Consider the following 115,343-nt stretch of genomic DNA (forward strand, 5'->3'; position numbering starts at 1 on the left):
TACCAGCGTCCTTGAGGGCGTCAACAACCGCATCAAGGTGATCAAGCGTATGGCCTATGGTTTTCGGGACTCGGAATACTTTTTCCTGAAAATCAAGGCTGCCTTCCCCGGGAAAGCGCGATGAACCTTTTTTATTGCCGCTGGACTCTCACCAGGGACCGAGTCCCAGGTTATTCGCGTCCTACTCGGTCAGCGGTTCGCCCAGCCGCTGACGCCACCAGCCCTGCGCCACAACCGAGCAGCCCCAGCCCAGCAGCACGCCCAACACATTGGCCAGCATGTCCCAGCGCGAGGCGGTCCGATAAGGCAGCATGCCCTGCCCGATCTCGATCGACAGCGCCGCAATAACTGTCAGACCCAGCCCCCACAGGAATGGCACCCGCGGGAACGCCAGACGAAGGGTGAACGCCAGCGCGGCGAAACCCAGCAGATGATGCAGCTTGTCTTGCTGATCGAACAGCTGCGGTACCGGTTCCGGCTTCAAGCCGTTGAACAGGACGACCGCCAGCACGATCAGAAAGGGCAGCATTCGCATATAGGGCATCAGGTGGCGTCTCTCACTTCAAGGGATCAAACAGAACAGAGGGAAACACCCTCACCGCGACCTCTGACCCGGGAAAGACCATAAAGATCAACGCGTCAGCCGAGCGGCGTTATTCAGCAGAGCGGCACAAAAAAAATGCCCGCATCCTTCGATGCGGGCATCAGCAAAGCCTACGCGGTCAGACCGGGCTTAAGCCTCGGTCTTGCCGACAGCGGACTTGATCAGGGTCTGCAGCTCGCCGTTCTCGAACATCTCGAGGATGATGTCGCTGCCACCGACTAGCTCACCATTCACCCACAGCTGCGGGAAGGTCGGCCAGTTGGCATAGGTCGGCAGGCTGGCACGAATTTCCGGGTTCTGCAGGATGTCGACATAAGCGAACTTCTCGCCACAGCCCATTACCGCCTGGGTCGCGCGAGCGGAAAAACCGCACTGCGGGGCGTTGGGCGAACCCTTCATGTAAAGCAGCACCGGGTTGTTGGCGATCTGTTCTTTGATGGTTTCGATGATATCCATGGAGTACCTCGGCTAGACACGGTTGCCGCGCATTGTAACGGAAAAAGCGTGGGAAAGCCGAGCGGAGGACTCGGCTTTGTTGCGGCGCAAAGGCCGTCAGCACGGCGATTCAGCCCACCGGAGGCCGTGGGCTGCGGATTTGCGCCTATGCTCGCTTTCTGGATAAGATCGCGCCTTTCCCGTTTCGTCGCTCCCCGTGCGACCCCCAGTCGTCGGTCCCCTTTTTCTGTCGAAAAGCACTGGATCGCGCTGCGGCAATAAAGGTAGTTGATATGAGCGCAAGGCATTTTCTCTCACTGATGGACTGCACGCCCCAGGAGCTGAACAGCCTGGTCCGCCGCGGCATCGAGCTGAAGGATCTGCGCGAGCGCGGCGTCCTGTTCGAACCCCTGAAGAATCGCGTGCTGGGCATGATCTTCGAGAAGGCCTCAACCCGCACCCGACTGTCGTTCGAAGCCGGCATGATCCAGCTCGGCGGCCAGGCGATCTTCCTGTCCCCGCGCGACACCCAGCTCGGGCGCGGCGAGCCGATCAGCGATTCGGCCATCGTCATGTCGCGCATGCTCGATGCGGTGATGATCCGCACGTTCGCCCACTCGACCCTCACCGACTTTGCCGCCAACTCGAGCGTGCCGGTCATCAACGGTCTTTCCGATGACCTGCACCCCTGCCAGCTGATGGCCGATATGCAGACCTTCCATGAGCACCGCGGCAGCATCGCCGGCAAGACGGTGGCCTGGATAGGCGACGGCAACAACATGTGCAATACCTATATAGAAGCGGCTATCCAGTTCGACTTCCAACTCAAGGTCGCCTGCCCCGAAGGCTACGAGCCCGACGCCGAGCTGATGGCGCGCGCCGGTGATCGCGTGCAGGTAATGCGTGATCCGCGCGAAGCGGCTGCAGGCGCACACCTGATCAGCACCGACGTCTGGGCCTCCATGGGCCAAGAAGACGAAGCCGCTGCACGCCTGGCCACGTTCCGCCCCTATCAGGTGGACCGCGCTCTGCTCGATTGCGCTGCCGAGGACGTGCTGTTCATGCATTGCCTGCCGGCCCACCGCGGCGAGGAGATCAGCCACGACCTGCTCGACGATCCGCGCTCCGTTGCCTGGGATCAGGCCGAGAACCGCCTGCATGTACAGAAGGCGCTGCTGGAGTTTCTCGTCGAGCCGGCCTACCACCACGCATGAAACACGAGCCGCCGCTGCTGCAACTGCGTGACCTGGCCTGCGGCTACGGCGAGCAGAGCATCGTCCAGCACCTCAACCTGCATCTGAACCGTGGCGACATCGGCTGCCTGCTCGGCCCGTCCGGTTGCGGCAAGACCACTACGCTGCGTGCCATCGCCGGCTTCGAGCCGGTGCACCAGGGCGAAATCCACCTGGCGGAGTCGGTCATTTCCCGCTCGGGCTTCACCCTGGCGCCGGAGAAGCGCCGCATCGGCATGGTCTTTCAGGACTACGCGCTGTTTCCCCATCTGACCGTGGCGGAGAACATCGCCTTCGGGATTCGCAAGCAGCCTGACTGCTCGCAAATCGTCTCCGAGATGCTCGAACTGGTGCACCTGGCCGCCCTTGGCAAACGCTATCCGCACGAGCTCTCCGGGGGACAGCAGCAGCGCGTCGCACTGGCCCGCGCCCTGGCGCCCGAGCCTGCACTTTTGCTGCTGGACGAGCCGTTCTCCAACCTCGACGTCGAACTGCGTCGGCGCCTCAGCCATGAGGTGCGCGAGATCCTCAAGACACGCAACACCAGCGCCATTCTGGTTACCCACGACCAGGAAGAAGCCTTCGCCGTCAGCGATCAGGTCGGCGTGTTCAAGGACGGTCGCCTGGAGCAGTGGGACACCCCGTTCAACCTTTACCACGAACCGCTGACGCCCTTCGTGGCCAGCTTTATCGGCCAGGGCTATTTCATCCGCGGGCAGCTGCTAGACCCGGAAACCGTGCAGACCGAACTCGGTGTGATTCGCGGCAACCGTGCCTACACCTGGCCGGCAGGCAGCTCGGTGGATGTGTTGCTGCGCCCGGATGACATCGTCTACAAGCCGGACAGCCCGCTGCGGGCGCTTATCGTCGGCAAGACCTTCCTCGGCGCGTCGACGCTGTACCGGCTCCAGCTGCCCACCGGCAATCAACTGGTGGCGATCTTCACCAGCCATGCGGACTACCCCACCGGGCAGGAAGTCGGCATCGCCATCGCCGCCGACCATCTGGTGGTCTTTCCGGCACAGGGCAGCGTCGCCGCCCATGAAACGCTGCAGCCGACAACAGCGGCGCGCTAACCCTTCTGCCGGCGCTGGCGGAAGAACTCGCTGAGCACCATCCCGCACTCCTCGGCCAGCACACCACCCTCGACCAGCACCCGGTGGTTGAGAAAGCCCTGATCGAAAAACTGGCCGCGACTGGCAACCACGCCGGCCTTCGGCTCGGTAGCGCCATAGACGACGCGCTGGATCCGCGAATGCACGATCAGACCGGCGCACATGCTGCACGGCTCCAGCGTGACGTAGAGCGTCACGCCGGGTAACCGATAGTTCTGCAGCACCTGCGCCGCATCCCGTACCGCGACCATTTCCGCATGCGCACTGGGGTCGTGTCGGGAGATCGGACAGTTGAAGCCGCGCCCAATGATCTGCCCGTCCTGCACCAGCACAGCGCCGACCGGCACCTCTCCCAACACAGCGCCCTGCGCCGCCAGCGCCAGGGCTTCGCGCATGAAGCGCTCGTCCTGGCTGCGGTCGATGATCTGCGGCTTCCTCACTGCCCTACTCCGCCCTGTCTCATACCACCTCGATCGCTGCCATCAACCCGGTTTCCATGTGGTCGATGACATGACAGTGAAACATCCAGACACCCGGATTATCGGCGACCAGCGCGATACGGGCCGTCTCGTTCTTGCCCAGCAGGTAGGTATCGGTGAACCACGGATCGATCTTGCGGCGATTGGACGAGATCACCTTGAAGGTCATACCGTGCAGATGAATCGGATGCTGGTACTGACTGAGGTTGCGCAGCTCGAAGATGTAATGACCATCCTTTTTCAGCGTCGCAATCGGGCGATCGGCACAGGTCTTGTCGTTGATGTCCCAGGCCTCGCCGTTGATCTGCCAGAAGGTATAGGCGCCGCCCTGCGCGGCGTCTGTCGACAAGGTACCGGCCCACTCGAAGTTGAAGCGCAGCGTTTCCGCGCGCTGCAGATCCGGCTCCGCCACGGGATTGGCCGGCAACGCCGGCGGCCAGTCGCCGGCGACTTCGTCATGCGCCACCGAGCGCAGCGTCGCCAGCCGTAGCGGACCATTGCGCAAGGAGAGCTCCGTGCCGGCCTCCGGCACCTTCAGCGCCAGGTCGATACGCATGCCCGGACCGAGCCAGTACTCCTTGCCCAGCGGCATCGGAGCGACCGGATGTCCATCGAGCGCATAGATGCGCGCCTCGCTATCTGGCAGGTTCAGCCGATAGGTCAGGGTGTTGTCGAGATTCAGCAGCCGCAGCCGCACGACCTGCCCGGCCGGCAGATCAAGCGTGGGCGCATGCGTGCCATTCACCGTCGACAGCACGCCCGGCGTACCGCCACGGGCTGCCTCGCGCGGCACGCTGAATTTGGTGAACGCCCCCTGCTTGTCGACATGCCAGCTTTTCAGGTTGAGCGTACGCTCGTGCCTGAAACCGCTTGGCTCGCGCTCCTCGACAATCAGCGGACCGACCAGCCCGCGGCCCAGCTGCGCGGCACTGCTGGTGTGCGGGTGAAACCAGAAGCTGCCGGCATCGTGCAGCTGGAAGCGATAGTCGAAGAACTCGCCGGGCAACACCGGCAACTGCGATACGTAGGGCACGCCATCCATTTCCAGCGGCAGACGAATGCCATGCCAATGGATGGTGGTGGGCTCGGGCAGATTGTTGATGAAGCGCACCCGCAGCCAGTCGCCCTGACGGCCACGCAGCTCCAGGCCAGGCGCTTGCCCGCCATAGGCCCAGGCAGGCGTGACGTGACCAGGCACCAGCTCCACGTCCAGCGGGGCGGCAATCAGTTCGTAGTCATGAGTGGTGATGTCGGCCGGGCGACCGAGCCAGTAGCGCGCGCCACTGCCGGCGAGGCCGACGACACCAAGACCGGCCAGGCCGGTGAGAATCTGTCTACGGGTAAAGGACATGCATGGGCTCCAGCCAGTCCGAATTGATGGGCCCATCAGGCTCGACGCGCCTCTCTGCGGAGGCTGCGCATAGCATGAGGGCAGCCTGGGCTGCCCTCATTGCTTCAGATCATTCCCACTCGATGGTGGCCGGCGGCTTGCTCGACACATCGTAGGTCACGCGGGAGATGCCTTCGATTTCGTTGATGATGCGGTTGGACACCTTTTCCAGCAACTCATAAGGCAGGTGCGCCCAACGTGCGGTCATGAAGTCGATGGTTTCCACCGCGCGTAGCGCGACGACCCAGGCGTAGCGGCGGCCGTCGCCGACCACACCGACCGATTTCACCGGCTGGAACACCACGAAGGCCTGGCTGGTCTTGTGGTACCAGTCGAAGTTGCGCAGCTCTTCGATGAAGATGTGATCCGCGCGACGCAGCAGGTCGGCATATTCCTTCTTCACTTCGCCGAGGATGCGCACACCCAGCCCCGGGCCCGGGAACGGGTGACGGTAGACCATGTCGTAGGGCAGGCCGAGTTCCAGGCCGATCTTGCGCACTTCGTCCTTGAACAGTTCACGCAGCGGCTCGACCAGCTTGAGGTTCATTTCCTCCGGCAGGCCGCCGACGTTGTGGTGCGACTTGATCACATGGGCCTTGCCGCTCTTGGCGCCGGCCGACTCGATCACGTCGGGGTAGATGGTGCCCTGGGCGAGGAACTGGATGTTGTCCAGCTTGCTGGCTTCTGCATCGAACACGTCGATAAAGGTACGACCGATGATCTTGCGCTTCTTCTCTGGATCGGCCTCGCCCTCGAGGTTGCCGAGGAACTGTGCCTCGGCGTCGGCGCGAATCACCTTGACGCCCATGTTCTCGGCGAACATGGCCATCACCTGGTCACCCTCGTGCAGGCGCAGCAGGCCGTTGTCGACGAACACGCAGGTCAGCTGATCGCCGATCGCCTTGTGCAGCAGCGCCGCGACCACCGACGAATCGACACCGCCGGAAAGGCCGAGCAGCACGTTGGCGTCACCGACCTGAGCGCGTACCTGGGCGATGGCGTCTTCGACGATGTTGGACGGCGTCCACAGCGCTTCGCAGCCACAGATGTCGAGAATGAAACGGGAAAGGATGCGGCCGCCCTGGCGGGTGTGAGTCACTTCCGGATGGAACTGCACGCCGTAGTAACGGCGGTCGTCGTCACCCATGGCTGCGATCGGGCAGCTCGGCGTGCTGGCGAGGATATGGAAACCTTCCGGCAGCGTGGTCACCTTGTCGCCGTGGCTCATCCACACGTCGAGGCCGAACACACCGTCGTCATCCATGTGGTCTTCGATGCCGTCGAACAACTTCGACTTGCCGACCAGATCGACGCGGGCATAACCGAACTCGCGAACGTCGGAGCCCTGCACCTTGCCACCCAGCTGCTCGGACATGGTCTGCATGCCGTAGCAGATGCCGAACAGCGGCACACCGAGATCGAACACGGCCTGCGGCGCGCGCGGGCTGCCCTCCTCGTGAACCGACTCCGGGCCGCCGGCGAGAATGATGCCGCGTGGCGCGAAGGCACGGATGTCGTCCTCGCTCATGTCCCACGGATGCAGCTCGCAATACACGCCGATCTCGCGCACGCGGCGGGCGATCAGCTGGGTGTACTGGGAACCGAAGTCGAGGATCAGGATGCGGTGGGCGTGAATGTCTTGGTGAGCCATGAGCTTTCCTTCGGAAAGAGCCTGAAGCTGAAAGCCGGAAGCTGGAAGCGGAAGCCAGGATTTCTCCCCGCTCCCGCTGCCAGCTTCCGGCGCCTGTCTAGCTGAGCGGATCAACCCACTCGGTAATTCGGGGCTTCCTTGGTGATCTGCACGTCATGCACGTGCGACTCGGCCATGCCGGCACCGGTGATGCGCACGAACTGCGGCTTGCTGCGCATCTCGTCGACGGTGGCGCTGCCGGTATAGCCCATGGAAGCACGCAGGCCGCCCATCAGCTGATGGATGATCGCCGCCAGCGAGCCCTTGTACGGTACGCGGCCTTCGATACCTTCCGGCACCAGCTTCTCGGCACCGGCAGCGGAATCCTGGAAGTAGCGATCCGAGGAGCCCTGCGCCTGGGACATGGCTCCCAGCGAACCCATGCCGCGGTAAGCCTTGTAGGAACGGCCCTGGAACAGCTCGATCTCGCCCGGCGCTTCTTCGGTACCGGCGAACATCGAACCCATCATCACGGCGTTGGCGCCGGCGACGATGGCCTTGGAAAGGTCACCGGAGAAGCGGATGCCACCGTCGGCGATCATCGGCACGCCGGTGCCTTCCAGCGCGGCGGAGACGTTGGCGATGGCAGAGATCTGCGGTACGCCGACGCCGGCAACGATACGGGTGGTGCAGATCGAGCCCGGGCCGATACCGACCTTGACCGCGTCGGCGCCGGCCTTGACCAGGTCCAGCGCGGCTTCGGCGGTGGCGATGTTGCCGCCGATCACCTGCACCTGCGGGAAATTCTCCTTCACCCAGCGCACGCGGTCGATCACGCCGCGGGAATGACCGTGAGCGGTGTCCACCACCACCACGTCGACACCGGCAGCGGCCAGCGCTTCGACGCGCTCACCGGTATCGGCGCCGGTACCGACCGCTGCGCCAACGCGCAGACGGCCCTGGCTGTCCTTGGAGGCAAGCGGGTAGGTCTTGGCTTTCTCAATGTCGCGGAAGGTGACCAGGCCGCGCAGGTGGAAGTTGCCGTCCACCACCAGCATCTTCTCGATGCGGTGCTTGTAGAGCTCAGTCTTGATTTCTTCCAGGGCGGTGCCTTCGAGCACGGTGACCAGCTTGTCCTTGGGCGTCATGATCGCTGCCACGGAATCGCCGGCGTTGGGCGTGAAGCGCAGGTCACGGCCGGTAACGATGCCGACCAGCTCCTTGCCGGACACTACCGGGAAGCCGGAGAAGCCCAGTTCATGCGCCTTGCGCAGCAGCTCGCTGATCTTGGTTTCCGGCGTGACGGTGACCGGATCGTGAACGATGGCGGTCTCGTGGCGCTTGACCTTGCGCACCTCGGCAGCCTGCTGCTCGATACTCATGTTCTTGTGGATGATGCCGATGCCGCCTTCCTGAGCCATGGCAATGGCCAGGCGCGCTTCGGTGACGGTGTCCATGGCCGCGGAAACCAGCGGAATGTTCAGCTCGATTTCGCGGGTCAGACGGGTCTTCAGGCTGACATCCTTCGGCAAAACCTCGGAATATCCCGGGATCAGGAGAACATCATCGAAAGTCAGGGCTTCTTGGCTGATACGCAGCATGGCGGGGGCTCCCAGGCGGGAAAAAGGAAGCGCGGCATTATACCCACGCACCCCTTCACGCTCAATGCGGATGTGAGGCGCGTCGCGCACGGCGAAATGCGCGGCATCGCCGAAATGACCGACCGGTCACGGCCGATCAATCACCAGCGCCACCTTGAAGCCCAGGCGTTCGGCGAATTCATCGAGAAACGACTGGCGAAGGCCGGCCTCGCCCCAGCCATTGAAGATAAAGCCGAGATTGGAAAAGCCGCACGCCGGAATGAACAGGAAGCCGTTGATGTCGTCTTCGAAGCCACATTCCGGACAGGTGAAATTGTCGGTCTGCTTAGGCATCCACTCGTCGAGGCTTTCAAACAACGCCTCGCCAATCTCGCGACGGCATTCGGGGCAGCCTGCCTCCTCGGCGAAATCCCGTGTTGGCGTGTAGATGCAGCGCTTGGTCACCACTTCAAGGCCGTTGATGGCTTCGCCAAAAGGCATGCGATCCGGATGCTGCACGACACTGCGCGCGCCGGAAGCGATAGCGTAGCCCATGCCGCCAACACCGCGACCACAAGTGGTCGGCAGCGCCTCGACGATGCGCCGCTCGGCCAGCCAGCGCAGAATCATCCGCGCCTTGGCTTCGTGCGCTGGGAATGTGGAAATGCGCGGCACGATGATCGCTTGACTGTGGCTCATGGCGGCTCGGAACGGGAGATGAAGAAAGGCCGCGCAGCTTAGCGCCACCCGTTGGCCGGTCAAGGCCCGCTGGACGGAGGCGAAGCAGTTTCGGTTTGCGCCTGGCCGCGCCCGGCTTATCATCGCCGCCATGCTCAAAGATCCCTTCCAGCGTCTCAATCTCGATCGCGAAGTGCTGACCGTCAGTCAGCTCAACGGTCGCGCCCGCCTGTTGCTCGAGGACGTGTTCGCCCAGGTCTGGGTCGAAGGCGAGATTTCAAACCTCGCCCGCCCGGCTTCCGGCCACATCTATTTCACCCTCAAGGACAAGAACGCCCAGGTGCGCTGTGCGCTGTTCCGGCAGAACGCGGCGCGGGTTCGCCAGGCCCTGCGCGACGGCCTGGCGGTGCGGGTACGCGGCAAGGTCTCGCTGTTCGAGGGACGCGGCGACTACCAGCTGATTCTCGATACGCTGGAGCCGGCCGGTGACGGCGCTTTGCGCCTGGCCTTCGAGGCACTCAAGGAAAAGCTCAGCGCCGAAGGTCTGTTCGCGGCCGAACGCAAGGCCGCCCTGCCCGCCCACCCGCGACGCATTGGCATCGTCAGCTCGCCGACCGGCGCGGTGATCCGCGACATCATCTCGGTGTTCAAACGCCGCGCGCCGCAAGTCGAGCTGACGCTGATCCCCACCGCCGTGCAAGGTCGCGAAGCCACCGCGCAGATTGTCCACGCACTGCAACTGGCCGATGCCCAGGGCTTCGATGCGCTGATTCTGGCTCGCGGCGGCGGCTCGCTGGAGGACCTCTGGTGCTTCAACGAAGAAGCGGTGGCGCGCGCGGTGGATGCCTGTGTCACGCCGATTGTCAGCGCCGTGGGCCACGAAACCGATGTCTCGATCGCCGACTTCGTCGCCGACGTCCGCGCGCCAACGCCATCCGCGGCTGCCGAGCTGCTGGCACCCAGCAGCGCCGACCTGCAACACCGGCTGAGCGGGCTGCAACAGCGTCTGGTGCTGCGCATGCATGATCGTCTGCACCGTGACGCCATGCGACTGGAAGGCCTGACCCGTCGCCTGCGCCACCCCGGCGAACGGCTGCAACAGCAGGCCCAGCGCATCGACGACCTCGAGCAGCGCCTGCTGCGCGCCGTCGACCGCCGCCTGTGCAGCGGCCGGGAGCGTCTGGCCCGCCTGGAAACACGCCTGGCCGCGCAACACCCGGGGCGTTCGCTGAATCTGTTGCGGCAGCGCCTCGAACACCTCTCCTCACGACTGCCGCGGGCGATGCAGGCCAACCTGAAAGGCCGCCGGCAACAGCTACAAAGCCTCGCCCAGACGCTCAATGTGGTCAGCCCTCTGGCCACGCTCAGTCGCGGCTACAGCATCCTGCTCGACGAGCGCGGCCAGGCGATCCGCAGAGCCAGCCAGACCCAGCCCGGGCAGCGGCTGAAGGCCAGGCTCGGTGAGGGCGAACTCGAGGTGCGCGTGGAAGACAATCATCTGGAGCCAGTAACGCTGCCGTTGCTGTAGACCCTGCGGCAGCCGCTTAGCCGGAAACGTTCTGACATCCCTGGGTCTTTCTCTATTCCAGCGTTTACGCGAGGATGGGCCGTTTCCTGCACCGGACCCACCCATGCCTCGTGTCTTCGCCCTGCTGTTCGCCCTCGCCATTGCCCTGCCGGCCCATGCCGAAGGCTTCATCACCCGCCTGCTGAACAAACCCGTACCCGGCGGCGTTGCCGTGATCGAGCTAGGTGACGGCGCTAGCGCACCGCAGGCTCGCTATCAGGGCAAGCCGACCCTGGTGGTGCGTGAGGATGGCAAACGCTGGATCGCCATCGTCGGCATCCCGCTGTCGGTGAAGCCGGGCGCGCAGCAGCTGGAGATCGATGGCCGTCCCCAAACCTTCCAGGTCGAGAGCCGCGACTATCGAGCGCAGCACATCACGCTGAAGAACCAGCGCCAGGTCAATCCGAATCCGGCAGACCTCAAGCGCATCGAGCGCGAATTGGACGAACAGACCCGCGCCTACCGGCAGTTCAGCGCCAACCAGCCAAGCAATCTGTTGTTCGATCGCCCGGTGGACGGCCCGCTGTCGTCGCCGTTCGGCCTGCGCCGCTTCTTCAACGGCGAGGAACGTAACCCGCACTCGGGCCTGGATTTCGCCGCCAAGAGCGGCACGCCGATCAAGGCACCGGCGGCCGGCAAGGTCATACTCACCGGTGACTACTTCTTCAACGGCAAGACAGTCTTCGTCGACCACGGCCAGGGGCTGATCAGCATGTTCTGCCATCTCTCCGAAATTGGCGCGAAGGTCGGCGACCAACTGGCGCGTGGCCAGGTGCTCGGCAAGGTCGGCGCGACCGGGCGTGCCACCGGCCCGCACCTGCACTGGAACGTGAGCCTGAACGATGCCCGTGTCGACCCGGCCATCTTCATCGGCGCGTACAAGCCTTGAACACATCAAGAGGAACGACAGCGATGCGCATCAAAGCGACGGACTCCACCCTGCTGATCATCGACATCCAGGAACGCCTGTTCCCGGTCATCCTCGACAATGAAACCATGGCCGAGCACACCGCCTGGCTGCAGCAGGTGGCCCAGCGAGTCGGTGTGCCGGTGCTGCTGACCGAGCAGTACAGCAAGGGCCTCGGCCACACGATTTCGGCTTTGCGTGACAACGTCGACGAGACCGCCATTGTCGAGAAGCTGCATTTTTCCGCGGCCGGCGACGGCGAACTATTCCAGCGCCCGGGTGGCGAACGCCGGCAGTTCGTCATCTGCGGCTGCGAGACTCACGTGTGCGTGCTGCAGACGGTGCTGGACCTGCGCGCCCGTGGCAACGAAGTCTTCGTCGTCGAAGAAGGCGTCAGCTCGCGGCGGGCCAGCGATAAGGCGCTGGCCCTGGAGCGCATGCGCCAGGCCGGCGCGGTGATCGTCTCGCGGGAGATGGTTGCCTTCGAATGGATGGAACGCGCCGGCACCGAACTGTTCAAGAGTATCAGCCGCGAATTTATCCGCTGACCCAGCCACACCGACAAGCCGCCGCGGCCAAGGCAATTTGCCAAGGCCGCGCCCTCACCTCTCAATGGAGATTCACATGTCTGACGATCTGGCCGGCTGGCTGGACTGGCTCAGAGCCCACCCCGAACTGCAGACGCTGCTTGCCAGTGCCACGCTGATCTTCGCCGCCTGGCTGTCCAATTGGATCGTCAAGCGCATCCTGGTGCGTGGCCTTTACCGTTTACTGCGCCACACCCGCGATGGCGAACTGCAGGATTTCGGCATCATCAAGCGGCTGTCGAACATCGTCCCGGCACTGGTGCTGTCGCTTGGCGTGACGACTGTACCGGGCCTGCCCGAAGCCGCGGTGACCGTGGTGCAGAACGTCTGCGGCGGCTTCATCGTGCTGACCATCGCGCTGGCGCTCGGCGCGGTGCTCGACATCATCAACGTGGTCTACCAACGCCGACCGGACGCCCGCCTGCACCCGATCAAGGGCTATCTGCAGGTGGTGAAGATCGTCATCTACGCGATCGCCACCATCCTCATCATCGCCACTCTGATCGACCGTTCGCCGCTGATCCTGCTCTCCGGCCTCGGTGCCATGGCGGCGGTGCTGATGCTGATTTTCCAGGACACCCTGCTTTCGCTGGTGGCCAGCGTACAGATCACCTCCAACGACCTGATCCGCGTCGGCGACTGGGTGGAGATGCCGCAGCTCAATGCCGACGGCGACGTGATCGATATCGCGCTGCATACCGTGAAGGTGCAGAACTGGGACAAGACCATCACCAGCATCCCGACCAAGCGCTTTATCTCGGATTCGTTCAAGAACTGGCGCGGCATGCAGGAAAGCGGCGGCCGGCGCATCAAGCGCAGCCTGTATCTGGATCAGCAGAGCGTGCATTTTCTCGATGCCGACGAGCGCAAGCGGCTGTATCGCTTTAGCCTGCTGGAGGATTACCTGGTCAACAAGCGCAAGGAGATCGACGAGTGGAACGCCAAGCTCGCCGAGCGTGGGCAGGACCCGGTCAACACCCGCAGGGTGACCAATCTCGGGACCTTCCGCGCCTATGTCGAGCGCTATCTGCGCGCCCACCCCGGCGTGCACCAGAACATGACGCTGATGGTGCGCCAGCTGAGCCCGACTGCGGACGGCCTGCCACTGGAAATCTACTGTTTCACCAATACGGTGGCGTGGACGCAGTACGAAGCCATCCAGTCGGACATCTTCGACCACCTGCTGGCGATCCTGCCGGAATTCGGTCTGCGGGTATTCCAGCACCCAAGCGGCGGCGATGTACGCGATTGGCGCGATTCACTGCGCCAGCCGGGCGCGCCAGCATTGCAGCAACCGGAAGGACATCCGGCCGAGGAAAGAAGTTAATCGTAGGTTGGCGCTGAGGCACGAAGCCGCTGAAACCGCCTTGAGCGCTGCCCATGCGTCATCCCTGATGCCAGCGCCGCGAGCCGCTCCAGCACGCCCCGCGCCTCAGCGCCAACCTACGTCCGGAGCGAGGCGAACCCTCGCTCCTTTACCGCCGTTGTCTTGTTAGAAGCTCATGTCGACCCGCGCCCAGTAGGTGCGGCCCGGTTCGTTGACTCGGCTGGTGGGCTCAAGGCCGTAATCGGCGAAGCCCGCACTGCCGGCTAGATTGAGATGCTCGCTGTAGGCCTTGTCCAGCAGGTTGTCGACGCCCGCACTGAGCTTGAAGTTCTTGTTCAGCCGGTAGGCGCCGTTGACTGCCAGCACGCCGAAGCCAGCGCTCTCGTCGAAGTCCTTGCCGACCACCGTGCCCTGGTTCTCTGCGACCCGCCCCTGCGAGGCGACCATGCGCCAGAGGCCACTGGTGCTCCAGTTGTCTCGCTCGTAGGTCAGGCCCAGACGTCCTTCCAGTGGCGGGATCTGCGGCATGGCACGATCGTCGCTGCGGTTCTTGCCCCAGGCATAGGCCAGGCTCGCATCACCCTTCCAGTTGCTGGTGAAACGGTAGCTGGCGCCCATCTCGGCTCCAGCGATGGTAGCGTCGATGTTGCTGACCTCGGCGCGGAGCATGCCGGGCATTACGCCGGGCACATAGCTGAACAGAATGTAATCCTCGACCAGGCCGGCATAGGCGGAAACCCAGGCCTCCAGCGGCCCCTTGGCGTATTGCAGGCCGACGTCCAGCTGCGTGGTCTTCTCCGGCCGCACCGAGTCGAAGGGTTGCAGCGTGCCCACCGGGCCGGGATTGGAAACGAATAGCTCCCAATAGTCGGGGAAGCGTTCGGCATGGCCGAGGCCGGCATACCAGGTCGCAGGCAGGCTGACGAGTTCCTCCTCATAGCGCAGGAAGCCGCTGTAGAGCGTGTCGCGACGCGTTTCACCGGCAGTAGGGTTGTCCCAGTTGCGGGAAACGATGGGCATGCTCGAAGCGTCATGGCTGCGGAAGAACTCGCGCTCGTCGGTCGCTTCGTGCATGTCCAGGCGCAGGCCGCTGATGAGCTTCTCGCGCTCGCTGAGCTGCCAGGTCAGCTCGCCGAAGACGCCGTAGCTGTGCAGCATCGCGTCCGGCACCCAGGGCAGTGCGTCGCTTCCCGCAGCGGTGACCATCTGGTTGGCGGCGCCGGCCGGGTTCATGACCTTGCGGTGCTCGCTACGCTGGGCATCGACCCCGGCCTTGAGCTCGACATCCGTCCATTGCCAGGTGCCGACCAGCCGGCCACCCAGCGTACGCCGGTCGACCCGCGACAGCGTCGGGTTGGGCATCATCATCGACGGCACGAAATCGCGCAGGCTGTAGTTGTCCATGATGTGGTCGGCGTAGTTGTAGTAGACCTGCGCCTCCAGCCCGTAGAAGGTCTCGCCGAGATTGGTCTTCTCGAAGCGCAGCCCCAGGCTCTCACGCTGGAACTGGCTGCCGTCCATGCCGCGCCCGGCATAGCGTGCGTAGCCATCGCCGCGACCGGCGGTCAGCTCGACCAAGGTGTCCGCATCCGGCGTCCAGCCCAGGGCGATGTCGGTGTTCCACTTGTCGTAACGCGATGGCACGGTATCGCCGTTGCCATCGGCGTAATCGTCAGCCTGGGAGCTGTTGGCCATCAGCCGGGCATAGCCCTGACTGTTGCCGGCGGCGGCGTCCAGGTTGCGGTCGAAGCGACCGTTGGAGGCGGTCAGCAAGCTGCCGTTGAGGCGGTAATCCGGCTCGCTGAACTGCTCCGGCTCGCGCTCGAAGAGCACGGTGGCGGCCGAGGCACCTGGCCCCCAGAGCACGCTCTGCGGCCCTTTGATGACCGTGAGCTTGTCGAAGGTGTCCGGGCTGATGTACGAGCTCGGCGAGTCCATGCGATTCGGGCAGGCGCCGAGCATCTCGCCGCCGTTGGAGAGCAGTTTCAGGCGCGAGCCGAACATGCCGCGGAACACCGGATCGCCGTTGACGCCGCCGTTGCGCACGGCGGAAAAGCCGGGAATGGTCTTCAGGTAGTCGGCACCGTCGCTGGCCGGCATCGGCTGACGGGGAATCTTGGGATCGGTCACCACGGTCAGCGGGGACTGCTGGCCGACGCCGGTAATGACCATCGGCGCCAGCTCGACGGCATCGGATTGCTCCGCATGAGCGGAGTGATCGACTTCGGCTGCCAGCGCGCTGCCGGCGAGCATTCCGAGCAGAGCCGCATGGGCGAACTGCCAGCGCAGGCGGGACGGTTGGATCGAAAAACGCTCAGACAGGCGCGCATGCGCCTTACAGCCATGAGTAATGCTGGACATAGGAACTTCCACTTCTGCATGTGATTTGGCCGCCACGAGGCGGCTGATGGCGATCAGCAGTGGAAATGCGGTGGAGCGCGGGGATGGCCGCTGCTGCGGCGCAGCGCTGGCGGCAGCGGTTGTTCGGGAAGTGACTGGATATAGCCCGGCTCGTGCCGCGGCAGAACCAGGTGAACGGACAAGCTGAGCGGCGGGTTAACGGTCAGCAGCTCGCAGTAGCCGCAGAGTTCGAGCGCGGTCAGCCAAGCGGGTTCGCCCGCGCGCGCCGGGCCATGATGACCGTGAGCGGAGGATTCATGCTCGGCGTGGTGGTGATGTTCGCTGACCTCGGCGGCCTGAGCGGCCTGGACTGCCGAATACAACGGGCCGACATGGATCATCAGCATGGCGAACAGGCCAAGCCAAATGCTCATTGTCGAATACCGTTTGCGTGTCACCTGCGTGGCCTTCGTGACATGACCCTATGGAATGGCTGGATGATCGCACAGCCTTTTCGCGCCGTCCGCTGCGACATGAGGCCGCAACAGAGTCGAGCAATCAATCTTCTCTTTTCACCTTCGGACCAGCACAAATCACCTACAAGGTCTGAATACAGCAATAAACAATCAATTTTCTATCAGGACTTGCAAGACCCAACCATGAAGCAATAGCTTTGCACCATAAACCACTGCCCGTACTGGGCAAACAAGTTGCTAGCTCGAGCTTTACCTGGGGAAACGCCATGACCATGCTCAAGAACCCATCGAAAAAATACCGCGCCTTTCCGGCCATCGATATTCCGGATCGCACCTGGCCGTCCAAGTCGATCACCCAGGCACCGATCTGGCTGAGCTCAGATCTGCGCGATGGCAACCAGTCGCTGATCGAGCCGATGGATGCCGCGAAGAAGATGCGTTTTTTCAAGACGCTTGTGCAGGTTGGCATCAAGGAAATAGAGGTCGGCTTCCCCTCTGCCTCACAGACCGACTTCGACTTCGTCCGCGAGCTGATCGAAGGTGGGCACATCCCCGACGACGTCACTATCCAGGTGCTGACCCAGGCCCGTGAAGATTTGATCACACGCACCTTCGAATCACTGAAGGGCGCCAAGCAGGCCATCGTCCACTACTACAACGCCACCGCGCCGAGCTTCCGCCGCATCGTCTTCAACCAGGACAAGGCCGGCGTGATAAACATCGCGGTCAACGCGGCGCAGATCATCAAGCGCCTGGCTGCGCAGAACCCGGAAACCGCGTGGCGCTTCGAGTACTCGCCGGAGATCTTCAGCTCCACCGAGCCGGAATTCGCGGTCGAGGTATGCAACGCCGTGATCGAGGTGTTCCAGCCGACTCCTGAGCAGAAGCTGATCCTCAACCTGCCGGCCACGGTGGAAGCCGCCACACCCAATATCTACGCCGACCAGATCGAGTGGTTCTGCCGCCACGTCGACCGTCGCGACAGCGTGCTGGTCAGCCTGCACACCCACAACGACCGCGGCACCGGCGTGGCCGCCACCGAGCTGGGCCTGATGGCCGGCGCTGATCGCGTCGAAGGCTGCCTGTTCGGCAATGGCGAGCGCACCGGCAACGTCGACCTGGTCACCGTGGCGCTGAACATGTACACCCAGGGCATCGACCCGCAACTGGACTTCTCCGACATCGACGCCGTGCGCAAGGTGGTGGAGGAATGCAACCAGTTGCCGGTACACCCGCGCCACCCCTATGTCGGTGATCTGGTGCATACCGCGTTCTCCGGCTCGCACCAGGATGCGATCCGCAAGGGCTTTTCCCTGCAGGACCCGGAAGGCGTCTGGGAGGTGCCGTATCTGCCGATCGACCCGGCCGACATCGGCCGCAGCTACGAGGCGGTGATTCGCGTCAACAGCCAGTCCGGCAAGGGCGGCATCACCTTCCTGCTCGAGCAGGAATACGGCATCAGCCTGCCGCGGCGCATGCAGATCGAGTTCAGCCAGGTGGTGCAGAAGGAAACCGACCGCCTGGGCCTAGAGATGAGTGCCAAACAGATCTACGCGCTGCTGGAAGCCGAGTACCTGCAGGCCACCGCGCCGTACACGCTCAAGGGCCATCGTCTGCAGGAAGAGAACGGCACCAGTGCGGTGGATGTGGAAGTCGCGACCGATGGCGAGATCGCTCACTGGCGCGGCATCGGCAAGGGGCCGCTGGAAGCGCTGGTCGCCGCGTTGCCAGTGAAGCTGGAGATCATGGACTACCACGAGCATTCCATCGGCGCCGGCAGCAACGCCAAGGCCGCTGCTTATATCGAGGTACGCCTGGACGGCGAGCGCCCGCTGCACGGTATCGGCATCGACGAAAACATCACTACCGCCAGCATCCGTGCGCTGTTCAGTGCCATGAACCGGGCCTTGCGAGAGACGCAGGAGCAGGCCGCGTGAGCCCCTGCGGCGAGCCCATCGGGCTCGCCATTCCTGAGCGCCACGCCGGCAAGCTCGTCCCGCCGGCGCCATCACCGATGGCGCCGGCACATTGTTGCGACGCCGCCACGCGTCGCCGGTCGCGCCCGACTGCGGTGAGCGACTGAACTGTTCGCCTCCCAATACCCTCCCAACTCAGTCAGCCAGGCCACGGCAATTCGGCAGAAACACGTCAGCCATCGGCAGGATTGTGCAAACGCTCCTGTTTCCGGTGCCATTAGGCTTGGCCTCTGCAAATCCCGAACGAACAAAGGAGCCGTCATGAGCAACAGCATCGGTTACGCCGCCCTCGACCCGAGCGCCCCGCTCGCCCCCTACTCGTTTTCGCGCCGCGAAGTTGGGCCTAACGATGTACGGATCGAGATTCTCTTCTGCGGCGTCTGCCATTCGGACCTGCATACCGCACGCAATGAGTGGAACAACACGCTGTATCCATCCGTGCCCGGCCACGAGATCGTCGGCCGCGTGAGCGCGGTCGGCGCGAACGTCAGCCAGTTCAAGGCGGGCGATATCGCCGGCGTCGGCTGCCTGGTCGACAGCTGCCGCAGCTGCTCCTCCTGTGGCGAGGGGCTGGAGCAGTATTGCGAGAACGGCTTCGTCGGCACCTACAACGGTCCAGCCTTCGGCGGTGGCGAGAACACCCTTGGCGGCTATTCCGACAACATCGTGGTGGACGAAAAGTACGTGCTACGCATCAACCACACCGACAACCTCGCCGCCGTCGCGCCGCTGCTTTGCGCGGGCATCACCACCTACTCGCCGCTGCGCCAGTGGAAGGTCGGCCCGGGGCAGAAGGTCGGTGTAGTTGGCCTCGGCGGGCTCGGCCATATGGCGGTGAAGATCGCCAACGCCATGGGTGCAAAGGTGGTGCTGTTCACCACCTCGCCGGACAAGCGGGAAGATGCGCTGCGCCTCGGCGCGTCGGAAGTGGTGGTGTCGAAGAACAAGGAGGAGATGGCTGCGCACGTCAACAGCTTCGACTTCATTCTCAACACCGTTGCCGCGCCACATAACCTCGATGCGTTCGTGAATCTGCTCAAGCGCGACGCCACGATGACGCTGGTCGGCGCACCGGCTTCGCCGCACCCCTCACCCAGCGTGTTCGGCCTGATCTTCAAGCGCCGCCGCATCGCCGGCTCGCTGATCGGCGGCATCGCCGAAACCCAGGAGATGCTCGACTTCTGCGCCGAGCACGGCATCGTCTCGGACATCGAGATGATCCGCATGCAGGACATCAACGAAGCCTACGAGCGCATGCTCAAGAGCGACGTGAAGTACCGCTTCGTCATCGACATGGCCACCCTGAAAGCGGCCTGACCGCTCGGCTGGCGAGCCTGCGGGCGCGCCAGCCCTTCCCTCTTTCATGCGCAGCCGCTAAGGTCGCCGGCCTTCGTCGTGGAGGCGGTATGCGCTATCTGATCTTCGTCACCCTGCTCTGGGCCTTTTCCTTCAACCTGATCGGCGTCTACCTGGCCGGCCAGGTGGACAGCTATTTCGCAGTGCTGACCCGAGTGATTCTCGCCGGCCTGGTGTTCCTGCCGCTGACCCGCTGGCGCGGTGTCGCCCCCGGCTTCATCGCCGGCGTGACCCTGGTCGGCGCGCTGCAGTTCGGCGTGACGTATCTCTGCCTGTACATGAGTTTCAACGTGCTGACGGTCGCCGAAGTGCTGCTGTTCACCGTGCTCACGCCGCTGCACGTGACGCTGATCGACGACGCGCTCAACCGTCGCTTCAACCCCTGGGCGCTGGTCGCGGCAGCCGTCGCGGTGTTCGGCGCCGGGCTCATCCGTTACGACGGGGTTTCCGGCGATTTTCTCGGCGGCTTCCTGCTCATGCAGCTGGCCAATTTCACCTTCGCCGCCGGCCAGGTGTTCTACAAGCATCTGGCGCAGCGGTACCCCTCCGACGTGCCGTTGCATCGCCGCTTCGGCTACTTCTTCCTCGGCGCACTGCTGATCGTGCTGCCGGCGTGGCTGCTGTTCGGTAACGTCGAGAAACTGCCGACTACCACGACTCAGTGGACCGTATTGGTCTGGATGGGCGTGCTGGCCACCGCGCTGGGCCAGTTCTACTGGAACAAGGGCGCGACGCTGGTGGATGCCGGCACCCTGGCGGTGATGAACAACATGGCGGTGCCGGTGGGTCTGCTGCTCAACCTGCTGTTCTGGGGCACCACGACCAACCTGATACTGCTCGCCGTCGGCGGCGCGATCATTCTCGCCTCTCTGCAGATCAACCGCCTGGGCCGCATGAAGGCCTGGTGACATCATGCAAGTTATTGTTTTTTATTACTTTTACTTAAACGAAAGGTAAGATGCCGGCCCGCGCATGGATGCGACACTCGTTCAGTTGTCGAGAATTCCATGCGCCGCCTCAGTCTCTTTCTGCTTGCTCTGTTCTGCTGCACCAACACTTACGCCGATGCGCCTCGCACCTTCCGCGAAGCGAAGAAGGTCGCCTGGACGCTTTATGCCGACCGACCGGTGGACTTCTACTGCGGCTGCAGCTTCAAGGGCAATCGCATCGACCTGCGCAGCTGCGGCTATGTCCCGCGCAAGCAGCCCAAGCGCGCTCAACGGGTGGAGTGGGAGCATATCGTCCCGGCCTGGGTCATCGGCCATCAGCGTCAGTGCTGGCAACAGGGCGGGCGCAAGCAGTGCACCGCCAAAGACCCCATCTTCAGCTTGGCCGAGGCCGACCTGCACAACCTGGTTCCGGTGGTCGGCGAGGTGAACGGCGACCGCAGCAACTTCGGCTTCGGCATGCTCAGCGAAAAGCCCACCCAGTACGGTGCCTGCCCCTTCGTGGTGAACTTCAAGCAGCGCACGGCCATGCCACCCGAGTACAGCCGCGGTGCCATCGCCCGCACCTATCTGTACATGAGCGAGCGCTACAAACTGCGCCTGTCGAAACAGGACCGGCGCCTGTACGACATCTGGAACCGCCAGCATCCGGTCAGCGAATGGGAGCGCACGCGCAACCAGCGCATCGCCTGCGTGCAGGGCAATGCCAATACCTATGTCGGTGCCGTCGACCTGCGGCACTGCAAACATTCGATCTCCCGCTCGGCAGTGGCGCCCGCCAGCCAGGGTTGAAGCACCCTGACTCTGCGTCCGGTTGCAGGCCGACTGGCTCCCCGGCATGCTGCCGGCTGGATCGATCACGACGGCTAACTCGATGCAGGACAGAACACTCTATTCAACGCTGGGGTTGGTAGTGCTGCTGGCGCTGGCCTGCTCCGCGATCGCTCCGTATGACCGTGCCACCTGGTTGCTGGAAGTCGCTCCGGTACTGATCGCTGCGCCCCTGCTGCTGTGGAGCCACCAGCGCCTGCCGCTGACGCGACTGCTCTATGTGGTGATCGCCGTTCATGCGCTGATCCTGATCCTCGGCGGCACCTACACCTACGCGCGGGTACCACCGGGATTCTGGGTGCAGGAATGGTTCGACCTCAGCCGCAATCCCTACGACAAGCTCGGCCATTTCATTCAGGGTGTGACGCCCGCGCTGCTGGCACGGGAGATCCTGCTCCGCCTGCGCTTTGTCGCGCCAGGGAAGATGCTCGGCTTTCTCGCACTTTGTGTCGCGTTGGCCTTCAGCGCCTTCTATGAGCTGATCGAGTGGTGGGTGGCGCTCATCGCCGGGCAGGGCGCGGAGGATTTTCTCGGCACCCAGGGCGATCCATGGGATACCCAATCGGACATGTTCATGGCACTGCTCGGCGCTCTACTGTCCGTCACCCTCATGGCGCGCCTGCAGGATCGTCAGATTCGCGGCATGAGTCGCGCAGACGCGACGGCGTAGCCCAATGCTCTATCGAGTTGGCGCGGACACCGTGTTGCTTCTGCACCTCGGGTTCATTCTCTTCGTGCTGTTTGGCGGCTTGCTGGCCGCATGGAAACGCGGCTTCGTGTTGCTGCACATTCCGGCGATCGTCTGGGGCGTTTTCGTCGAGCTGACCGGGAGGCCGTGCCCGCTGACGTACTGGGAGAATCTGCTGCGACGGCTGGCGGGTGACGCGGGGTATGAGGCGGGCTTTATCGAGCACTACCTGCTGCCATTGATCTACCCGGCCTGGCTGAGCATACCGGTGCAATATGTGCTGGCGGCAATAGTGCTGCTGGTCAATCTGCTGATCTATGGCTGGCTGTTGTGGCGTCGACGGCGCCACAGCACAACGCACTAACCAGCGGGTGCCCGGCCGCCAGGGTGGGAGCCTCCCCACAACAGCCGTTCACGCTCCCCGCCGTTAGCGCAGCACCTCGCGCTGCCTCGCCTTAGTGCAGCAGGCTATCGCCCGAGGTCCGGGCCTAGGGTTTGAGCTCGAACTGATCGCCATCGTGGTAGGCCGGGAAGCGCTCGCGGAACGCCGCCAGATCGCGTGAGCGCAGCGTGCAGCGCAACACGGCATCACGCTCTTCGCCGTTCAGCAGCGTATCACCCTTGAAGTCGAGCACCTGGCTGTCGCCACTATAGGGATAGCCCTTGCCGTCTTCGCCGACTCGGTTGACCGCCGCGACATAGCACAGATTCTCGATGGCCCGCGCCGGCAGCAGGCGATTCCAGGCATCGCGGCGCGCGGCTGGCCAGTTCGCCGTATAGAGCAGCAGGTCGGTGCCGTGTGGATCGCGGCTCCACACCGGGAAGCGCAGGTCGTAGCAGATCAGCGGGCGTACGCGCCAACCGTTCACCTCGAACAGCGCCTGCTGCTGCCCAGGGGTGTAGTGCTTGTGCTCACCCGCCATGCGGAACAGATGACGCTTGTCGTAGTGCAGCACCTCACCATCCGGGCGCGCCCAGAGCAGTCGGTTGCGGTGACTGCCGTCGGCCGCCTCGATGATCACGCTGCCGGTGATCACCGTATCCAGTCGCGCGGCCTGAGCGCGCAGCCAGGCGTAGGTCGGCCCCTCTTCCGGCTCGGCCAGCGCAGCCGAATCCATGGAAAAACCGGTGGTGAACATCTCCGGCAGGACGATCAGGTCCGCACCGCTGGCCTGATCCAGCAATGCGGCGAAGCGCTCGCGGTTGGCCGCAGCGTCCTGCCAGATCAGGCTGGTTTGCACCAGCGCCAGTTCGAGGTCGGGCAGATTGTTCAGATCGCGCATAGTCTTTCCGCCGCCTGACGCAGCGTCTCCTCTCGTTTGGCGAAGCAGAAGCGCACCAGCCTCAGATCGGCCGGGGGACTCTGATAGAAAACCGAAATCGGAATACTCGCAACGCCATGTTCACGGGTCAGCCATTCAGCCATGGCTACATCGTCGAGATCAGGCCGGATCGCCGAATAATCGGCCAGCTGGAAGTAGGTCCCGGCAGCCCGGGTGAAACGTAAACGCGAGCCTGCAAGCAGCTCGCAGAACAGATCGCGCTTGGCCTGGTAGAACGCCGGCAACTCACTGATGTGCTCGGGATGCTCGGCCATGAAATCGGCCAACGCCCACTGCAGCGGCGTGACACCGGTGAAACTGACGTACTGGTGCACCTTGCGCAGCTCGCTGCTGAGTGCAGGCGGCGCCACCACGTATCCAGTCTTCCAGCCGGTGACATGGTAGGTCTTGCCGAAAGAGCTGACGACGAATGCGCGCTGATAGAGCTCATCGTGGCGCAGCACGCTGGCATGCTCGCGGCCGTCGAACACAAGATGCTCGTAGACCTCGTCGCTGAGCAGATAGATGTCACGCTCGCGGATCAGCGCCGCCAGACGTTCGAGATCATCAGCATCGATCAATGCACCGCTGGGGTTGTGCGGCGTATTCAGCACGATCATCCGCGTGCGCGGGGTAATGGCATCGGCCAGGCGCTGCCAATCGATATGGAAATCCGGCAGGCTCAGTTGCTGGTGAATGCAGACGCCACCAGCCAGCTGCACCGATGGCTCGTAGCTGTCATAGCACGGATCGAAGACGATGACCTCGTCACCCGGCCGGATCACTGCCTGGATCGCACAGAAGATCGCCTGGGTAGCACCCGGGGTAATCGTGACCTCGGTGGCGGCATCCACTTTCCGTCCGTACAACCCGGCTACCTTCACCGCTACCTGCTCGCGCAGCGCCGGCAATCCGGTCATCGGTGCGTACTGGTTGTGTCCCGCCATGACGTGGCGGGCCAGTGCCTCGCGCAGCGCGTCGGGGCCATCGAAATCGGGAAAGCCCTGGGAGAGATTCAGCGCACCGGTGTCCGCGGCCAGCTGGGACATGGTGGTGAAGATGGTCGTGCCAACGTTGGGCAGTTTACTGATGAGCATGTCAGCCTTCCGACAAGCCTGCCGCACGGGGGTTCGGCAGGAAGGCAAACAGGATAGCCGAACAGCGATGCACGATACGAGGGCGCACGGCGCCTGCCATCGGGCTGCTACAGTGCAGCGAACGAGCACCCTCGCGTATCGACCATAAGGAACCTCGCATGCCCAGTCATTCAGTCAGCACGCTGTGGAACGAGCTACGCGCCCAGGCGCAACACGCGCTGGATACCGAACCGACGCTGGCCGCACTATTCCAACGGGCTATCCTCGAGCATCCCGATTTCGGCTGCGCGCTTGCCCAGCGCATTGGCCATGCGCTGGCGGAAAGCACCGAGCAGAGCCGTACGCTGACTGATCGTTTCGCTGGCATTCACCAACAGGCCGCAGCGCTCGCCGAGGTGGCGTGCGCTGACCTGCAGGCAATCGTCAGCCGCGACCCGGCGTTCGACACCGCGCTGGAAGTGTTCCTGTTCTCCAAGGGTTATCTGGCGTTACAGGCCTATCGTGTCGGGCACCACTTGCATGAACAGGGCGAACGCCTGCTGGCAATGTTCATCCAGGCACGCAGCAATGAACGCCTGGGCATCGACATCAACCCGGCCAGCCGCATCGGCAGCGGCATCATGCTCGATCACGGGACCGGCATTGTCATCGGCGAAACCGCTGTGGTGGGCGATGACGTGTCGATCCTGCAGGGCGTTACCCTGGGCGGTACGGGCAAGGAAGGCGGCGACCGCCATCCGAAGGTACGCAGCGGCGTGATGATCGGCGCTGGAGCGAAGATTCTCGGGAACATCGAGATTGGCGAAGGCGCCAAGGTTGGCGCCGGCAGCATCGTGCTGCATCCCGTTGCGCCGCATACCACGGTGGTTGGCAATCCGGCTCGTCAGGTCGGCACGCCGCGCCACGCACGACCGGCCCTGGATATGGACCAGTCGTTCGACGGAGATCGCTGAGCAGTCAGCGCTTGTCGCGGCGCTTCTTCTCGGCCTTCTTGTGGTGCGACATGAGACGGCGCTTCTTGTTGACCTGGCGGTCGGTAAGCGTGTTTTTCTTGCCCTCGTAAGGGTTTTCTCCGCCCTTGTACTCGATACGGATGGGCGTACCGACCAGCTTCAAGACGCGTCGGTAGGTGTTCTCCAGATAACGGGTGTAGGACTTTGGAATCGAGTCGACCTGGTTGCCATGGATCACGATCAGCGGCGGGTTGGCGCCGCCCAAGTGCGCGTAACGAAGCTTGATCCGGCGGCTGGCAACCATCGGCGGCGCATGCTCGCGAACCGCATCTTCAAGGATCTGCGTCAGACGGCTGGTGGGCCATCGCGTCACGGCTGAAGTGAACGAGGCCTGCACGGACTTGTACAGATTACCGACGCCGGTACCATGCTTGGCGGAGATGAAGTGGATGTCGGCGAACTCGACGAAGAACAACCGGCGCTCCAACTCGGTCTTCACATAGTCGCGCTCACTCGGCTCCATGCCGTCCCACTTGTTCAGTGCGATGACCAACGCCCGACCGCTTTCCAGCACGAAGCCGAGCAGGTTCAGATCGTGTTCGACCACTCCCTCGCGGGCATCCATGACGAAAATCACGACGTTGGAATCCTGGATCGCCTGCAGCGTCTTGACCACCGAGAACTTTTCTACGGCCTCGAAGATCTTGCCGCGACGGCGCACACCGGCCGTGTCGATCAGTGTGTACTTGGCGTCATCACGTTCGAAGGGAATGTAGATGCTGTCGCGGGTTGTACCGGCCTGGTCATAAACGATGACCCGTTCCTCGCCGAGCATGCGATTGACCAGCGTCGACTTGCCCACATTGGGTCGGCCGATGATTGCGATCTTGATGCCATCCTTTTCGCTCGGTCCAGGGATGCGCTTGAGCTCTTCTCCTTCGGCAACCGTCTCGCCCTCTTCACCCTCCGCTTCGGCAACTTCGGCGTTGTCCTTGGGGAACACGCCCAGCGCCTGCTCGAGCATATGGGTGATACCACGGCCATGGGCGGCGGCGATCGGCAGGGCGTCGCCCAGGCCCAACGGGCTGAATTCCGCTCGAGCGATATCCGGATCGATGCTGTCGACCTTGTTCGCCACCAGGAAGTGGCGCTTGTTCATCTTGCGCAAGTACTCGGCAATCATCTGATCGCCAGGCGTCATGCCGGCACGCGCGTCAACCATGAACATCACCGCATCGGCCTCTTGCATGGCTTGCAGGGACTGCTCGGCCATCTTGGCGTCGATGCCCTCCTCATCGCCGGTCAGACCACCAGTGTCGATGACGATGTAGGTGCGGCCCTGCCATTTGGCCTCGCCGTACTGGCGATCTCGGGTCAGACCGGCGTACTCGGCCACGATGGCGTCGCGGCTCTTGGTCAGACGATTGAACAGGGTGGACTTGCCGACGTTCGGGCGGCCCACCAGGGCGATTACGGGAACCATGCGGCTCTCCACTGCGATATTTCAGAAAACACGAAGGCCGCTGCATTGCAGCGGCCGAATATTCAGGGCTCCGCCAGGCGGCGGCCGTGGGCGCAACTTGCGGTCAGTCAGCCTGACGGATAGTCAACGCCACCAGCTTGCCGTCATTGCCGAAGGCATACAGCCAGTCGCCCTCGACTACCGGTCGGGCACGGACGCCGGAGCTGTCGATACGCTCGCGAGCGACGAAACGACCATCGACCTGGCTCAGCAGGTGCAGATAGCCCTCGATGTCACCCACCACAACATAGCTGGAAAATACTGCGGGAGCCGAAAGCTGGCGGCGCGCCATGGACTCATTGCGCCACAGAGCAGTCGTGGAGCGCTCGTCGATCCCCTCGACAGTGCCGTCGGCAAGGCTCAGGTAAACGCTACCGTAGCCGAGCGCAGCACCCGAATAGCTGGACGCATCGCGCTGCCAGAGGACACGACCACTTTCCAGTTCCAGTGCCGCGGCACGGCCCTGATAGCTGGTGACGTAGAGCGTGCCACCGGATAGCAGCAGACCACCGTCGATATCGACGACCCGCTCAAGCTCCGAACGTCCTTGCGGAATGGCAACGCGCTGCTCCCAGACCGGAAGCCCGCGACGGGTATCCAGTGCGACCACTTTGCCGCTGGACAGGCCGGCAACGGCCAGCTGATTGGTCAGCAGCGGTGCGCCGGTCCCGCGTAGCGTCAGCACCGCAGGAGAGCTCTCGTAGCTCCAGCGCTGCGCGCCGGTATCCATCTCCAGCGCGATCAGCCGATCATCCTGCGTCTGCACCAGAACGATGTCGCCATTGACGGCCGGGGCAGCCAGCACTTCACTGCTGACCTGACTGCGCCAGCGCTCCTCGCCCGTGCTGACGTCCAGCGCCAGCACTTCACCGCGCAGGGTGCCAACCAGCACCAGGCCGTACCCGGCGCCTACCCCGCCGGAAACCGGCGTATCAAGCTTCTTCTTCCAGTTGACCTTGCCGGTCAGGCGATCCATGGATACCACCAGCCCTTCGACATCGGCGGCGTAAATCTGGTCGCCATACACCACCGGCGTCAGCAGGTTGTAGGTCTTGCCCTGCCCTTCACCGATCGAACGACTCCACTCCTTCTTCAAGGAGATTTCCGCCTCGAACTTGGTCAGCTCCGCCGGTTCCGGCTCTTTAGTGTCCTTGCTGCTACAACCCGCGGCCAGTACGGCCAGGGTCAGCAATGCTGCAGTCTTCCAGCGCATCGTTTACGCCTCCCCTCGGGCCAGATCATCCAGCTTCATTTGCAGACCACCGATGGCCGCATCCTGGGACAGCGACTCTTTCGCCGCGGTGTAGGCCGCATGTGCCTCGTCGCGTCGGCCAAGCTGCACCAGCAGATCGCCGCGCAGTTCCTCGCGACTGGCAGCGAAGGCCTGATCAGCCTTGCCGTCCAGCAGCTTGAGCGCTTCTTCTGCCTTGTCCTGCGCAGCCAGAACGCGTGCCAGACGCTGACGAGCCAGCTCGTCCAGCGTCTTGTCGGCGGGCTTGTCGACCACGGCGCGAAGCTCGCTAGCCGCTTCGTCCAACCGCCCCGACTCGACCGCCACCTTCGCCACGAACAGGCTGCCGTACTGCGCATAATGCGTGCCGGCGAAATCTTTCTTCAGCAGATTGCCCAATCGCGCAACTTCCGCCGCATCAGCTTCACCTTCTTCCAGCGCTGCGCCGAGCAGCTGCTGATAGATCACCGAGGCACCCTGCGCCTGGTTGACCTGATGGTTCTGCCAGAATTGCCAGCCGAACACCAAGACCAGAGCGAGCACAGCCCCAAACAGAAGAGGCTTGCCGTTGCGCTGCCACCAGTCTTTGATCTGCGCCAGTGTTTCTTCTTCGGTACCCGAGGTCACGCTGTCACTCCTTTCATTCGCTTAGTCTCAGACCTGCTCGAGGCAGGCAGCCAGACGCTCGGGCAGAGCATCCCAGGCAATGCTTTGTTGCTCGCTGTCGTCGCGTAGCGGCTTGCAACCTACCACGCGCCCTGCCAGTTCGTCGTCACCCAGGATCAGCGCAAAGCGCGCGCCGCTCTTGTCCGCTTTCTTGAACTGACTCTTGAAACTGCCGCCACCGGCGTTCACCAGCAGGCGCAGCCCTGGCAGCATATCGCGCAGGCGCTCGGCCAGAGCCAGTGCTGCCAGCTCAGCAGGCTCACCGAACGCGCAGATATAGGCATGCGGCGCCGGGCTCAAGGCGTCCGGCACCAGACCAAGGGTTTCCAGCAGCAGCACCAGGCGCTCTACGCCCATGGCGAAGCCGACACCCGGGGTAGGCTTACCGCCAAACTGACTGATCAGGCCATCGTAACGGCCGCCAGCGCAGACGGTGCCCTGCGAGCCCAGTTTGTCGGTAACCCACTCGAACACGGTTCGACCGTAGTAATCCAGACCACGCACCAGCTTCGGGTTGATTTCGTAGGCGATGCCGACTGCATCGAGGCGCGCCTTCAGGCCGTCGAAATGCACGCGCGACTCATCGTCGAGGTAGTCATGCAGCGTCGGTGCATCGGCCAGCAGCGCCTGAGTCTGGGCATTCTTGCTGTCGAGAATACGCAGCGGATTGGTCGTCAGACGCCGCTGGCTGTCTTCGTCGAGCTGATCGAAACGCTGCTGCAGGTAGGCCACCAGCGCATCGCGGTAGCGCGCACGTGCTTCGCTGGAGCCCAGGCTGTTGAGCTGCAGCGTTACAGCGTCGGCCAGGCCGAGCTGCTTCCACAGGCGCGCCGTCATCACGATCAGCTCGGCGTCGACATCAGGCCCAGGCTGGTTGAAGACTTCCACGCCGATCTGATGGAACTGCCGATAGCGGCCCTTCTGCGGCTTCTCATAACGGAACATCGGCCCGGTGTACCAGAGCTTCTGCACCTGGCCGCCGCCGGTCATGCCATGCTCAAGCACCGCGCGCACACAGCCGGCAGTGCCTTCAGGACGCAGGGTCAGCGACTCTTCGTTGCGATCGAGGAAGGTGTACATCTCCTTGTCGACCACGTCGGTGCCTTCACCGATGCCGCGAGCGAAGAGGTCGGTGAACTCCAGGATAGGCAGGCGAATCTCGCTGTAGCCGTAGCTATCGAGCAGGTGCGCGAAGGTGCTTTCCAGATAACGCCAGGTCGGGGTCTGCGCAGGCAGGATGTCGTTCATGCCACGAATGGCTTGCAGGGACTTGCTCAATGGGATTCCTTAAAGATCAGCTGCGCGCGATGACCGCCGCGTCGGCCGCGAGCTTCTCGGCGGCCTTGCGTCGGATGAGCTGCTCCAGCTCATCGACGAGATTTTCGTTGTTCAGTTTTTGCGCCGGCTTGCCGTCGATGTAGACCAGATTGTTAGGGCTGCCACCGGTCAACCCGACATGAGCCTCCTTCGCCTCTCCCGGACCATTCACCACGCAACCGATCACGGCAACGTCCATCGGTACCAGCAGGTCTTCCACGCGGGTTTCCAGCTCGTTCATGGTCTTGACCACATCGAAGTTCTGCCGCGAACAGCTCGGGCAGGCGATGAAGTTGATTCCCCGTGAACGCAGACGCAGCGACTTGAGGATATCGAAGCCGACCTTGATTTCCTCGACAGGATCAGCCGCCAGCGACACACGAATGGTGTCACCGATGCCTTCAGCGAGCAGCATGCCCAGCCCGACCGCGGACTTCACGGTGCCGGAACGCAGTCCACCCGCCTCGGTAATGCCCAGGTGCAGCGGCTGTTCGATCTGCCCGGCCAGCAACCGATAGGCCTCGACCGCCATGAATACGTCGGAAGCCTTGACGCTGACCTTGAAGTCCTGGAAGTCCAGGCGATCGAGATGATCGACATGGCGCAGGGCGGACTCCACCAGCGCCTGCGGGGTCGGCTCGCCGTACTTTTTCTGCAGGTCCTTTTCCAGCGAACCGGCATTCACCCCGATGCGGATCGGGATGCCCTTGTCGCGCGCCGCATCGACCACCGCGCGCACGCGATCTTCGCGACCGATATTGCCCGGATTGATGCGCAGGCAATCAACGCCGAGCTCGGCCACGCGCAGAGCGATCTGATAATCGAAATGGATGTCGGCCACCAGCGGCAACTGCACCAGTTGCTTGATGCGCCCAAAGGCCTCGGCAGCCTCCATGGAAGGCACTGAAACCCTGACGATATCGGCGCCTGCATTGGCCAGGCGCTGGATCTGCGCAACCGTCGCCTCGACATCACAGGTCTCGGTATTGGTCATGCTCTGTACGGAAATCGGCGCATCACCACCGACCGGCACATTGCCCACCCAGATCTTGCGGGATTGGCGACGCTTGATAGGAGATTCGGAATGCATGGTCAGCTTACTGTCCGAGCTTGAGGCGCGCTGTCTCGCCGCGCATATGAGAGGCGAGGTTCACAGCTTCGCCGTTGTAACTGAGTTGGGCGCCGCGAGCGTAGCCCAGATGTACGTCCAATGGTGCCTTGCCGCTGACCGCCCTGCTGGTCCCGGCCTTGGCCAGCGCGCTGAACAGTACTCGTCCGTCGGCATCGCTGACTCGCGTCCAGCAATCGGCGGTGAAACTCAGCTCCAGCTGGGCCTCGCCGGCTACTGGCGGGGCGGTGTCATTCGAGGCACTCGTGGGAGCCGGGGAGGCCGTTGCGTCAGCGCTTTGCGTGGGGCTGTCAGGCAGCGTCAGCGGCAGAGACTGCGCGGCCTCGCCCGCCGGCTCGGTGATGGTGCCCTGCACATCAGTGGTAGCTGGAGGCTGTTGCTCAGGCTCGATCGCTTCACTCTCGTTCGAATCAGCTAGCGTTGCTGTTTGCTCGACTGGCTGTTCGCTCTGCTGCTCGGCACCCTCGTCAGCGCGATCAAGCAGATGGATCTCGGTGGTTCCATCCGCGCCTTCCACTTCGATTCGCTCCAGCGCCGAGACCGGTGGCGTCGTGGCCTCTCGAGCCATGCGTTCCTGCCACCAATACCAGGCGACTGCAGCCAGGAGCAGCAACAAGGCAAAGCCGAAGATACGCATGAAGCTTCGCGACAGACGGCCGGGCTCTTCGATGCGCCCCAGGCTGTTGACGTTGCTTCCAGAAGCGTTGGTACCGGTGTGCAGGTCGAACTCCTGAACCAGGCGATTCTGATCCAACCCCAGCAACTTGGCATAGGCACGAACGTAACCCCGGGCAAAGGTGTGCCCTGGCAACTGGCTGAAATCGCCGGCCTCGATGCGAGCCAGCGAGCGCTCGGTGAGATTCAGCTGCTGTGCAACTGCAGACAGCGGCCAGCCCTTGTCTTCGCGAGCTATACGCAGCGTCTCGCCGGGGTTGTTGCCCATCGGTGCGGCGGATTCTTGGTGCGGCGCGGTCATCGTTGCTCCGAAAGATATTGCTTGTATTCATCCGTACCGGGATACAGCCGCCTCAGCTGCAGCGCGAGGCTTGCAGCAGTGTCGCGGTCCTGATGGATGTTGGCCAGACGGATACCGAGCAGCAGACTCCGTGCGTTCTGCTCGGCCAGTTGGCTGAAGCTATCGTAGTAACGCTTGGCTGGAACGTATTGCTTGTCCTCGAAGGCCATGATTGCAAGCTCGAGCAACGCGCGGGGCTGGCGACTGTCGAGGCGCAGCGAGCGGGTGAAATGGAGCTCGGCCTCTTCACGCTGACCCAACTGCAGTGCAGTCATACCCAGATTCTGAAAGACCCGCGCCCGCTCGGAATACATGTTGTCTTCGGAAGCCTGACGGAAACGCTCCATGGCTTCGGGGTAGCGCTTCTGCTCGAACAGAAAGCTGCCGTAGTTGTTGAGTATGCGGGCGTCCTTGCGACTGGAGAGCGCTTCACGGTAGTGCTTGTCGGCCAGCTCGTTTTCCATTTCGGTCTGGAATACCAAAGCCAGGGCGGCGTGTGCATCGGCGCTGTTCGGATCAATTTCGAGGGCCTTGCGCAGTGGCGTCTTGGCGCGCGCGGCGGCGCCCTGCTGCAGGTAGCCGATCCCCAATTGAATATAGGCGTCGCGGGCCTGCTGGCGACCTTCGTCGGTTCTCAGCGGATCAGTGGATCCAGAAGACACACAACCGGCCAACAGGCCGGTCAGTAGAAGCAGCAGCGCAGCGCGCAAAATCATCAGCATCCCCCTCAGGATCGGTTCGAAGCAGTTTGCGCCGCACCTGGCTCGCTCTGTAGCTCACGCACAGCGATGTATCTCTCGCTTCGACGCGTCCGGTCCAGCACCTGGCCGACGAGCTGACCGCAAGCCGCGTCGATGTCTTCGCCGCGGGTGGTACGCACCGTTACATTGTGCCCACCTTTGTGCAGGATGTCCTGAAAACGGCGGATAGCATTGTTGCTCGGCCGCTCATATCCGGAGTGAGGGAACGGATTGAACGGGATCAGATTGATCTTGCACGGGATATCCGCCAGCAGCGTGATCATCTGCTCGGCATGTTCGGGCTGATCGTTGATGCCCTTGAGCAGGGTGTACTCGATGGTCAGCACGCGCTTCTCACCGAGCCTCGAGATATAGCCTTTGCATGCCGCCAGCAGCATGTCCAGCGGGTACTTCTTGTTGATCGGCACCAACTGATCACGCAACGCATCGTTGGGTGCGTGCAGCGACAATGCCAGAGAAACGTCGATGACCTTGGCCAGCTCGTCGATCATCGGCACGACGCCGGAGGTCGAGAGCGTCACCTTACGCTTGGAAATCCCGTAACCAAGGTCGTCCATCATGATGTGCATGGCAGCGACGACGTTGTCGAAATTCAGTAACGGCTCGCCCATCCCCATCATCACCACGTTGGTGATCGCGCGATCGATTTTCGCCGGGATGGAGCCGAATGATTTGTTAGCAATCCAGACCTGACCGATCACCTCGGCCGCTGTCAGGTTGCTGTTGAAGCCTTGCTTGCCGGTGGAACAGAAACTGCAATCCAGCGCACATCCGGCCTGCGAGGACACGCACAGCGTTCCACGTCCGCCCTGGGGGATGTACACAGTTTCCACACAGCTGCCCGAGGCGACACGCACGACCCATTTGCGGGTGCCGTCGCTGGAGATGTCTTCACTGACGACCTCCGGGCCGCGAATCTCGGCGCAGGCCTTGAGCTTTTCGCGCAAGGCCTTGCCGAGATTGCTCATGGCGTCGAAATCATCGACACCAAAATGGTGAATCCACTTCATCACCTGACCGGCGCGAAAACGCTTCTCCCCGATGGACTCGAAGAAGCTCTCCAGTTGCGACTGGGTAAGCCCGAGCAGATTCACTTTACCGGTCGTGGCAATCATTGAATTCACCTTCGCTCAATCAGCGAATGCGTGCGCACACTTCGGTGGCAGCAAAGAAGTAAGCGATTTCACGAGCAGCGGAGGCTTCCGAATCGGAACCGTGCACGGCGTTCTCGTCGATGGAAACGGCGAAATCGGCGCGGATGGTGCCGGCAGCAGCTTCTTTCGGGTTGGTGGCGCCCATCAGCTCACGGTTCTTGGCGATGGCGTCTTCGCCTTCCAGAACCTGAACGATGACTGGACCGGAAGTCATGAAAGCAACCAGATCCTTGAAGAAGCCACGCTCGCTGTGCTCGGCGTAGAAGCCAGCCGCTTCGCGCTCGGACAGCTGAACCATCTTGGAAGCGACGACGCGCAGGCCGGCCTTCTCGAAACGGGTAGTGATTTCGCCGATGACGTTCTTGGCGACAGCGTCGGGCTTGATGATGGAGAAGGTGCGTTGCAGGGCCATGTAGGACTCCAAAACTGATGGGTTAAAGCGAACGAGTAAACCCGCGGATTATACGCGGGTTCATGTCAAAAAACATAAGGGTAGAGGGTAGAAGCCCGGATGGCGCCAGGGACCGCCGAACGGTCCCGAGATACCCAACCGGAGGAAAACGAAAACTTCGAAACCGCTTTATTCGGCCTCTTCGATCCAGGCCGACTGGATGGCCTCGAGCACTTTCTCGCCGCCCCGACCGGGCTCATCGGCGAAGCCCGGAAGCTCCACCACCCAGCGATGCAGATCAAGGAAATTCACATAGCGCGGATCTACATCGGTCTTGCGCTCGGCCAGCTCGATGGCGATTTCCTGCACGTCACTCCATTTCAGCTGCATGACGCCCACCCTCAGTGCCCTTCGGAAACCTGATTGATTGTGTACTTCGGAATCTCCACGACGAGATCGGCATCAGCCACCACTGCCTGGCAGGACAGCCGGGAATTGGGCTCAAGCCCCCACGCCTTGTCGAGCATGTCGTCCTCCAGCTCATCGGAAGCTTCCAGTGACTGGAAGCCTTCGCGAACCACGACGTGGCAGGTGGTGCAGGCACAGGATTTTTCGCATGCATGCTCGATGTCGATGCCATTGCGCAGCGCGGCGTCCAGCACCGTCTCGCCGGTCTGCGCCTCGATAACGGCGCCTTCAGGGCAATGGTCGGCATTGGGCAGGAAAATGATCTGCGGCATCTGGGTCAATCCTCGATATCGTTTAGCCGCCGCCCGGCCAGCGCGGCCTTGACGGTCGAATCCAGCCGGCGCGCAGCAAAGGCGTCGGTGATCTGGCTCAGGCGTTTGGTCTGGCGCTCGATGGCCAGCACATCCTGGCTGTCCAGCAATCCGCGCAACTCGGCGACCTGGGAGTCGATCGCTACGCGCTCGTCAGCAGACAGCAAGCGCTCGCCATCGACGGCCAGCGCAGCCTCGACCGCCTCGAGCAGGCGCTGGGCATCAACCAGCTGCTCACGCAACGCCCGGGCGTCACGGTCCTCGTCCGCCTTGCGGAAAGAGTCCTCCAGCATCCTGGCGATTTCGCCATCGGTGAGGCCATAGGAAGGCTTGACCTGAATACTCGCCTCCACGCCGGATGCCAACTCACGCGCGGACACGCTGAGCAAGCCATCAGCATCGACCTGGAAGGTGACGCGAATCTTTGCCGCCCCGGCGACCATCGGCGGAATACCGCGCAGCTCGAATCGAGCCAGCGAACGGCAGTCGGAGATCAGCTCGCGCTCGCCCTGCAGCACATGAATCATCATGGCCGACTGGCCATCTTTGTAGGTGGTGAAGTCCTGCGCGCGCGCCACCGGAATCGTGGTGTTGCGCGGAATGATCTTCTCCATCAGCCCGCCCATGGTCTCCAGCCCGAGGGACAGCGGGATCACATCGAGCAGCAACAGCTCTTCCCCATCGCGATTATTGCCAGCCAAGGTCTCAGCCTGAATCGCCGCGCCAATGGCCACAACCTCATCAGGGTCTATGTCGGTCAGTGGCTCGCGACCGAACAGCTGCCCAACTGCCGAGCGCACTCTTGGCACTCGGGTCGAACCGCCGACCATGACCACTGCGGTAATCTCCTCAAGCTCCACACCCGAGTCCCGCACGGCACGCCGGCAGGACTTGAGACTGCGCGCAATCATCGGCTCGATCAGCGCATCGAAGGTCTCGCGTTGCAGCTCGCCTGACCAGCCGGCATACGCGACATCCACCGCATCCACATCACTCAGATGCTCCTTGGCATCGCAGGCAATCTTCAGCAATTCACGCTGCGCGCCCGGCTCGAGATCGTCGGACACACCGGCACGCTCGAGAATCCAGTCCGCTACGGCATGGTCGAAATCATCACCACCCAGAGCCGTGTCGCCACCAGTGGCCAACACCTCGAAAACGCCCTTGGTCAGGCGAAGAATCGAAATATCGAAGGTACCGCCTCCGAGATCGTAGATCGCGACGACGCCTTCGGCATGACGATCCAGACCATAGGCGACGGCGGCCGCGGTCGGTTCGTTGAGCAGGCGCAGCACGCTGAGCCCAGCGAGCCGCGCGGCGTCCTTGGTCGCCTGACGCTGGGCATCGTCGAAATAGGCCGGAACGGTAATCACCGCACCGACCAGTTCACCGCCCAGGGTCGCCTCGGCACGTTGACGGAGTTCGCGCAGGATCTCAGCCGAGACTTCCACAGGGCTCTTGGCGCCCTGAACGGTCTCGATGAACGGCATTTGCGACTCAGCCTGACGGAAGCGGTACGGCAGCTGTTCGCCCAACTGCTTCACATCGGCCAGCCCGCGACCCATCAGCCGTTTGACCGAACTGATGGTGTTGAACGGATCGGTGGCCGCGGCAAGTTTGGCTTGTGCGCCAACCTCAATGCGGTCAGCGTGATAGCGCACCACCGACGGCAGGATCACTTGCCCATCAGCATCGGCCAACGGCGCAGTGACACCACTGCGCAGGGCAGCTACGAGGGAGTTGGTGGTCCCCAAGTCTATTCCGACAGCCAGGCGCCGCTGATGGGGCTGGGGGGTTTGTCCGGGCTCGGCAATCTGAAGTAAGGCCATGTCTGTCTGATATCGGGCGCAACGCCGGGCGCTGCGCGGGGTTAATCGTCGAGGCGCTCTTCGAGTTGGCGCACTTCCTGGGTCAGCTTGTCGAGAAACTGCATGCGTCGAACCAGACGCTCAGCATCGGCACGCCGCTCAGAATCCTGCCAGATGCGGGCGAAATCATCGTTAAGCCCCTGCTGCGCCTGCTTCAGGCGCGACTTGAACGCCGCTACGCCATCCAGATCGGCCTGCTCATGGAGCTCTTCAAGCTCCTCGCGCAAATGCATCTGCCGCATGAGGAACGCGGGATCCTGAACAGTCGCTTCCAGTGGAACCTCATGCCCCTCGATGGCCAACAGATACCTTGCCCGGCGGCTCGGACTCTTGAGCGTCTGGTAGGCCTCATTGAGGTTGGCGGAGCGCTCAAGGGCCTGACGCTGCTCGCTTTCGCCAGCGTCGGCAAAGCGATCAGGGTGAACCTGGCGAGCAAGCTCTCGATAGCGATCGGCAAGAGACGCAAGATCCAGCTCGAACTCGGGCTTCAACTCGAACAATGCAAAATGACAGGGAGTACCCACGGCGTCCTCAGATATTGAAGCTCTCGCCGCAGCCACACTCGCCACGAACGTTCGGGTTATTGAACTTGAAGCCCTCGTTGAGCCCTTCGCGAACGAAGTCGAGTTCCGTGCCGTCGAGGTATACCAAGCTCTTGGGATCAATGATCACCTTGACCCCATGACTCTCGAACACCGAATCTTCGGCTGCCGTTTCGTCGACGAACTCAAGTACGTACGCCAAGCCCGAACAGCCGGTCGTACGCACCCCGAGTCGCACACCTACACCCTTGCCTCGCCCGTCCAGCGAACGGCGAACGTGCTGGGCTGCAGCGGGCGTCATGGTGATAGCCATCGCAACCTCCCTATTTAAAGCAGACCTTTCTTTTCGCGGTAGTCACGCACGGCTGCCTTGATCGCATCTTCGGCAAGCACGGAGCAGTGAATCTTCACCGGCGGCAGCGCCAGCTCTTCAGCCAGCTGCGTGTTCTTGATGGTTTCTGCTTCTTCCAGGGTCTTGCCCTTCATCCACTCGGTAGCAAGCGAACTGGAGGCGATGGCGGAGCCGCAACCATAGGTCTTGAACTTGGCATCTTCGATGACGCCCTGCTCGTTGACCTTGATCTGCAAACGCATCACGTCGCCACATGCCGGCGCACCTACCATGCCGGTACCGATGCTCGGGTCTTCAGCGTCGAACTTGCCGACGTTGCGCGGGTTTTCGTAGTGATCGATGACCTTATCGCTGTATGCCATGGTGCAATCCTCTTAGATCAGGCTGTGCGGCGCTTGACGCCGGTCAGTGGGCTTGCCACTCGACCTTGGAAATGTCGACGCCGTCTTTGAACATGTCCCACAGGGGCGAAAGCTCGCGCAGCTTGGTGACGGCCTCGCAAACCTTCTGAGCTGCGTAGTCGATTTCCTCTTCAGTAGTGAACCGGCCGAAGGTGAAACGGATGGAGCTATGCGCCAATTCGTCGTTACGACCCAGGGCACGCAGCACGTACGACGGCTCCAGCGAAGCGGACGTACAGGCGGAGCCAGACGATACCGCCAGATCCTTGAGCGCCATGATCAGCGACTCGCCCTCGACGTAGTTGAAGCTGAGGTTCAGATTGTGCGGTACACGGGCGGTCAGGCTACCGTTCACATAAAGCTCTTCGAGATGCTCGACCTGCTTGTAGAAGCGATCACGCATGGAGCGGACGCGCTCGTTCTCCTGGGCCATTTCGTCTTTCGCGATACGAAAGGCCTCGCCCATGCCGACCAGCTGGTGCGTGGCCAGCGTACCGGAACGCATGCCACGCTCATGGCCACCGCCATGCATCTGTGCCTCAAGGCGGACGCGGGGCTTACGGCGAACATACAGCGCACCCACACCCTTCGGCCCATAGGTCTTATGAGCGGAGAAGGACATCAGATCGACCTTCATCTTCTCCAGATCGATTTCGACCTTGCCGGTCGACTGCGCCGCATCGACATGGAAAAGAATGCCGCGAGAACGGGTCAGCTCGCCGATGGCGGTGATGTCGTTGATAGTGCCGATCTCGTTGTTCACGTGCATGACCGACACAAGAATAGTGTCGTCGCGCAGCGCAGCTTCGACCATCGCCGGCGTGACGATGCCATCCTCGCCCGGTTCGAGATACGTGACCTCGAAGCCTTCGCGCTCGAGCTGGCGAGTGGTATCCAGTACCGCCTTGTGCTCGATCTTGGTGGTGACGATGTGCTTGCCCTTGGACGCATAGAAATGCGCGACGCCCTTGATGGCCAGGTTGTCCGACTCGGTTGCACCGGATGTCCAGACGATTTCACGGGGATCGGCGTTGACCAGTTCAGCAACCTGACGGCGCGCATTCTCCACGGCTTCCTCGGCTTTCCAGCCAAAGGCATGAGAGCGCGACGCCGGATTGCCGAAGTTGCCTTCGTTGGTGAGGCACTCGATCATCTTGGCGGCAACACGCGGATCCACAGGTGTGGTCGCAGAGTAGTCCAGGTAAATCGGCAATTTCATTCAGATATCTCCTATCAGGCAGTCGCCCTGCTCAATCGATGGCGGACGTTTCTATCTTGTCCATATGCGGCGAAGTGCCGCCAGCCTTGCGCATGTCTTGGCGCAGGGCGACCTGCTGCACGTCCTGGCGCTTGACCAGGTCGGCCAGGCTGATGCCGCTGAGGAATTCATGAATCTGCTGGCTGAGGTCACACCACAGATGGTGAGTCAGGCAGGTATCGCCAGAGTGGCAGCCGCCCAGACCTTGGCAACGCGTGGCATCGACCGACTCGTTCACAGCGTCGATGACCTGGGCGACCTGAATGCCGGCCATGTCGCGAGAAAGCTGATAGCCGCCGCCGGGCCCTCGCACGCTCGTCACCAGGCTGCCGCGGCGCAGCTTCGCGAAGAGCTGCTCGAGATAGGAAAGGGAAATACCCTGCCGCTCGGAAATATCGGCCAGGGAGACCGGCCCATGCTGCGCATGCAGCGCCAGATCGAGCATGGCGGTCACGGCATAACGACCTTTGGTGGTTAATCGCATCGGTCTGCACCAAGCATTACGGTTTGGCGCAATTATGCAATTCCCGAGTAATTGAGTCAACTATAAGACCTATTAATTCAGTAGGTCTTTAGTCTGGAACCACGCCCGGCCGGAGGCAGCGGGCCGGCATGATACCAGCTGCTGCCAGCCCGCGCACTTCAGGTGCGGGCATCGCCAGCGTTGGACTTCACTTCAACGAAGTCTTCTTCTCGCAGCTCCGGAAGGTCCTTGGCGCAATAATCGCTGCCCAGCGCCTTGAGCGCACCACACATGCCCTCCAAGCGCTCCTCTACGGCCTGAACATGATCCAGCAACTGCCCAATGGCTCGCGCGACGGGATCAGGCATATCCTCGCTGACGCCATAGGCGTCGAATCCGATCTTCTCGGCAATGGCCTTGCGCTTGGCTTCCTGCTCATCGCTGGATTTGACGATCACCCGCCCCGGAATCCCAACCGCCGTCGCTCCCGGCGGCACTTCACGGGTAACCACCGCATTAGAGCCGATCTTCGCGCCCGCGCCGACGGTGAACGGCCCAAGGATCTTCGCGCCGGCTCCCACGATTACACCATCTTCAAGCGTCGGATGGCGCTTGCCCTTATTCCAGCTGGTGCCACCGAGTGTCACGCCGTGATAGAGCGTCACGTCATCGCCAATTTCCGCGGTCTCGCCAATGACGATGCCCATCCCGTGATCAATGAAGAATCGCCGGCCAATCCTGGCGCCCGGATGGATCTCGACCCCGGTCAGCCAGCGCCCCAGATTCGAGGACATCCGCGCAAGCCACTTGAATTCATGCCCCCACAGCCAATGGGACAGGCGATGAATCCAGATGGCGTGCAGCCCCGGATAACAGGTCAGAACTTCGAACGCATTGCGTGCCGCCGGATCGCGATGGAAAACGCTCTGAATGTCTTCGCGCATGCGTTCGAACATCAATCACTTCTCCGCTTGTGAGGCTCGCCGCGGGCAGCCTTTTGTGTCTCGGTGAGAATACCGCGCAGGATATTCATTTCCAGCTTGCTGACACCGCTGCGCCCGTAGAGCCGACGCAATCGGGGCATCAGATGCCTGGGCTTGGCCGGATCGAGAAAGCCGATATCCACCAGAGTCTGCTCAAGATGACCGAAGTAATTCTCCAGCTCGTCGACAGTCACGGGCTGGGCATCCAGCATCGCCGTGGTTTCCAGTTTTTCGACCTTGGTTGGCCGCCCCTCGGCAGCCAACCAGGCCATGCGCACCTCGTAGGTAAGCACCTGCACGGCCGCAGCGAGATTCAATGAACTGAACTGTGGATCAGACGGGATATGGACGTGGTACTGGCAGCGCTGCAACTCCTCATTGGTCAGCCCCGCGTACTCGCGACCGAATACCAATGCGACTTCGCCGCCCCCGGCAGACTGCTCCACGGAAACCGACGCGCACTCCCGAGGATCGAGCAACGGCCAGGGAATGCGCCGATCACGAGCACTGGTTCCGAGCACCAGACTGCAACCAGCCAGCGCCTCTTCCAGCGTTGCAACGACCCGTGCACTATCGAGAATGTCGGTTGCACCGGACGCCCTGGCCACAGCGTTGGGACTCGGGAAATCCTCGGGATCGACCAATACCAGGCGCGAAAGCCCCATGTTCTTCATGGCGCGAGCCGCACCACCGATGTTGCCGGCATGACTGGTATTGACCAGCACGACACGAATGTTCTGCAGCGACACAATAATTCTCTGCTTGAAAGCGAGCAGAAAGCTTACAGGAAGCGGCTCCCGATCCGCCATCTGCCGCCCCCTGCAACCACCACCGTGACGCTACATGCGCCGGCGCTTTCCTGATAGAATTTCGCGCTTTCTTTAACGACCAGGTAATTGATCCATGCAGCCCATGCTGAATATCGCGCTGCGCGCCGCCCGCAGCGCCGGCGAACTGATTGTGCGTTCCACCGATCGCCTGGATGCAATCTCGGTCAACGAGAAAGAAGCGAAGGATTACGTCACCGAAATCGACAAGGCCGCAGAGCAGAGCATCGTCAATGCGCTGCGCAAGGCCTACCCGAATCACGGCATCCTGGGCGAGGAAGGCGGACTGCTCGAAGGTAGCGGGGACGGCGCCGATTACCTGTGGATCATCGACCCGCTGGATGGAACCACCAATTTTGTCCGCGGCATTCCTCACTACGCCGTCAGCATCGCCTGCAAGTACCGCGGGCGCCTGGAACACGCGGTCGTGCTGGACCCGGTACGCCAGGAAGAATTCACCGCTAGCCGCGGCCGTGGCGCCGCCCTGAACGGCCGCCGCCTGCGCGTTAGCGCACGCAAGAGCCTGGACGGCGCACTGCTCGGCACCGGCTTTCCGTTCAAGGATGGCCAGATGGACAACCTGGACAGCTACTTGAAGATGTTCCGCAGCCTGGTCGGCCAGACCTCCGGCCTACGTCGTGCCGGCGCCGCAAGCCTCGACCTGGCTTATGTCGCTGCAGGCCGCTTTGATGCGTTCTGGGAGTTTGGCCTTTCCGAATGGGACATGGCTGCAGGCGCACTGCTGATCCAGGAAGCCGGCGGCTTGGTGAGCGATTTCAGCGGCGGCCATGACTTCCTTGAGAAGGGTCAGATCGTTGCCGGCAACACCAAATGCTTCAAGGCGGTACTGACCACCATCCAGCCGCACCTGACACCTTCTCTCAAGCGCTGAGAACGATGGCGGCATAAAAAACGCCCCAAACGGGGCGTTTTTTTGTTGCTGCACAATCGCTCAACTCACTGCTGCGATAGCGACAACTGTCCATCCTGCACCGGGATCTGGCTACCCGGATCACGATCCATGCGTACGCGACCCACCTTGCCGGCGAGGTCGTACTTCACGTCGTAGCCGACGATCTTGTCGTGCGAATCGGTTACCGTGCTGCAGCGTGTTTCGGTAGTGGTATAGGTGCTGCTGGCCTGCATGCGGCCCTGCACCTGATTGCCTGCATAACCGCCACCGACCGCACCGGCGACCGTCGCAATTTTCTTGCCGGTACCGCCACCAACCTGATTGCCGAGCAGGCCACCAACCACCGCACCCACTGCTGTACCTGCGATGCGATGCTGATCCTGCACTGGTTTCTGCCGAGTCACCGCGACATCCTTGCAAACCTCTCGCGGAGTCCGAATGGTTTCCTTGATCGGCTCCACCGCCAGCACATCGGCGAATTTCGGCCCGCGATCAACCAGACTATAAGTAGCGAAAGCGCCGCCAGCCGTGGCGACCACCACTCCGAGCGCCGTACCGACCAACATGGACTTGTTCACTGTGACTTCCTCTTCCTTCGGGCTGCGCCCGTTCCGCAGCCTTGGACTCCTTTAGGCTGCGGAAGTTCGAAGAAGATCAGGGGCGCTCGTCCGCTTCCTCTTCCACCACTGGTGGAATCAGGTCGTCACGGGTGAGCTTCAGCCAGACTAGCAGCATGCCAGCGACATAGATCGACGAGTACGTGCCTGCCCCAACGCCGATCAACAGCGCCAGCGAGAAGCCCCACAGATTCTCGCCACCAAAGACCATGAGCGCACCGACAGCCAGCAACGTGGATACCGAAGTTGCCATGGTGCGCAGCAAGGTTTGCGTCGTGGAGATATTGATGTTTTCAAGCAGCTCCGCCTTGCGCAGCATGCGGAAGTTCTCGCGGATCCGGTCAAAGATGACGATTGTGTCGTTCAGCGAATAGCCGATAACCGCCAGCACAGCGGCCAGCACGGTGAGATCGAACGATATCTGGAAAAAGGAGAACACCCCGAGAACGACGATCACATCGTGGAACAGCGACAGCACGGCACCGAGACCGAACTTCCACTGAAAGCGAAAGGCCACGTAGACCAGAATACCACCCAGCGCGAGCAGCATGCCCAAACCACCCTGATCGCGCAGCTCCTCGCCCACCGCAGGCCCGACGAACTCGACCCGCTTGACGCTTACCGAGTTGGCGCTGTCGGCTCCGCGCAAGGCATCGGCGATGCGCTCCCCGAGCTGCGGATCATCGCCCGGCATGCGCACCAGCACGTCAGTGGTCGCACCGAAGCTCTGCACTACAGCGTCGCCAAACCCGGACTGCTCAAGCTGCCCACGCACCTGCTGGAGCTCGACCGGGCGCTCGTAGCCGAGTTCGATCAGCGTGCCGCCAGTAAAGTCCAACCCGAAGTTGAGCCCCTTGACCATCAGGCTCGCCAGTGACGCAACGGTCAGCACCACGGTCAGGGCGAAGGCCACATGGCGGACACCCATGAAATTGATTACGCGTTTCATCGTGCTAGCCCCTTAAATCCACAGCTTCTTGAGATCGCGGCCACCGTAGATCAGGTTGACCATGGCGCGCGTCACGATGATTGCGGTAAACATCGACGTCAGGATGCCGATCGAAAGGGTGACCGCGAATCCCTTGATCGGGCCGGTCCCCATGGCGAACAGGATGCCGCCGACCAGCAGAGTGGTCAGGTTGCCGTCGACGATCGCCGAGAAGGCCCGATCGAAGCCTTCATGGATGGCGCGCTGGATCGACATGCCATTGGCGATCTCCTCGCGGATTCGCGAGAAGATCAGCACGTTGGCATCCACCGCCATACCCATGGTCAACACGATACCGGCAATACCCGGAAGGGTCAGCGTGGCATTGAGCATCGACATCAGGGCTGTCAGCACGACCATATTGAACAGCAGCGCAATGGTCGCCAACACACCGAAGAACTTGTAGATCAGCACCATGAAGATGGCGACGAAGAGGAAGCCCCACATGGCTGCCTGGACGCCCAGCTTGATGTTTTCAGCGCCCAGGCTCGGGCCGATGGTGCGCTCTTCTGCGAAGTACATCGGCGCCGCCAGACCACCGGCGCGCAGCAGCAACGCCAGCTCTGACGACTCGCCCTGGCCATCGAGGCCGGTGATGCGGAACTGGCTGCCGAGTGGCGACTGGATAGTTGCAAGGCTGATGATCGTCTTTTCTTCCTGGAAGGTCTCGACGCGCACTTCCTGCTCAACACCATCAACCGTCTGCCGCACATAGCGAGTCATCGGCCGCTGCTCAATGAAGATCACGGCCATGCTGCGCCCTACATTGTTGCGCGTGGCGCGATTCATCAGATCGCCGCCGTGGCCATCGAGCCGGATATTCACCTGCGGACGGCCATTCTCGTCGTAGCTGGCCTGGGCGTCGGTCACCTGATCACCTGTAATGATCAGTGTGCGTTCAAGCTGAACCGGCGGGCGGCCCTCTTCGCGGAACTCGAAGGTTTCGGTGGAAGCACGCGATGCATCTGAATCGGCAGCCAGGCGGAACTCAAGGTTCGCCGTCTTGCCGAGGATACGTTTGGCCTCGGCCGTATCCTGCACCCCCGGCAGCTCGACGACGATCCGATTGGCACCTTGACGCTGAACCAACGGCTCAGCCACGCCGAGTTCGTTGACGCGATTACGCACCGTGGTCAGGTTCTGCTTGATCGAGTACTCGCGAATTTCCGCCAGCTTGGCTTCAGTCAGCGTCAGACGCAGCACGTACTGGCCGTTGCGCTCTGCGGACGTCAGCTCGAAGTCGGTAAATTCCTTGCGGATGAGCGATTGGGCGGCATCCAAGGTAGCCTCATCGGCAAAGCCCAACTGCACCGAATCCTTCAGATTCGGCAGACTGCGGTATCGCACACGCTCCTTGCGCAGCAGACTCTTGACCTCACCCTCGGAGACGTTCAGGCGCGTTTCAATTGCCTTGTCCATGTCCACTTCCAGGAGGAAGTGCACACCACCGGAGAGATCCAGACCAAGCTTCATCGGGCTTGCGCCAAGATTGCGCAACCAGTCGGGAGTCGTAGGCGCCAGATTGAGCGCAACTACGTAGGCGTCGCCGAGCGCGCGGCGCACGATATCTTTTGCCGGCAACTGATCATCCTGACGCTCGAGACGCACAAGGCCACCTCGGCCCTGCTCGTCCAGGGACGCAGACTTGACCGCGATACCGCCATCCACGAGTGCTTTGCTGATGCGCTCGAGGTCTGCCTCGCCGATCTCCTGCGATGTGCTGGCACCGGTAACCTGAATCGCCGGGTCATCCGGATAGAGGTTGGGCGCAGAGTAAATAAAGGCGATCGCGAGCACTGCCAGAATCAGCAGGTATTTCCAGAGAGGGAATCTATTGAGCATGACGCAGCCCGTTTAATGAACGCGGGGCGCCTTGCGCGCCCCGTCGGTATTGAATGAAGTCAGCTCAGATAGCTTTCAGTGTGCCCTTGGGCAACGTTGCGGCGATCGCCACTTTCTGGAACTTCAGCTCAACGTTGTCGGACACCTCGATCACCACGAAGTCATCGGCGACCTTGGTGACCTTGCCAGCGATACCGCCGGAAGTGACCACTTCGTCGCCCTTCTGCAGGCCGGCGATCAGGTTCTTGTGTTCCTTGGCACGCTTAGACTGGGGACGCCAGATCATCAGGTAGAAGATGACCAGAAAACCGACCAGAAAAACCCACTCGAAACCAGTACCAGCAGGACCAGCAGCAGCCTCCTGGGCATAGGCGGCGGGAATCAGAAAGCTCATGTAGCACTCCTGTTGCAGAAAGGATTGTTTTGTTCTGGCACGTCACGCAAGCGGCGGCGTTGGCAGACCGCGCTTGGCATAAAAGGCGTCGACAAAGGCCGCCAATGTACCCTGTTGAATGGCGTCGCGTAAACCAGCCATAACCCGCTGGTAATGCCGCAGGTTATGGATGGTATTCAACATGCTACCCAGCATTTCACCGCATTTATCCAGATGATGCAGATAAGCGCGGGAGAAATGTTTGCAGGTGTAACAGTCACAGCTCGGATCCAGCGGAGAATCGTCGTGTTTGTGAACGGCGTTGCGGATCTTGATTACACCGCTATCAACGAAAAGATGCCCATTTCGCGCATTGCGCGTTGGCATCACGCAGTCGAACATATCGACGCCGCGCCGCACACCCTCGACCAGGTCCTCCGGCTTACCCACCCCCATCAGATAGCGTGGCTTATCCGCTGGCATCTGTGGCGGAAGGAAATCCAGCACACGGATCATCTCTTCCTTCGGCTCGCCAACCGAAAGGCCGCCAATCGCCAGGCCGTCAAATCCGATCACGCAAAGCCCCTCCAGCGAGCGCATGCGCAAAGATTCGTGCATACCGCCCTGAACAATGCCGAACAGCGCAGCCGGACTGTCGCCATGGGCGACCTTCGAGCGCTTGGCCCAGCGCAGCGACAGCTCCATCGAACGCCGCGCCACATCTTCGTCAGCGGGATAAGGCGTGCATTCATCGAAGATCATCACGATATCCGAGCCCAGGTCACGCTGGACCTGCATCGACTCCTCCGGCCCCATGAAGACTTTTGCGCCATCTACCGGAGAGGCGAAGTAGACGCCCTCCTCCTTGATCTTGCGCATCGCCCCCAGGCTGAACACCTGAAAGCCGCCCGAGTCGGTGAGGATAGGCCCCTGCCACTGCATGAAGTCGTGCAGGTCCCCATGGCGCTTGATCACTTCAGTGCCGGGCCGCAACCAGAGATGGAAGGTATTGCCCAGAATGATCTGCGCTCCGATCGCCTCGATGTCACGTGGCAGCATGCCTTTGACGGTACCGTAAGTGCCCACTGGCATGAATGCCGGCGTCTCGACGGTGCCGCGCGGAAAGGTCAGACGTCCGCGGCGCGCCTTGCCATCGGTGGCAAGCAGCTCGAAGGACATGTGGCAGGAGCGAGTCATTGGGTTTCCTCGGGGCCGCGCGGCGCGGGATTGCGGGTGATGAACATGGCATCGCCGTAACTGAAGAAGCGATAACGCTGAGCCACCGCTTCGGCGTAGGCCGCCATGGTCTCCGGATAACCGGCGAAGGCGGAAACCAGCATCAGCAGCGTGGATTCAGGCAGATGGAAATTGGTGACCAGTGCATCCACCACATGAAAGCTCTTGCCTGGGTAGATGAAGATATCGGTGTCGCCACTGAACGGCTTGAGTTCACCATCGCGCGCCGCCGTCTCCAGCGAACGAACGCTGGTAGTACCGACAGCGATCACGCGCCCACCACGGGAGCGACAGGCCGCCACCGCATCGACGACATCCTGGCCGACCTCCAGCCATTCGCGATGCATGTGATGCTCTTCGATACGCTCCACGCGCACCGGCTGAAAGGTGCCGGCGCCGACATGAAGGGTAACGTAGGCCGTTTCCACGCCAGACTCACGCAGCGTCTGCAGCAGCGCCTCATCGAAGTGCAGTCCTGCGGTCGGCGCAGCCACGGCACCGGCGCGCTGCGCGTAGACGGTCTGGTAACGCTCGCGGTCGGCGGCGTCGTCAGGCCTGTCTATATAAGGAGGCAATGGCATGTGCCCGATGCGCTCGAGCAACGGCAGAACATCCTCGTCGAACTCGAGTTCGAACAGCGCATCATGCCGGGCGATCATTTCCGCTTCGCCGCCGCCATCGAGCAGGATCTTCGATCCGACCTTGGGCGACTTGCTGGAACGGACATGCGCCAGAACGCTGCGATTGCCGACTACCCTTTCGACAAGGATTTCCAGCTTGCCGCCGGTAGCTTTCTGACCGAAAAGGCGCGCTGGGATCACCCGGGTATTGTTGAGCACCATCAGATCGCCAGGCCGCACATGGTCCAGCAGATCGGCGAAGTTGCGATGCGAGAGCTTTCCCGTTTCGCCTTCGAGCACCAGCAGACGACTGGCGCGCCGCTCCGCCAGGGGATGTCGTGCGATCAGGGCATCGGGCAGCTGGAAGAAAAAATCGGCGACTTGCATGGATCGGAGGTCGGGACGCGGAAAGGGCGCAAATCTTATCCGAAACACGTCGACCTGACCACGCCAAGCGATTGACCACCCCGTCGCGCATCCCTATACTGCGCGCCCACTGTGCCTCGATGGCGGAATCGGTAGACGCAGCGGATTCAAAATCCGCCGTTGGTAACAACGTGAGAGTTCGAGTCTCTCTCGAGGCACCATCAGTGAATCGCTACAACGCAGCCAAGCTGCATGCTTAGCGAAACGGGCAACCGGATCGCCTGCAAGTCTAACGCCGTAGCGAAGCTTCAAAGCGCACCAAGCCGCATGCAAGCATCCAGACAATCTGGATCGGCAGCACGGCAAGCAACGTCAGCTACATCGCTTTTCCTCAGACTGACACTCGATATCGATGCAGTCGACTCGTGGCATTGCCTCTCTCGCAACAGCGAATAAGGCGAGTCAAAGCCACGTCAAAAAGCGCCAAATAGCGCCGCCTGGACAGGCAAATTCTATGGCTCCGAGGGGTTGGCATTCCCTGGCGAGTTATCGTAGAGTGTGCCCACTGTGTTTGCATGGGTCGCTGTTGAATCGTGACCTGGTGCAGTAGATCTTCAGATCCGCTACTCCGCTCGACTCTCTTACTCCTTGCAACCAGTTCCAGCTTCCTGCTCTGCGGGGGCAATTCTACTTTTGAGTTTCAAGGATACAAAGACATGTCGAATCGTCAGAACGGTACCGTCAAGTGGTTTAACGACGAGAAAGGTTTTGGTTTCATCACTCCCGAGAGCGGTCCGGATCTGTTCGTGCACTTCCGCGCGATCGAAGGCAACGGCTTCAAGAGCCTGAAAGAAGGCCAGAAAGTCAGTTTCGTCGCAGTGCAAGGTCAAAAGGGCATGCAGGCAGACCAGGTTCAGATCCTGGGCTAAGCCTCTTCTCCGAAAAGCCCCTGATGGCAACATCAGGGGCTTTTTTATGCGCGCAATTCCGTAGAATGCGCCGCCCACCTCTTTGATCGAGACACCCAATGCGCAGACACCTGCTCAGCCCGCAGGGCCAGTTTCCCACCGCCGGCCTGGTACGCCGGCTTGCTGCAATGTTTTATGACAGCCTGCTGTGCATCGCCTTGATGATGGTAGTGACACTGCTCTATCAGCAAGTGCTGCTGCGCCTGCTCTACGGCAGTGAACAGCTGCAGCAGCTCGCGGATGCCGGCCGCCTGGACATCGACCCCCTGCTCTCGACTCTGCTGCTGTTCAGCCTGTTCGGCTTTTTCGCCAAGTTTTGGACCCACAGCGGCCAAACGCTGGGCATGCAGGTCTGGGGCATCCGGATCCAGAATGCAGACGGAACCGCCATCGATCTTTGGCAGGCGCTTCTGCGTTTTCTGATCGCACTGGTTTCGCTGCTGTGCCTGGGCATGGGTTATTGGTGGATGCTGCTCGACAAACAGAACCGCACTTGGCACGACATGTACTCGGAGAGCCAGGCCGTTCAGCTACCGAAGAACATTCACAAGAAGTGACTTTGCTCTGCGCACCGAGCCAACACTGACCCAAACCTTGTCGACAGCGCCTCCGGCGGTTCGCGCCGGAGGCACCCGTCATCCCGCCCGACGCAGCAACCAGGCACCGATGAGTGCACAGATGCCCGCTGGCAGCACCACCGCAAGCAACGGCGAGAAGCCGAACACCTGGCTAGCCGGCCCGAGCAAATCCTGAATAATGCGGAACACGAAGCCGACCACTACGCCGGTAAAGATGCGCTGACCAAGCGTGACCGAGCGCAGTGGCCCGAAGATGAACGAGATCGCCAGCAGCACCAGCGCAACGGTGACGGCCGGCTGCAGCACCTTGGTCCAGAACGCCAGCCAGTAACGACCGTTGTTCAGCCCCTGCTCACCCAGGTAGTGGATATAGCGCCACAAGCCGGTGATCGATAGCGCTTCCGGCTCCATCACCACCGTCCCGAGTAGCTGCGGCGTCAGCTGAACATCCCAGCGTTCCTGCGGCGTGCGCACCACCTCGGTGTGATCGCCGCGAAAATGGGTGGTCGAGATATTCTCGAGCAGCCAGTGATCAGCCTGATAGCTGGCGCGACGGGCAAAACTGGACGACAGCAAGCGGCGCTCGTCATCGAAGCGATAACGTGTCACCCCCACCAGCATGCCGCCGGGCTGCACGGCGTTGACGTGCACGAACTCGTTCTCCTGCCGGTGCCACAGGCCGCGTTTGCTGCTCTGCGCCTCGCCTGCGCCCTGCGCCAGGGAGCGCCGCGCCTGGGCGATGTCCTCGGTCGCTGGCGCAACGTACTCACCGATCAGAATGCCGGCAATGAGCAGCACCAGCATCGGCTTCATCACCGCCACCACGATGCGCCCCAGCGAGACACCAGCCGCGCGCATGATGGTCAGCTCGCTGCTGCTGGCAAGCGTGCCAAGGCCGATCAAACAACCGATCAGTGCCGCCATAGGCAGCATTTCATACAGACGCCGAGGCGACGTCAGCAGCACGTACTGCAGGGCATCGCCCAGCCCGTAGCTGCCTTCTACATCACTCAATTCATCGATGAACGCGAATAGCAGAGCCAGACCCACGATGATGCCGAGGACAGTCAGAATCGCGAGAAAGACATGGACTCCGATGTAGCGATCCAGCTTAACCACGAGCCACCTCCCGCTGCGCACTGCCCTTCTTCATCCGCAGCCTGATCGGCTCCCAGTACAGCATCAACAGGCCTATCGCCAGGAACAGCCCGTGCACCCACCAAAGGCCCAGCGCCATCGGGATTCGCCCCTTGTCCAGCGCACCGCGCACGGCGATCAGCAACGCGAGGTAGGTCATGTACAGAAGGATCGCCGGCAGCAGCTTGAGAAAACGCCCCTGCCGCGGATTCACCTTGGCCAGCGGCACCGCGAGCACGGTAACGACGAACACCAGCAACGGCAATGAGAAGCGCCACTGCAGCTCGGTGCGATGACGGATGTTGTCGCTGCCGAGCAGCTCCCGAGTCGGCAGCGCCTCACGTTCGCTCAGCTCCATGCTCACCTCCGGCTTGGGAAGCAGCACGCCATAGGTGTCGTACTGGATGGCGCGGTAACCGGCCTGCCCCGGGTTGCCGTCATAGCGATAGCCGTTTTCCAGAATCAGATAGCGACTGCCATCGGGCTGGACTTCCTGCCGTCCGCTCTCGGCAACCAGCACCGACAGCCCGCTTTCCTTTCCGGTCTGACGCGAAACATTGGTTTCGGAGATGAACACCCCGCCGAGCTCGCTGCGATCAGCCGACAGTTCGCGGGTGTAGGTTACCCGTGAACCGCCGCGCAACGTCTGGAAGCGCCCCGGCACCAGCGTGTCGAACTCGGTCAGGGAGTCCTGCTGATTGAGGATACGGTCCACCTCGGCGATGCCCTGCGGCGCCAACCCAAGGCTCAGCCATCCCACCACCACCGCCACCAGAGCGGCGGGAGCCAGGCTGTAGACCAGCAGCCGGCGCTGGCTCATGCCTGTGGCCGAAAGCACCGTCATTTCGCTTTCCAGATAGAGGCGCCCGTAAGCCAGCAGAATGCCGAGAAACAGTCCGAGCGGAAGGATGAGCTGCAGAAAGCCGGGCAGACGAAAGCCCATGATCAGCAACAGCACCCCTGGGTCGAGCAGTCCCTGCGCAGCCTGCGCCAGATACTTGATGAAACGGCCACTCATGATGATCACCAGCAGCACGGCACTGACCGCGCTCATGGTGACCAGCAGCTCTCGGGACAGGTAACGAAAGACGATCAAACCAGACACTCCAGGGTTGTCAGGCTCTGGCGGCAACGCTCAAACTAGCCGCCAGTTGCCGGCCCGCCGGAGCGGGCCGTTGGAAATTGGGTAATGACGCACCGAGCGGACGCGGACCGCCGCGCCGAAACAATCGCGGAAGCATCGACGATTGCAACGTTTCTAGCCTAGCGCAGTCGTTAGCAACGACCGAACAGGCGAACCACCGGAAAAATAAGCCCGGCATTATCCTGCAAACCCGACTCTTTGTCTTGGGGACACCACGTCATGGAATTTGTTGTCAAAAGCGCCAAAGCCTCCACCCAGAAGACCGCCACCCTGGTTCTGCCGCTCGGCGATGACTGCCTTCTCGGCAGCGTCGCGCAGAGCGTAGACAGCGCCAGCGGCGGCGCGCTAAGCACTGCGCTCAAGCGTGGCGACATCCAGGGCAAAGCGGGTCAGACCCTGCTGTTGCATGGGCTGCCCGGCCTCAAGGCTGAGCGCGTACTGCTGGTCGGGATCGGCAAGGTCGACGAACTGGACAACCGCCAGTGGCGCAAGATCGCCAATGCCGCACTTGCCGCAATCAAGGGTCTCGGCGGTGCCGATGCGGCCTTCGCCATGCAGGATGTTCAGATCAAAGGTCGCGACAATTACGGCCGCACTCGCCTGCTGGTGGAAATCCTTGCCGACGGCCAGTACGTGTTCGATCGCTTCAAGAGCAAGAAAGCCGACCCGCGCGCTCTGCAGAAGATCATCCTCCTGTGTGACAAGAGCGAGCAGCCCGACGTGGAACGCGCGACCCGCGAAGCCTCGGCGATCGCCAGTGGCATGGCCTTCACCCGCGACCTCGGCAACCTGCCACCGAACGTCTGCCACCCGACCTACATCGCCGAACAGGCAAAGCAGATGAGCAAGGCCTACAAGGGCCTGAAGGTCGACGTGCTCGACGAGAAGAAGCTGCGTGATCTCGGCGCCGGCGCCTTCCTCGCGGTTTCCCAGGGCAGCGACCAGCCCGGCTGCATCATCGTCATGCAGTACAACGGCGGCAAGAAGGGGGATCAGCCGTATGCCCTGGTGGGCAAAGGCATCACCTTCGATACCGGTGGCATCAGCCTCAAGCCGGGCCAGGGCATGGACGAGATGAAGTACGACATGGGCGGAGCCGCCAGCGTACTCGGCACACTCAAGGCCGTGCTGGAGCTGCAGCTGCCGATCAACCTTGTCTGCCTGCTGGCCTGTGCCGAGAACATGCCCAGCGGCGGCGCCACCCGTCCGGGCGACATCGTCACTACCATGAGCGGCCAGACCGTGGAAATCCTCAACACCGATGCCGAGGGCCGTTTGGTGCTGTGCGATGCGCTGACCTACGCCGAACGCTTCGAGCCGCGCGCGGTGATCGACGTGGCCACGCTGACCGGTGCCTGCATCGTCGCCCTGGGCAGCAACACTTCCGGTCTGCTGGGCAACAACGACGCCCTGGTGCAGCAACTGCTGCAGGCTGGCGAGAACGCTGCCGACCGCGCCTGGCAGCTGCCGTTGTTCGACGAATACCAGGAACAGCTGGACAGCCCATTCGCCGATATCGCCAACATCGGCGGCCCCAAGGCAGGCACCATCACGGCTGCCTGCTTCCTCTCGCGCTTCACCAAGAAGTTCGCCTGGGCGCACCTGGATATCGCCGGCACCGCCTGGACCAGCGGCGGCAAGGAAAAAGGAGCCACCGGCCGGCCCGTGCCGCTGTTGACCCAGTACCTGCTGGACCGGGTCAACTGAGATGCACCTGGCCGTCGCGCCTGATCCCTCGGGCCGGAGCCGCCTTGCGCTGCCCGGCCAGAGCGGAGCACGCCCATGACGCGGATCGAATTCTACGTCCTGCCCGACGCCAACCCGACCGGCCGCCTGCGGGCGGCCTGTCAGTTGGCGGCCAAGGGCTGGCAACACGGCATGCAGGTATTCATTCGCTGCGTCGATGAAACGCAGTCGAGCGAAGTCGACGAGCTACTCTGGGACTTTCGCGCCGAGCGCTTCATTCCCCACGAGCAGCACGTCGACGACCCGAAGGCCCCGGTAGTGATCGGTGTCGACCAGGCACCTCAATTCACGCAGGGCCTCTTGATCAACCTGGGATCAACGCTTTCTTCACACATCGACCAGTTCAGTCGCGTCATCGAGATCGTCAACCAGGAACCGCAACTGCTGACCGCCTGCCGGGAGAATTTCCGCCTGTATCGGCGCCAGGGCTATGATCCGAAACGGGTCGAGCTTTAAGACCAACCATTCGACAGCAAGGGAAAACCCCTGGCAGCCGCCGGGATGCTCAAGCCCCGGAAACTTCTGAGATGACACCGAAAGCCCCGAACAAACCCGCCGAACTGCTGAGCGATCTCGAGTCCATTCGCGCCCTGCTCGGTGACGATTTTCCAGACGAGGCTCCGGCCGGCGCAGCGCTGGACCCGGACAGCATTCCGCTGCTGTCCGATATCGTCGAGCCAGCGCCAGCCGTTCCGGCCGCGAGCGCCAGCGACGACGAGCCGCGGGAAACCAGCGTGCGCAGTGCGTTTCGCTCCCTGGCCGAACGGCACATCGACCACGAGCTGCGCACCGCGGCCAATCTGATCCTGCAGGAAGTGATCGACGACTTCGTGCCGCAGATCGAGGCGGAACTCAAGCGTCGCCTCGAGAGCCGAATCGAGCGCCTGGTACGCACGCCCCCGCCTCGCTCCTGAGTCATCCGCGACAATGCGCAGTTAATAAGCACGGCCGCGAAATCTCGCGGCCGTTTGCCTTTATACTTGCCCGTTTTTCCGACCAGCCGTTTTAAGGGTCCCGCCGCATGGACAAGACCTACCAGCCGCACGCCATCGAGACTTCCTGGTACCAGACCTGGGAATCGAACAACTATTTCGCCCCGCAAGGTTCCGGCGAGCCCTACACCATCATGATCCCGCCGCCGAACGTCACCGGCAGCCTGCACATGGGTCACGGCTTCAACAACGCCATCATGGATGCTTTGATCCGCTGGCGCCGCATGCAGGGTCGCAACACCCTGTGGCAGCCAGGTACAGACCATGCTGGTATCGCCACGCAGATGGTGGTCGAGCGCCAGCTCGGCGCGCAGGGCGTTTCGCGTCATGACCTGGGACGCGAGAAGTTTCTCGAGAAGGTCTGGCAGTGGAAGGAAGAATCCGGCGGCACCATCACCCGACAGATTCGTCGCCTGGGCTCCTCGGTGGACTGGTCGCGCGAGCGCTTCACCATGGACGACGGCCTCTCCGAGGCGGTCAAGGAAGCCTTCGTCCGCCTGCACGAGGACGGCCTGATCTATCGCGGCAAGCGCCTGGTCAACTGGGACACCAAGCTGCACACCGCGATCTCAGACCTCGAAGTCGAGAACCATGACGAGAAAGGTCATCTCTGGCACCTGCGTTATCCGCTGGCCGACGGCTGCAAGACTGCAGACGGCCTGGATTACCTGGTGGTCGCCACTACCCGTCCGGAAACCATGCTCGGTGACGCCGCCATCGCCGTGCACCCGGAGGACGAGCGCTACAAGAGCCTGATCGGCCGTCACGTCATGCTGCCGCTGGTCAACCGCCTGATCCCGATCGTCGCCGACGACTACGTCGACCTCGAGTTCGGTACCGGCTGCGTGAAGATCACCCCGGCGCATGACTTCAACGACTACGAGGTCGGCAAGCGTCATCACCTGCCGCTGATCAATATCTTCGACCGCAACGCCGCGGTGCTCGCCAAGGCCCAGGTGTTCAACATCGACGGGACGCCGAACGACAAGATCGATGCCAACCTGCCGGACGGCTACGCGCACATGGACCGCTTCGATGCGCGCAAGGCCATCGTCGCCGAGTTCGACGCCATGAGCCTGCTGGAAAAGATCGACGACCACGCGCTGAAAGTCCCCCGCGGTGATCGCTCCGGCACCATCATCGAGCCGTGGCTGACCGACCAGTGGTACGTTTCCACCAAACCGCTGGCCGAGAAGGCCATCGCCGCCGTCGAAAGCGGCGAGATCCAGTTCGTGCCCAAGCAGTACGAGAACATGTACTTCAGCTGGATGCGCGACATCCAGGACTGGTGCATCAGCCGTCAGCTCTGGTGGGGCCATCGCATTCCTGCGTGGTACGACGAAGCCGGCAACGTCTACGTTGGCCGCGATGAAGTGGAGGTACGCGGTAAGTACAACCTCTGCAACAACGTCGAACTGCGTCAGGACGAGGACGTGCTGGACACCTGGTTCAGCTCCGGCCTGTGGACCTTCTCCACACTCGGCTGGCCGCAGCAGACCGAGTTCCTGAAGACCTTCCACCCCACCGACGTGCTGGTCACAGGCTTCGACATCATCTTCTTCTGGGTCGCCCGGATGATCATGCTGTCCACTCACCTGACCGGGCAGATCCCGTTCAAGACCGTCTACGTGCACGGCCTGGTACGCGATGGTCAGGGGCAGAAGATGTCCAAGTCCAAGGGCAACGTGCTCGACCCGCTGGACATCGTCGATGGCATCACCCTCGATGAACTGCTGACCAAGCGCACCAGCGGCATGATGCAGCCCAAGCTGGCCGAGAAGATCGCCAAGCAGACCCGCGCCGAGTTCCCCGAAGGCATCGCCAGCTACGGCACCGACGCCCTGCGCTTCACCTTCTGTTCCCTCGCGTCGACGGGCCGCGATATCAAGTTCGACATGGGCCGTGTCGAGGGTTATCGCAACTTCTGCAACAAGATCTGGAACGCCGCCAACTTCGTCTTCGAAAACACCGAGGGCAAGGACACGGGGGCCAACGGCGAGCCCGTCGAGCTCTCGTCGGTGGATCGCTGGATCATCTCCGCGCTGCAGCGTACCGAGAGCGAAGTGAATCGACAGCTGGAGGCGTTCCGCTTCGACCTGGCCGCTCAGGCGCTGTACGAGTTCATCTGGGACGAGTACTGCGCCTGGTACCTGGAGCTGGTCAAGCCGCTGCTGTGGGACGAGACCGCAAGCGCCGAACGCCAGCGCGGCACCCGCCGCACCTTGGTGCGCGTGCTGGAGACCGCGCTGCGCCTGGCGCATCCGTTCATGCCGTTCATTACCGAGGAAATCTGGCAGCGCGTCGCGCCGCTCGCCGGCAAGTCCGGTCCGACGCTGATGCTGCAGCCGTGGCCGGAGTTCAACCCGGAGCGGATCGACGAAGCCGCCGAAGGCGATATCGAGTGGCTCAAGGCCTTCATGCTGGGCATCCGCCAGATCCGCGGCGAGATGAACATCTCCATGGCCAAGCGCATCGACGTGGTGCTGGGCAACGCCTCGGCTACCGATCAACGCCGCCTGACCGACAACGAGCCGCTGCTCAAGAAACTGGCCAAGCTGGAAAGCGTGCGCCTGCTCAACGACGGCGAAGAAGCACCGCTGTCGGCCATCGCGCTGGTGGGTGACATGCAGGTGCTTGTGCCGATGGCTGGCCTGATCGACAAGGATGCCGAACTGGCTCGCCTGGACAAGGAACTCGCCCGGCTGGACGGCGAGGTCAAGCGCGTCGGCGGAAAGCTGTCGAATGCCGGTTTCGTCGACAAGGCACCCGCCGAGGTGATCGACAAGGAACGCGCCAAACTGGCCGAGGCCGAACAGGCCAAAGCCAGGCTGCAGGAGCAGCGCGACCGCATCGCCACGCTCTGATCAGGACGCGGTAAACGCAAAAGGCCAGCCCGAAAGGTGCTGGCCTTTTTGCTTAAGGAGGTCATCTTGATTGATGACAAGTTATTACCGGCAACGCTGATACACTATGCCGCACATGAAACACCCCTTTACAAACTGGCAGGCCGTTAAAGCCAAGACGAACAGCTCGACGATGTGAAATGAGCCCCCTGCTGCGAAGCGCAATGCCCCACGTATTTCGCCGAACGCGCAACCGTCTCCCAGGGCAGTCCACCGCCCCGATTTGTTTCACCTCGCTAGCGAATCGTTCCCCTGCCAGCCGCTGAGGCTGCGTCGACACACCCGCATGCCCGGCAAGGTTCCTCAAGATGGAGTCCCTCCGATGTATGCACTCATGGCTGTCGTGTTCGTCATAGGCTATCTATGCATAGCCTTTGAACATCCCCTGAAGATCGACAAGGCCGCTGCCGCGATCCTGACCGCGGTTGTGACATGGACCATTCTGGTGCTGGGTGCCGACCAGATACTTCCGCTGCTGCAACCCGGCAGCCACAACCCCGGGGACTCCTCGGCGGTGGTGGTCGAATCGCTGCGTCATCACCTGGGTGAAGTCTCGGAGATTCTCTTCTTCCTGCTCGGCGCGATGACCATCGTCGAGCTGATCGACTCCCACGAAGGTTTCAAGGTAATCACCGACCGCATCCAGACCCGCAAGCGCGTGCACCTGCTGTGGATCATCGGCTTCCTCACCTTCTTCCTCTCTGCAGCACTGGACAACCTGACCACCACCATCGTCATGGTCTCGCTGCTGCGCAAGCTCATCCGCGGCCGTCCCGAGCGCTGGTTGTTCGTCGGCGTCGTGGTAATCGCCGCCAACGCCGGTGGTGCCTGGTCGCCGATCGGTGACGTGACCACCACCATGCTCTGGATCGGCAACCAGATCAGCGCTTCCGGCGTGATCACCGGCCTGTTCCTGCCAAGCCTGGTGTGCCTGCTGGTGCCGCTGATCATTCTCAGCTTCCGTCTGCGCGGCGAGGCACCACGCCCGCGTCCTCGTGCTCACCTGGCCGAGAAGCACCCGCCGACCACCACCGTATTCGAGCGCAACCTGGTACTCGGTCTTGGCCTCGCTGCCCTGCTCTTCGTCCCGGTGTTCAAGACCGTGACCCACCTGCCGCCTTACATGGGCATCCTCTTCGGCCTCGGCGTGCTCTGGGTGACCACCGAGTTCATCCACCGCAACAAGAATGCCGAAGACAAGCACCCGCTTTCGGTAGTCGGCGTGCTGCGCAAGGTGGACACCCCCAGCGTGCTGTTCTTCCTCGGCATTCTGCTGGCCGTATCCAGTCTCGCTACCGCGGGCCACCTGACCCAGGTCGCGACCGCGCTGCGCGAATCGCTCGGCCACATCTACCCGATCACCTACGCCATCGGCCTGCTTTCGGCCGTGGTCGACAACGTGCCGCTGGTGGCCGGTGCGATGAAGATGTACCCGCTGGTCAGCGAGAAGATGCTGGCTGCGACCGCGGCAGAGGAAATTAGCTGGATGTCCCAGTTCGTCGTCGATGGCAACTTCTGGGAGATGCTCGCCTTCTGCGCCGGTACCGGCGGCAGCACGCTGATCATCGGCTCGGCTGCGGGGGTCGCGGCGATGGGCATGGAGAAGATCAGCTTCACCTGGTACGTCAAGCGCGTCAGCTTGCTGGCCTTCCTCGGTTACACTGCGGGCGCAGCGACCTACATCGGCATGCTCGCCCTGCGCTAAACCGCAGCGAGCCTGGCCAGGTCGCTGCCCCCACAGACGACCTGGCCAGGGACCTTCCATGACCGTCAGCAAGACCAAAACCAGTTTCTATCGCCGACTCTACGTCGCCTGGCTGATCGACAGCGGCACCGCCTGCAGTGTCCCTGCACTGATGGCCGCGACCGGCATGCCACGGCGTACCGCCCAGGACACCCTTGCCGCGCTCGCGGAGCTGGACATCGACTGCAGCTTCGAGCAGGACGACGGTGAACGCCACAATGCCGGCCACTACGCCATCCTCGACTGGGGTGCCATCGACAAGGGCTGGATCGAGCGCAACCTGCCGCGTATCAAATCCATTCTCGAATATCCCTGATCGACCATGAGTGGCGACCTGCTGCTGGTTCTCGCCCTGCTCACCGGCTGCATCTGCCTGTTCGCGCTGAACAAGCCACGCATGGACGTGGTGGCGGTACTGGCCATGGTCGCGCTGCCGCTCACTGGTGTGCTCAGCGTGCAGGAGGCACTGGCCGGTTTCAGCGATCCTAGCGTGGTGTTGATCGCCACCCTGTTCGTCATCGGCGACGGCCTGGTGCGCACCGGCATCGCCTATCGCCTGGGCGACTGGCTGATGCGTACCGCCGGCAGCAGCGAGACCCGCTTGCTGATTCTGCTGATGCTGGCCGTCGCGGGGCTCGGCTCGGTGATGAGTTCGACCGGCGTGGTGGCGATCTTCATTCCCGTGGTGCTCGGCATCGCCAATCGCATGAAGGTCTCGCCACGGCGGCTGATGATGCCGCTGGCGTTCGCCGGCCTGATCAGCGGCATGCTGACGCTGGTGGCGACGCCGCCGAACCTGGTGATCAACAGCGAACTGCGCCGCGCCGGGCTCGACGGCTTCGCCTTCTTCGATTTCACCCCCATCGGCCTGGCGATTCTGTTGCTCGGCGTCGGCTACATGCTGCTGGCACGCCGCTGGCTGGGCAGCGACAAGCGCAGCGAAGCGACAGAACATCGCCATACGCTGGCGGATCTGGCGCGAGAGTATCGACTGGAAGAACGCGAGCGGCGACTGCGGGTGATGCCGGGATCGATTCTCGCCAACCAGGCGCTGGACGAGCTGAAGCTGCGAACCCAGTACGGCATCAACGTGATCGCCGTGGAACGCCATGACCGCTTTCGCAACCTTCTGCTGATCGCGACGGGCAATACCGAACTGTTCGTCGGCGATGTGCTGCTGGTCGATCTGGCCAGCCCGGCCATCGGCTTGCTCGGCGCCTATCAGGAGCTGGGCCTCGAACCCCTGCAACTCAGCACCTCCTACTATTCGGTGCACGGTCGCGAGCTGGGGCTGGCGGAAGTGGCGCTGCCACCGGAATCGCGCCTACCGGGCAAGACCATCCAGCAACTGGGTTTTCGCAGCCGGCACAAGCTCAACGTGGTCGGTCTGCGCCGCAATCGCCAAGCCCTGCAGGGGCTGCTGGTGGATGAAAAGCTCAAGCCAGCCGATACGCTGCTGGTGGCCGGCAGCTGGAAGCACATTCACCGTCTGCAGGGCATAAGCCGCGACTTCCTCGTGCTGAGCCTGCCGGCCGAGGTGGACGATGTGGCGCCCGCGGCCAACCAGGCACCGTTCGCGCTGCTCGGGCTGGCGGTGATGGTTACATTGATGGTCAGCGGCCTGGTGCCCAACGTGCTGGCGGCGCTGATTGGCTGCCTGGTCATGGGCCTGTTCCGCTGCATCGACATGGACAGCGCCTACAAGGCGATTCACTGGCAAAGCCTGGTGCTGATCGTCGGCATGCTGCCGTTCGCCCTGGCGTTGCAGAAGACCGGCGGCATCGCCCTGGCGACATCGGGGCTGGTCGGCCTGCTCGGCGACGCCGGACCGCATGCCCTGCTCGCCTGCCTGTTTTTGCTGACCGCAGTGATCGGGCTGTTCATCTCCAACACGGCGACGGCTGTGCTGATGGCACCCGTTGCGCTGTCCACCGCCGAGCAGCTGGGCGCCTCGCCCTATCCGTTCGCCATGATCGTCGCGCTGGCGGCCTCCGCCGCGTTCATGACGCCGATTTCCTCGCCGGTGAACACCCTGGTGCTCGGTCCCGGGCAATACCGCTTCGCCGACTTCGTCCGAGTTGGCGTGCCCTTTACCGCGCTGATCATGATCGTCTCGGTGCTGCTGGTGCCGCTGCTGTTTCCGCTATGAATGCCGGCTGCCTCGGGACACCCACCGACGGGTAGCCAGCGAAAAGTGGCATGGCGGCTGAAAGGGCCAGCCGTTAAGCTCCAGCTCTCATTCTAAAAAGAACAGACTCCATGCCTCAGCGTGTCGCCCTGTTTCCGGTCCTGCTGGCCGGTGCCGTTCTCTTGTTGGTCGTCCATGGCCTTGGCCGCTTCGTCTACACCCCGCTGCTGCCCTGGCTGGTGGAGGACGGTCTGTTGACCGTGCAGGAAGGCGCCAGCATCGCCAGCTGGAACTACCTGGGCTATCTGATCGGCGCCCTGCTCGCGGTGCGCTGGCATCGCGTCGCGCAGATCCGCCGTACGCTGCCCTGGGCACTAGCGCTACACGTCTTGAGCGCCCTGCTGCAGACCCAGGCGGAATCCGCTGACGCCCTCGCCGCATTGCGCCTGGCCAATGGCATCAGCAACGGTCTGGTATTCGTCCAGGCGCCCTCGCTGATCCTCGAATGGCTGGCGCGACAGCAGCGCGTTTCCTCCAGTGGCCTGGTCTATCTCGGTGTCTGCGTCGGGCTGATTCTCTCCAGTTTGCTGGTGAGCCTGAGCGACGGGTACCTGCTGGGAGCCGAGCGTTGGTGGCCAGCGGCGTTGCTTTCGATACCGCTGGCCTGGTGGGGCTGGCGGCAGCTGTCGCGGCTGGACATGCCTGACGAGGAAAAGGCCCATTCTGCGGAGGAGCCACCCAGCGGCAAACTGCTCGATCGCTCCAGCACACCGCTGTTTCTTTCCTATGCCGGCGCCGGCATGGGCTACATCCTGCCGATGACTTTCCTGCCGATGGTCGCGCGTCTGCAGGTGGAGCCCGGTGACTTCCTCATCGGTGGCAGCTGGCTGGTGGTGGCGCTGGCGACGCTGCCGGCGCCCTGGCTGTGGAATCGTCTCGGCGTGCGCATGGGTGACGACATCGCCTTGCGCCTGAGCTATCTCACTCAACTGCTCGGCGTACTGGCCGCGCTGCTGCTGCCCGGCGCGGTCGGCATCCTGCTCTGTGCGGTACTGGTCGGCGGCACCTTTCTCGGCACGGTGCTGCTGACCCAGCGTCTGGCGCGGACACTGCATCCACATCAAGGACCGCGGCTGTCGGCGGCGCTGATCGCACTCTACGGCCTGACCCAGCTCGCCGCACCCTGGCTGACCAGCATCTGGATGGGGATGGGCGGCAGCCTGCACAGTGCCTTCTGGCTCGGCGCGGGGGCGCTGCTCTGGGGGTTGTTCTGGATGCTGATGGTGCCGCGCCGCCGTTAGCAACGAGACCTATCCGCGGGCAGCGGTTGTGGGACAATGCGCGCCCCAGCCGCCAACCTCCCGCTGATCAGATGCCGCGCAGATCCCCGTCCTCGACTCCGCAGCCCGGCCGTGCCGAACCCGGCAAGGCCGTACTGCATCCACGCAACCGCCATACCGGCCGCTACGACTTCCCGGCGCTGATTGCTGGCTGCCCGGAGCTGGTCGAGTACGTAATCCTCAATCCCTACGGCAAGCAAAGCATCGACTTCGCCAACCCGGATGCGGTGCGGGTGTTCAATCGCGCGCTGCTCAGGCAGTTCTATGGAATCCAGCACTGGGACATTCCGCCAGGCTACCTGTGCCCGCCGGTGCCAGGGCGCGCCGATTATCTGCATGGACTGGCCGATCTGCTCGGGCAGAACGATGCCTGCGCCATTCCCCGCGGCACCGCCATTCACGCACTGGACATCGGCACCGGGGCCAACTGCATCTACCCGCTGATCGGCCATCGGGAGTACGGCTGGCACTTCACCGGCAGTGATATCGACACCACCGCTCTGGCCTCGGCACGCACCATCGTCTCGGCCAATGGCCTCGCCAAGGCCATCGAGCTGAGACAGCAGGCGGCGCCGAAGCACATCTTCAAGGGAGTGATGTTGCCGGAGGATCGCTTCGACCTGACGTTGTGCAATCCGCCCTTCCATGCGTCACAGGCCGAAGCCAGCAGTGGCAGCCAGCGCAAGTGGCGTAACCTCGGCAAGCTCGTCCCGAGCCGCAAACTACCCGCGCTCAATTTCGGCGGTCAGGCGGCGGAGCTCTGGTGCGAAGGTGGCGAAGCGGCCTTTGTCGCGCGCATGGCGGAGGAAAGCGTCGCGTTCGCCGGACAGGTCTACTGGTTCAGTACGCTGGTATCGAAGGGCGCCAACGTGGCGCCGCTGGAGGCGCGGCTGAAACGCCTCGGTGCCCGCCAGATGCACACGCTGGACATGGCTCAGGGGCAGAAGAAGAGCCGCTTCGTCGCCTGGACCTTCCTGAGTCAAACCGAGCAGGCGAGTTGGCGCGCCGAGCGCTGGGCGAAAGGGTGAAATTCAGGCAGGCGTCAATGGAAAGGTTTAGACCGCCACGTCCCAGAGCTGCTTGTTCTTCAGCGCCATGGTCTGGATATAGCGCGGTTCACCGTTGATCTCTTCCAGTTCGGTCATCCCGGCCAGCTCGCCTACCACGCGATAACGCTTGCCTACACGCTTGTCCTTCAACGGATAGAGCTTGGCGATTTGTTGGGCGAGTTCGGTAAGGGTGGACATTGCTTGTTGCTCCATTGACTGCGTGCCGCAGGTATTTACCAACTGTTGATGACGGTTATGCGACAGCCGAGCTTAGAACGGGGTTTCCAGGCTGCCACTCGATCGCAGGCGTACACACAAAAGCCGATAGGTTGCTGCTAAGAACCGGCGATTTGTTCTTAACTTCTTCTACGCCGCTTCGCTTTGGAGCGATGAATACCGAATTGATTCCGTCACGTTCGTCGCCGTTTTTCGAACTGGAAAGCAAGGCTATGGGATCACTATTGCGGGCATGGCAGCTTTGGCGCGACCGGATAAACCGGCCACGCGGAAAAGAAGGATTTACGAGATCGCAGGCCAGCTCAATCAGCAGGTGCCCAGCCCAATCTGCAGCAGCGCCAGGCCGCCACGCTGCCAGCCCCACCAGGCCAGCATCAGCAGACCCAGCACCAGGGCGACGCTCACACCCAGCCAGAGCGGCCGCATCAGTTGACCTGCGCCTCGCGCAGGCGCTCGACCGGCTGCTCACGAATCGGCCAGTTGAGTACCGCCGCCATCAGGCTCAGCGCGATCGCGATCTGCCAGACCAGGTCGTAACTGCCGGTGCGGTCGTACAGCCAGCCGCCCAGCCAGCCGCCAAAGAACGAGCCCAGCTGATGGAAAAGGAAGGCGATACCGCCGAGCATCGACAGGTTGCGCACGCCGAACATGGTCGCCACCGTACCGTTGGTGAGTGGCACCGTGGACAGCCACAGCAAGCCCATGGCGATGCCGAATGCGTACGCGCTCCAGACACTCAGCGGCGCCAGCAGGAAAACACTGATCACCACACCGCGAATCAGATACAACCCGGCCAGCAGCTTTGGCTTGGAGTAGCAGCTGCCCAGCCAGCCCGCAGTGTAGGTGCCGACGACGTTGAACAGCCCGACCAGTGCCAGCACCGTGGTACCGACCTGCGCCGGCAGATGCTTATCGACCAGATAGGCCGGCAGGTGCAGACCGATGAAGACCACCTGAAAGCCGCAGACGAAAAAGCCCAGCGCCAGCAGACGGAACCCGGAATGCCCGGCCGCTTCGCGCAGCGCCTCGCCCAGCGACTGCTGAGTTCCGGGTGCCGCCGGAGGCCGCGCGGGGCTGCGCATCATCCCCGCGAGCGGCACGATCAGCGCCACCAGCAAACCGAGCGCCATAAGCGCCGAGGACCACCCCAGCCACTCGATGAGCCCCAGGCTGCCGGGCAGCATGATGAACTGGCCGAAGGAGCCCGCAGCGCTGGCGATGCCCATCGCCATGCTGCGCTTCTCCGGCGGAACCGCCTGCCCGACTGCGCCGAGGATCACCGAGAACGAGGTGCCTGACAGCCCCAGTCCGATCAGCAGCCCGGCACTCAGCGTCAGGGTCGTCGGCGAATCGGACACCGCCATCAATGCCAGCCCAACGGCGTAGAGAATGCCGCCGATCAGCACCGCACGAGCCACGCCGAAGCGATCGGCCAGCGCGCCAGTCACCGGCTGCACCAGGCCCCAGATCAGGTTCTGTATCGCGATGGCGAAGGCGAACACCTCGCGACCCCAGCCGAACTCGGCACTCATGGGCGGCAGGAACAGACCGAAGCCGTGGCGCACACCCAGCGAAATCGCGAGGATCAGCGAGCCACCAGCGAGAATCCAGGCAGAGTTGCGCCATGCAGCGGTCATGGGGGTCATTCCTCGAAGAAAAGGCGACCAGTTTACTCAGTTAAGCCTTTCTTTCGTCACCCCATGTGTCCGATCGGGTGCCCTCCGCTCTCGCGGAACGCTAAAGCGCCAGCAACCCTACGGCCATCAACAACGGCGTCGCCACGCTGGCCGCAGCGTTCAGCCCCAATGCCGGCAGCAGGCGCTGCGCCTGCAGCGGTTCGCGACGCAGCAACCATGCCGCTCGCAGGGCCAACGGCAAGGTCAACAAGCCGAGTGCGCCACCGGCCAGACCTGGCTGCGCCAGCACAGCCAGGAGTACGCCGTAGGCCAGCAGCCACTGCGCAAACGCCACGCGCACGGCGTTGGTACAGCCGATATGCATAGGCAGGGTACGCCGGCCGACAGCGCGGTCGGCATCAATGTCCGGAAACTGGCCGAGCAAAAGCAGGTTGTTGCAGAGCAGCAGAGGGGGCAGGATCAACCACAGATCGCCGAGATCCGGCGCGCCGCCGAGAACGATGCGCGTACCCAGCACCATGAGCGCGAAGCCCAAACCCGGCGCGAACAGGCACAGCCAGGGGTGGCGGGTCAGCCAAGGCGTGTAAAGCAGCACCAGCAACAGTCCCGCCAGACCGATCGGCGCCAGACTGAGCAACAGCGGCGGCTGGCGCAGCAGGAACAACACGCCGATCAGCGCGCAGGTCAGCAGGCTGCCGAGACCGAGCAGCAATGTGCGACCCAGCAGATGCGGATGGGTCACCAAGGTACCGCTGCCACCGCTGAACGCCGTGGGGCGGGTCTGCAGGTCCAGTCCACTGCGGTAATCGCACCATTAGTTGAGCGCATTGACTGCCACATGGGCGGCCAGGGCGCCGAGCATCACCAGCAGTGCATCACTGTAGGACATCGCTTCCGCGCTCCCGCGCGCTGCCAAGGCCAGCCCGAGCGCCACGCAGCTCAGCGTCAGCAGCAGGAAACGACCGCGCGCCACACCCAGCCAGTCCAAGGTTCCGCTCATCTACGCCTCCCGCTATCGTCTGGTGTACAGCAGGCTAACCCCAACGCCGCGAGACGTCCTTGACACAGATCGACTCTGCCAGACCGCAGCTTCGGCTGCAGGCACGCACTACCCGCTCTCGGGTAAACTGCCCAACCTGTTGCATTCCAGCCGTGAGACCACCATGCCCATCCGCCACTGCATCGTCCATCTGATCGAGAAAAAGCCGGACGGCACCCCCGCCGTGCTCCACGCCCGTGACTCGGAGCTGGGCAACTCCCAGGCTATCGAGAACCTGCTGGCCGATCTCAACGAGAGCTACAACGCCAAGCAGGGCAAGGCCTGGGGCTTCTTTCACGAGGAGTCCGGCGCCTATCCGTTCAGCGGCTGGCTCGCGCAGTACATGGAAGGCAATCAGGACTTCACCGCATTCAGCCGCCAGGCAGTCGAGCATCTGCAGAAGCTGATGGAGGAATCCAACCTCTCCACCGGCGGCCACGTGCTGTTCGCCCACTACCAGCAGGGCATGACCGATTACCTGGCCATCGCGCTGCTGCACCACAGCAACGGCGTCACCGTTACCGATTCGCTGGACGTGACCGAAGCCCGGCACCTCGATCTCGGACAGCTGCACCTGGCGACGCGGATCAACATCTCCGAGTGGCAGAACAACAAGCAGTCCAAGCAGTACATCTCCTTCATCAAAGGCAAGAACGGCAAGAAGGTGTCCGAGTACTTCCGCGACTTCATCGGCTGCCAGGAGGGCGTCGACGGCCCGGGCGAGACGCGCACGCTGCTCAAGGCCTTCAGCGACTACGTCGAAAGCGAGGACCTGCCCGAGGAAAAAGCGCGGGAGAAGACCAGCGCCCTGGTCGGCTACGCCAGCAGCCAGGCGAAGATCGGCGAACCGATGTCGCTCGAGGAGCTGTCCGGGGTGATCGACGAGGAACGTCCGCGCGCCTTCTACGAGCACATCCGCAACAAGGATTACGGGCTGTCGCCGGAAATTCCCGCCGACAAACGCACGCTCAACCAGTTTCAGCGCTTCACCGGGCGCGCCGAAGGGCTGTCGATCAGCTTCGAGTCACATCTGCTGGGCTCGAAGGTCGAGTACGACGAGGCGCGCGACATGCTGATCATCCGCCAGCTGCCGACCCAACTGAAGGACCAGCTCAAGCGGCGCAAGGACTGACCGCGCCATGCGCCTGGCGGACGCCATTCTCGATGACTGCCTGTGCGACCCGGCGGCGCCGCTGGCGCGCGATCCGGCACGCTGCTACGGCCTGGACAAAGCACAGGCTCAAGCGCAGCTGGCAAGCCTGAAGGAATGGCTGCGGGTACAGCAGACCATGCTCTGGGCCAACCGCCGCGACGCCCTGCTGCTCGTGCTGCAGGGGCCGGACTGCTCCGGCAAGAACGGCGTGATCCGCCGCGTGCTGGGTGGCCTGGACCCGCTGGGGCTGTCGCCACACAGCTTCCAGGCGCCGAGCGAAGAAGAACGCCGCCACGACTTCCTCTGGCGCTACCGGGAGCGGCTGCCGGTGCCCGGCATGCTCGGCGTATTCAATCGCAGCTACTACGAAGCGCTGGTCAGCGATCTGCGCGACGGCCTGTGCTCGCCTGCCGACATCCCGCAGCGCCAGTCCGCAATCCTGGCTTTCGAGCGCGAGCTGCCGGCCGCCAGTATCCAGCCGCTCAAGTGTTACCTGCAGCTGTCTGCCGGCGAGCAGAAGCAGCGCTTGCATCGGCGCCTGGAGCAGCCGGAAAAGCGCTGGAAGCTGACCCTCGGCGATCTGCAGGACCACCGCAACTTCGCCCAGCAGCAGGCGCAATGGGCGGCCGTGCTGAGCAAAAGCCACAGCCGCGAAGCACCCTGGTACGTGATACCGGCCGACCACCGCTGGTTGCGCGACCTGCTCGTCGCCAGCCTGCTCGCCCGCGCGTTCGAGCGCCTGGCACTGGACTGGCCGGCGCGGCCGGCGCCATTCACCCATGCCGATCTGGACAGCACGCCATGAAGCGCTTCGCTCTGTTGCCGCTGCTGCTTCTGCCGCTGCTGGCGCAGGCGCAGCAAGGCGAAACAGCGCCGGAACTGTCGGTGGACGAGGTCCGCTTCACGGTCGCCAACTCCGAGTTCACCCTGATGCACGAGATGGGGCACCTGCTCATCAGCGAACTGCAGCTGCCGGTGCTTGGCCGTGAGGAAGACGCTGCCGACCAGCTGGGTTTCATGGGCCTGTTCCTGTTGCAGCAGGAACAACACCGCGACGACTTCTACGCCAAGCTGATGGACGTCGCCGATTACTGGCGTCTGGAATGGCAGCACGCGGAACGCGACGGCTCCCCGGTGCCGGTCTGGGACAGCCATGCGCTGGACGCCCAGCGCTTCTACAACATCGCCTGCCTGGCCTACGGCAGCGACCCGGATCGGCTCGACTGGGTGCTGGAAGTCAGCGGCTTGCCGGTGGAACGCGCGCTGTACTGTCCCGAGGAATACGAACAGGCGGCCCACGCAGTGCAGTGGTTTCGCGAGCACTTCGGCCGCAGCGACGAGCGACCGGCGCGGCACCGCATTCAGGTGATCTACGACACACCCCCCGGACATCTGCCGGGTGGTGCCGAACTGCTGGAAAAGATTCGCGCCAGCGGCGAGCTGGAAGCGGTCGCGGCGAAGGCCAGCGATGCATTCGAGCTGCCCCGCGACCTGACCCTGCGCATGTCCACCTGCGGCGCGCCGGACGCCTGGTTCAACCGCATCAGCGGTGAGCTCACGCTGTGCTACGAGCGCATCGCCTACTTCCGCACGCTGGCGCGCGAGCTGCCTACGCTGCGCGCCGGCGAATCACCGACGTCGCAGTGAGGCGCGTTCAGCGCGCCTCGATGCGATAGCCGATACGCGGGAAGTGCACGTGCACGACCCCGGTGCGGTCATCGCTGCGGCGCAGGATCAGCTCTTCGCTACCGGCGAAGACCAACTCACCCTCGACCGGATCGGCGCCGTAATCCACTGCGGCGATGGCCACATTCTGCCCTTCCTGAAAACCATTCGGCTCGCTGAATGCTTCGTCCGGCAGCGGCGCAGGCTCGGCCTCCAGCGCCATACGCAGTGCATCCTCAGCGGATAGCTCGCTGCTGGAGCCATGGCCCACGCCGAGTACCTTGCCAAGCCAGGCCGCCACCTCCGGGTAGCCATCCACCAGCGGCGCGGTGACCGGCGTTGCACGCAGGAACCACAGGCAATGCGCGACGGCGAAGTCGGCAATTGACGGCGCCGCACCAAACAGGAACTCGCCCTCCTCCCGCGCCAGCTGCTGCTGCAGGCGGGTCATGAAGGTTGGCCAATCACTCTTCGCCTGCTCCAGCGGAACACGACTGACCGAGCCGTTGGAGAACAGCTGCGCACGGTCCTTGCTGAATATTTGGACGAACTCCTTGGGCACCTGGGCAAAGCGGACGGCCATAGATTCGGGCTGGAACACAAGGCTCACGGCGTTCAGGAACAGCACCGAATCGGCCCACTGGGCAAGCGTCGCGGCGGTGAACTCCTGGCCTTCCGGGAACAGCGCCGGGGTGATCTTTTCGGCCTCGAGCCGACGCGCGATCAGGGCGGTGTCGCAATAGATGTCGGCGCCGACCTGCAGCACCGGCGTGCGTCGATAACCGCCAGTGAGCGCGGTCAGATCGGGCTTGGGCATGACCGGAGGGATCATCACCGAGCGCCAGGACAGCTGCTTGAACCCCAGCATCAGGCGCGCCTTTTCGGCAAAGGGCGAGGTGGGATAGTGGTGCAGGATCAGCTCGTGCATGACAGGCTCCGCCAGAGGTCTCGAGATGGGGCGTTGCCCCGTTGGAAGAGCATCAGCTTAGACGCTCCGCTGCACCGAGCCTACCGGCTGATTGGTGCGTCATTCACGCAACGGGGCTGGCCAGGCTCACCAGGCGTTCCTTGGCACGCTTGTCCAGTCGCTTGATGGCGATCTCGCGACGCAACGCATCGCCCTTGCTGGCGCAAGTCTCGACATAGACCAGCGCCTGCGCCGGGCTGGAGTGAAAGAAACGCGCGCCGCGCCCGCGCTGGTGCTCGGCGAAACGACGCTGCGCATCGTCGCTGATACCGCAATACAGCGCACCGTTGGCGGCGCGCACCAGATAGACGAACCAGGGCTTGGGCTGAACCTCGGTCATGTTTCGCAAAACTCTCGGAGTCGGTGGCGGCACGGGCCGGCATTATGCCGAACTTGCGCGCCACGGTCGTTTGGCAGCATTACCCTGCCGTAGGAAGGTGCTCGCTTAGCAGAGAGCCCGACCGCTGTCCAGATATGGTGGCGGTTCGCCTTTGCGTATACTGCGCCGATGTTTGCCCAAACCGTGTTCCGCAAGCGCTGCGCCATCTGGCTGTTGGCGACCGGACTCTTCCTGATGCTCAGTAGCTGCGCCGAGAAGCCCAGCGAGCTTGAGCGTATACAGGAGGAAGGCGTACTGCGCGTGATCACCCGCAACAGCCCTTCCACCTATTTCCAGGACCGCAACGGCGAAGCCGGCTTCGAGTACGAGCTGGCCAAGCGCTTCGCCAGCAATCTCGGCGTCGAGCTGCAGATCGAAACCGCCGACAACATCGAAGACATTTTCAACCGTCTCAACCGGCCCGGCGGCCCGGCGCTCGCCGCCGCCGGCCTGGTCGCCAGCGAAGGGCGGCAGGAACTGGCACGCTTCACCCGCTCTTATCTGGACGTCACCACCCAGGTCGTCTACCGCAGCGGCCAGCGCCGTCCGACCAGCCCCAAGGACCTGATCGGCAAGCGCATCCTCGTGCTCAAAGGCAGTAGCCAGGCTGAGAAGCTCGCCACGCTGCAGGCCGAATATCCCGACCTGCGCTACGAAGAATCCGACGCCGTGGAAGTGGTCGACCTGCTGCGCATGGTCGACGAGGGGCAGATCGACCTGACCCTGGTGGAATCCAACGAGATGTCCATGAACCAGGTGTACTTCACCAACATCCGCGCCGGCTTCGATGTCGGCGAGCAGAACAGCCTGGCCTGGGTCGTGGCCAAGGGCGAGGACGACAGCCTGCTCGAGGCCGCCAACTCCTTCCTCGAGCAGGCCCAGCAGAACGGCACGCTGCAGCGCCTGCGCGAACGCTACTACGGTCATGTGGACGTGCTCGGCTACGTCGGCGCCTACGCCTTCGCCAAGCATCTGCAGCAGCGTCTGCCGCGTTACGAGAAAGCCTTCCGCGAGACCGCCAGGAAACATGGCATCGATTGGCGCCTGCTGGCCGCGATCGGTTATCAGGAGTCCCACTGGCAGCCCGAGGCCACCTCCAAGACCGGCGTGCGCGGGCTGATGATGCTGACCTTGCGCACCGCCAACGCCATGGGTGTGACCAACCGCCTGGACCCAGTGCAGAGCATCCAGGGCGGCGGCAAATACCTGGTCAAGGTGCACGCCAGCCTGCCCGAAAGCGTGCAGGAACCCGATCGCACCTGGTTCGCCCTCGCTGCTTACAACGTCGGCGGAGGGCATCTCGAAGACGCCCGCAAACTCGCCGAAGCCGAGGGGCTGGACCCCAACAAGTGGCTGGACGTGAAGCAGATGCTGCCGCGCCTGGCGCAGAAGCAGTGGTACAGCAAGACCCGCTACGGCTATGCCCGCGGCGGCGAGCCGGTGCACTTCGTGGCCAACATCCGCCGCTACTACGACATCCTCACCTGGGTGACCCAGCCGCAGATGGAAGGCCAGCAGCTGACCAAGAGCGAGCTGCATATCCCCGGCGTGTACACGACCGACCTGATGGAAGAGCTGCCGCCGCTCTGACCTTTGCGCAAGCCTGACTCACGCCGGGCCAACGCCCATCCGACGCAACAGCGCCTTCTCGATCTCCAGAATCACTAGCACGGCCACGCCGGCCAGCACCACCAGCACACCGGTCGCCAGCGGCAACGCCTCGGACGCGAACAGCGACTGCATGAACGGCGCGTAGGTGAACATCAGCTGCAGGGCGAACACACCGAACACCGCCACCAGCACCCGCGGCGTACCCTTGACGCCCTGCACGGTGAAGGAAGGCGCCTTCAGATAACGCACGCTGAACAGATAGAACACCTCCATGCACACCAGCGTGTTGACTGCGACGGTGCGCGCCGCCTCGATCGTCGCGCCCTGCGTCAGCATCCACTGGTACATGCCGAAGATGCCGGCGAGAAACAGCGTCGAGACGAAGAAGATCCGCCAGATGACGAAACGCGACAGCATCGGCTCGTCCGGTCGCCGCGGTGGGCGCTGCATGACGTCTGCCTCGGTCGGCTCGAAGGCCAGCACCATGGCCAATGCCACCGAACTGACCATGTTGACCCACAACACCTGCACCGGCGTGATCGGCAGGGCGATGCCCAGCAGCACCGCCAGCAGCAGCGACAGCGACTCGCCGCCGTTGATCGGCAGCAGAAAAGTCACAGTCTTGCGCAGGTTGTCGTAGACCGTCCGCCCCTCTTCCACCGCGTGGGCAATGGACGCGAAGTTGTCGTCCGCCAGCACGATGGCGCCGGCCTGCTTGGCCGCCTCGGTGCCCTTCATGCCCATGGCCACGCCGACATCGGCCTGCTTCAGCGCTGGCGCATCGTTGACGCCATCGCCGGTCATGGCGACCACCTCGCCATTGGCCTGCAGCGCACGCACCAGGCGCAGCTTGTGTTCCGGGCTGGCGCGGGCGAACACCCGGGCCTCGGCGACGGCCTGGCGCATGGCCACTTCATCCATCAGCTCCAGCTCCGGCCCGGTGATCGCCTTGATGTCATCCCCCATGCCCAGCTGTCTGGCAATGGCACTGGCAGTGACGCCGTGGTCGCCGGTGATCATCACCACGCGAATGCCAGCTGCACGGCACTGCGCCACTGCACGGATCGCCTCGTCACGCGGCGGATCGATAATGCCGACCAGCCCGAGCAGGGTCAGCTCGCTGGCAACGTCGGCATGCTCGATCGCCTCCTTGCCAGCCGGCAGCCTGCGCCGCGCCAGCGCCAGCACGCGACGACCGGCCCGCGCCTGCGCCTCGACCTGTTCATGCCAGTGCGACTGATCCAGCAGCCGCTCCTGGCCGTCGGCCTCAAGCTGCCGCGCGCACATGGCCAGGACCCGTTCCGGCGCGCCCTTGACCAGCACTTCGCTGCCGCCTTCGCAGGCGTGCAGAGTCGCCATGAAGCGGTGTTCCGACTCGAAGGGAATCACGTCCAGCCGCGGGCGGTCGACGTGGAGGTTGGCCGGCGACAGTCCTGCCTTCATCGCCAGGGTCAGCAACGCGCCCTCAGTGGGGTCGCCGGCAAGGGTCCACAGTCCATCCTTCTCGTGCAGGCTGGCGTCGTTGCACAGCGCCGCGGCTTCGGCAAGCGCGCTGGCTGCCGGCGTGCGCGCTGCCAGCGCCGCCGGTTCGACTGCCACGCCCTCGAACAGCAACGCACCTTGCGGTGCATAGCCCGCGCCTTCGACCTCCAGTGCCTGCCCGGCGCAGATCACTTCCTGCACCGTCATCTCGTTGCGCGTCAGGGTGCCGGTCTTGTCCGAGCAGATCACCGTCACCGAGCCCAGCGTCTCCACTGCCGGCAGGCGCCGGATCACCGCATTGCGACTGGCCATACGCTGCACGCCGATGGCCAGGGTGATGGTCATGATCGCCGGCAGCCCCTCGGGGATCGCCGCGACCGAAAGCCCCACCGCCGCCATGAACATCTCGCCGGCGCCCATGCCGCGCACCAGCGTGCCGAACAGGAACAGCAGAGCGCCCGCGGCCAGGATCACGGCCGTCAGCGCCCGGCCGACATCGGACATCTTGCGCAGCAGCGGCGTGGTGCCCTGTTCGACGGATTCCAGCATTGTCCCGATACGCCCGATCTCGGTCGCCGCGCCCGTGGCGACCACCACCGCACGCGCCTGGCCCTGGGTCACCAGCGTGCCGGCATAGCCCATGCAAAGCCGATCACCGATGGAAGCATCGGCGGCCACGGCCTCGACCTGCTTGTCGACTGGCACCGATTCGCCGGTCAACGCCGCCTCGTCGATACGCAGGTTGCGCGCCTGCAGCAGCCGCACGTCTGCCGGCAGGCTGTCGCCGGAAGCCAGCAGTACCACATCCCCGGGCACCAGTTCGGCGGCATCGAGGTTCTGCTGGCGACCATCGCGCAACACCACCGCGTGCGGCGCCAGCAGATGCCGAATCGCCTGCAGCGCTTTTTCCGCCTTGCCCTCCTGAACGAAGCCGATCACCACGTTGACCACCACCACCGCCAGGATCACGAAGGTGTCGACCAGATGCCCCATCAGACCGGTTACCAGCGCCGCGGCGATCAGCACATAAAGCAGAAGATTGTTGAGATGACGCAGCAGGCGCTGCCAGACACTCGCCGGCTTGGCCTCATCGAGCCGATTGGGACCGTATTGCAGCAGGCGCTGTCGGGCCTGTTCGTGGCTGAGGCCGGCGCTCGAGGACTCCAGTTCGAGCAACGCCTCATCGCTCTGCCGAGCATGCCAGCGGTTCGACTGTGTTTGCGGGTCGGGCATTGGATCCCCCTGATCTTGATTCGATGATGCCGGAAACACCGGCAACGCTGGCCCATCAGAGCCGAAACAGCGCCCCTATGACCACCGCCGCGAAACCGCTTGCAACACTCGCACGACGACCAGATGTCGCACCCCAGCATTGCTGCACGCGCGCGTCGCAGCCGCGCTATTCTTGCCGGTCAGTCATGACCTACCGAGGACGCAGCATGCAAAAAACAGCACTCATCATCGGCGCTTCCCGCGGTCTGGGCCTCGGCCTGGCGAAACAGTTCTGTGCCGCGGGCTGGCAGGTGATCGCCACGGTGCGCAACCCGCAGCACGCCGAAGCCCTCAGCCAGATGCCGCAGGTGCGCGTCGAAACGCTGGATATGGACGATGCAGGCAGCGTAGACCAGCTGGCCGCCCGCCTGGGCGATACCAGACTCGATGTGCTATTCGTCAACGCCGGCGTCGCCGGCCCGCAGGGCAAACCGGCCACGCAAGCCACTCAAACGGAAGTCGGCCAGCTGTTCTTCACCAATGCCGTCGCACCGGTGCGCCTGGCCGAGCGGTTGCTGCCGCTGGTCGATCCTGCGCAGGGCGTGATCGTCTTTATGAGTTCCATCCTCGGCAGCGTCGAAACCGGTCCGGGCATGGGCATGGACCTGTACGGCGCGAGCAAGGCCGCGCTGAATCACATGACCCGTACCTTCGTCGCCGGACTGGGCGAGACCCGGCTGACCGTGTTGTCGATGCATCCCGGCTGGGTCAAGACCGACATGGGCGGCGACCAGGCGCCACTGGATGTCGAGACCAGCACGCGCGGTATGCTCGAGCAGGTTACCCAGGCCATTGGACAGGGTGGGCATCGGTACCTGGATTACCAGGGCAATCCGCTGCCCTGGTGATGACGGCCACAAGGGTTATCTCGGGAGTCGGATTGGCCGCTCCCGCTACCCAACCCTTGGCAGCCCTGTGACAAACCCACCCCAAACCCTTTATCTTCCTCCCCCGGCGAGGCATCCACCGCTCCGCCTCCTGGATCAGCAGACAGGGCATAACTGAGCTGGCTACTCTGAACTCAACCATTCAGGAGAAAGCCGGCCATGGCTGCTCATCGAATCTGGATCAAGAATCCCCTCGCCCTCTTCACTGCCAACGACCAGAAAGCCCCAGGCGGACTGGTGATCGAAGACGGTGTCATTACCGAACTGCTTGCCGCCGGCGCCACGCCCGCGCTGCCGGTGGATGAGACCTCCGACGCTCGTGAGCACGTGGTATTGCCGGGGCTGATCAACACCCACCACCACTTCTACCAGACCCTCACCCGCGCCTGGGGGCCGGTGGTCAACGAGCCGCTGTTCAACTGGCTGCTGACCCTCTACCCGGTCTGGGCGCGGCTCACGCCGCAGGCGCTGCAGCTGGCGAGCAAGGTGGCGCTGGCCGAGTTGCTGCTGTCCGGCTGCACCACGGCAGCGGATCACCACTACCTGTTTCCGGGCGGGCTCGAGGATGCCATCGACATTCAGGTCGAGGCCGTCCGCGAGCTGGGCATGCGCGCCATGCTCACCCGCGGTTCGATGAACCTGTCCAAGGAGAACGGCGGGCTGCCCTGCAAGAGCGTGGTGCAGGACGCCGAGACGATTCTTGCCGACAGCGAGCGGCTGATCGATAGCTACCACGAGCGCGGCGACGGCGCGCAGATCCAGATCGCCCTGGCGCCCTGCTCGCCCTTCTCGGTCACCACCGACATCATGCGTGCCTGCGCCGAGATGGCCGAAGCGCGCGACGTACGTCTGCATACCCATCTGGCCGAAACGCTCGACGAGCAGGAGTTCTGCGCGAAGCGCTTCGGCATGCGCACCGTGGATTACCTGCAGAGCGTCGGCTGGCTCGGCCCGCGGACCTGGCTGGCGCACGGCATTCACTTCAATCAGGTGGAGATCCACCGCCTGGGCGCGGCTGGGGTCGGCATCTGCCATTGCCCAAGCTCCAACATGCGCCTGGCCTCCGGTATCTGCCATACGCTGGAGCTTGAGGACAAGGGCGCCATCATCGGCCTGGGCGTCGACGGTTCGGCCTCGAACGATGTCTCCAACATGATGCTCGAGGCGCGCCAGGCGCTGTTCATCCAGCGCTTGCGCTACGGCGCCGAGAAGATCACGCCAGAGAAGGTCCTCGGTTGGGCCACCCGCGGCTCGGCGCGCCTGCTCGGGCGCGGTGACATCGGCGAACTGGCGGTTGGCAAGCAGGCCGACCTTGCCCTGTTCAAGCTCGACGAACTGCGCTTCTCCGGCAGCCACGATCCCGTCGCCGCGCTGCTGCTGTGCGCCGCCGACCGCGCCGACCGGGTGATGGTTGGCGGCAAGTGGCGTGTCATCGACGGCCAGGTCGAAGGCCTCGACGTACAGAGGCTGATCGCCGATCACCAGCAGGCGGCCCGGCAGCTGGTAAACGGCTAATCGGCAATGATCGAGGCTTGCACCAAAGCTGGGCGCCGTGGATTACTGGCGCACCAGCGCAAGCCCCGACCTGGCATCAGCGTCGAGTCGAAGCGCCCGCAATCCGGCACAACGAAGGTATCTGTCCAGTTGGTCAGCTTTTTGCTAACCAGCTATCAGCCAACACAGGCTCTGTAGCTAGACAAACAGGAGCGTCATCCGCCATGCAGAACAACACTCGGAAAACCCTGCTGCGCACACTCGCCGCAGCGATCGGCTTCAGCGCCGCACTGACGACCGCAGCGGCGTCGGCTGCCGATCCGTTGAAGGTCGGCTTCGTCTATATCGGCCCGATCGGCGACCACGGCTGGACCTACCAGCACGAGCAGGGCCGCAAGTACATGGAGGAGAAGCTCGGCGACAAGGTGAAAACCAGCTTCGTCGAGAACGTGCCGGAAGGCGCCGATGCCGAGCGGGTCATCCGCAACATGGCTAAGAGCGACTACGACCTGATCTTCACCACCTCCTTCGGCTACATGAACCCCACGCTGAAAGTCGCCAAGCAGTTCCCCAAGGTCACCTTCGAGCACGCCACCGGCTACAAGCAGGCGAAGAACGTCGGCACCTACCTGACCCGTTCCTATGAAGGCCGCTATGTAGGCGGCTTCCTCGCGGCGAAGATGACCAAGACCAAGAAGGTCGGCTACATCGCCTCCTTCCCGATTCCGGAAGTGATCCGCGACATCAACGCCATCCAGCTGGCGCTGGACAAGTACAACCCCGGCACCGAGATCAAGGTGGTGTGGGTCAACACCTGGTTCGATCCGGGCAAGGAAGCCGATGCCGCCAACGCGCTGATCGACCAGGGCGTCGACGTGATCTTCCAGCACACCGACAGCCCGGCCCCCATCCAGGCCGCCGAGCGTCGTGGCGTCTATTCCGTCGGTTACGCCTCGGACATGCAGCACTTCGGGCCGAAGGCCGTGCTGACCTCCATCGTCAACGACTGGGGCCCGCACTACACCAAGTCCGCCGAAGCGGTGATGGCCGGCACCTGGAAATCCGAAGACTTCTGGGGTGGTCTGGCCCAGGACAGCATCAGCCTACCGATCAGCGATCTGGTGCCGGCCGATGTGAAGACCGAAGCCGAAGCGATCATCGCCAGCATCAAGAGCGGTGAATTCCACCCGTTCACCGGCCCGATCAAGGACCAGGCTGGGGAAGTGCGCATCGCCGAGGGCGAGACCGCCAGCATCAAGGACCTCGCTTCGATGAATTACTACGTCGAAGGCGTCAAGGCTGAAATGCCGAAGTAAGCGTCACCCGCGCCGGTCCGGCCGGCGCACTGCGGAATCTGCGTGCCGTCCCGCCACCTGGCGAACCGCACGCAGGGGGCATTGCCCTCGAAAGCCGCCGGTACGAGAAGACCGGCGGCGCCGTACCGGAGTCAGCCATGAATTCACTGCCCATCATCGATATTTCCCCGCTCTATAACGCCGACGTGGCCGGCCATCTGGCCGTCGCCGAGGCGATCGACCGCGCCTGCCGCGAGTGGGGCTTCTTCTACATCAAGGGTCATCCGATCAGCGCCGAGCGCATCGCCACCCTCACCGACCATGCCCAGCGTTTCTTTGCGCTGCCCGCCGAAGAAAAGCTGAAGATCGACATCACCAAAAGCCGCCACCACCGCGGCTACGGTGCCGTTGCCACCGAGCAGCTGGACCCGAGACAGCCGTGCGACCTCAAGGAAACCTTCGACATGGGTTTCCATATGCCTGCAGATCACCCGGAAGTGCTGGCCGAAAAGCCACTGCGCGGGCCCAACCGTCATCCGATCCAGATCGAAGGCTGGACCGAGCTGATGGAGGGCCATTACCGCGACATGCAGGATCTCGCCTGCACCCTGCTGCGTGCCATCGCGCTCGCCCTGGGCATCGAGCGGGACTTCTTCGACAAGCGCTTCGTCGAGCCGATCAGCGTATTCCGCATGATCCACTACCCGCCCCGGCAGACGGCCACTAGCGCCGATCAGCAAGGCGCCGGCGCGCACACCGACTACGGCTGCGTCACCCTGCTCTATCAGGACCAGGCCGGCGGCCTGCAGGTGCAGAACGTCAAGGGCGAATGGATCGACGCGCCGCCCATCGAAGGCACCTACGTGGTCAACATCGGCGACATGATGGCGCGCTGGAGCAATGATCGTTACAAGTCGACGCCACATCGCGTGATCAGCCCGCTGGGCGTGGATCGCTATTCGATGCCATTCTTCGCCGAGCCGCATCCAGACACCGAAATCAGCTGTCTGCCCGGCTGCTACAGCGACGACAACCCACCGAAATACCCCAGCACCACGTGCAGTCGGTACATGCTCTCACGCTTCGCCGAGACCTACGCCTACCGACGGCAGAGCGAGGCCGAATCGGCCTGAGCGGGCTTTACTTGCAGTAGGAAAAACCGGGCGATGGCCACCTAGCCCTCGCCCGAGCTGCGCGCGCATGCCGCATTGACTTTTGAGTCAGGAATAAGTTGACCGAAAAGTCAGATAGCGATAATTTGCGCGTCAGAACAACAACAGTCGGAGGCACCGCCTTGATCCAGTTTCTCCTCAATCGTGAGCTGCGCAGCGAGCAGACTCTCGACCCCAATACCACGGTGCTGCAGTACCTGCGCGAACACCGCGGCAAGACGGGCACCAAGGAAGGCTGTGCCTCCGGCGACTGTGGCGCCTGTACCGTCGTGGTCGGCGAACTGGTCGGCGATCGGCTGCGCTACCGCACCCTGAATTCCTGCCTGACCTTCGTCTGCGCCCTGCACGGCAAGCAACTGATCAGCGTCGAAGACCTCAAGCATCAGGGTCAGCTGCACAGCGTCCAGCAGGCGATGGTCGATTGCCACGGCTCGCAGTGCGGCTTCTGTACTCCCGGCTTCGTCATGAGCCTGTTCGCCTTGCAGAAGAATCGCGGCGACGGCGTGCAGACCTACGATCCACACCAGACCCACGAAGCCCTGGCCGGCAACCTCTGCCGCTGCACCGGCTATCGCCCGATTCTCGAAGCCGCCGAACAGGCCTGCTGTGCTAAGCAGCCGGACCAGTTCGATGCCCGCGAAGCCGAGACCATCGCCCAGCTGCAGCGCATCGCGCCGCGTGAAACGGCCGAACTCAGCGACGGCGAAAAGCGCAGCCTGTCGCCGCTGACGGTCGCTGAGCTGGCCGAGCTGTATGCCGCCAACCCGCAAGCGCGGCTGCTCGCCGGCGGCACCGACCTGGCGCTGGAGGTCACCCAGTTCCATCGTGAGCTGCCGATGATGATCCACGTCGGCCAGATCGCCGAGATGAAGCAGGTCCAGCTCACCGACCGCCATATCGAGATCGGCGCCGCCGCCCCGCTGACCGACTGTTACGCCGCGCTGGCCGCCGAGTACCCGGATTTCGGCGAGCTGCTGCAGCGCTTCGCCTCGCTGCAGATCCGCAACCAGAGCACGCTCGGTGGCAACATCGGCAACGCCTCGCCGATCGGCGACTCGCCGCCGCTGCTGATCGCCCTGGGTGCCGCAGTTGTCCTGCGCAAGGGCGCCAGCAGCCGCACCCTGCCGCTGGAGGATTACTTCATCGACTACAAGGTCACCGCGCGCCAGCCCGGAGAATTCATCGAGAAGGTACGAGTGCCGCGCGCCACACCGGATCGCCTGTTCCGCGCCTACAAGGTTTCCAAGCGACTGGACGACGATATCTCCGCTGTCTGCGCCGCGTTCGACCTGCAGATCACCGATGGCGTGGTCGCCGATGCCCGGGTCGCCTTTGGCGGCATGGCGGCGATTCCCAAGCGCGCCGCGGCCTGCGAGGCGACCCTGAACGGCGCGCCCTGGAACCAGCAGACCGTGGAGACGGCCTGCGATGCACTGGCCGAAGACTTCACGCCGCTGACCGACTTCCGCGCCAGCCGCGAGTATCGCCTGCTGGTCGCACAGAACCTGCTGCGCAAGTGCTTCCTCGAACAACATGCACCGAAGACCGAGACGAGGGTGACCGCTTATGTCTGACCACGTAACCACCCGCACTCAGGAAGAAATCGCGGCGCTGTTCACCCAGGACCTGGTCACCGGCGTCGGTCGCAGCGTCAAGCACGACAGCGCGCCCAAGCATGTCTCGGGCGAGGCGGTGTACGTCGACGACCGCCTGGAATTCCCCAACCAGCTGCATATCTATGCGCGCATGAGCGAGCGCGCCCACGCCCGCATCGTCCGCATCGACACCGCGCCCTGCTACCAGATTCCGGGCGTGGCCATCGCCATCACGGCGAAGGACGTGCCGGGCCAGCTGGACATCGGTGCCGTATTGCCCGGCGACCCGCTGCTGGCCGACGGCAAGGTCGAGTTCATCGGCCAGCCGGTGATCGCCGTGGCTGCCGACAGCCTGGAAACCGCACGCAAGGCGGCGATGGCCGCGATCATCGAATACGAGGATCTGGAGCCGGTGCTCGACGTGGTCGAGGCGCTGCACAAGAAGCACTTCGTGCTCGACAGCCACACCCACAAGCGCGGCGACCCGGCCACCGCCCTGGCCAGCGCGCCGCGTCGGCTGCAGGGTTCGCTGCACATCGGCGGGCAGGAGCACTTCTATCTGGAGACACAGGTGTCCTCGGTCATGCCCACCGAAGATGGCGGCATGATCGTCTACACCTCGACGCAGAACCCCACCGAGGTGCAGAAGCTGGTGGCCGAAGTGCTCGGCGTGCCGATGAACAAGATCGTCATCGACATGCGCCGCATGGGCGGCGGCTTCGGCGGCAAGGAAACCCAGGCCGCGGGACCTGCGTGCCTGTGCGCGGTGATCGCGCACCTCACCGGTCGGCCGACCAAGATGCGCCTGCCGCGCATGGAAGACATGACCATGACCGGCAAACGCCACCCGTTCTACGTCGAGTACGACGTCGGCTTCGACGATGACGGTCTGCTGCACGGCATCGAGATCGACCTCGCCGGTAACTGCGGCTACTCGCCGGACCTTTCCGGCTCGATCGTCGACCGCGCCATGTTCCATTCCGACAACGCCTACTACCTGGGCGACGCCACCATCAACGGCCATCGCTGCAAGACCAACCTCGCCTCGAACACCGCCTACCGCGGCTTCGGCGGCCCGCAGGGCATGGTCGCCATCGAGGAGATCATGGACGCGGTGGCCCGCGAGCTGGGCAAGGACCCGCTCGAGGTGCGCAAGCGCAACTACTACGGCAAGACCGAGCGCAACGTCACCCACTACTACCAGACCGTCGAGCACAACATGCTCGAGGAGATGACCGCCGAGCTGGAAGCCAGCAGCGACTATGCAAAGCGACGCGAAGATATCCGCGCGTTCAATGCCGCAAGCCCGATCCTGAAGAAGGGCCTGGCGCTGACGCCGGTGAAGTTCGGCATCAGCTTCACCGCCAGCTTCCTCAACCAGGCCGGCGCGCTGGTGCACGTCTACACCGACGGCAGCATCCACCTGAACCATGGCGGCACCGAGATGGGTCAGGGCCTGAACACCAAGGTCGCCCAGGTGGTGGCCGAGGTGTTCCAGGTCGATATCGACCGCATCCAGATCACCGCGACCAATACCGACAAAGTGCCGAACACTTCGCCGACGGCAGCAAGCAGCGGCACCGACCTCAACGGCAAGGCGGCGCAAAATGCCGCGCAGACCATCAAGCAGCGGCTGGTGGAGTTCGCCGCGCGCAAGTGGCAGATCTTCGAGGAAGATGTCGAGTTCAAGAATGGCCAGGTGCGCCTGCGCGACCAGTACATCAGCTTCGATGAGCTGATCCAGCAGGCCTATTTCGGCCAGGTTTCGCTGTCGTCCACCGGTTTTTACCGCACACCGAAGATCTACTACGACCGCAGCCAGGCGCGCGGCAGGCCGTTCTACTACTACGCCTACGGCGCGGCCTGTTCGGAAGTGATCGTCGACACCCTGACCGGCGAATACAAGATGCTGCGCAGCGACATCCTGCATGACGTCGGCGCCTCGCTGAACCCGGCCATCGATATCGGCCAGGTCGAAGGCGGCTTCGTCCAGGGCCTGGGCTGGCTGACCATGGAAGAGCTGGTCTGGAACGACAAGGGCAAGCTGATGACCAGTGGCCCGGCCAGCTACAAGATCCCGGCGGTGGCGGACATGCCGCTGGATCTGCGGGTCAAGCTGGTGGAGAACCGCAAGAACCCCGAAGACACCGTGTTTCACTCCAAGGCCGTGGGCGAGCCGCCGTTCATGCTCGGGATATCCGTTTGGTGCGCGATCAAAGACGCCGTGGCGAGCCTGGCGGATTACAAGGTTCAGCCGAAGATCGACGCGCCAGCGACGCCGGAGCGGGTGCTGTGGGGTGTGGAGCAGATGCGTAGGTTGAAGCAGACCGCGAGCAGGTCTGCGGCAGCGGAGACCACCCCGGCCTGACCAAGGGTGGACAACCCTGTGATTGTCCACCATCAACACAACTTGATCGTTTGGGTGGAAGGCGCTTCGCGGTTTTTTCCACGGAGCGGCCGCCCGAACTACTAGGGACACAGACATGAGCAACACGGCCTGGATCGAAGCACTCGCCGACCTGCAACACCAAGGCGAGCCTTGCGTACTGGTGACTATCATCGAAGAGCGCGGCTCAACGCCGCGCAATGCCGGCTCGAAGATGGTTGTCAGTCGTGAGCGCCTGTACGACACCATCGGCGGCGGCCACCTGGAATACAAGGCCCAGCAGATCGCCCGTGAAATGCTGGAAAAGCGCAGCCGCGATACCCGGCTGGAGCGTTTTTCCCTTGGCGCGAGTCTCGGCCAGTGTTGCGGTGGCGCCACTGTGTTGCTGTTCGAACCCATGGGTCAACCGCAGGCGCATATTGCGGTTTTCGGTGCCGGCCACGTAGGCCGCGCCCTGGTGCCATTGCTAGCTAGCCTGCCGTGCAGGGTTCGCTGGATCGATTCTCGCGATAACGAATTCCCGGCACAGCTCCCCGCCGGGGTGGAGAAGGTAGTCAGCGACGACGTGGTCGACGAAGTAGAAAGCATGCCTGCCGGCAGTTACTTCATCGTCATGACCCACAACCATCAGCTTGATCTGGAGCTGACCGCCGCGATCCTTTCGCGCAACGATTTCACCTACTACGGGCTGATCGGCTCCAAGAGCAAACGCGCCAGGTTCGAACACCGTCTGCGGGACCGCGGCTTCCAGCCGGAGACCGTGCAGCGCATGCGCTGCCCGATGGGCATCGCCGAGGTGAAGGGCAAGCTGCCGGTGGAGATCGCCGTGTCTATCGCCGGCGAGGTGATCGCCACCTACAACGCGCATTTCGGTGAAAAGGGTGGGGAGAACGCCGAGGACGGTGAAAAGCCGGTACCGATGCTGGTCCCCGCTTCGCGCCGCGCCCAGACCAACTGACCACCCGACATTCTTGCAGGCACGCCATCGGCGGCGGCCTGCCCATGTCAACGCATCACCCTCATACAACGATTTTCGAGAGTCACCATGCCAAGCACCAAAGCCTACCGTGCCGCCCTGCTCCACTGCCTCGCCGACCCGCGCGAAGTGGGCATTGAGCAATCCCATGAATACTTCCAGGACGGCCTGCTGGTCGTCGAGGACGGCAAGGTCGCGCGCATCGGCCACGCCGCCGAACTGCTGCCGACCCTGGCGGCCGGCACCGAGGTTGTCGAATACCCGGACGCGCTGATCACTCCGGGTTTCGTCGACACCCATATCCACTACCCGCAGGTCGGCGTCATCGGCTCCTACGGCGCGCAGCTGCTGGATTGGCTGGAAACCTACACCTTTCCCAACGAGGGCCGCTTCAGCGACATGGCCCACGCCCGCGAGCAGGCCGAGCTGTTTCTCGGCGAGCTGCTGCGCAACGGCACCACCACCGCGCTGGTGTTCGGCACGGTGCACAAGCAGTCGGTGGACGCCTTCTTCGAGGCCTGCGAGAAGCGCAATCTGCGGATGATCGCCGGCAAGGTGCTGATGGACCGCAACGCCCCGGAGTTCCTCACCGACACCGCCGAGTCCGGCTACGCCGACAGCCGCGAGCTGATCGAGCGCTGGCACGGCAAGGGCCGTCTGCATTACGCCGTCACCCCGCGTTTCGCCCCGACCAGCACGTCAGAGCAGCTCACCCTGGCCGGCAGGCTGTTCGCGGAATTCCCTGACCTGTACATGCACACCCACATCTCCGAGAACAAGCAGGAGGTCGAGTGGGTCAAGGAGCTGTTCCCCGAGCGCAAGGGCTATCTGGACGTCTACGACCACCACGGCCTGATCGGCCCGCGCTCGGTGTTCGCCCACGGCATCCACCTGTGCGACGACGAGTGCAAACGCCTCGGTGAGACCGGCTCGGCGGTGTCGTTCTGTCCGACCTCCAATCTGTTCCTCGGCAGCGGCCTGTTCGATCTGGCCAAGGTGGAAGGCTTCGGTGTGCGCGTCGGCCTGGGCACCGATGTCGGCGGCGGCACCAGCTTCTCGCAGCTCGCCAGCCTCAACGAGGCGTACAAGGTGCTGCAGCTGCAGGGCCAGAAGCTCGACGCGTTCAAGGCACTCTATCTCGCCACCCTTGGCGGCGCGCGGGCGCTCTATCTGGACGACCGGATCGGCAACCTGCAACCGGGCAAGGAGGCCGACTTCGTGGTGCTCGACTACAAGGCGACGCCGCTGATCGACTATCGCCTGAGCCAGGCGACGACTCTGCAGGAAAAGCTCTTCGCCCTGATGATCCTCGGCGACGACCGCGCGGTGAAGGAGACCTTCGCCGCCGGCGTCTCGGTGCATCGCAAGGCTGGCTAGGGCTGCAACGCCTGCATCAGCGTATCGAGGTTGTACTCGAACATGCCGAGGTAGGTGCTGGCCGGCCCTGCGCTGGCCAGCGCATCGGAGTACAGGGTGCCGCCGACCGTGGCGCCCGCCTCTTCGGCGATCTGCTCGATGAGCCGCGGATCACGATCAGCGCTGGCAGGCCGGCATGGCTCTGCCGCCACCGCGGCAGGTGATGACTGACGGCGCTGACTCAGAACGAGTCAGCGCGCGGGGCAACGCTAGCGAGCCGTGCGAGGCTTCTTCTTCGCCAGGCCCAGGTGCGAGAAGACCGCATGCAGATCACCCGAGGCGCTGTCTTCCTCGAGGTTGAGCTTGCTGTCGATGTGGTCCATGTGGTGCATCATCAGGCGCACCGCCTTGTCACTGTCGCGGGCAGCGATGGCGTCGATCAGTTCATTGTGTTCGTCGTACGAGCAGTGCGAGCGATTGCCGCTTTCGTACTGGGCAATGATCAGCGAGGTCTGCGAAACCAGGCTGCGCTGGAAGCTCACCAGCGGCGCGTTCTTCGCCGCCTCCGCCAGCTTGAGGTGAAATTCGCCGGACAGGCGGATACCCGCCCCGCGATCGCCTCGGTCGAAACAATCACGCTCATCAGTCACCATCTGCCGCAGCTCGGCGAGCTGCGCGTCGCTGGCGTGCTGCACGGCCAGCTCTGTGATGGCCTTTTCCACCAGACGGCGGGCGAAGAAAATCTGCCGCGCTTCTTCAACGCTAGGACTGGCCACCACCGCGCCGCGATTGGGCCGCAGCAGCACCACCCCTTCATGGGCCAGACGCGACAGCGCGCGGCGGATGATGGTGCGGCTGACGCCGAATATCTCGCCGAGCGCCTCTTCGCTGAGCTTGGTCCCCGGCGCCAGACGCTGCTCGAGGATGGCATCGAAGATGTGCGCATAAACGATATCGTCCTGCGTCCCGGTGCGAGTCTTGCCGGTCTTGGTCGGCTTCTTCAGGGGCTGCAACTGTTCGTTCATCGATGGCTCGCAAATGAGGTGTCGGCAATGCCGAACTTTACTGGGTTCGCGCCGCTACTGGCAGTTCGCTGGACAAATAAATACGCTGAAACGCCGTTAACCTTGTGCACAATTCACAGCCACAAGGTTTCCCACGCGCAAATCTTTCAGCTCGCGCAGCCCACGCGCATTCAGCGAGACCACCGATTTATTGTTTGCAATTCTTGTATACAAAAGCATAATCCGGAAAGCCTTTCTGACCTTTCGGTCAACTACCGATGCAGATGGCCCACCATCACCCGCCCCTCGGGAGTACTCACGCTCCGGGTGATCGACAACAAGAACGATGAGGAACGCCCAGTGGAAAGCATCAAGCGCAAGCCCCAGGCAGCACCCTTGCAGCGCACCGCCCCCGTTTGGCTGGACCGCCTGTTCAAGCTCAGCGAACACCGCACCAGTATCCGCACCGAACTGCTCGCCGGCCTGACGACCTTCGTCACCATGGCCTACATCATCTTCGTCAACCCGAACATCATGGCCGACGCCGGCATCGACCACGGCGCTGCCTTCGTTGCCACCTGCATTGGCGCGGCGCTCGGCTGCCTCTTGATGGGGCTGTACGCCAACTGGCCGGTGGGCCTCGCGCCAGGCATGGGCCTCAACGCCTTCTTCACCTACACGGTGGTCGGCGAGATGGGCTACAGCTGGGAGATCGCGCTCGGCGCGGTGTTCATCTCCGGCGTGCTGTTCATGATCATGAGCCTGTCGCGCATTCGCGAATGGTTGCTCAACAGCATCCCCATGAGCCTGCGCTTCGCCATGGGCGCCGGCGTCGGTCTGTTCCTCGGTCTGATCGGCCTGAAGACCGCCGGCATCGTCGTCGACAGCCCGGCAACATTGCTGACCATGGGCTCGTTCGCCGAGCCGTCGGCGCTGCTGGCCGCGGTATGCTTCCTGATGATCGCCGTACTCAGCCACCGCAATGTCTTCGGTGCGATCCTATTGAGCATGCTGGTGGTCACCGGTATCGGCTGGGCGTTTGGTCTGGTCGAGTACAACGGCCTGGTGTCGATGCCGCCGAGCCTGGCGCCGACCTGGCTGGCCATGGATATCGCCGGCGCGCTCAACGTGGCGATGGTCAGCGTGATCGTCGCCTTCCTCTTCGTGAACATGTTCGACACCGCCGGCACCCTGATGGGCGTCGCCCACCGTGCCAACCTGGTCAATGAGGACGGCAAGATCGAGAACCTCTCCCGCGCGCTGAAGGCCGACAGCAGCTCCAGCGTGGTCGGCGCCTTCGTCGGTTGCCCGCCAGTGACCAGCTACGTGGAGAGCGCCGCGGGCGTCGCCGCCGGCGGCCGCACCGGGCTGACCGCAGTGACCGTCGGCGTGCTGTTCCTGATTGCCATGTTCTTCGCCCCGCTGGCCGGCATGATTCCCGCCTATGCCACCGCCGGCGCGCTGATCTACGTGGCGATGCTGATGATGAGCGGCCTGGCGAATATCGACTGGAAGGACCACACCGACACCACCCCGGCCATCGTCACCGTGGTGATGATGCCGCTGACCTTTTCCATCGCCAACGGCATCGCCCTGGGCTTTCTGACCTATGCCACGCTCAAGCTGCTGACCGGCCAGCGTGACAAGGTGTCGATCAGCCTGTATGTGTTGTGTGTGATCTTCATCGCCAAGTTCGCGTTTCTCTGAACCGGGCCGGCAGCGTCCGGCTCACCTACGGCCCCACTGCTTCGCGGTGGGGCTTTTGCATTGGCTATAGGAGGCCGTCATGACCCTGGAGATGTGGCTGTTGTTCACTGGTGCGGCGCTGGTGGTGATCCTGATCCCCGGGCCGCTGTCGCTGTTGATGATCAGCAACAGCCTGAACTACGGAGTACGCCGCTCCTGGCCTGCCTTTCTCGGTGGTGTGACAGCGTCCATCGCCCTGCTCAGCGCCTCGGCGCTGGGGCTAGGCGCGTTGCTGATGGCCTCCGAGCGCCTATTCAGTGCACTCAAGCTGGTCGGCGCGCTGTACCTGTTTTATCTGGCTTGGCAGAGCTGGCAAGAGGCGCGCCAGGCACCCGCTGCCCGCGAGATCGAGAGCCCCGCCCTTGCCCCACGTTTCAGTCGATTGTTCGGCCGGGCGTTCATCCTTGGCGGCAGCAATCCGAAGGACACCCTCTTCTTTGCCGCCTTCCTGCCGCAGTTTCTCAGTGCCGGCCAGCCGTTGTTGCCACAGCTATTGGTGATGATCCTTACCTGGGCCGTGCTCGATCTGCTCTGCAAGCTGGCCTACGGGTTGGGCGCGCAGGGGGCGGCACGTTACCTGCGCACCGGGAAGGGGCATGTGTGGTTCAACCGGACAAGTGCGGCGCTGTTTGGGGGCGCGGGGGCAGCGTCTTTGATGAGCCGATAGCGCTCTGCAGCTTGCCCCTTAGCCAGGCTCCTGGCTGAGGCATTGGTTCCGCCCTGCTGGGCAATTCACTTTTTCCAGTCGCGGAAGATGAACGTTGCCCGCCAGGCCGTGCAACTAGGAGCAAGCAATGCGCGTTTTCTTTCGTCACTTAGAAGTGAGGAAAGCGCGGCGCCATCGCGCGAATCTCACGCCACAGGTGCCTAGGTCACTAAGGCTAAAAACCAGCGCCGAGCGTCCCACGTTGACCAAACTCAACCCATAAAAAACCCGCCATTACGGCGGGCAAAGGGACTCCAAGAGTCAGCACTGAACGGAAAAGCGACTAGCTACCCCGATACGTCGAATAGCTATACGGCGATACCAACAACGGCACGTGGTAATGCTCCTGCGCCGAATCGATCCCGAAGCGCAGCACCACCACATCGAGAAACGCAGGATTCGCCAGGGCCACACCGCGGCGGCGGTAATAGTCGCCGGCACTGAACTGCAGCTGGTAGACACCGGACAGGTAATCCGCACCTTCCAGCAATGGACTGTCGCAGCGCCCATCGGCATTGGTCTCACGGGTTGCGATCAGGGTCAGCGCCTGATCCTCGACGCGATACAGCTCCACCTTGATTCCGCTGCCCGGGCAACCGTGGGCGGCGTCGAGTACGTGTGTGGTCAATCGGCCCACGGGCACCTCCGCTCTGTTGAATGGAAACTGCACCGAGCATAACCATCCTCCCCACATCACTCAAGACAATCTGCAGATATTTTTGTATACAGTTTTTCAAGCATCGTTTGGCCCGTTACCTGCAAGCTGCAGATGGCTCTGAGCATGGTTGATCGCGACACGGCAGATACCAGCTATAGCGAAAGGACGAAAATTGCTATTTACAAAGCCTCATTCAATTTGTATACAATCCAGCCATCCGGTCGTGCCATGACGACCTGCCATACAGGAAGCACCCCAGTGAGCGCCGACTACCCACGCGACCTGATCGGTTACGCCAGCAACCCACCGCACCCGCGCTGGCCGGGCGATGCGCGTATCGCGTTGTCCTTCGTGCTGAATTACGAGGAAGGTGGCGAACGCTGCGTGCTGCACGGCGACAAGGAATCCGAGGCCTTTCTCTCCGAGATGGTCGCCGCACAGCCTCTGCAAGGCGTGCGCCACATGAGCATGGAGTCGCTCTACGAATACGGCAGTCGCGCCGGCGTATGGCGCCTGCTCAAGCTGTTCGACAAGCACGACATCCCGCTGACCATCTTCGCCGTCGCCATGGCCGCCCAGCGTCACCCCGAACTGATCAAGGCGATGGCAGGCGCCGGACACGAAATCTGCAGCCACGGTTACCGCTGGATCGACTACCAGTACATGGATGAGGCGCAAGAGCGCGAGCACATGCAGGAAGCCATCCGCATCCTCGGCGAGATCACCGGCGAACGGCCGCTGGGCTGGTACACCGGCCGCACCGGCCCGAACACCCGGCGCCTGGTACGCGAGGAAGGCGGCTTTCTCTACGACTCCGACACCTACGACGACGACCTGCCCTACTGGGACCCCGAGTCGACGCCGGAAAAGCCGCATCTGGTGATCCCCTACACGCTGGACACCAACGACATGCGCTTCACCCAGGTGCAGGGCTTCAACAGCGGCGATGACTTCTTCACCTACCTGAAGGATGCCTTCGACGTGCTCTACGCCGAAGGCTGCGAAGGCGCGCCGAAAATGTTGTCCATCGGCATGCACTGCCGGTTGCTCGGGCGCCCGGCGCGCCTGGCGTCGCTGGCCCGCTTCCTAGAGTACGTGAAGGGCCATGAGAAGGTCTGGTGCGCCCGCCGTGTCGACATCGCCCGCCACTGGCACGCCACCCACCCTTTTACCGCGGAGCGCAATTGATGACCCCGTTCAAAACGATCAAACCCTCGACGCTGGATCGCGACGCCTTCGTCGCCGCCTTTGCCGACGTCTACGAGCACTCGCCCTGGGTTGCCGAAACCGTCTACCAGGCGGGCGTCGACGCGACGCTGGACGACATCGAGGTGCTGCACACCCGCCTGTCCCAGGCGATGCTCGCCGCCGACCATGACACTCAGCTGGCACTGGTCAATGCTCACCCCGACCTGGCCGGCAAGGCCGCCGTGCGTGGCGAGCTGACCGCCTCCAGCACCTCGGAGCAGGCCGGCGCCGGCATCCACGAATGCACGCCGGAGGAGTTCGCCCGCTTCACCGAACTCAACGAGGCCTACAAGGCCAAGTTCGGTTTCCCCTTCATCATGGCGGTCAAGGGCAGCAACCGGCACCAGATCCTCGCCGCATTCGAAGAACGCATCCACAACAGCCCCGAACAGGAATTCGCCCGGGCGCTGGCGGAAATCAACAAGATCGCCTTGTTCCGCCTGCAGGCGATGTAACGAGCACCAACCGCAACAAAGGCAGTAATGACAGAAACCGCTTCTCATCCAAGGCAGACGAGTCCATGAAAGCTTACGCCGTACCCTTCGAAAAATACGTCAACCTGGCCGATGCCCGCCTGGGCACCCGCGCCATCTCCGTCACCGACGATTGGTTCGCCGACGTCAACCGGTTGTTCCAGCCAACACCGGCCGTATGGAAGGAGGGCGTTTTCGATGACAACGGCAAGTGGATGGACGGCTGGGAGTCGCGCCGCAAGCGCTTCGAAGGTTACGACCATGCGGTGATCCGCCTGGGCGTGCCTGGTCAGATCAAGGGCGTGGATATCGACACCAGCCACTTCACCGGCAACTATCCGCCGTCCGCCTCACTGGAAGCCTGCTTCGTCGCCGACGGCGACCCGAGCGACGACACCGTCTGGACGGAAATCCTCCCGGCCGTCGAGCTCCAGGGCAACAGCCACCACTACCACGAGATCGCCTTCGACAAGCCGGTCAGCCACCTGCGCTTCAACATCTACCCGGACGGCGGCGTGGCGCGTCTGCGCGTGCACGGCATCCCGTTCCGCGACTGGAGCAGCGTCGGCGACAACGAGCAGATCGACCTGGCGGCGGCGCTGAATGGCGGTCGCGCGCTGGCCTGCTCGGACGAGCATTTCGGCCGCATGAGCAACATCCTCAACCCGAACCGTGGCGAGAACATGGGCGACGGCTGGGAAACCGCCCGCCGCCGCACGCCGGGCAATGACTGGGTCATCGTCGCCCTCGGCCATCCGGGCGAAATCGAGCGCATCGTCGTCGATACCCTGCACTTCAAGGGCAACTACCCGGACAGCTGCTCGATCCAGGCGGCTTACGTCAAAGGCGGCACCGATAGCCAGATCGAGACCCAGAGCCTGTTCTGGCGCGAGCTGCTGCCGAGCCAGAAGCTGTCGATGCACGCCGAACACGAGTTCAGCGAGCAGATCGCCAAGCTCGGCCCGATCACCCACGTGCGCCTGAACATCTTCCCGGACGGCGGTGTGAGCCGGCTGCGGTTGTTTGGCAAGGTGGCGAAGTAGGAAGCGCGCTTCCCCTCTCCCCGGCCCTCTCCCCGAGGGGGAGAGGGAGGAACGAGGTCAGCCATTTCTCCGCGCCAGCTCCCTCTCCCCTCCGGGGAGAGGGTTAGGGTGAGGGGGAGCAGCCCCACGCGAATAACGATCCTTCAACAAAGAACGAGCACACCATGCGCACCCTGACCATCGAGCCACTGACCAAGGAAGCCTTCGCCCCCTTTGGCGACGTCATCGAGACCGAAGGCAGCGACTACTTCATGATCAACAACGGCTCGACCCGCCGCTATCACAAGCTGGCCACGGTCGAGACCGCCGCGCCCGATGACCAGGCGATCATCAGCATCTTCGCCGCCGAGGCGCTGGAGATGCCGCTGGTCATCCGCATGCTCGAACGTCATCCGCTGGGCAGCCAGGCCTTCATACCGCTGCTCGGCAACCCTTTTCTGGTCGTGGTCGCGCCACTTGGCGATGCACCTGTACCGGGCCACGTCCGCGCCTTCCGCAGCAACGGCAGGCAGGGCGTCAATTACCACCGCGGCGTCTGGCACCACCCGGTGCTGACGATCGAAAAGCGGGATGAATTCCTGGTGGTCGATCGCAGCGGTTCTGGCAACAACTGCGACGAGTACTTCTTCACGGAGGATCAGCAACTCCTCCTCGACCCCCAACGGGAATCGACATGACCGCTACTGCGCTGGCTCATTCGGCGTTGCCTTGCCTGCGTTCGCGACGCGCTCAAGCCGATTCCAATAAGAAGAAATACGGCCGCCTGCAGGCCGCAAGAGGTGCATGACAAATGGACGCCCATCTGACCGAATGGCTGAACCTGAGTATCCGCTGGATTCACATGATCGTTGGCGTCGCCTGGATCGGTGCTTCCTTCTATTTCGTCTGGCTGGAGAACAACCTCAACCGCGCCAACCCGCGTGAGGGCCTGTCGGGCGATCTCTGGGCCATCCACGGTGGCGGTATCTACCACCTGGAGAAATACAAGCTGGCGCCGCCGCAGATGCCGGAAAACCTGCACTGGTTCAAGTGGGAGGCCTACACCACCTGGCTGTCGGGTGTGGCGCTGCTGATGGTGGTGTACTACCTCAACCCCAGCCTGTACCTGATCGCACCGGGCAGCGAACTGTCCCCTGCGGCGGCCATCGCTATCGGCTTCGGCTCGCTGATCGTCGTCTGGTTCGTCTACGACCTGCTCTGCGACTCGCCGCTGGGCAAGACCCCCGCCCTGCTCGGCCTGGTGCTGTTCGTGCTGGTGATCGCCGCGTGCTGGGGCTATTCGCAGGTATTCAGCGGCCGCGCAGCCTACATCCATACCGGAGCGCTGATCGGCACCATCATGGTCGGCAACGTGTTCCGCATCATCATGCCGGCCCAGCGTGCGCTGGTCGCCGCCATCGAACAGAACCGCACGCCCGATCCGGTGCTGCCGGCCAAGGGCCTGCTGCGTTCGCGGCACAACAACTATTTCACCCTGCCGGTGCTGTTCATCATGATCAGCAACCACTTCCCGAGCACTTACGGCAGCGAATACAACTGGCTGATCCTCGCCGCGCTCGGCGCGCTTTCGGTGCTGGCGCGCCACTACTTCAACACCCGCCACAACAGTAATCGCTTCGCCTGGGCGCTACCGGCCGCGGCACTGGGCATGATCTGCCTGGCCTACGTCACCGCGCCGAACCGCCAACCGGCACCAAACCTGGCAGCGACCTCGCCGGAGCAGGCCAGCACGAGTGCACAGCAGAGCGGCGCCAGTGCCAGCCAGTTCGCCCAGGTCAGCGAAGTGATTCACGAGCGTTGCACCGTCTGCCACTCCGCGCAGCCGAGCAGCCCGCTGTTCAGCGCAGCACCGGCAGGCGTGATGTTCGATACCGCCGAGCAGATACGCGAGCAGGCGGCGAAGATCCATGCGCAGACCGTGGCCAGCCAGATCATGCCGCTGGGCAACATTACCCAGATGACCCAGGACGAGCGCGATCTGCTGGGTGACTGGATCGCCAAGGGCGCGTCCATCGACTGAGCAAAGACGCCGCGCGCCATCCGCGCGGCGTTTCCCCCTCCGCACCGTGCCCATTGGCGCACTGACCGCCATCCCCTCCTCCGCGCCCCAGGCGGCATTGGCCAGCTAGCGCTGCGGTACGGCAACTCCGCTTCCACGACGACGAACGAGCAGATTCCCGCAAGGAATATCGCTGCCGACGCTACCCAATCGCCGACGCCCCGTTAAAATGCCGCGCCCTCCCTCGACGCCGGACGCCGCCCCGTGATTGAAGCCAGCTGGATTGCCTTCGCTTTCGCCCTCGGGCTGCTTGCCCGCTTCATCGGCCTGCCGCCGCTGATCGGCTACCTCGGTGCCGGCTTCGCGCTGACCGCAGCGGGCGACTACGTGGGCGTGACCCGTGACGACAGCATCATTCTCGATCACCTGTCGCATCTGGGCGTGCTCCTGCTGCTGTTCACCGTGGGGCTCAAGCTCAAGCTCGGCAATCTGGTTCGCCGCGAAGTCATCGGCGGCAGCCTGCTGCACTTCTTCATCTCCAGCGTGCTGGTGATGCCGGCGATCATGCTGATCCTCGATAACAGCTGGCGTGAGGCCATGCTGCTGGCCATCGCGCTGTCCTTCTCCAGCACCGTGCTGGCGGCCAAGGTGCTGGAAAGCAAGCGCGAGCTGCGCGCCTTTCACGGCCGCGTCGCCATCGGCGTGCTGATCATCCAGGACCTTATCGCTCTGGTAGTCATGAGCCTCGCCGCGGGCAAGGTCCCCTCCGCCTGGGCCTTGCTGGTGTTCCTGCTGCCGCTGCTGCGCCCCGTGCTGTTCCGCCTGCTCGACCACAGTGGCCACGAAGAACTGATGGTGCTGTTGGGCCTGATGCTAGCGCTGGTGGCCGGCGGTCTCGGCTTCGAATACGTCGGCCTGAGTTCCGAACTGGGAGCGCTGGCCTTTGGCGCCATGCTCGCCAAACACAAGCGCGCCAGCGAGCTGTCGAATTCGCTGTGGGCAATCAAGGAAGTGTTCCTGGTCGGCTTCTTCCTGAAGATCGGCATCGGTGGGCTGCCGGATGCCAACGCCCTCTGGTTCGCCTTCGCCATGTCGCTGCTGCTGCCGCTCAAGGCGGTGCTGTTCTTCGGCCTATTCGTCGCCTTCCGCCTGCGCGCCCGCAGCGCCTTTCTCAGCGCCGCCAGCCTGACCAACTACAGCGAATTCGGCCTGATCGTCGTCAGCGTGGTGCTGCCGCAGTGGCTGATGCCGCTGGCGATTACCGTGGCGTTCTCGTTCATCGTTTCGGCGCAGATCAACCGTTTCGCCCATCCGCTGTACGAACGCCTCGCACCGCGACTGCTCCGCTACGAGCGCAACATTCGCCACCCCGACGAACAACCGGTGTCCCTGGGCGATGCGCGAATTCTGATCATGGGCATGGGCCGTACCGGGCGCGCCGCCTACGACTACCTAGCGGAGAAGGGTTTCGCCCTGGTCAGCCTCGATTCTGACCCGGTCATGGTGGAAAAGAACACCGCCGAGGGCCGACATATCCTCTTTGCCGACGCCGAGGACCAGATGTTCTGGCAGAGCCTGGAGATGAACGAGGTCGAAGCGGTGATCCTGGCGATGAACGATCCCGAGGCCAAGATCATCTCCACCCGCAAGCTGCGCGAAAGCGGATTTGGCGGGCTGATCGTGTCCCACGCGATGTACGAGGATATCGCCCAGCGCATCCAGGAAGCCGGCGCCGACCGCACCTACCTGACCATGAGCGAGGCCGGCGCGGGCCTTGCGGAAAATGTCTCGCGGGAATTGCAGGTACCGCGCTGAGGCCCGGTCCAGAGCCGATCGCGCGATCTGGACCAACCGCCGTCGATCCAATTGTGCACAATTTTCTGATTTATTGTTTATCAGTCTGTCTACAGGTTGCTATAGTCCAGGCGTCCTGACCGATCGAACAGCTTTCGACGGACAGCGATAGAGGTGCCGTGAAGCCTCGCAAGCCCATGACCGTAAAACAACAAATGGCAGGCTTAACAATGACCGCAACCGAAAACAGGAGCGGCACCGCTCCGCAGGCGAACCAGGACCTCATCTATCAGCTCGATGATCGCCCCGGCCCGCTACCCGCGACCTTCGCCGCTTTGCAGCACGTACTGGCCAGCTTCGTCGGTATCATCACCCCCACCCTGATCGTTGGCAGCGCGCTTGGCCTCGATCAATACGTCCCCTACCTCGTCAGCATGGCGCTATTCGTCTCCGGTCTCGGCACCTTCGTCCAGGCCCGGCGCTTCGGTCCCATCGGCTCTGGACTGCTGTGCCTGCAGGGCACCAGCTTCGGCTTTCTCAGCGCCATCCTCAGCGCCGGTTTCATCGTCAAGGCGCGTGGCGGCACGCCGGAGGAGATCCTGGCCACGCTGTTCGGCGTGAGTTTCTGCGCCGCGTTCGTCGAGATCGCCTTCAGCCAGTGCATCAACAAGCTGCGCCGGGTGATCACGCCGGTGGTCACCGGCACCATCATCTGCCTGATGGGCCTTTCGCTGATCAAGGTGGCGATGACCGATATCGCCGGCGGCTACGGCGCCGATGACCTCGGCGCCCTGCCCAACCTGGCGCTGGCCGGCCTGGTGATCGGCATCATCGTGGTGCTCAACCGCTTTCCCTGGGCCATCCTGCGGCTGTCGGCGGTGATCATCGCGCTGACCGCGGGCTATCTGGTGGCCTGGTCCATGGGCAAGGTGGACTTCGCCGAGCTGGGCGAACTGCCGCTGCTCAGCGTGCCGCAACCGTTCCGCTTCGGTTTCGCATTCGACTGGATGGCCTTCATTCCGATCGCGGTGATCTTCCTCATCACACCGCTGGAAACCGCCGGCGACCTCACCGCCAACTCGATGATCTCGCGTCAGCCGGTGCGCGGGCCGGTGTATCTGCGGCGGATCAAATCGGGAATCCTCGCCGATGGCTGCAGCTCGGCGGTCGCCGCGGTGTTCAACAGCCTGCCGATGACCACCTTCAGCCAGAACAACGGCGTCATCCAGCTCACCGGCGTCGCCAGCCGCTACGTCGGCTACTACATCGCCGCGGTCCTGGTACTGCTGGGTCTGTTCCCCTTCGTCGGCGGTGTGCTGCAGCTGATGCCCAAGCCGGTGCTCGGCGGCGCCACGCTGATCATGTTCGGCACCGTGGCCATCGCCGGTATCAAGATCCTCGCCGAAGCCGGCCTGCATCGCCGCAACATGCTCATCGTGTCGATTTCCCTGGGTCTTGGCCTGGGTGTCGCCGGCGTGCCGGAAGTGCTGAGCGCGATGCCCGAGGTGTTGAAGAACATCTTCGGCTCGCCGATCACCATCGGCGCCTTCAGCGCCATCCTGCTCAACCTGTTCCTGCCGCGCGAACCGAGCGAAGTCGATGTATTCGACCCCGAGGAACTGGTCGAGGATGCCGTCGGCACCAATACGCTGTCGGTGAATATTCCTGACTATTCGGCGCGCAGGGATAACGCCACGACTCCCTGTGCGGGGCGATCCGTCTGATGGTCAGAAGCACGCCATCGTGCGCTTCTCGCCACGCCAGTCTTGAAAGACAATGGCGCCCAAAAAAAGCCGTCACCCACTTCAAGGAAATCCACATGCAACTGAAGACCGCTCCCCTCGCCGTCGCGCTCGCCGGCAGCCTGCTGACCGCCCCGGCGATGGCCGAAGGCCTGCTCCACTGGCACAGCAACAGCCTGACCTACCTGTACGGCAAGGATTACAAGATCGATGCGCCGATCCAGCAGACTGTCACCTTCGAGCACGTCAACGGCTGGAAGTATGGCGACACGTTCCTGTTTCTCGACTCGATCCACTTCAACGGCAAGGGTAACGACAACGGCAACGACGACAGCACCTTCTACGGCGAATTCTCACCGCGCCTGTCGTTCGGCAAGATCTTCCAGCGCGACCTGAGCTTCGGCCCGATCAAGGATGTGCTGGTCGCAATGACCTACGAGTTCGGCGAAGGCGATGTGGAAACCTACATGATCGGCCCGGGCTTCGATCTGGACGTGCCCGGCTTCGACTATGTCTCGGTGAACGTCTACCACCGCGACACTGACGGTGACCGCGTAGGCGACGGCACCTGGCAGGTCACCCCGGTGTGGGGCTACACCCTGCCGGTGGGCAACTCCGACATCCTCATCGACGGCTTCATCGACTGGGTGGTCGACAACGACAGCAACTCCCGCGGTGAGGAATATCACGCCAACCTGCACATCAACCCGCAGATCAAGTACGACCTAGGCAAGGCGATGAACTGGGGCGAGAAGCAGCTCTACGTCGGTATCGAGTACGACTACTGGTCGGACAAGTACGGCATCGAGAATGGCGGCTTCGTCAGCGAAAACTTCGTTGGCAAAACCGACCAGAACACCTTCAGCGCTATCGTCAAAGCGCACTTCTGAGTGCTGTCGCGAAGGGGCTCCTCGCCCCTTCGCCTCTCCTCCGGCGCTTCGGTTGAGGGGCTTGCGACCAGGGTGCTAGCATGCGGGCGCTTGTTCGTATCGCCGGCAGCCAGCGAAAGGCCCCCATGTCCAGTATCCGTGAGCGCAACAAAGAGCTGATCCTCAAAGCCGCCAGCGAAGAATTCGCCGAAAAGGGCTTCGCCGCGACCAAGACCAGTGACATCGCCGCCCGCGCCGGACTGCCCAAGCCCAACGTCTACTACTACTTCAAGTCCAAGGAAAATCTCTACCGCGAGGTGCTGGAGAGCATCGTCGAACCCTTGCTCGAAGCCTCGGCGCCGTTCAACCAGCCAGGCCATCCGGCCGAGGTCCTGCGCGCCTATATCCGCACCAAGATCAGGATTTCCCGCGACCACGCCTGCGCCTCGAAGGTGTTCGCCAACGAGATCATGCACGGCGCTCCGCACCTGTCACCGGAACGCACTGCACAACTCAACGCCCAGGCGGCACACAACATCGCCTGCATCCAGCGCTGGATCGACGACGGCCTGATGGCGAAGGTCGATGCCAATCACCTGCTGTTCAGCATCTGGGCGGCGACCCAAACCTACGCCGATTTCGACTGGCAGATCAGCACCGTCACCGGCAAGAACCGCCTCGACGACGCCGACTACGATGCGGCGGCAGACACCATCATTCGCCTGGTACTCAAGGGTTGCGAAATCGCCGAGCCGGCTCAGGTTGACTGACCGGCGGAAACGAAAAACGCCAGCATGCGCTGGCGTTCTTCAAACCCTGACCGGCTCGCGAAGCATCAGCTCCGGGCGCGAGCCGCGTCGCGTAAAGCCTTCACCTGATCATGGTTGCGTTGTACGCCCTGGTACTGACGTTCGACCACGATCCGCACTTCGGCTGGCAGGTCTTTTTCCAGCGCCTTGCGGTAGCTCTTAACCGCGACATCCTCACCACGCTCACACTCGTTGAGAATGGCCTCGTCGTCCTTGCCGGTGATCATCGACTTGAGGTCGACCCAGCGACGGTGCATGTCGGCAGCCACACTGGTGCTGGTCTCCGGATCGCCGCCCATGGAGCGCACCAGTTGCTGCAGCTCGGCGGCGGCAGTAGCGCAGTCGCGCGAACGCTGATTCATGGTGCTCTTGAGCTGCGGATCGCGCAGGTCTTCGGCGCATTCGAGGAAGCCCTTTTCGCCATCCTTGCTGGTTTCAATCAGGTCGTTGAGCACTGAAATCGTGTCTTTCGTATCCATCTTGTACCTCCTGACAAGTCGACTCGGAAAGGGCCACATCGCTGCCGCCCGCGTTATAAAGTCGACTGCCCACGCACCACAAAGGTTCATCGAAACCGCCCGAAGGCACCCTCCTGGCTCATCCCCCGGCAACGCCGGCTATGCCTGTCGGCTCATGGCGAGCCCGTGATGCAATGGCATCGGGCGACCGATCAGGTAGCCCTGCGCCTTGTTCACTTCAAGCCGCCGCAACATGGCCAGTTCCTCCTGGGTCTCAACCCCTTCGGCGACGACCTTGCAGCCGGTTTCCTCGGCGAAGCGGATCAACGCGGCGGCCAGCGCGCGGCAGCCGGTGTCGCTGTCGACATTGCGGATCAGGCTGCTGTCGAGCTTGATCACATCCGGCTTGAGTTTGAGGATATGGCGGAAACTCGCGTAACCGGCGCCGGCATCGTCAACCGCCAGCCGTAGCCCCTTGCTGCGCAGTGGTTCGAGTGCCTCGGCCAGCTGCGAGTAGTCCTGTACCGATGCGTGTTCGGTCACCTCGAGCATCAGCCGCGCCAGCGGTTGATCGGCGAGTACCGTGCCAAGCGCGCCAGCGAGGATGGTTTCCGGCGAAACATTGAGCGAAAGGTAGCTATCTGCCGGCAGCTGATCGAAGTCGTGCAGGGCCGCCTCGATCAGGGCGACCTCCAGCTCCTGCTGCAAGCCGACCAGCCCGGCCTCGGCGAACCACTTGTCCGGTGTTCGCTGCGGCTGCGCGCTGAATCGAGCCAGCGCCTCGTGGCCAACGATGCGGTTTTCCACCAGATGCACGATGGGCTGATACACCACCGAATACGCGCGTTGCTCGAGCACCGAGCGAATGCGCGTGAGCGTCTCGGCATAGCGAATCTCATTGAGCGCATGGCGTTCCAGCAATCTGCCGGCGAAGTCGGCGAACAGCCGCAGCGTATTCAGATCTCGCTCATTGAGGCTGTTGTCCGGCGTGGTACTGAAGCAACAGAAGGTGCCGTAGAGCCGACCATCGCTGAAGCGCAGCGGAACACTGAGGTGCGCACCTACCGGCAAGGCTTTGGTCACCGGCATGGCCAACGCCTCCGGTAGAGTCGCCGCGTTCTGAATCAGCTCGGGCAAGCGCCCGTCGAGCACGCGTTGACAGTAACTGTCGTCCAGAGGATCGCACGCCCCGACCTCGAGCTGCAGGGGTACGAAATTGCCGTCCAGGTAGCGAAAAATCCGGCTGCCGCCGCGAAACTCGCTGATGAACGCGACATCCATCCCCAGATGCGTGCGCACGGCATGCAGGGTTTCGACGAGCATCTCGCTCAATGAAAGGTTGGCGCTCTCCAGGCGACGCAGAATGGAGAGCGGATCATCGGCCATCCCGAGTTGATCGACCTGATCCTGCTGTATGTCATCAGACATGGAGTCCCTCCCCGTTTGCTGGCTGCCATTGCTGCCGTATGAATACCGTCGACAGCGAGCCGCTGAAGCCCGCGATGTCGTTTGCCGATTGCCCGGATACTAGTCGCGACCGTCGATCTGCCGATGTCTCAGCGACGATTGGCACAAGGCCTTGCAGAACCGGCCGCGTCGCACGTTGCCGCATCGTTCGAGCCCCGCCTCGCACCGCCTGCCTCTAGCTGCTCGCCCCCGTCTTGCCACGCTTGCTCGACTTCGCCGGCTCGGCCGCCGCGCCCGCGTCACCTTTCAGGGTTATCCAGGTAGGCGCATGGTCACTGGCATGTTCCTGGTCACGTACCCAGCGATCGACGCCGGCATCCTGCAGCCGCGGCGCAAGGTCCGGGCTGAGCAGCAGATGGTCGATGCGCAGCCCGGAGTTCTTCTGCCAGTGCTGGCGAAAGTAGTCCCAGAAGGTGTAGATGCGCTCGTCCGGGTACCTGGCGCGCAACGCGTCGGTCCAGCCCTGCGCCAGCAGGCGCTCGAAACATTCGCGGCTTTCCGGCTGCAGCAGCGCGTCCTTCAGCCAGGAGCGCGGGTTGTAGATGTCCTCGTCGGTCGATACCACGTTGTAGTCGCCGGCGAGCACCACCGGGTGGCCGCTGGCCAGCAGGCCCGCAGCATGCTCAATGAAGCGCTCGAACCAAGCGAGCTTGTAATCAAATTTCGGCCCCGGCTGCGGGTTGCCGTTGGGCAGGTATAGGCAGGCGACAATCACACCCTGCACCGCCGCTTCCAGATAGCGGCTGTGGCTGTCATCCGGATCGCCCGGCAGCCCGCGGCGGATCTCCAGCGGCTCGCAATCGCGGGCCAGAATCGCCACCCCGTTCCACGACTTCTGCCCCTGCCAGATGGCGCCATAGCCAGCCGCACGGATGTCGTCGATGGGGAAATCGGCATCCTGCGCCTTGAGTTCCTGCAGGCAGACCACGTCAGGCTGCTCGCGCGTCAGCCATTCGAGCAGATTGGCCCGACGTGCACGGATGCCATTGATGTTGTAGGTAGCGATTTTCAGACTATCCACAAACGCGTCTCTCACAGGCGGTTATATCAACCTTAGCTGTGACAGCGCGGTGAGGCTTCCCGATCCGGTGCCAATGATCGAAATCAGGCCGGCGTTTCGGCGAAACGCAGGGTGAATTCGGTCACCCCGGCGTCGCTGCGAACACTCACCTCGCCGCCATGCAGCTGCATGATCGAGCGCACGATGGCCAACCCCAGGCCGCCGGTATCGCCCGGCTCGGCGCGCGATGGGTCGCAGCGGTAGAAGCGATCGAACAGCCGCGGCAGATGCTCGGGCGGGATCGGAGGCCCCAGATTGATCACGCTGACCGACCGCCAACCTACTCCTGAGCCACTGACGATACGCACCGTGCTGTCACTGACGCCGTAGCGCAACGCATTGGCCAGCAGGTTCGCCAGCGCCCGGCGGATCATCTCAGGGTCACCGACCAGCTCACCCTCGGTTTCGTCGAGCAGCTGAATGCCGCGCTCTTCGGCGACACCCTCGAAGTACTCGCACAGCTGCTCGACCAGTTCCGGCAGCGAAAAAGCCTGCCGCGTGATGGCCGCAGCCGGCTGCTCGGCACGAGCGAGAAACAGCATGCTGTCGATCATCCGCGCCAGGCGCTCGTACTCTTCCTGATTGGACACCAACAGCGCGTGATAGGCCGAGGCATCGCGGTCCTTGTGCAACAGTTGCTGGGTCTGCCCCATGAGATTGCCGAGCGGCGTACGCATCTCGTGGGCAAGGTCTTCGCTGAAGCGTGACAGCCGCGCGAAGCCCTGTTCCAAGCGATTGAGCATCTGGTTCAGCGCCCCACGCAGCGGCTCCAGTTCGCTGGGCATCGCCGATTCGTCCAAGCGCAGGTGCAGGTGCTGCACGTCGATCGCCAAGGCCTGCCGGGTCAGGTGACGCACCGGACGCAAGGCGCGCCGACTGATCAGCCAGCCAAGCACTGACGCCAGCAGCGCGCCGAGGCTCAACGCCCACCACAGTTTTACGCGATAGGCGGCGAGCATCTGCTCACGCTCAGCGAGCGTGCGCCCGGCGACCAGCGTCAGCCCCGCTTCGCCCGGCAGGCGCCGCCAGGCCAGCCGCGCGCCATCTGTATCGGTCAGCTCCGCTGCGGCGCCGGACGGCAATGTCGGAATGGACAGCCGCGCCGGGTTGATCTCGATCAGCGCGCGCCCTTGCGCATCGAGCAGCCAGAGCAGGCTGTCGCGATTACCCAGCATGTTCTCGTACAGCTGCGGACGTTGCCGTAGCGCCTCGATGCTGGCGCTGTCGTCCAGCAGCGCCTGCATACGCTCCAGTCGACCGAGCAGTGCCTGATCGTCACGCCAGCTGATTTCCCGCTCCAGCGAGCGGTACAGATACAGGCCGATGCTGCCCAGCAGCACGCTCGCCACCAGGGCGAAGGCCAGCGCCAAGCGCAGGCTGAGTGAACGAGGCAACAGGCTCACGTGGCGGCTTCCAGCACATAGCCCATACCGCGCACGGTGTGGATGAGCTTGAGCGTATAGGGATCGTCGACCTTGGCGCGCAGGCGGCGGATCGCCACGTCGACCACATTGGTGTCGCTGTCGAAGTTCATCTGCCAGACCTGCGAGGCGATCTGCGCACGCGAGAGCACCTCGCCTTGGCGCAGCAGCAACAGGTGCAGCAAGGCGAACTCCTTGTTGGTCAGGCTGATGCGTTCGCCCTGGCGACTGACGCGACGGCGCAACAGGTCCAGCTCAAGATCAGCAACCTGAAAGCGCTCGACCTCGCGCGGCGGCCCGCGCCGCAGCAGGGTACGTACCCGCGCCAGCAGCTCGGCGTAGGAGAACGGCTTGACCAGATAGTCGTCTGCGCCCAGCTCCAACCCGCGCACACGGTCTTCCACCGCATCGCGCGCGGTGAGGAACAGCACCGGCGTATGCGCCGAGCGCCTGCGCACCACCTGTACCGGCTCCCAGCCGTCGAGCCCCGGCAGCATGACGTCGAGGATGACCAGGTCGAAGGTCTCCTCCTCGATCAGGTATTTGCCATCGACGCCGTTGCGCGCCACCTCGACGCGATAGCCAGATTCCTCCAGCCCTCGCTTGAGGTAGTCAGCCGTCTTGGCCTCGTCCTCCACCACCAGAATTCGCATCGGATCACCTCGCTGATGGCGCATAGGTTATGGGAGTGGATGACCAAGCGGCCATTACAAAAGCGTAATGCGCAGGCAACGGTTCTGACGGGCAGGCATCGGCACCATGCACCCCGAAGCTCAGCCACCCAAGGAAACCGATATGCGTACCGCAGCCACACTGTCATTGCTGACGCTGGCATTACTTACCCCGGCCCTAAGCGCCAACGCCGCCACGCCGGCACCGATCACTCAACAGAACGTCTCGCTGGCCCTGGCCGATGGCCTGATCCAGGCCACGCTGGACCAGTGCCACGCGGAAAACCGCACGGCGGTGGTCGCTGTGGTCGATCGCGGCGGCAACCTGGTCGCTCTGCGCCGGGACGACAACGTCGGCCCGCACAACACCCTCGCCGCCCAGCGCAAGGCCTACACCGCGCTGTCGAGCAAGACGCCGACCCGTCTGTTCGCCGAGCGCGCCGCCGCTACGCCGGACGCCGCCAACCTCAATACGCTGGATGAGCTGTTGCTGCTCGGCGGTGGCGTGCCGCTGAAGGTCGGCGACGAGGTGATTGGTGCCATCGGCGTGGCCGGTGCCGGCGGTGCCAAGAACGACGAGGCCTGCGCCATGGCCGCCATCGAAAAACTGCTGCCCTCCTCCCACTGAGAAAAGGAAAAACCCATGAAAGCACTACGTTCAATCGCTGCCGGCTTGATGCTCAGCGGCCTGTCCGGTCTCACCCTGGCTGCCGGCAACCCGCTCAGCGTGCACGTGCTGAATCTGGAGAACGGCCTGCCGTCACCGGACGTGCGCGTCACCCTGGAACAACGTCAGGGTGATGCCTGGAAATCACTCAATAGTGGCGAGACCAACGCCCAAGGCCGCATCACCGCGCTCTACCCAGAAGGCAAGGCGCTGGAAAAGGGGACCTACCGCGTCACCTTCATGACTGGCGACTGGTCCGCCGCGCACAAGGCCAGCACCTTTTTCCCCGAAGTTCCGGTGATCTTCGAAGCCGATGGCAGCGTCGAGCACTACCACATTCCGCTGCTGCTGAGCCCCTATGGCTTCTCCACCTACCGCGGCAACTGAGCCGCTCAGCGCACTTCCCAATAGCCCGGTGCGTTGTAGATGTCCTTCAGGTAGTCGATGAAGAAACGCACCTTGGCTGGCAGGTAGCGCTGCTGCGGGTACACCGCCTGGATGTCGTAGGCCGGCAGCGCGTACTCGTCGAGTACCGTGACCAGCTCGCCGCGCTTGAGCTCGGCCTGGATCTCCCAGGTCGAGCGCCAGCCGATGCCCAGGCCCTGCTTGACCCAGTCGAACAGCAGTTCACCGTCGTTGCAGTCCAGATTGCCGGCCACGCGGATGGCCACCTGCCTGCCATCGCGCAGAAAGGTCCAGCCGCGTTGCTGCCCGCCCTGCAGGTTGAAGGCCAGGCAGTTGTGCTCGGTCAGCTCTTCCAATGCCGTCGGCGTACCGTGGCGGGCGAAGTACTCCGGCGAACCGCAGACCACCCGCCTGTTCGGAAACAGCCGCACCGCCACATAGTTGGGGTCGGTCACCTCGCCGATGCGAATGCCCATGTCGTAACCGTGGCGCACCAGGTCGACCACGCTGTCGGTGAAGTTGAACGACAGCTGCAGGTCCGGATAGCGCGCCTGGAACGCCGGTGCGTGCGGGCCGATATGTCGCCGGCCGAATGCCGCCGGCGCCGACACCACCAGATGGCCACGCACCGAAGTGCGGTCATGGCTGATGCTGGCGTCCACCTCGTCGAAATCCTTCAGCAGCCCACGGGCGCGCTCCAGATACTGCTCGCCCAGATCGGTCAATGACAGCCCGCGCGTCGAGCGGTGCATCAGCTTCACACCCAGATGCCGCTCCAGCGCATCCAGCCGCCGGCCCATCACCACCGGGGTGACGTTCTCCTTGTGCGCAGCCGCGGCGAAGCTGCCGCAGTCGGCCACCAGCACGAAGCTGCGCAGGGTCGTATAGCGATCCATTCGATACTCCTGATATCGACAGAACTGAAGTCTCGACCAATTCCGCCAGCGAATCCAGGGCGGCATGCTTGAGCCACGTAGAAAAACTATCGAATAAGAGGTGTGATCCATGGCCCGCATGAGAGCAATCGACGCCGCCGTCGCGGTATTGCGCAAGGAAGGCATCGACACCGCCTTCGGCATCCCCGGTGCCGCGATCAACCCGCTGTATTCCGCCCTGCGGGCCGACGGCAGCATTCGTCACATCCTCGCCCGCCACGTCGAGGGTGCCTCGCACATGGCCGAGGGCTATACCCGTGCCAAGCCGGGCAACATCGGCGTGTGCATCGGCACCTCTGGCCCGGCCGGCACCGACATGATCACCGGCCTGTATTCCGCCTCGGCCGACTCGATCCCGATCCTGTGCATCACCGGTCAGGCGCCGCGTGCCAAGCTGCACAAGGAGGACTTTCAGGCCGTCGACATCGAATCCATTGCCAAGCCGGTGACCAAATGGGCGGTTACCGTTCGCGAACCGGCGTTGGTGCCGCGGGTGTTCCAGCAGGCCTTCCATGTGATGCGCTCGGGTCGCCCCGGCCCGGTGCTGATCGACCTGCCGTTCGATGTGCAGATGGGCGAGATCGAATTCGACATCGACACCTACGAGCCGCTCGCCGTGTACAAGCCGGCGGCGACCCGCAAGCAGATCGACAAAGCCATCGACATGCTCTGCGCCGCCGAGCGCCCGCTGATCGTCTCCGGTGGAGGCATCTACAACGCCGCGGCCGAGGCCTTGCTGGTGGAATTCGCCGAGACCGTGGGCGTGCCGGTGATCCCGACCCTGATGGGCTGGGGTTCGATCCCCGACGACCATCCGCTGATGGCCGGCATGTGCGGACTGCAGACCAGCCACCGCTACGGCAACGCGACCATGCTGGAATCCGACTTCGTGCTCGGCATCGGCAACCGCTGGGCCAACCGCCACACCGGCTCGGTGGAGACCTATACCAAGGGCCGCAAATTCGTTCACGTCGACATCGAGCCGACGCAGATCGGCCGGGTGTTCGCGCCGGACTACGGCATCGTCTCCGACGCCCGCGCCGCGCTCGAGCTGTTTGTCGAGGTAGCCAAGGAGCGCAAGGCCGCAGGTCGTCTGCCGGATCGTCGCGCCTGGGCCGCCGACTGCCTGGAACGCAAGCGCACCATGTTGCGCAAGACCAACTTCGACAGCGTGCCGATGAAGCCGCAGCGTGTGTACCAGTGCATGAACAACGCCTTCGGCAAGGACACCTGCTACGTCAGCACCATCGGCCTGTCGCAGATCGCCGCCGCGCAGTTTCTGCACGTCTACCAGCCGCGCCACTGGATTAACTGCGGCCAGGCCGGCCCGCTTGGCTGGACCATTCCGGCAGCGCTCGGCGTGGTTGCCGCGGACCCGGCGCGCAAGGTGGTGGCGCTTTCGGGCGACTACGACTTCCAGTTCATGATCGAGGAGCTGGCGGTGGGGGCACAGTTCAAGCTGCCCTACATCCACATCCTGGTGAACAACGCCTACCTCGGGCTGATCCGCCAGTCGCAACGCGGTTTCGAGATGGATTACTGCGTGCAGCTCGGCTTCGAGAACATCAATGCCGACCAGAGCGGCATGGAAGGTTATGGCGTCGATCACGTCGCGGTGGTCGAGGGCCTCGGCTGCAAGGCGCTGCGCGTGTTCAAGCAGGAAGACCTGCGCCCGGCCATCGAGCAGGCCCAGGCGTGGATGGCCGAGCATCAGGTGCCGGTGGTGATCGAGGTGATCCTCGAACGGGTGACCAACATCGCCATGGGCACCGAGATCGACGCCATCAACGAGTTCGAGCCGCTGGCCGAAGGCCGGGAAGACGCGCCGACGGCGGTCGGGCTGTTGGACTGATTCGCCCGTAACCACAGCCCCGTGGAAGACGCTTCGCGGTCTTCCACGGGGCGGCCACCCGTCCTACGTAACCGTTCTTAGGGTGGATATCGCAAAGCATATCCACCGCAACGCAACACCCAGGGTGGTCACCACACCACCGCAATGCGAAACCGAATGTGATCCCTACAGATCAGGAGAGAGAACCATGCCCCGCTTTGCCGCCAATCTGTCCATGCTGTTCACCGAGGTCGATTTCCTTGACCGCTTTGCCGCCGCTGCCGAAGCCGGCTTTACCGGCGTCGAATACCTGTTCCCCTACGACTACCCGGTCGAGGAGATCAAGACCCGGCTGGACGCCAACCAGCTGACCCAGGTGCTGTTCAACCTGCCGGCCGGCGACTGGGCCGGTGGCGAGCGCGGCATCGCCATCCTGCCGGAGCGGGTCAAGGAATTCCGCGCCGGCGTGGACAAGGCCATCGCCTACGCCAAGGTGCTGGGCAACACCCAGGTCAACTGCCTGGCCGGCATTGCCCCGCGTGGCGCCGACCTCGGCCAGCTGGAAATCACCTTTATCGAAAACCTGCGCTACGCCGCGCAGAAGCTCGAGGAAGCCGGCATTCGCCTGGTAATGGAGATGATCAACACCCGCGACATCCCGCGCTTTTTCCTCAACAACACCTCCCAGGCGCAGGAGATTCGCGGCAAGGTCGGTCACGCCAACCTGTTCCTGCAGTACGACATCTATCACATGCAGATCATGGAGGGAGACCTCGCGCGGACCATCGAAGCCAACCTGGACGCGATCAACCATATCCAGCTGGCCGACAACCCGGGCCGTAACGAACCGGGCACCGGCGAGATCAACTACCACTTCCTGTTCGAGCACCTGGACCGTATCGGCTACCAGGGCTGGGTCGGCTGCGAGTACAAGCCGGCCACCAGCACCGCCGAAGGCCTCGCCTGGCTGAAGACACACAACGCCATCTGACCCGAACAGAATTTGAGGAGAAACGACCATGGCTAAGATTGGATTTATCGGCACCGGAATCATGGGCAAACCCATGGCAAGCAACCTGCAGAACGCAGGCCACCAGATATTTCTTTCCGAACATCATGACAAGGCACCCGCCGACCTGGTGCAGGCCGGCGCCATCGCCCTGGCCACGCCGCAGGAAGTTGCGCAGGAGGCCGAGTTCATCATCGTCATGGTGCCGGATACGCCGCAGGTCGAGGACGTGCTGTTCCGCGACCAGGGCATCGCCGCTGGCGTCGGCCCGGGCAAGGTGGTGATCGACATGAGCTCGATCTCCCCCAGCGCCACCAAGCAGTTCGCCGAGAAGATCAAGGCGAGCGGCGCCGAGTACCTCGACGCCCCGGTATCCGGCGGTGAGGTCGGCGCCAAGGCCGGCAGCCTGTCGATCATGGTCGGCGGCAGCGAAGCGGCCTTCGAGCGCGCCCTGCCGCTGTTCCAGGCAATGGGCAAGAACATCACCCGCGTCGGCGAGAACGGCGACGGCCAGACCGCCAAGGTGGCCAACCAGATCATCGTCGCGCTGAACATTCAGGCGGTCGCTGAGGCCCTGCTGTTCGCCGCGAAGAACGGCGCCGACCCGGCCAAGGTGCGCGAGGCACTGATGGGTGGCTTCGCCGGTTCGAAGATCCTCGAAGTGCACGGCGAGCGCATGATCAAGGGCACCTTCGATCCGGGCTTCCGCATCAGCCTGCACCAGAAGGACCTCAATCTCGCCCTGGCCGGCGCCCGCGAGCTGGGCCTCAACCTGCCCAACACCGCCAACGCCCAGCAGGTGTTCAGCACCTGCGCAGCCATCGGCGGCAGCGGCTGGGACCACTCGGCACTGATCAAGGGCCTGGAGCACATGGCCAATTTCTCGATCCGCAAGGAGTAAAGCCTTCGAGCGCACTGAGTCGGGCCTGCGCCCCCACCTTCAGGGACAGACAGACCAGGTGGTGGGATCAGCGCAACGCTCGGCACCAGTGATGCTCAAAGGGTTGGTGTGCAGATACGCGGGGTCGGAATCATCGCGTCTCCCCCACGACCAGGGCCCCGCGCGCCTGCACAGCAACCGCCGTCTGCGGACGGCACCTTTTCGATTCGCCCGGCACAAGGAGTCACGGCCCGACTGCCGGGCGGGTCGATTTCAACCCTTAGCGCTTGCATTGCCGAGCCCTAAGGTCTGCAATCGGCCTCTGCAAAAAGACCCAAGGAGCCAGAGATGCCCATCGATCCCCAAGCCCTGCTGCGCCAGCTGTTCGACAGCGCCATCGAGGCCGCCCATCCGCGCCATGTGCTCGCCGACCATCTGCCCGAAGACCGCAGCGGCCGAGCCATCGTCATCGGCGCCGGCAAGGCGGCCGCGGCCATGGCCGAAGCCATCGAGAAGGTCTGGGAAGGCGAGCTGTCCGGCCTGGTGGTGACCCGCTATGAACATCACGCCGACTGCCGCCGCATCGAGGTGGTGGAGGCCGCACACCCGGTCCCGGACGATGCCGGCGAGCGCGTCGCCCGCCGCGTGCTGGAACTGGTCAGCAACCTTGAGGAAAGCGACCGGGTGATCTTCCTGCTTTCCGGCGGCGGTTCCTCGCTGTTGGCACTGCCAGCCGAGGGCATCTCGCTGGCGGACAAGCAGGCGATCAACAAGGCGCTGCTGCGTTCCGGCGCGCACATCGGCGAGATGAACTGCGTGCGCAAGCATCTCTCGGCGATCAAGGGCGGCCGCCTGGCCAGGGCCTGCTGGCCGGCCAGCGTGTACACCTACGCGATTTCCGACGTGCCCGGCGACGAGGCCACGGTGATCGCCTCCGGCCCCACCGTGGCCGACCCGACTACCTCCGCCGAGGCGCTGGCGATCCTCGAGCGCTACCACATCGAGGTGCCGGCCAACGTGCTCGCCTGGCTCGAAGACCCGCGCTCGGAAACGCTGAAACCGGGCGATCCGATGCTCTCGAGCAGCCACTTCCAGCTCATCGCCACGCCGCAGCAGTCGCTCGATGCGGCTGCCGAGGTGGCCCGCTCCGCCGGTATCACCCCGCTGATCCTCGGCGACCTGGAAGGCGAAGCGCGTGAGGTGGCCAAGGTGCATGCCGGCATTGCCCGCCAGGTGGTGCTGCACGGCCAGCCGATCGCCGTGCCCTGCGTGATCCTCTCCGGCGGCGAGACCACGGTGACCGTGCGCGGCAACGGCCGTGGCGGACGCAATGCCGAATTTCTGCTCGCCCTCACCGAAAGCCTGCAAGGCCTGCCGGACGTCTATGCGCTGGCCGGCGACACCGATGGCATCGACGGCTCGGAAGACAACGCCGGCGCACTGATGACGCCGGACAGCTTCGCCCGCGCCGAGGCACAGTGCCTGCGCGCCGCCGATGCGCTGGCCAACAACGATGGCTACGGCTACTTCGCCGCGCTGGACAGCCTAATCGTCACTGGCCCCACGCGCACCAATGTCAACGATTTCCGCGCCATCCTGATTCTGCCGCCCTCAGCCTAGACCGAGGGCGCTCACCTGCCAGCGAGCCCGCCATGAAACCCGATAAGAAGGTCAAGATTCTTGCCACCCTCGGCCCCACCACTCGCAGCATTGACGATGTACGCGCCCTGGTCGAGGCGGGAGTCAACCTGTTCCGCCTGAACTTCAGCCACGGCGAGCATGCCGACCATGCTGAACGCTTCGCCTGGATTCGTGAGGTGGAGCGCGAGCTGAACCAGCCGATCGGCATCCTCATGGACCTGCAAGGGCCCAAGCTTCGGGTCGGCCGCTTCGCCGAGGGCAAGGTGCGGCTGGATCGCGATCAGGCCTTTCGCCTGGATCTGGACCCGACACCGGGCGACAGCCGCCGCGTGAACCTGCCGCACCCGGAGATCATCGCCGCGCTGGAGCCGGGCATGCAGCTGCTGATCGACGATGGCCGCCTGCGTCTGACGGTCACCGCGCGCCACAGTGATGCCATCGACACCCGCGTGGTCGCCGGCGGCGAGCTGTCCGACCGCAAGGGCGTCAACGTGCCGGAAGCAGTGCTGGAGCTTAGCCCGCTCACGGAGAAGGATCGCCGCGACCTGGCTTTCGGCCTTGAACTGGGCGTGGATTGGGTGGCCCTGTCCTTCGTCCAGCGCCCGCAAGACATACACGAGGCGCGCAAGCTAATCGGTGAGCGCGCCTTCCTCATGGCCAAGATCGAGAAACCTTCGGCGGTGCAGCACCTGCGCGAGATCGCGCGGCTGTCCGACGCGATCATGGTCGCGCGTGGCGACCTCGGCGTGGAGGTGCCTCCGGAGAATGTGCCACGCATTCAGAAGAACATCGTGCGCATCTGCCGCCAGCTCGGCCGCCCGGTGGTGGTGGCGACGCAGATGCTCGAATCCATGCGCTTCGCCCCGGCGCCGACCCGTGCCGAGGTCACCGACGTGGCCAACGCGGTCGCCGAGGGTGCAGACGCGGTGATGCTGTCGGCGGAAACCGCTTCGGGCGACTACCCGCTGGAAGCGGTGAGCATGATGAGCAAGATCATCCGCCAGGTCGAAGGCGGCCCGGATTTCCAGGCCCAGCTCGATGTGCACCGACCAAATGCCGAGGCAACGCTGCCGGATGCCATCAGCTGCGCAATCCGCCGCATCGGTGGCATCCTGCCGATTGCGGTGCTGGTCAATTACACCGAATCAGGCCGCTCCAGCCTGCGCGCCTCACGCGAGCGCCCGGCCACGCCAATCCTCAGCCTGACGCCGAGCACCGCCACCGCGCGCAAGCTCACGGTGGCCTGGGGCGTGTATTCGGTGGTGGATGCACCGATGCGCGATATGGAGCAGGTCAGCAGCCACGCCCTCGAGCTGGCGCGCGCCCAGGGCATGGCCGGCAGTG

The 115,343-nt window shown here is 63.3% G+C and carries 107 protein-coding genes, 1 tRNA gene and 2 pseudogenes (1 of these 110 running past the window's edge); 57 read left to right on the forward strand and 53 right to left on the reverse strand.

Features of this window, described 5'->3' with window-relative positions; genetic code table 11:
- On the forward strand, positions 1–124 hold a 124-nt coding region (locus tag IEG05_RS08785; RefSeq protein ID WP_135960834.1), incomplete at its 5' end, for a transposase.
- A 57-nt stretch (positions 125–181) separates the two neighbouring features.
- Here IEG05_RS08785 and IEG05_RS08790 read toward each other — a convergent pair.
- Together IEG05_RS08790 and grxD are read right to left on the reverse strand one after the other, a co-directional pair.
- A complete protein-coding gene (locus IEG05_RS08790; protein ID WP_031298192.1) occupies positions 182–544 on the reverse strand; it encodes a VanZ family protein in 363 nt (120 codons plus the stop codon).
- 189 nt (positions 545–733) lie between these two features.
- On the reverse strand, positions 734–1,060 hold the full coding sequence (gene grxD / locus IEG05_RS08795) for a Grx4 family monothiol glutaredoxin (RefSeq protein ID WP_014819496.1): 327 nt from the start codon (positions 1,058–1,060) through the stop codon (positions 734–736).
- Between the two features lie 272 nt (positions 1,061–1,332).
- Between grxD and argF the strand changes: the two genes are divergently transcribed.
- On the forward strand, positions 1,333–2,253 hold the full coding sequence (gene argF, locus IEG05_RS08800; RefSeq protein WP_014819495.1) for an ornithine carbamoyltransferase: 921 nt from the start codon (positions 1,333–1,335) through the stop codon (positions 2,251–2,253).
- Positions 2,250–3,347, forward strand: coding sequence for an ABC transporter ATP-binding protein (locus IEG05_RS08805; protein WP_191121929.1), 1,098 nt, complete (start codon positions 2,250–2,252; stop codon positions 3,345–3,347). Before argF ends, IEG05_RS08805 begins: the two co-directional genes overlap by 4 nt.
- On the opposite strand, the gene tadA is transcribed toward IEG05_RS08805, so the two are convergent.
- From tadA to IEG05_RS08830, 5 genes are all read right to left on the reverse strand, one after another.
- Positions 3,344–3,826 (reverse strand): tRNA adenosine(34) deaminase TadA, encoded by a 483-nt coding sequence (gene tadA, locus IEG05_RS08810; RefSeq protein WP_191121930.1) that lies wholly within the window; start codon positions 3,824–3,826, stop codon positions 3,344–3,346. The two genes, IEG05_RS08805 and tadA, sit on opposite strands and share 4 nt — an antisense overlap.
- A 19-nt stretch (positions 3,827–3,845) precedes the next feature.
- A complete protein-coding gene (locus IEG05_RS08815; protein WP_191121931.1) occupies positions 3,846–5,216 on the reverse strand; it encodes a multicopper oxidase family protein in 1,371 nt (456 codons plus the stop codon).
- A gap of 109 nt (positions 5,217–5,325) precedes the next feature.
- A complete protein-coding gene (gene guaA / locus IEG05_RS08820; RefSeq protein ID WP_191121932.1) occupies positions 5,326–6,906 on the reverse strand; it encodes a glutamine-hydrolyzing GMP synthase in 1,581 nt (526 codons plus the stop codon).
- 110 nt (positions 6,907–7,016) lie between these two features.
- Positions 7,017–8,486 carry an IMP dehydrogenase gene (gene guaB / locus IEG05_RS08825; protein WP_014819490.1) on the reverse strand — a complete coding sequence of 490 codons (1,470 nt, stop codon included), beginning with the start codon at positions 8,484–8,486 and terminating at the stop codon, positions 7,017–7,019.
- Between the two features lie 126 nt (positions 8,487–8,612).
- Entirely contained in the window at positions 8,613–9,164 is a 552-nt protein-coding gene (locus IEG05_RS08830) for a hypothetical protein (protein WP_046620509.1), read from the reverse strand.
- 130 nt (positions 9,165–9,294) lie between these two features.
- Between IEG05_RS08830 and xseA the strand changes: the two genes are divergently transcribed.
- The 4 genes from xseA (at position 9,295) to IEG05_RS08850 (ending at position 13,531) form a co-directional block, all read left to right on the forward strand.
- Entirely contained in the window at positions 9,295–10,671 is a 1,377-nt protein-coding gene (gene xseA, locus IEG05_RS08835) for an exodeoxyribonuclease VII large subunit (RefSeq protein ID WP_191121933.1), read from the forward strand.
- A 103-nt stretch (positions 10,672–10,774) separates the two neighbouring features.
- Positions 10,775–11,599: a M23 family metallopeptidase gene (locus IEG05_RS08840; protein WP_191121934.1), complete on the forward strand. Its 825-nt coding sequence runs from the start codon at positions 10,775–10,777 to the stop codon at positions 11,597–11,599.
- A gap of 23 nt (positions 11,600–11,622) precedes the next feature.
- Positions 11,623–12,165, forward strand: coding sequence for a hydrolase (locus IEG05_RS08845; protein ID WP_102833012.1), 543 nt, complete (start codon positions 11,623–11,625; stop codon positions 12,163–12,165).
- A gap of 76 nt (positions 12,166–12,241) precedes the next feature.
- Positions 12,242–13,531 carry a mechanosensitive ion channel family protein gene (locus IEG05_RS08850; protein ID WP_014819485.1) on the forward strand — a complete coding sequence of 430 codons (1,290 nt, stop codon included), beginning with the start codon at positions 12,242–12,244 and terminating at the stop codon, positions 13,529–13,531.
- A 165-nt stretch (positions 13,532–13,696) separates the two neighbouring features.
- On the opposite strand, the gene IEG05_RS08855 is transcribed toward IEG05_RS08850, so the two are convergent.
- Both IEG05_RS08855 and IEG05_RS08860 read right to left on the reverse strand, forming a co-directional pair.
- Entirely contained in the window at positions 13,697–15,892 is a 2,196-nt protein-coding gene (locus tag IEG05_RS08855) for a TonB-dependent copper receptor (RefSeq protein ID WP_191121935.1), read from the reverse strand.
- Positions 15,893–15,945: 53 nt separating this feature from the next.
- Positions 15,946–16,305 (reverse strand): DUF2946 domain-containing protein, encoded by a 360-nt coding sequence (locus IEG05_RS08860; RefSeq protein ID WP_191121936.1) that lies wholly within the window; start codon positions 16,303–16,305, stop codon positions 15,946–15,948.
- Positions 16,306–16,613: 308 nt separating this feature from the next.
- On the opposite strand from IEG05_RS08860, the gene leuA reads away from it, so the two are divergent.
- The 6 genes from leuA (at position 16,614) to IEG05_RS08890 (ending at position 22,509) form a co-directional block, all read left to right on the forward strand.
- Positions 16,614–18,284 carry a 2-isopropylmalate synthase gene (gene leuA / locus IEG05_RS08865; RefSeq protein ID WP_191121937.1) on the forward strand — a complete coding sequence of 557 codons (1,671 nt, stop codon included), beginning with the start codon at positions 16,614–16,616 and terminating at the stop codon, positions 18,282–18,284.
- Positions 18,285–18,584: 300 nt separating this feature from the next.
- Positions 18,585–19,640 carry an NAD(P)-dependent alcohol dehydrogenase gene (locus IEG05_RS08870; RefSeq protein WP_224742750.1) on the forward strand — a complete coding sequence of 352 codons (1,056 nt, stop codon included), beginning with the start codon at positions 18,585–18,587 and terminating at the stop codon, positions 19,638–19,640.
- A gap of 89 nt (positions 19,641–19,729) precedes the next feature.
- Positions 19,730–20,587 (forward strand): carboxylate/amino acid/amine transporter, encoded by an 858-nt coding sequence (locus IEG05_RS08875; protein WP_023446536.1) that lies wholly within the window; start codon positions 19,730–19,732, stop codon positions 20,585–20,587.
- 99 nt (positions 20,588–20,686) lie between these two features.
- A complete protein-coding gene (locus IEG05_RS08880) occupies positions 20,687–21,418 on the forward strand; it encodes an endonuclease (RefSeq protein WP_191121938.1) in 732 nt (243 codons plus the stop codon).
- An 82-nt stretch (positions 21,419–21,500) separates the two neighbouring features.
- Positions 21,501–22,127 (forward strand): DUF2238 domain-containing protein, encoded by a 627-nt coding sequence (locus IEG05_RS08885; protein WP_042928285.1) that lies wholly within the window; start codon positions 21,501–21,503, stop codon positions 22,125–22,127.
- Between the two features lie 4 nt (positions 22,128–22,131).
- Positions 22,132–22,509, forward strand: coding sequence for a DUF2784 domain-containing protein (locus IEG05_RS08890; protein ID WP_045666528.1), 378 nt, complete (start codon positions 22,132–22,134; stop codon positions 22,507–22,509).
- A 124-nt stretch (positions 22,510–22,633) separates the two neighbouring features.
- Here the strand turns inward: IEG05_RS08890 and IEG05_RS08895 are convergent, their stop codons facing one another.
- Together IEG05_RS08895 and IEG05_RS08900 are read right to left on the reverse strand one after the other, a co-directional pair.
- Complete coding sequence (locus tag IEG05_RS08895) at positions 22,634–23,428, reverse strand: amidohydrolase (RefSeq protein ID WP_014819476.1); 795 nt, start codon at positions 23,426–23,428, stop codon at positions 22,634–22,636.
- On the reverse strand, positions 23,416–24,564 hold the full coding sequence (locus IEG05_RS08900) for a pyridoxal phosphate-dependent aminotransferase (RefSeq protein WP_191121939.1): 1,149 nt from the start codon (positions 24,562–24,564) through the stop codon (positions 23,416–23,418). Before IEG05_RS08900 ends, IEG05_RS08895 begins: the two co-directional genes overlap by 13 nt.
- Before the next feature lie 158 nt (positions 24,565–24,722).
- On the opposite strand from IEG05_RS08900, the gene cysE (IEG05_RS08905) reads away from it, so the two are divergent.
- Positions 24,723–25,517, forward strand: a complete 795-nt coding sequence (gene cysE / locus IEG05_RS08905) for a serine O-acetyltransferase (RefSeq protein WP_191121940.1) — start codon at positions 24,723–24,725, stop codon at positions 25,515–25,517.
- 4 nt (positions 25,518–25,521) lie between these two features.
- On the opposite strand, the gene der is transcribed toward cysE (IEG05_RS08905), so the two are convergent.
- The 19 genes from der to trmJ all read right to left on the reverse strand — a co-directional run bounded on the left by der (position 25,522) and on the right by trmJ (position 42,158).
- Positions 25,522–27,000, reverse strand: coding sequence for a ribosome biogenesis GTPase Der (gene der / locus IEG05_RS08910; RefSeq protein ID WP_191121941.1), 1,479 nt, complete (start codon positions 26,998–27,000; stop codon positions 25,522–25,524).
- 103 nt (positions 27,001–27,103) lie between these two features.
- Positions 27,104–28,252: an outer membrane protein assembly factor BamB gene (gene bamB, locus IEG05_RS08915; RefSeq protein WP_041013200.1), complete on the reverse strand. Its 1,149-nt coding sequence runs from the start codon at positions 28,250–28,252 to the stop codon at positions 27,104–27,106.
- A 3-nt stretch (positions 28,253–28,255) separates the two neighbouring features.
- The gene (locus IEG05_RS08920) at positions 28,256–28,897 is read right to left on the reverse strand and encodes a tetratricopeptide repeat protein (RefSeq protein WP_014819471.1); all 642 of its coding nucleotides are present in this window, start codon (positions 28,895–28,897) and stop codon (positions 28,256–28,258) included.
- A 27-nt stretch (positions 28,898–28,924) separates the two neighbouring features.
- On the reverse strand, positions 28,925–30,214 hold the full coding sequence (hisS, locus tag IEG05_RS08925; protein WP_191121942.1) for a histidine--tRNA ligase: 1,290 nt from the start codon (positions 30,212–30,214) through the stop codon (positions 28,925–28,927).
- Between the two features lie 16 nt (positions 30,215–30,230).
- Positions 30,231–31,343 (reverse strand): flavodoxin-dependent (E)-4-hydroxy-3-methylbut-2-enyl-diphosphate synthase, encoded by a 1,113-nt coding sequence (ispG, locus tag IEG05_RS08930; protein ID WP_003298158.1) that lies wholly within the window; start codon positions 31,341–31,343, stop codon positions 30,231–30,233.
- A 7-nt stretch (positions 31,344–31,350) separates the two neighbouring features.
- Complete coding sequence (locus tag IEG05_RS08935; protein WP_191121943.1) at positions 31,351–32,358, reverse strand: RodZ domain-containing protein; 1,008 nt, start codon at positions 32,356–32,358, stop codon at positions 31,351–31,353.
- Positions 32,355–33,113: a type IV pilus biogenesis/stability protein PilW gene (gene pilW, locus IEG05_RS08940; protein WP_191121944.1), complete on the reverse strand. Its 759-nt coding sequence runs from the start codon at positions 33,111–33,113 to the stop codon at positions 32,355–32,357. The genes IEG05_RS08935 and pilW overlap by 4 nt, the downstream gene beginning before the upstream one ends.
- Before the next feature lie 11 nt (positions 33,114–33,124).
- Complete coding sequence (rlmN, locus tag IEG05_RS08945) at positions 33,125–34,273, reverse strand: dual-specificity RNA methyltransferase RlmN (protein WP_014819466.1); 1,149 nt, start codon at positions 34,271–34,273, stop codon at positions 33,125–33,127.
- Positions 34,274–34,292: 19 nt separating this feature from the next.
- The gene (gene ndk, locus IEG05_RS08950) at positions 34,293–34,724 is read right to left on the reverse strand and encodes a nucleoside-diphosphate kinase (protein ID WP_003284654.1); all 432 of its coding nucleotides are present in this window, start codon (positions 34,722–34,724) and stop codon (positions 34,293–34,295) included.
- A gap of 168 nt (positions 34,725–34,892) precedes the next feature.
- Entirely contained in the window at positions 34,893–35,093 is a 201-nt protein-coding gene (iscX, locus tag IEG05_RS08955) for a Fe-S cluster assembly protein IscX (RefSeq protein ID WP_041013198.1), read from the reverse strand.
- A gap of 11 nt (positions 35,094–35,104) precedes the next feature.
- Positions 35,105–35,443, reverse strand: a complete 339-nt coding sequence (gene fdx / locus IEG05_RS08960) for an ISC system 2Fe-2S type ferredoxin (RefSeq protein WP_003298166.1) — start codon at positions 35,441–35,443, stop codon at positions 35,105–35,107.
- Between the two features lie 5 nt (positions 35,444–35,448).
- Positions 35,449–37,311, reverse strand: a complete 1,863-nt coding sequence (hscA, locus tag IEG05_RS08965; RefSeq protein WP_101274627.1) for a Fe-S protein assembly chaperone HscA — start codon at positions 37,309–37,311, stop codon at positions 35,449–35,451.
- 41 nt (positions 37,312–37,352) lie between these two features.
- Positions 37,353–37,874 (reverse strand): co-chaperone HscB, encoded by a 522-nt coding sequence (gene hscB / locus IEG05_RS08970; RefSeq protein WP_102832998.1) that lies wholly within the window; start codon positions 37,872–37,874, stop codon positions 37,353–37,355.
- Positions 37,875–37,881: 7 nt separating this feature from the next.
- Complete coding sequence (gene iscA / locus IEG05_RS08975) at positions 37,882–38,205, reverse strand: iron-sulfur cluster assembly protein IscA (RefSeq protein ID WP_003298170.1); 324 nt, start codon at positions 38,203–38,205, stop codon at positions 37,882–37,884.
- 14 nt (positions 38,206–38,219) lie between these two features.
- Positions 38,220–38,606 carry a Fe-S cluster assembly scaffold IscU gene (gene iscU / locus IEG05_RS08980; protein ID WP_003284664.1) on the reverse strand — a complete coding sequence of 129 codons (387 nt, stop codon included), beginning with the start codon at positions 38,604–38,606 and terminating at the stop codon, positions 38,220–38,222.
- Positions 38,607–38,649: 43 nt separating this feature from the next.
- Positions 38,650–39,864, reverse strand: coding sequence for an IscS subfamily cysteine desulfurase (locus IEG05_RS08985; RefSeq protein WP_102832997.1), 1,215 nt, complete (start codon positions 39,862–39,864; stop codon positions 38,650–38,652).
- A 31-nt stretch (positions 39,865–39,895) separates the two neighbouring features.
- Positions 39,896–40,387, reverse strand: a complete 492-nt coding sequence (iscR, locus tag IEG05_RS08990; RefSeq protein ID WP_014819461.1) for a Fe-S cluster assembly transcriptional regulator IscR — start codon at positions 40,385–40,387, stop codon at positions 39,896–39,898.
- Between the two features lie 158 nt (positions 40,388–40,545).
- Positions 40,546–41,322, reverse strand: coding sequence for a serine O-acetyltransferase (cysE, locus tag IEG05_RS08995; RefSeq protein WP_191121945.1), 777 nt, complete (start codon positions 41,320–41,322; stop codon positions 40,546–40,548).
- Positions 41,322–42,158: a tRNA (cytosine(32)/uridine(32)-2'-O)-methyltransferase TrmJ gene (gene trmJ, locus IEG05_RS09000; RefSeq protein WP_224742751.1), complete on the reverse strand. Its 837-nt coding sequence runs from the start codon at positions 42,156–42,158 to the stop codon at positions 41,322–41,324. The genes cysE (IEG05_RS08995) and trmJ overlap by 1 nt, the downstream gene beginning before the upstream one ends.
- A gap of 94 nt (positions 42,159–42,252) precedes the next feature.
- On the opposite strand from trmJ, the gene suhB reads away from it, so the two are divergent.
- Complete coding sequence (gene suhB, locus IEG05_RS09005; protein ID WP_023446554.1) at positions 42,253–43,068, forward strand: type III secretion system regulator SuhB; 816 nt, start codon at positions 42,253–42,255, stop codon at positions 43,066–43,068.
- Between the two features lie 65 nt (positions 43,069–43,133).
- Here suhB and IEG05_RS09010 read toward each other — a convergent pair whose 3' ends face one another.
- From IEG05_RS09010 to queA, 6 genes are all read right to left on the reverse strand, one after another.
- The gene (locus IEG05_RS09010) at positions 43,134–43,667 is read right to left on the reverse strand and encodes a glycine zipper 2TM domain-containing protein (RefSeq protein ID WP_014819457.1); all 534 of its coding nucleotides are present in this window, start codon (positions 43,665–43,667) and stop codon (positions 43,134–43,136) included.
- A gap of 76 nt (positions 43,668–43,743) precedes the next feature.
- Entirely contained in the window at positions 43,744–44,655 is a 912-nt protein-coding gene (gene secF, locus IEG05_RS09015; RefSeq protein ID WP_191121946.1) for a protein translocase subunit SecF, read from the reverse strand.
- 12 nt (positions 44,656–44,667) lie between these two features.
- A complete protein-coding gene (secD, locus tag IEG05_RS09020; protein ID WP_041013191.1) occupies positions 44,668–46,536 on the reverse strand; it encodes a protein translocase subunit SecD in 1,869 nt (622 codons plus the stop codon).
- Between the two features lie 64 nt (positions 46,537–46,600).
- Entirely contained in the window at positions 46,601–46,930 is a 330-nt protein-coding gene (gene yajC, locus IEG05_RS09025) for a preprotein translocase subunit YajC (RefSeq protein WP_003296020.1), read from the reverse strand.
- A gap of 42 nt (positions 46,931–46,972) precedes the next feature.
- Positions 46,973–48,088, reverse strand: a complete 1,116-nt coding sequence (tgt, locus tag IEG05_RS09030) for a tRNA guanosine(34) transglycosylase Tgt (RefSeq protein ID WP_191121986.1) — start codon at positions 48,086–48,088, stop codon at positions 46,973–46,975.
- Between the two features lie 14 nt (positions 48,089–48,102).
- Positions 48,103–49,152 (reverse strand): tRNA preQ1(34) S-adenosylmethionine ribosyltransferase-isomerase QueA, encoded by a 1,050-nt coding sequence (gene queA, locus IEG05_RS09035; protein WP_191121947.1) that lies wholly within the window; start codon positions 49,150–49,152, stop codon positions 48,103–48,105.
- A gap of 113 nt (positions 49,153–49,265) precedes the next feature.
- Here queA and IEG05_RS09040 point away from each other — a divergent pair.
- From IEG05_RS09040 to IEG05_RS09050, 3 genes are all read left to right on the forward strand, one after another.
- Positions 49,266–49,352 (forward strand) — tRNA-Leu (locus IEG05_RS09040).
- Between the two features lie 495 nt (positions 49,353–49,847).
- Entirely contained in the window at positions 49,848–50,060 is a 213-nt protein-coding gene (locus tag IEG05_RS09045; RefSeq protein WP_003298189.1) for a cold-shock protein, read from the forward strand.
- A gap of 98 nt (positions 50,061–50,158) precedes the next feature.
- Positions 50,159–50,656, forward strand: a complete 498-nt coding sequence (locus IEG05_RS09050) for an RDD family protein (RefSeq protein ID WP_191121948.1) — start codon at positions 50,159–50,161, stop codon at positions 50,654–50,656.
- Positions 50,657–50,734: 78 nt separating this feature from the next.
- Here IEG05_RS09050 and lptG read toward each other — a convergent pair whose 3' ends face one another.
- The gene (gene lptG / locus IEG05_RS09055; RefSeq protein ID WP_023444166.1) at positions 50,735–51,796 is read right to left on the reverse strand and encodes an LPS export ABC transporter permease LptG; all 1,062 of its coding nucleotides are present in this window, start codon (positions 51,794–51,796) and stop codon (positions 50,735–50,737) included.
- On the reverse strand, positions 51,789–52,910 hold the full coding sequence (gene lptF, locus IEG05_RS09060; protein ID WP_125877884.1) for an LPS export ABC transporter permease LptF: 1,122 nt from the start codon (positions 52,908–52,910) through the stop codon (positions 51,789–51,791). Before lptF ends, lptG begins: the two co-directional genes overlap by 8 nt.
- Positions 52,911–53,177: 267 nt before the next feature.
- Here lptF and IEG05_RS09065 point away from each other — a divergent pair, with 267 nt between their 5' ends.
- The 9 genes from IEG05_RS09065 to rlmF all read left to right on the forward strand — a co-directional run bounded on the left by IEG05_RS09065 (position 53,178) and on the right by rlmF (position 64,839).
- A complete protein-coding gene (locus tag IEG05_RS09065) occupies positions 53,178–54,665 on the forward strand; it encodes a leucyl aminopeptidase (protein WP_191121949.1) in 1,488 nt (495 codons plus the stop codon).
- Between the two features lie 75 nt (positions 54,666–54,740).
- Positions 54,741–55,160: a DNA polymerase III subunit chi gene (locus IEG05_RS09070; protein WP_191121950.1), complete on the forward strand. Its 420-nt coding sequence runs from the start codon at positions 54,741–54,743 to the stop codon at positions 55,158–55,160.
- 71 nt (positions 55,161–55,231) lie between these two features.
- On the forward strand, positions 55,232–55,618 hold the full coding sequence (locus IEG05_RS09075) for a hypothetical protein (RefSeq protein WP_023444163.1): 387 nt from the start codon (positions 55,232–55,234) through the stop codon (positions 55,616–55,618).
- A 107-nt stretch (positions 55,619–55,725) separates the two neighbouring features.
- A complete protein-coding gene (locus IEG05_RS09080; RefSeq protein WP_191121951.1) occupies positions 55,726–58,560 on the forward strand; it encodes a valine--tRNA ligase in 2,835 nt (944 codons plus the stop codon).
- Between the two features lie 361 nt (positions 58,561–58,921).
- A complete protein-coding gene (gene nhaD / locus IEG05_RS09085; protein ID WP_023444161.1) occupies positions 58,922–60,304 on the forward strand; it encodes a sodium:proton antiporter NhaD in 1,383 nt (460 codons plus the stop codon).
- Between the two features lie 58 nt (positions 60,305–60,362).
- On the forward strand, positions 60,363–60,659 hold the full coding sequence (locus IEG05_RS09090) for a winged helix-turn-helix domain-containing protein (RefSeq protein WP_191121952.1): 297 nt from the start codon (positions 60,363–60,365) through the stop codon (positions 60,657–60,659).
- 6 nt (positions 60,660–60,665) lie between these two features.
- Positions 60,666–62,492, forward strand: a complete 1,827-nt coding sequence (locus tag IEG05_RS09095) for an SLC13 family permease (RefSeq protein ID WP_191121953.1) — start codon at positions 60,666–60,668, stop codon at positions 62,490–62,492.
- Positions 62,493–62,602: 110 nt separating this feature from the next.
- Positions 62,603–63,772 (forward strand): YbfB/YjiJ family MFS transporter, encoded by a 1,170-nt coding sequence (locus tag IEG05_RS09100; protein ID WP_090522137.1) that lies wholly within the window; start codon positions 62,603–62,605, stop codon positions 63,770–63,772.
- A 71-nt stretch (positions 63,773–63,843) separates the two neighbouring features.
- On the forward strand, positions 63,844–64,839 hold the full coding sequence (gene rlmF / locus IEG05_RS09105) for a 23S rRNA (adenine(1618)-N(6))-methyltransferase RlmF (RefSeq protein ID WP_191121954.1): 996 nt from the start codon (positions 63,844–63,846) through the stop codon (positions 64,837–64,839).
- Between the two features lie 27 nt (positions 64,840–64,866).
- On the opposite strand, the gene IEG05_RS09110 is transcribed toward rlmF, so the two are convergent.
- The 3 genes and pseudogenes from IEG05_RS09110 to IEG05_RS09120 all read right to left on the reverse strand — a co-directional run bounded on the left by IEG05_RS09110 (position 64,867) and on the right by IEG05_RS09120 (position 67,734).
- The gene (locus IEG05_RS09110; RefSeq protein ID WP_003298204.1) at positions 64,867–65,058 is read right to left on the reverse strand and encodes a hypothetical protein; all 192 of its coding nucleotides are present in this window, start codon (positions 65,056–65,058) and stop codon (positions 64,867–64,869) included.
- Positions 65,059–65,522: 464 nt separating this feature from the next.
- Complete coding sequence (locus tag IEG05_RS09115; RefSeq protein ID WP_014819440.1) at positions 65,523–66,734, reverse strand: MFS transporter; 1,212 nt, start codon at positions 66,732–66,734, stop codon at positions 65,523–65,525.
- Positions 66,735–66,834: 100 nt separating this feature from the next.
- Positions 66,835–67,734, reverse strand: a pseudogene (locus tag IEG05_RS09120) (prenyltransferase).
- Between the two features lie 163 nt (positions 67,735–67,897).
- Here IEG05_RS09120 and yejK point away from each other — a divergent pair.
- The 3 genes from yejK to IEG05_RS09135 are packed head-to-tail and all read left to right on the forward strand — an operon-like array spanning position 67,898 to position 70,573.
- Entirely contained in the window at positions 67,898–68,905 is a 1,008-nt protein-coding gene (yejK, locus tag IEG05_RS09125; RefSeq protein WP_041013178.1) for a nucleoid-associated protein YejK, read from the forward strand.
- 7 nt (positions 68,906–68,912) lie between these two features.
- Positions 68,913–69,731, forward strand: a complete 819-nt coding sequence (locus tag IEG05_RS09130; protein WP_104097004.1) for a polyphosphate kinase 2 family protein — start codon at positions 68,913–68,915, stop codon at positions 69,729–69,731.
- Complete coding sequence (locus IEG05_RS09135) at positions 69,728–70,573, forward strand: DUF4344 domain-containing metallopeptidase (RefSeq protein WP_191121955.1); 846 nt, start codon at positions 69,728–69,730, stop codon at positions 70,571–70,573. Before IEG05_RS09130 ends, IEG05_RS09135 begins: the two co-directional genes overlap by 4 nt.
- Before the next feature lie 7 nt (positions 70,574–70,580).
- Here the strand turns inward: IEG05_RS09135 and IEG05_RS09140 are convergent, their stop codons facing one another.
- Both IEG05_RS09140 and IEG05_RS09145 read right to left on the reverse strand, forming a co-directional pair.
- The gene (locus IEG05_RS09140) at positions 70,581–71,519 is read right to left on the reverse strand and encodes a glutathione S-transferase family protein (protein ID WP_191121956.1); all 939 of its coding nucleotides are present in this window, start codon (positions 71,517–71,519) and stop codon (positions 70,581–70,583) included.
- Between the two features lie 103 nt (positions 71,520–71,622).
- Positions 71,623–71,898, reverse strand: a complete 276-nt coding sequence (locus IEG05_RS09145; protein WP_003284707.1) for a GIY-YIG nuclease family protein — start codon at positions 71,896–71,898, stop codon at positions 71,623–71,625.
- Positions 71,899–72,066: 168 nt separating this feature from the next.
- Between IEG05_RS09145 and mltF the strand changes: the two genes are divergently transcribed.
- The gene (gene mltF, locus IEG05_RS09150) at positions 72,067–73,527 is read left to right on the forward strand and encodes a membrane-bound lytic murein transglycosylase MltF (protein WP_191121957.1); all 1,461 of its coding nucleotides are present in this window, start codon (positions 72,067–72,069) and stop codon (positions 73,525–73,527) included.
- 18 nt (positions 73,528–73,545) lie between these two features.
- On the opposite strand, the gene IEG05_RS09155 is transcribed toward mltF, so the two are convergent.
- Positions 73,546–76,263 carry an HAD-IC family P-type ATPase gene (locus tag IEG05_RS09155; protein WP_191121958.1) on the reverse strand — a complete coding sequence of 906 codons (2,718 nt, stop codon included), beginning with the start codon at positions 76,261–76,263 and terminating at the stop codon, positions 73,546–73,548.
- A gap of 206 nt (positions 76,264–76,469) precedes the next feature.
- Between IEG05_RS09155 and IEG05_RS09160 the strand changes: the two genes are divergently transcribed.
- The 8 genes from IEG05_RS09160 to guaD all read left to right on the forward strand — a co-directional run bounded on the left by IEG05_RS09160 (position 76,470) and on the right by guaD (position 87,484).
- A complete protein-coding gene (locus IEG05_RS09160) occupies positions 76,470–77,150 on the forward strand; it encodes an SDR family oxidoreductase (RefSeq protein ID WP_191121959.1) in 681 nt (226 codons plus the stop codon).
- Between the two features lie 198 nt (positions 77,151–77,348).
- Complete coding sequence (locus IEG05_RS09165; RefSeq protein ID WP_191121960.1) at positions 77,349–78,704, forward strand: 8-oxoguanine deaminase; 1,356 nt, start codon at positions 77,349–77,351, stop codon at positions 78,702–78,704.
- A gap of 203 nt (positions 78,705–78,907) precedes the next feature.
- Positions 78,908–79,999 carry a BMP family ABC transporter substrate-binding protein gene (locus tag IEG05_RS09170; protein WP_191121961.1) on the forward strand — a complete coding sequence of 364 codons (1,092 nt, stop codon included), beginning with the start codon at positions 78,908–78,910 and terminating at the stop codon, positions 79,997–79,999.
- 137 nt (positions 80,000–80,136) lie between these two features.
- The gene (locus IEG05_RS09175) at positions 80,137–81,111 is read left to right on the forward strand and encodes a 2-oxoglutarate and iron-dependent oxygenase domain-containing protein (RefSeq protein ID WP_191121962.1); all 975 of its coding nucleotides are present in this window, start codon (positions 80,137–80,139) and stop codon (positions 81,109–81,111) included.
- 161 nt (positions 81,112–81,272) lie between these two features.
- Positions 81,273–82,724, forward strand: a complete 1,452-nt coding sequence (gene xdhA, locus IEG05_RS09180; protein WP_191121963.1) for a xanthine dehydrogenase small subunit — start codon at positions 81,273–81,275, stop codon at positions 82,722–82,724.
- Complete coding sequence (gene xdhB / locus IEG05_RS09185) at positions 82,717–85,113, forward strand: xanthine dehydrogenase molybdopterin binding subunit (RefSeq protein WP_191121964.1); 2,397 nt, start codon at positions 82,717–82,719, stop codon at positions 85,111–85,113. Before xdhA ends, xdhB begins: the two co-directional genes overlap by 8 nt.
- Positions 85,114–85,228: 115 nt before the next feature.
- Positions 85,229–86,089, forward strand: coding sequence for a xanthine dehydrogenase accessory protein XdhC (gene xdhC, locus IEG05_RS09190; protein WP_191121965.1), 861 nt, complete (start codon positions 85,229–85,231; stop codon positions 86,087–86,089).
- Between the two features lie 87 nt (positions 86,090–86,176).
- On the forward strand, positions 86,177–87,484 hold the full coding sequence (guaD, locus tag IEG05_RS09195) for a guanine deaminase (protein ID WP_191121966.1): 1,308 nt from the start codon (positions 86,177–86,179) through the stop codon (positions 87,482–87,484).
- Here guaD and IEG05_RS09200 read toward each other — a convergent pair.
- Positions 87,481–87,639 (reverse strand): annotated as a pseudogene (locus tag IEG05_RS09200) (metal ABC transporter solute-binding protein, Zn/Mn family); the annotation flags it as partial. The gene guaD and the pseudogene IEG05_RS09200 sit on opposite strands and share 4 nt — an antisense overlap.
- A 93-nt stretch (positions 87,640–87,732) precedes the next feature.
- The gene (locus IEG05_RS09205; protein WP_041013162.1) at positions 87,733–88,488 is read right to left on the reverse strand and encodes a GntR family transcriptional regulator; all 756 of its coding nucleotides are present in this window, start codon (positions 88,486–88,488) and stop codon (positions 87,733–87,735) included.
- A gap of 339 nt (positions 88,489–88,827) precedes the next feature.
- On the opposite strand from IEG05_RS09205, the gene IEG05_RS09210 reads away from it, so the two are divergent.
- The gene (locus tag IEG05_RS09210) at positions 88,828–90,174 is read left to right on the forward strand and encodes an NCS2 family permease (protein WP_191121967.1); all 1,347 of its coding nucleotides are present in this window, start codon (positions 88,828–88,830) and stop codon (positions 90,172–90,174) included.
- A 79-nt stretch (positions 90,175–90,253) separates the two neighbouring features.
- Positions 90,254–90,880 (forward strand): LysE family translocator, encoded by a 627-nt coding sequence (locus tag IEG05_RS09215; protein WP_191121968.1) that lies wholly within the window; start codon positions 90,254–90,256, stop codon positions 90,878–90,880.
- A gap of 322 nt (positions 90,881–91,202) precedes the next feature.
- On the opposite strand, the gene uraH (IEG05_RS09220) is transcribed toward IEG05_RS09215, so the two are convergent.
- The gene (gene uraH / locus IEG05_RS09220) at positions 91,203–91,613 is read right to left on the reverse strand and encodes a hydroxyisourate hydrolase (protein WP_191121987.1); all 411 of its coding nucleotides are present in this window, start codon (positions 91,611–91,613) and stop codon (positions 91,203–91,205) included.
- Positions 91,614–91,835: 222 nt separating this feature from the next.
- On the opposite strand from uraH (IEG05_RS09220), the gene puuE reads away from it, so the two are divergent.
- The 9 genes from puuE to IEG05_RS09265 all read left to right on the forward strand — a co-directional run bounded on the left by puuE (position 91,836) and on the right by IEG05_RS09265 (position 101,515).
- Entirely contained in the window at positions 91,836–92,765 is a 930-nt protein-coding gene (puuE, locus tag IEG05_RS09225) for an allantoinase PuuE (RefSeq protein ID WP_191121969.1), read from the forward strand.
- A complete protein-coding gene (gene uraD / locus IEG05_RS09230) occupies positions 92,765–93,280 on the forward strand; it encodes a 2-oxo-4-hydroxy-4-carboxy-5-ureidoimidazoline decarboxylase (protein ID WP_191121970.1) in 516 nt (171 codons plus the stop codon). Before puuE ends, uraD begins: the two co-directional genes overlap by 1 nt.
- 65 nt (positions 93,281–93,345) lie before the next feature.
- On the forward strand, positions 93,346–94,341 hold the full coding sequence (gene alc / locus IEG05_RS09235) for an allantoicase (protein ID WP_003284733.1): 996 nt from the start codon (positions 93,346–93,348) through the stop codon (positions 94,339–94,341).
- Between the two features lie 164 nt (positions 94,342–94,505).
- Positions 94,506–95,018: an ureidoglycolate lyase gene (locus IEG05_RS09240; RefSeq protein WP_191121971.1), complete on the forward strand. Its 513-nt coding sequence runs from the start codon at positions 94,506–94,508 to the stop codon at positions 95,016–95,018.
- Between the two features lie 113 nt (positions 95,019–95,131).
- Positions 95,132–96,361 (forward strand): urate hydroxylase PuuD, encoded by a 1,230-nt coding sequence (locus tag IEG05_RS09245; protein WP_191121972.1) that lies wholly within the window; start codon positions 95,132–95,134, stop codon positions 96,359–96,361.
- Between the two features lie 243 nt (positions 96,362–96,604).
- On the forward strand, positions 96,605–98,155 hold the full coding sequence (locus tag IEG05_RS09250; RefSeq protein WP_191121973.1) for a cation:proton antiporter domain-containing protein: 1,551 nt from the start codon (positions 96,605–96,607) through the stop codon (positions 98,153–98,155).
- Positions 98,156–98,364: 209 nt separating this feature from the next.
- Positions 98,365–99,858: a uracil-xanthine permease family protein gene (locus IEG05_RS09255; protein WP_041013152.1), complete on the forward strand. Its 1,494-nt coding sequence runs from the start codon at positions 98,365–98,367 to the stop codon at positions 99,856–99,858.
- Between the two features lie 95 nt (positions 99,859–99,953).
- Positions 99,954–100,766: an outer membrane protein OmpK gene (locus tag IEG05_RS09260; protein WP_041013151.1), complete on the forward strand. Its 813-nt coding sequence runs from the start codon at positions 99,954–99,956 to the stop codon at positions 100,764–100,766.
- A gap of 125 nt (positions 100,767–100,891) precedes the next feature.
- Complete coding sequence (locus IEG05_RS09265; protein ID WP_014819410.1) at positions 100,892–101,515, forward strand: TetR/AcrR family transcriptional regulator; 624 nt, start codon at positions 100,892–100,894, stop codon at positions 101,513–101,515.
- A 65-nt stretch (positions 101,516–101,580) separates the two neighbouring features.
- On the opposite strand, the gene IEG05_RS09270 is transcribed toward IEG05_RS09265, so the two are convergent.
- From IEG05_RS09270 to IEG05_RS09290, 5 genes are all read right to left on the reverse strand, one after another.
- A complete protein-coding gene (locus IEG05_RS09270; RefSeq protein ID WP_014819409.1) occupies positions 101,581–102,033 on the reverse strand; it encodes a PA2169 family four-helix-bundle protein in 453 nt (150 codons plus the stop codon).
- A 138-nt stretch (positions 102,034–102,171) separates the two neighbouring features.
- Positions 102,172–103,440, reverse strand: a complete 1,269-nt coding sequence (locus IEG05_RS09275; RefSeq protein WP_191121974.1) for a sensor domain-containing phosphodiesterase — start codon at positions 103,438–103,440, stop codon at positions 102,172–102,174.
- A 214-nt stretch (positions 103,441–103,654) separates the two neighbouring features.
- The gene (gene xth, locus IEG05_RS09280; protein ID WP_191121975.1) at positions 103,655–104,500 is read right to left on the reverse strand and encodes an exodeoxyribonuclease III; all 846 of its coding nucleotides are present in this window, start codon (positions 104,498–104,500) and stop codon (positions 103,655–103,657) included.
- Positions 104,501–104,583: 83 nt separating this feature from the next.
- Positions 104,584–105,942, reverse strand: a complete 1,359-nt coding sequence (locus IEG05_RS09285; RefSeq protein ID WP_191121976.1) for a heavy metal sensor histidine kinase — start codon at positions 105,940–105,942, stop codon at positions 104,584–104,586.
- On the reverse strand, positions 105,939–106,613 hold the full coding sequence (locus IEG05_RS09290; RefSeq protein ID WP_191121977.1) for a heavy metal response regulator transcription factor: 675 nt from the start codon (positions 106,611–106,613) through the stop codon (positions 105,939–105,941). The genes IEG05_RS09285 and IEG05_RS09290 overlap by 4 nt, the downstream gene beginning before the upstream one ends.
- Before the next feature lie 142 nt (positions 106,614–106,755).
- Between IEG05_RS09290 and IEG05_RS09295 the strand changes: the two genes are divergently transcribed.
- A complete protein-coding gene (locus IEG05_RS09295) occupies positions 106,756–107,259 on the forward strand; it encodes a GlcG/HbpS family heme-binding protein (RefSeq protein WP_090522201.1) in 504 nt (167 codons plus the stop codon).
- 15 nt (positions 107,260–107,274) lie between these two features.
- Positions 107,275–107,685: a hydroxyisourate hydrolase gene (gene uraH / locus IEG05_RS09300; protein ID WP_191121978.1), complete on the forward strand. Its 411-nt coding sequence runs from the start codon at positions 107,275–107,277 to the stop codon at positions 107,683–107,685.
- Between the two features lie 5 nt (positions 107,686–107,690).
- Here the strand turns inward: uraH (IEG05_RS09300) and IEG05_RS09305 are convergent, their stop codons facing one another.
- Complete coding sequence (locus tag IEG05_RS09305; protein ID WP_003285095.1) at positions 107,691–108,599, reverse strand: LysR family transcriptional regulator; 909 nt, start codon at positions 108,597–108,599, stop codon at positions 107,691–107,693.
- A 109-nt stretch (positions 108,600–108,708) separates the two neighbouring features.
- On the opposite strand from IEG05_RS09305, the gene gcl reads away from it, so the two are divergent.
- The 5 genes from gcl to pyk form a co-directional block, all read left to right on the forward strand.
- A complete protein-coding gene (gene gcl / locus IEG05_RS09310; RefSeq protein WP_191121979.1) occupies positions 108,709–110,490 on the forward strand; it encodes a glyoxylate carboligase in 1,782 nt (593 codons plus the stop codon).
- Between the two features lie 187 nt (positions 110,491–110,677).
- A complete protein-coding gene (hyi, locus tag IEG05_RS09315) occupies positions 110,678–111,460 on the forward strand; it encodes a hydroxypyruvate isomerase (RefSeq protein ID WP_046620995.1) in 783 nt (260 codons plus the stop codon).
- A 28-nt stretch (positions 111,461–111,488) separates the two neighbouring features.
- Positions 111,489–112,379: a 2-hydroxy-3-oxopropionate reductase gene (locus IEG05_RS09320; protein ID WP_042922410.1), complete on the forward strand. Its 891-nt coding sequence runs from the start codon at positions 111,489–111,491 to the stop codon at positions 112,377–112,379.
- A gap of 327 nt (positions 112,380–112,706) precedes the next feature.
- A complete protein-coding gene (locus IEG05_RS09325; RefSeq protein WP_046620998.1) occupies positions 112,707–113,978 on the forward strand; it encodes a glycerate kinase type-2 family protein in 1,272 nt (423 codons plus the stop codon).
- A 32-nt stretch (positions 113,979–114,010) separates the two neighbouring features.
- Positions 114,011–115,343: the 5' portion of a pyruvate kinase gene (gene pyk, locus IEG05_RS09330; RefSeq protein WP_046621000.1), read on the forward strand. It continues 83 nt past the right edge of the window; the window shows 1,333 of its 1,416 coding nt (coding positions 1–1,333); the start codon lies at positions 114,011–114,013; its stop codon lies beyond the right edge, outside the window.

It is taken from the genome of Stutzerimonas kunmingensis (assembly GCF_014764705.1).
GTDB lineage: Bacteria > Pseudomonadota > Gammaproteobacteria > Pseudomonadales > Pseudomonadaceae > Stutzerimonas.

Coding starts and splice junctions, on each gene's coding strand:
- IEG05_RS08790 (WP_031298192.1), bottom strand. CDS start 544: ATGCCCTATATGCGAATGCTGCCCTTTCTGATCGTGCTGGCGGTCGTC.
- grxD (WP_014819496.1), bottom strand. CDS start 1,060: ATGGATATCATCGAAACCATCAAAGAACAGATCGCCAACAACCCGGTG.
- argF (WP_014819495.1), top strand. CDS start 1,333: ATGAGCGCAAGGCATTTTCTCTCACTGATGGACTGCACGCCCCAGGAG.
- IEG05_RS08805 (WP_191121929.1), top strand. CDS start 2,250: ATGAAACACGAGCCGCCGCTGCTGCAACTGCGTGACCTGGCCTGCGGC.
- IEG05_RS08815 (WP_191121931.1), bottom strand. CDS start 5,216: ATGTCCTTTACCCGTAGACAGATTCTCACCGGCCTGGCCGGTCTTGGT.
- guaA (WP_191121932.1), bottom strand. CDS start 6,906: ATGGCTCACCAAGACATTCACGCCCACCGCATCCTGATCCTCGACTTC.
- guaB (WP_014819490.1), bottom strand. CDS start 8,486: ATGCTGCGTATCAGCCAAGAAGCCCTGACTTTCGATGATGTTCTCCTG.
- IEG05_RS08830 (WP_046620509.1), bottom strand. CDS start 9,164: ATGAGCCACAGTCAAGCGATCATCGTGCCGCGCATTTCCACATTCCCA.
- xseA (WP_191121933.1), top strand. CDS start 9,295: ATGCTCAAAGATCCCTTCCAGCGTCTCAATCTCGATCGCGAAGTGCTG.
- IEG05_RS08840 (WP_191121934.1), top strand. CDS start 10,775: ATGCCTCGTGTCTTCGCCCTGCTGTTCGCCCTCGCCATTGCCCTGCCG.
- IEG05_RS08845 (WP_102833012.1), top strand. CDS start 11,623: ATGCGCATCAAAGCGACGGACTCCACCCTGCTGATCATCGACATCCAG.
- IEG05_RS08850 (WP_014819485.1), top strand. CDS start 12,242: ATGTCTGACGATCTGGCCGGCTGGCTGGACTGGCTCAGAGCCCACCCC.
- IEG05_RS08855 (WP_191121935.1), bottom strand. CDS start 15,892: ATGTCCAGCATTACTCATGGCTGTAAGGCGCATGCGCGCCTGTCTGAG.
- IEG05_RS08860 (WP_191121936.1), bottom strand. CDS start 16,305: ATGAGCATTTGGCTTGGCCTGTTCGCCATGCTGATGATCCATGTCGGC.
- leuA (WP_191121937.1), top strand. CDS start 16,614: ATGACCATGCTCAAGAACCCATCGAAAAAATACCGCGCCTTTCCGGCC.
- IEG05_RS08870 (WP_224742750.1), top strand. CDS start 18,585: ATGAGCAACAGCATCGGTTACGCCGCCCTCGACCCGAGCGCCCCGCTC.
- IEG05_RS08875 (WP_023446536.1), top strand. CDS start 19,730: ATGCGCTATCTGATCTTCGTCACCCTGCTCTGGGCCTTTTCCTTCAAC.
- IEG05_RS08880 (WP_191121938.1), top strand. CDS start 20,687: ATGCGCCGCCTCAGTCTCTTTCTGCTTGCTCTGTTCTGCTGCACCAAC.
- IEG05_RS08885 (WP_042928285.1), top strand. CDS start 21,501: ATGCAGGACAGAACACTCTATTCAACGCTGGGGTTGGTAGTGCTGCTG.
- IEG05_RS08890 (WP_045666528.1), top strand. CDS start 22,132: ATGCTCTATCGAGTTGGCGCGGACACCGTGTTGCTTCTGCACCTCGGG.
- IEG05_RS08895 (WP_014819476.1), bottom strand. CDS start 23,428: ATGCGCGATCTGAACAATCTGCCCGACCTCGAACTGGCGCTGGTGCAA.
- IEG05_RS08900 (WP_191121939.1), bottom strand. CDS start 24,564: ATGCTCATCAGTAAACTGCCCAACGTTGGCACGACCATCTTCACCACC.
- cysE (WP_191121940.1), top strand. CDS start 24,723: ATGCCCAGTCATTCAGTCAGCACGCTGTGGAACGAGCTACGCGCCCAG.
- der (WP_191121941.1), bottom strand. CDS start 27,000: ATGGTTCCCGTAATCGCCCTGGTGGGCCGCCCGAACGTCGGCAAGTCC.
- bamB (WP_041013200.1), bottom strand. CDS start 28,252: ATGCGCTGGAAGACTGCAGCATTGCTGACCCTGGCCGTACTGGCCGCG.
- ispG (WP_003298158.1), bottom strand. CDS start 31,343: ATGCATTCCGAATCTCCTATCAAGCGTCGCCAATCCCGCAAGATCTGG.
- IEG05_RS08935 (WP_191121943.1), bottom strand. CDS start 32,358: ATGACCGCGCCGCACCAAGAATCCGCCGCACCGATGGGCAACAACCCC.
- pilW (WP_191121944.1), bottom strand. CDS start 33,113: ATGATTTTGCGCGCTGCGCTGCTGCTTCTACTGACCGGCCTGTTGGCC.
- rlmN (WP_014819466.1), bottom strand. CDS start 34,273: ATGATTGCCACGACCGGTAAAGTGAATCTGCTCGGGCTTACCCAGTCG.
- ndk (WP_003284654.1), bottom strand. CDS start 34,724: ATGGCCCTGCAACGCACCTTCTCCATCATCAAGCCCGACGCTGTCGCC.
- iscX (WP_041013198.1), bottom strand. CDS start 35,093: ATGCAGCTGAAATGGAGTGACGTGCAGGAAATCGCCATCGAGCTGGCC.
- fdx (WP_003298166.1), bottom strand. CDS start 35,443: ATGCCGCAGATCATTTTCCTGCCCAATGCCGACCATTGCCCTGAAGGC.
- hscA (WP_101274627.1), bottom strand. CDS start 37,311: ATGGCCTTACTTCAGATTGCCGAGCCCGGACAAACCCCCCAGCCCCAT.
- iscA (WP_003298170.1), bottom strand. CDS start 38,205: ATGGCTATCACCATGACGCCCGCTGCAGCCCAGCACGTTCGCCGTTCG.
- iscU (WP_003284664.1), bottom strand. CDS start 38,606: ATGGCATACAGCGATAAGGTCATCGATCACTACGAAAACCCGCGCAAC.
- IEG05_RS08985 (WP_102832997.1), bottom strand. CDS start 39,864: ATGAAATTGCCGATTTACCTGGACTACTCTGCGACCACACCTGTGGAT.
- iscR (WP_014819461.1), bottom strand. CDS start 40,387: ATGCGATTAACCACCAAAGGTCGTTATGCCGTGACCGCCATGCTCGAT.
- cysE (WP_191121945.1), bottom strand. CDS start 41,322: ATGTTCGAACGCATGCGCGAAGACATTCAGAGCGTTTTCCATCGCGAT.
- trmJ (WP_224742751.1), bottom strand. CDS start 42,158: ATGGCGGATCGGGAGCCGCTTCCTGTAAGCTTTCTGCTCGCTTTCAAG.
- suhB (WP_023446554.1), top strand. CDS start 42,253: ATGCAGCCCATGCTGAATATCGCGCTGCGCGCCGCCCGCAGCGCCGGC.
- secF (WP_191121946.1), bottom strand. CDS start 44,655: ATGAAACGCGTAATCAATTTCATGGGTGTCCGCCATGTGGCCTTCGCC.
- secD (WP_041013191.1), bottom strand. CDS start 46,536: ATGCTCAATAGATTCCCTCTCTGGAAATACCTGCTGATTCTGGCAGTG.
- yajC (WP_003296020.1), bottom strand. CDS start 46,930: ATGAGCTTTCTGATTCCCGCCGCCTATGCCCAGGAGGCTGCTGCTGGT.
- tgt (WP_191121986.1), bottom strand. CDS start 48,088: ATGTCCTTCGAGCTGCTTGCCACCGATGGCAAGGCGCGCCGCGGACGT.
- queA (WP_191121947.1), bottom strand. CDS start 49,152: ATGCAAGTCGCCGATTTTTTCTTCCAGCTGCCCGATGCCCTGATCGCA.
- IEG05_RS09045 (WP_003298189.1), top strand. CDS start 49,848: ATGTCGAATCGTCAGAACGGTACCGTCAAGTGGTTTAACGACGAGAAA.
- IEG05_RS09050 (WP_191121948.1), top strand. CDS start 50,159: ATGCGCAGACACCTGCTCAGCCCGCAGGGCCAGTTTCCCACCGCCGGC.
- IEG05_RS09065 (WP_191121949.1), top strand. CDS start 53,178: ATGGAATTTGTTGTCAAAAGCGCCAAAGCCTCCACCCAGAAGACCGCC.
- IEG05_RS09070 (WP_191121950.1), top strand. CDS start 54,741: ATGACGCGGATCGAATTCTACGTCCTGCCCGACGCCAACCCGACCGGC.
- IEG05_RS09075 (WP_023444163.1), top strand. CDS start 55,232: ATGACACCGAAAGCCCCGAACAAACCCGCCGAACTGCTGAGCGATCTC.
- IEG05_RS09080 (WP_191121951.1), top strand. CDS start 55,726: ATGGACAAGACCTACCAGCCGCACGCCATCGAGACTTCCTGGTACCAG.
- nhaD (WP_023444161.1), top strand. CDS start 58,922: ATGTATGCACTCATGGCTGTCGTGTTCGTCATAGGCTATCTATGCATA.
- IEG05_RS09090 (WP_191121952.1), top strand. CDS start 60,363: ATGACCGTCAGCAAGACCAAAACCAGTTTCTATCGCCGACTCTACGTC.
- IEG05_RS09095 (WP_191121953.1), top strand. CDS start 60,666: ATGAGTGGCGACCTGCTGCTGGTTCTCGCCCTGCTCACCGGCTGCATC.
- IEG05_RS09100 (WP_090522137.1), top strand. CDS start 62,603: ATGCCTCAGCGTGTCGCCCTGTTTCCGGTCCTGCTGGCCGGTGCCGTT.
- rlmF (WP_191121954.1), top strand. CDS start 63,844: ATGCCGCGCAGATCCCCGTCCTCGACTCCGCAGCCCGGCCGTGCCGAA.
- IEG05_RS09110 (WP_003298204.1), bottom strand. CDS start 65,058: ATGTCCACCCTTACCGAACTCGCCCAACAAATCGCCAAGCTCTATCCG.
- IEG05_RS09115 (WP_014819440.1), bottom strand. CDS start 66,734: ATGACCGCTGCATGGCGCAACTCTGCCTGGATTCTCGCTGGTGGCTCG.
- yejK (WP_041013178.1), top strand. CDS start 67,898: ATGCCCATCCGCCACTGCATCGTCCATCTGATCGAGAAAAAGCCGGAC.
- IEG05_RS09130 (WP_104097004.1), top strand. CDS start 68,913: ATGCGCCTGGCGGACGCCATTCTCGATGACTGCCTGTGCGACCCGGCG.
- IEG05_RS09135 (WP_191121955.1), top strand. CDS start 69,728: ATGAAGCGCTTCGCTCTGTTGCCGCTGCTGCTTCTGCCGCTGCTGGCG.
- IEG05_RS09140 (WP_191121956.1), bottom strand. CDS start 71,519: ATGCACGAGCTGATCCTGCACCACTATCCCACCTCGCCCTTTGCCGAA.
- IEG05_RS09145 (WP_003284707.1), bottom strand. CDS start 71,898: ATGACCGAGGTTCAGCCCAAGCCCTGGTTCGTCTATCTGGTGCGCGCC.
- mltF (WP_191121957.1), top strand. CDS start 72,067: ATGTTTGCCCAAACCGTGTTCCGCAAGCGCTGCGCCATCTGGCTGTTG.
- IEG05_RS09155 (WP_191121958.1), bottom strand. CDS start 76,263: ATGCCCGACCCGCAAACACAGTCGAACCGCTGGCATGCTCGGCAGAGC.
- IEG05_RS09160 (WP_191121959.1), top strand. CDS start 76,470: ATGCAAAAAACAGCACTCATCATCGGCGCTTCCCGCGGTCTGGGCCTC.
- IEG05_RS09165 (WP_191121960.1), top strand. CDS start 77,349: ATGGCTGCTCATCGAATCTGGATCAAGAATCCCCTCGCCCTCTTCACT.
- IEG05_RS09170 (WP_191121961.1), top strand. CDS start 78,908: ATGCAGAACAACACTCGGAAAACCCTGCTGCGCACACTCGCCGCAGCG.
- IEG05_RS09175 (WP_191121962.1), top strand. CDS start 80,137: ATGAATTCACTGCCCATCATCGATATTTCCCCGCTCTATAACGCCGAC.
- xdhB (WP_191121964.1), top strand. CDS start 82,717: ATGTCTGACCACGTAACCACCCGCACTCAGGAAGAAATCGCGGCGCTG.
- xdhC (WP_191121965.1), top strand. CDS start 85,229: ATGAGCAACACGGCCTGGATCGAAGCACTCGCCGACCTGCAACACCAA.
- guaD (WP_191121966.1), top strand. CDS start 86,177: ATGCCAAGCACCAAAGCCTACCGTGCCGCCCTGCTCCACTGCCTCGCC.
- IEG05_RS09205 (WP_041013162.1), bottom strand. CDS start 88,488: ATGAACGAACAGTTGCAGCCCCTGAAGAAGCCGACCAAGACCGGCAAG.
- IEG05_RS09215 (WP_191121968.1), top strand. CDS start 90,254: ATGACCCTGGAGATGTGGCTGTTGTTCACTGGTGCGGCGCTGGTGGTG.
- uraH (WP_191121987.1), bottom strand. CDS start 91,613: ATGTGGGGAGGATGGTTATGCTCGGTGCAGTTTCCATTCAACAGAGCG.
- uraD (WP_191121970.1), top strand. CDS start 92,765: ATGACCCCGTTCAAAACGATCAAACCCTCGACGCTGGATCGCGACGCC.
- alc (WP_003284733.1), top strand. CDS start 93,346: ATGAAAGCTTACGCCGTACCCTTCGAAAAATACGTCAACCTGGCCGAT.
- IEG05_RS09240 (WP_191121971.1), top strand. CDS start 94,506: ATGCGCACCCTGACCATCGAGCCACTGACCAAGGAAGCCTTCGCCCCC.
- IEG05_RS09245 (WP_191121972.1), top strand. CDS start 95,132: ATGGACGCCCATCTGACCGAATGGCTGAACCTGAGTATCCGCTGGATT.
- IEG05_RS09255 (WP_041013152.1), top strand. CDS start 98,365: ATGACCGCAACCGAAAACAGGAGCGGCACCGCTCCGCAGGCGAACCAG.
- IEG05_RS09260 (WP_041013151.1), top strand. CDS start 99,954: ATGCAACTGAAGACCGCTCCCCTCGCCGTCGCGCTCGCCGGCAGCCTG.
- IEG05_RS09265 (WP_014819410.1), top strand. CDS start 100,892: ATGTCCAGTATCCGTGAGCGCAACAAAGAGCTGATCCTCAAAGCCGCC.
- IEG05_RS09270 (WP_014819409.1), bottom strand. CDS start 102,033: ATGGATACGAAAGACACGATTTCAGTGCTCAACGACCTGATTGAAACC.
- IEG05_RS09275 (WP_191121974.1), bottom strand. CDS start 103,440: ATGTCTGATGACATACAGCAGGATCAGGTCGATCAACTCGGGATGGCC.
- IEG05_RS09290 (WP_191121977.1), bottom strand. CDS start 106,613: ATGCGAATTCTGGTGGTGGAGGACGAGGCCAAGACGGCTGACTACCTC.
- IEG05_RS09295 (WP_090522201.1), top strand. CDS start 106,756: ATGCGTACCGCAGCCACACTGTCATTGCTGACGCTGGCATTACTTACC.
- uraH (WP_191121978.1), top strand. CDS start 107,275: ATGAAAGCACTACGTTCAATCGCTGCCGGCTTGATGCTCAGCGGCCTG.
- IEG05_RS09305 (WP_003285095.1), bottom strand. CDS start 108,599: ATGGATCGCTATACGACCCTGCGCAGCTTCGTGCTGGTGGCCGACTGC.
- gcl (WP_191121979.1), top strand. CDS start 108,709: ATGGCCCGCATGAGAGCAATCGACGCCGCCGTCGCGGTATTGCGCAAG.
- hyi (WP_046620995.1), top strand. CDS start 110,678: ATGCCCCGCTTTGCCGCCAATCTGTCCATGCTGTTCACCGAGGTCGAT.
- IEG05_RS09320 (WP_042922410.1), top strand. CDS start 111,489: ATGGCTAAGATTGGATTTATCGGCACCGGAATCATGGGCAAACCCATG.
- IEG05_RS09325 (WP_046620998.1), top strand. CDS start 112,707: ATGCCCATCGATCCCCAAGCCCTGCTGCGCCAGCTGTTCGACAGCGCC.